Annotated in this window: 117 protein-coding genes, 1 tRNA gene and 1 pseudogene (2 of these 119 only partly in view); 38 read left to right on the plus strand and 81 right to left on the minus strand. The window is 64.7% G+C overall.

Annotated elements, in window-relative coordinates; genetic code table 11:
• The 8 genes from G570_RS01550 to hisS all read right to left on the minus strand — a co-directional run.
• Positions 1-343 carry the 5' end (the start) of a DUF4139 domain-containing protein gene (locus G570_RS01550; protein ID WP_037498401.1) on the minus strand. 1,190 nt of this gene lie to the left of the window's left edge, so the window shows 343 of its 1,533 coding nt (coding positions 1-343); its start codon is at positions 341-343; its stop codon lies beyond the left edge, outside the window.
• A gap of 11 nt (positions 344-354) precedes the next feature.
• Positions 355-1,758 carry a DUF4139 domain-containing protein gene (locus tag G570_RS01555; RefSeq protein ID WP_037498403.1) on the minus strand — a complete coding sequence of 468 codons (1,404 nt, stop codon included), beginning with the start codon at positions 1,756-1,758 and terminating at the stop codon, positions 355-357.
• Between the two features lie 129 nt (positions 1,759-1,887).
• Positions 1,888-3,093 carry a FlxA-like family protein gene (locus tag G570_RS01560; RefSeq protein ID WP_051503928.1) on the minus strand — a complete coding sequence of 402 codons (1,206 nt, stop codon included), beginning with the start codon at positions 3,091-3,093 and terminating at the stop codon, positions 1,888-1,890.
• Between the two features lie 214 nt (positions 3,094-3,307).
• The gene (locus G570_RS01565) at positions 3,308-5,926 is read right to left on the minus strand and encodes a TonB-dependent receptor (protein ID WP_425423570.1); all 2,619 of its coding nucleotides are present in this window, start codon (positions 5,924-5,926) and stop codon (positions 3,308-3,310) included.
• 248 nt (positions 5,927-6,174) lie between these two features.
• Complete coding sequence (locus G570_RS01570) at positions 6,175-6,765, minus strand: DUF4167 domain-containing protein (RefSeq protein ID WP_037498405.1); 591 nt, start codon at positions 6,763-6,765, stop codon at positions 6,175-6,177.
• A 266-nt stretch (positions 6,766-7,031) separates the two neighbouring features.
• Positions 7,032-7,856: a peptide chain release factor N(5)-glutamine methyltransferase gene (gene prmC / locus G570_RS01575; protein ID WP_037498407.1), complete on the minus strand. Its 825-nt coding sequence runs from the start codon at positions 7,854-7,856 to the stop codon at positions 7,032-7,034.
• Complete coding sequence (gene prfA, locus G570_RS01580) at positions 7,853-8,938, minus strand: peptide chain release factor 1 (protein WP_037498409.1); 1,086 nt, start codon at positions 8,936-8,938, stop codon at positions 7,853-7,855. Before prfA ends, prmC begins: the two co-directional genes overlap by 4 nt.
• A complete protein-coding gene (gene hisS, locus G570_RS01585; RefSeq protein ID WP_037498412.1) occupies positions 8,938-10,143 on the minus strand; it encodes a histidine--tRNA ligase in 1,206 nt (401 codons plus the stop codon). The genes prfA and hisS overlap by 1 nt, the downstream gene beginning before the upstream one ends.
• A 65-nt stretch (positions 10,144-10,208) precedes the next feature.
• Between hisS and ppa the strand changes: the two genes are divergently transcribed.
• Positions 10,209-10,745 (plus strand): inorganic diphosphatase, encoded by a 537-nt coding sequence (ppa, locus tag G570_RS01590; RefSeq protein WP_037498415.1) that lies wholly within the window; start codon positions 10,209-10,211, stop codon positions 10,743-10,745.
• On the opposite strand, the gene G570_RS01595 is transcribed toward ppa, so the two are convergent.
• Positions 10,742-13,648, minus strand: coding sequence for a TonB-dependent receptor plug domain-containing protein (locus G570_RS01595; RefSeq protein WP_342665216.1), 2,907 nt, complete (start codon positions 13,646-13,648; stop codon positions 10,742-10,744). The genes ppa and G570_RS01595 overlap by 4 nt on opposite strands.
• On the opposite strand from G570_RS01595, the gene G570_RS01600 reads away from it, so the two are divergent.
• Positions 13,587-14,981, plus strand: a complete 1,395-nt coding sequence (locus G570_RS01600; protein WP_342665217.1) for an amidase — start codon at positions 13,587-13,589, stop codon at positions 14,979-14,981. The genes G570_RS01595 and G570_RS01600 overlap by 62 nt on opposite strands.
• Here the strand turns inward: G570_RS01600 and G570_RS01605 are convergent.
• Positions 14,968-15,285, minus strand: a complete 318-nt coding sequence (locus tag G570_RS01605; RefSeq protein WP_037498418.1) for a DMT family transporter — start codon at positions 15,283-15,285, stop codon at positions 14,968-14,970. The genes G570_RS01600 and G570_RS01605 overlap by 14 nt on opposite strands.
• A 54-nt stretch (positions 15,286-15,339) precedes the next feature.
• Between G570_RS01605 and G570_RS01610 the strand changes: the two genes are divergently transcribed.
• The gene (locus G570_RS01610; RefSeq protein ID WP_037498421.1) at positions 15,340-15,975 is read left to right on the plus strand and encodes a DUF1345 domain-containing protein; all 636 of its coding nucleotides are present in this window, start codon (positions 15,340-15,342) and stop codon (positions 15,973-15,975) included.
• Here G570_RS01610 and G570_RS01615 read toward each other — a convergent pair.
• The 3 genes from G570_RS01615 to ispG all read right to left on the minus strand — a co-directional run bounded on the left by G570_RS01615 (position 15,972) and on the right by ispG (position 18,626).
• Positions 15,972-16,874 carry a DMT family transporter gene (locus tag G570_RS01615; RefSeq protein ID WP_037498424.1) on the minus strand — a complete coding sequence of 301 codons (903 nt, stop codon included), beginning with the start codon at positions 16,872-16,874 and terminating at the stop codon, positions 15,972-15,974. The genes G570_RS01610 and G570_RS01615 overlap by 4 nt on opposite strands.
• 39 nt (positions 16,875-16,913) lie before the next feature.
• Positions 16,914-17,408 carry a retropepsin-like aspartic protease family protein gene (locus tag G570_RS12990; protein WP_169731717.1) on the minus strand — a complete coding sequence of 165 codons (495 nt, stop codon included), beginning with the start codon at positions 17,406-17,408 and terminating at the stop codon, positions 16,914-16,916.
• A gap of 93 nt (positions 17,409-17,501) precedes the next feature.
• A complete protein-coding gene (gene ispG / locus G570_RS01625) occupies positions 17,502-18,626 on the minus strand; it encodes a flavodoxin-dependent (E)-4-hydroxy-3-methylbut-2-enyl-diphosphate synthase (RefSeq protein WP_037498426.1) in 1,125 nt (374 codons plus the stop codon).
• Positions 18,627-18,684: 58 nt separating this feature from the next.
• Here ispG and G570_RS01630 point away from each other — a divergent pair, with 58 nt between their 5' ends.
• Positions 18,685-19,572: a S1/P1 nuclease gene (locus G570_RS01630; protein WP_051503933.1), complete on the plus strand. Its 888-nt coding sequence runs from the start codon at positions 18,685-18,687 to the stop codon at positions 19,570-19,572.
• Here G570_RS01630 and G570_RS01635 read toward each other — a convergent pair.
• Genes G570_RS01635 through G570_RS01650 form a run of 4 tightly spaced genes read right to left on the minus strand, consistent with a single transcriptional unit; the run spans position 19,569 to position 21,862 of the window.
• On the minus strand, positions 19,569-20,498 hold the full coding sequence (locus G570_RS01635; RefSeq protein ID WP_037498431.1) for an alpha/beta hydrolase: 930 nt from the start codon (positions 20,496-20,498) through the stop codon (positions 19,569-19,571). The genes G570_RS01630 and G570_RS01635 overlap by 4 nt on opposite strands.
• The gene (locus G570_RS01640; RefSeq protein ID WP_037498433.1) at positions 20,495-20,752 is read right to left on the minus strand and encodes a hypothetical protein; all 258 of its coding nucleotides are present in this window, start codon (positions 20,750-20,752) and stop codon (positions 20,495-20,497) included. The genes G570_RS01635 and G570_RS01640 overlap by 4 nt, the downstream gene beginning before the upstream one ends.
• Before the next feature lie 5 nt (positions 20,753-20,757).
• The gene (locus G570_RS01645) at positions 20,758-20,952 is read right to left on the minus strand and encodes a type II toxin-antitoxin system antitoxin (protein WP_037498435.1); all 195 of its coding nucleotides are present in this window, start codon (positions 20,950-20,952) and stop codon (positions 20,758-20,760) included.
• Positions 20,953-20,962: 10 nt separating this feature from the next.
• Entirely contained in the window at positions 20,963-21,862 is a 900-nt protein-coding gene (locus tag G570_RS01650; RefSeq protein WP_037498438.1) for an SPFH domain-containing protein, read from the minus strand.
• A gap of 92 nt (positions 21,863-21,954) precedes the next feature.
• On the opposite strand from G570_RS01650, the gene G570_RS01655 reads away from it, so the two are divergent.
• Entirely contained in the window at positions 21,955-22,878 is a 924-nt protein-coding gene (locus tag G570_RS01655; protein ID WP_037498441.1) for an isoaspartyl peptidase/L-asparaginase family protein, read from the plus strand.
• On the opposite strand, the gene G570_RS01660 is transcribed toward G570_RS01655, so the two are convergent.
• From G570_RS01660 to G570_RS01685, 6 genes are read right to left on the minus strand one after another with little or no spacing between them, the layout of a single operon-like run.
• On the minus strand, positions 22,854-23,990 hold the full coding sequence (locus G570_RS01660) for a GNAT family N-acetyltransferase (RefSeq protein ID WP_051503934.1): 1,137 nt from the start codon (positions 23,988-23,990) through the stop codon (positions 22,854-22,856). The two genes, G570_RS01655 and G570_RS01660, sit on opposite strands and share 25 nt — an antisense overlap.
• Positions 23,977-24,747 carry a glycerophosphodiester phosphodiesterase family protein gene (locus G570_RS01665; protein WP_084607426.1) on the minus strand — a complete coding sequence of 257 codons (771 nt, stop codon included), beginning with the start codon at positions 24,745-24,747 and terminating at the stop codon, positions 23,977-23,979. The genes G570_RS01660 and G570_RS01665 overlap by 14 nt, the downstream gene beginning before the upstream one ends.
• Positions 24,665-25,126, minus strand: coding sequence for a RidA family protein (locus tag G570_RS01670; protein ID WP_037498444.1), 462 nt, complete (start codon positions 25,124-25,126; stop codon positions 24,665-24,667). The genes G570_RS01665 and G570_RS01670 overlap by 83 nt, the downstream gene beginning before the upstream one ends.
• A gap of 31 nt (positions 25,127-25,157) precedes the next feature.
• Positions 25,158-25,889 carry an SDR family NAD(P)-dependent oxidoreductase gene (locus G570_RS01675; RefSeq protein WP_037498447.1) on the minus strand — a complete coding sequence of 244 codons (732 nt, stop codon included), beginning with the start codon at positions 25,887-25,889 and terminating at the stop codon, positions 25,158-25,160.
• A 3-nt stretch (positions 25,890-25,892) separates the two neighbouring features.
• A complete protein-coding gene (locus G570_RS01680) occupies positions 25,893-26,501 on the minus strand; it encodes a hypothetical protein (RefSeq protein ID WP_037498451.1) in 609 nt (202 codons plus the stop codon).
• On the minus strand, positions 26,498-26,764 hold the full coding sequence (locus G570_RS01685) for a DUF3572 family protein (RefSeq protein ID WP_037498454.1): 267 nt from the start codon (positions 26,762-26,764) through the stop codon (positions 26,498-26,500). Before G570_RS01685 ends, G570_RS01680 begins: the two co-directional genes overlap by 4 nt.
• Before the next feature lie 48 nt (positions 26,765-26,812).
• Here G570_RS01685 and G570_RS01690 point away from each other — a divergent pair.
• Positions 26,813-27,160 (plus strand): annotated as a pseudogene (locus tag G570_RS01690) (response regulator); the annotation flags it as partial.
• Positions 27,161-27,265: 105 nt separating this feature from the next.
• Here the strand turns inward: G570_RS01690 and rpmG are convergent.
• The gene (rpmG, locus tag G570_RS01695; protein ID WP_037498456.1) at positions 27,266-27,433 is read right to left on the minus strand and encodes a 50S ribosomal protein L33; all 168 of its coding nucleotides are present in this window, start codon (positions 27,431-27,433) and stop codon (positions 27,266-27,268) included.
• 173 nt (positions 27,434-27,606) lie between these two features.
• Between rpmG and G570_RS01700 the strand changes: the two genes are divergently transcribed.
• From G570_RS01700 to G570_RS01715, 4 genes are all read left to right on the plus strand, one after another.
• Positions 27,607-27,921 carry a hypothetical protein gene (locus G570_RS01700; protein WP_156930280.1) on the plus strand — a complete coding sequence of 105 codons (315 nt, stop codon included), beginning with the start codon at positions 27,607-27,609 and terminating at the stop codon, positions 27,919-27,921.
• Between the two features lie 88 nt (positions 27,922-28,009).
• Positions 28,010-28,507: a Dps family protein gene (locus tag G570_RS01705; protein ID WP_037498460.1), complete on the plus strand. Its 498-nt coding sequence runs from the start codon at positions 28,010-28,012 to the stop codon at positions 28,505-28,507.
• A gap of 19 nt (positions 28,508-28,526) precedes the next feature.
• Positions 28,527-30,125, plus strand: coding sequence for a cisplatin damage response ATP-dependent DNA ligase (locus tag G570_RS01710; RefSeq protein ID WP_037498461.1), 1,599 nt, complete (start codon positions 28,527-28,529; stop codon positions 30,123-30,125).
• Positions 30,126-30,167: 42 nt separating this feature from the next.
• Positions 30,168-31,454 (plus strand): metal-dependent hydrolase family protein, encoded by a 1,287-nt coding sequence (locus G570_RS01715; RefSeq protein WP_037498466.1) that lies wholly within the window; start codon positions 30,168-30,170, stop codon positions 31,452-31,454.
• On the opposite strand, the gene G570_RS01720 is transcribed toward G570_RS01715, so the two are convergent.
• Together G570_RS01720 and G570_RS14035 are read right to left on the minus strand one after the other, a co-directional pair.
• Positions 31,411-31,965 carry a GNAT family N-acetyltransferase gene (locus G570_RS01720; protein ID WP_037498469.1) on the minus strand — a complete coding sequence of 185 codons (555 nt, stop codon included), beginning with the start codon at positions 31,963-31,965 and terminating at the stop codon, positions 31,411-31,413. The two genes, G570_RS01715 and G570_RS01720, sit on opposite strands and share 44 nt — an antisense overlap.
• 90 nt (positions 31,966-32,055) lie before the next feature.
• Complete coding sequence (locus G570_RS14035) at positions 32,056-32,874, minus strand: cold-shock protein (protein WP_051503936.1); 819 nt, start codon at positions 32,872-32,874, stop codon at positions 32,056-32,058.
• Between the two features lie 242 nt (positions 32,875-33,116).
• On the opposite strand from G570_RS14035, the gene G570_RS01735 reads away from it, so the two are divergent.
• Genes G570_RS01735 through rpoN form a run of 5 tightly spaced genes read left to right on the plus strand, consistent with a single transcriptional unit; the run spans position 33,117 to position 37,170 of the window.
• Positions 33,117-33,740, plus strand: a complete 624-nt coding sequence (locus G570_RS01735; RefSeq protein WP_037498479.1) for a ribonuclease D — start codon at positions 33,117-33,119, stop codon at positions 33,738-33,740.
• A gap of 3 nt (positions 33,741-33,743) precedes the next feature.
• Entirely contained in the window at positions 33,744-34,382 is a 639-nt protein-coding gene (gene lptC / locus G570_RS01740) for an LPS export ABC transporter periplasmic protein LptC (RefSeq protein WP_037498482.1), read from the plus strand.
• 5 nt (positions 34,383-34,387) lie between these two features.
• Positions 34,388-34,918: an LptA/OstA family protein gene (locus G570_RS01745; RefSeq protein WP_037503375.1), complete on the plus strand. Its 531-nt coding sequence runs from the start codon at positions 34,388-34,390 to the stop codon at positions 34,916-34,918.
• Positions 34,919-34,950: 32 nt separating this feature from the next.
• A complete protein-coding gene (gene lptB, locus G570_RS01750; protein WP_051504476.1) occupies positions 34,951-35,691 on the plus strand; it encodes an LPS export ABC transporter ATP-binding protein in 741 nt (246 codons plus the stop codon).
• A gap of 18 nt (positions 35,692-35,709) precedes the next feature.
• Positions 35,710-37,170 (plus strand): RNA polymerase factor sigma-54, encoded by a 1,461-nt coding sequence (rpoN, locus tag G570_RS01755; RefSeq protein ID WP_037498487.1) that lies wholly within the window; start codon positions 35,710-35,712, stop codon positions 37,168-37,170.
• Here rpoN and G570_RS01760 read toward each other — a convergent pair.
• The 4 genes from G570_RS01760 to G570_RS01775 form a co-directional block, all read right to left on the minus strand.
• Entirely contained in the window at positions 37,167-37,937 is a 771-nt protein-coding gene (locus G570_RS01760) for an endonuclease/exonuclease/phosphatase family protein (protein ID WP_037498490.1), read from the minus strand. The genes rpoN and G570_RS01760 overlap by 4 nt on opposite strands.
• Before the next feature lie 67 nt (positions 37,938-38,004).
• The gene (locus tag G570_RS01765) at positions 38,005-38,535 is read right to left on the minus strand and encodes a response regulator transcription factor (protein ID WP_037498494.1); all 531 of its coding nucleotides are present in this window, start codon (positions 38,533-38,535) and stop codon (positions 38,005-38,007) included.
• On the minus strand, positions 38,532-39,869 hold the full coding sequence (locus G570_RS01770; protein ID WP_051503937.1) for an ATP-binding protein: 1,338 nt from the start codon (positions 39,867-39,869) through the stop codon (positions 38,532-38,534). Before G570_RS01770 ends, G570_RS01765 begins: the two co-directional genes overlap by 4 nt.
• Positions 39,870-39,916: 47 nt before the next feature.
• On the minus strand, positions 39,917-41,251 hold the full coding sequence (locus G570_RS01775) for an MFS transporter (RefSeq protein WP_037498497.1): 1,335 nt from the start codon (positions 41,249-41,251) through the stop codon (positions 39,917-39,919).
• A gap of 175 nt (positions 41,252-41,426) precedes the next feature.
• Here G570_RS01775 and cyoA point away from each other — a divergent pair, with 175 nt between their 5' ends.
• The 5 genes from cyoA to G570_RS01800 are packed head-to-tail and all read left to right on the plus strand — an operon-like array spanning position 41,427 to position 46,123.
• Positions 41,427-42,380: a ubiquinol oxidase subunit II gene (cyoA, locus tag G570_RS01780; RefSeq protein ID WP_245600240.1), complete on the plus strand. Its 954-nt coding sequence runs from the start codon at positions 41,427-41,429 to the stop codon at positions 42,378-42,380.
• Between the two features lie 44 nt (positions 42,381-42,424).
• Positions 42,425-44,428 (plus strand): cytochrome o ubiquinol oxidase subunit I, encoded by a 2,004-nt coding sequence (gene cyoB / locus G570_RS01785; protein WP_037498500.1) that lies wholly within the window; start codon positions 42,425-42,427, stop codon positions 44,426-44,428.
• Complete coding sequence (gene cyoC, locus G570_RS01790) at positions 44,428-45,054, plus strand: cytochrome o ubiquinol oxidase subunit III (protein ID WP_037498502.1); 627 nt, start codon at positions 44,428-44,430, stop codon at positions 45,052-45,054. The genes cyoB and cyoC overlap by 1 nt, the downstream gene beginning before the upstream one ends.
• The gene (cyoD, locus tag G570_RS01795; RefSeq protein ID WP_037498505.1) at positions 45,051-45,428 is read left to right on the plus strand and encodes a cytochrome o ubiquinol oxidase subunit IV; all 378 of its coding nucleotides are present in this window, start codon (positions 45,051-45,053) and stop codon (positions 45,426-45,428) included. The genes cyoC and cyoD overlap by 4 nt, the downstream gene beginning before the upstream one ends.
• On the plus strand, positions 45,425-46,123 hold the full coding sequence (locus tag G570_RS01800; RefSeq protein ID WP_156930282.1) for an SURF1 family protein: 699 nt from the start codon (positions 45,425-45,427) through the stop codon (positions 46,121-46,123). The genes cyoD and G570_RS01800 overlap by 4 nt, the downstream gene beginning before the upstream one ends.
• Positions 46,124-46,127: 4 nt before the next feature.
• Here the strand turns inward: G570_RS01800 and gyrB are convergent, their stop codons facing one another.
• From gyrB to G570_RS01870, 13 genes are all read right to left on the minus strand, one after another.
• Positions 46,128-48,599 carry a DNA topoisomerase (ATP-hydrolyzing) subunit B gene (gyrB, locus tag G570_RS01805; RefSeq protein ID WP_037498510.1) on the minus strand — a complete coding sequence of 824 codons (2,472 nt, stop codon included), beginning with the start codon at positions 48,597-48,599 and terminating at the stop codon, positions 46,128-46,130.
• Positions 48,600-48,685: 86 nt separating this feature from the next.
• Positions 48,686-50,236, minus strand: coding sequence for a DEAD/DEAH box helicase (locus G570_RS01810; RefSeq protein WP_483852536.1), 1,551 nt, complete (start codon positions 50,234-50,236; stop codon positions 48,686-48,688).
• A gap of 202 nt (positions 50,237-50,438) precedes the next feature.
• Complete coding sequence (recF, locus tag G570_RS01815; RefSeq protein ID WP_037498516.1) at positions 50,439-51,503, minus strand: DNA replication/repair protein RecF; 1,065 nt, start codon at positions 51,501-51,503, stop codon at positions 50,439-50,441.
• Between the two features lie 9 nt (positions 51,504-51,512).
• Positions 51,513-51,836, minus strand: coding sequence for an antibiotic biosynthesis monooxygenase (locus G570_RS01820; RefSeq protein ID WP_037498519.1), 324 nt, complete (start codon positions 51,834-51,836; stop codon positions 51,513-51,515).
• Positions 51,836-52,939 (minus strand): DNA polymerase III subunit beta, encoded by a 1,104-nt coding sequence (gene dnaN / locus G570_RS01825; RefSeq protein WP_037498523.1) that lies wholly within the window; start codon positions 52,937-52,939, stop codon positions 51,836-51,838. Before dnaN ends, G570_RS01820 begins: the two co-directional genes overlap by 1 nt.
• Before the next feature lie 84 nt (positions 52,940-53,023).
• Positions 53,024-53,281 carry a response regulator gene (locus G570_RS01830; protein ID WP_037498527.1) on the minus strand — a complete coding sequence of 86 codons (258 nt, stop codon included), beginning with the start codon at positions 53,279-53,281 and terminating at the stop codon, positions 53,024-53,026.
• Between the two features lie 12 nt (positions 53,282-53,293).
• Positions 53,294-53,527, minus strand: coding sequence for a response regulator (locus tag G570_RS01835; RefSeq protein ID WP_156930283.1), 234 nt, complete (start codon positions 53,525-53,527; stop codon positions 53,294-53,296).
• A gap of 54 nt (positions 53,528-53,581) precedes the next feature.
• Positions 53,582-54,118, minus strand: coding sequence for a fasciclin domain-containing protein (locus tag G570_RS01840; protein ID WP_169731719.1), 537 nt, complete (start codon positions 54,116-54,118; stop codon positions 53,582-53,584).
• 68 nt (positions 54,119-54,186) lie between these two features.
• Complete coding sequence (locus tag G570_RS13900) at positions 54,187-55,215, minus strand: hypothetical protein (protein ID WP_051503939.1); 1,029 nt, start codon at positions 55,213-55,215, stop codon at positions 54,187-54,189.
• Between the two features lie 58 nt (positions 55,216-55,273).
• Positions 55,274-56,542, minus strand: a complete 1,269-nt coding sequence (locus tag G570_RS01855) for a spinster family MFS transporter (protein WP_037498536.1) — start codon at positions 56,540-56,542, stop codon at positions 55,274-55,276.
• A gap of 57 nt (positions 56,543-56,599) precedes the next feature.
• On the minus strand, positions 56,600-57,760 hold the full coding sequence (locus tag G570_RS01860; RefSeq protein ID WP_245600241.1) for a kynureninase/PvdN C-terminal domain-containing protein: 1,161 nt from the start codon (positions 57,758-57,760) through the stop codon (positions 56,600-56,602).
• A complete protein-coding gene (locus tag G570_RS01865) occupies positions 57,757-58,518 on the minus strand; it encodes a tryptophan 2,3-dioxygenase (RefSeq protein WP_037498543.1) in 762 nt (253 codons plus the stop codon). Before G570_RS01865 ends, G570_RS01860 begins: the two co-directional genes overlap by 4 nt.
• A gap of 52 nt (positions 58,519-58,570) precedes the next feature.
• Positions 58,571-59,152: an outer membrane protein assembly factor BamE gene (locus G570_RS01870; protein WP_245600242.1), complete on the minus strand. Its 582-nt coding sequence runs from the start codon at positions 59,150-59,152 to the stop codon at positions 58,571-58,573.
• Between G570_RS01870 and G570_RS01875 the strand changes: the two genes are divergently transcribed.
• Together G570_RS01875 and G570_RS01880 are read left to right on the plus strand one after the other, a co-directional pair.
• Positions 59,133-59,648, plus strand: a complete 516-nt coding sequence (locus G570_RS01875) for a ubiquinol-cytochrome C chaperone family protein (RefSeq protein WP_037498549.1) — start codon at positions 59,133-59,135, stop codon at positions 59,646-59,648. The two genes, G570_RS01870 and G570_RS01875, sit on opposite strands and share 20 nt — an antisense overlap.
• Positions 59,645-60,166 carry a YceD family protein gene (locus tag G570_RS01880; protein WP_037498552.1) on the plus strand — a complete coding sequence of 174 codons (522 nt, stop codon included), beginning with the start codon at positions 59,645-59,647 and terminating at the stop codon, positions 60,164-60,166. Before G570_RS01875 ends, G570_RS01880 begins: the two co-directional genes overlap by 4 nt.
• Before the next feature lie 6 nt (positions 60,167-60,172).
• Here G570_RS01880 and ssb read toward each other — a convergent pair whose 3' ends face one another.
• Genes ssb through G570_RS01905 form a run of 5 tightly spaced genes read right to left on the minus strand, consistent with a single transcriptional unit; the run spans position 60,173 to position 64,421 of the window.
• Positions 60,173-60,685 (minus strand): single-stranded DNA-binding protein, encoded by a 513-nt coding sequence (gene ssb / locus G570_RS01885; protein WP_037498555.1) that lies wholly within the window; start codon positions 60,683-60,685, stop codon positions 60,173-60,175.
• Positions 60,686-60,726: 41 nt separating this feature from the next.
• The gene (feoB, locus tag G570_RS01890) at positions 60,727-62,577 is read right to left on the minus strand and encodes a ferrous iron transporter B (protein ID WP_037498558.1); all 1,851 of its coding nucleotides are present in this window, start codon (positions 62,575-62,577) and stop codon (positions 60,727-60,729) included.
• The gene (locus G570_RS01895; protein WP_037498560.1) at positions 62,574-62,828 is read right to left on the minus strand and encodes a FeoA family protein; all 255 of its coding nucleotides are present in this window, start codon (positions 62,826-62,828) and stop codon (positions 62,574-62,576) included. Before G570_RS01895 ends, feoB begins: the two co-directional genes overlap by 4 nt.
• 43 nt (positions 62,829-62,871) lie before the next feature.
• Positions 62,872-63,525 (minus strand): COQ9 family protein, encoded by a 654-nt coding sequence (locus tag G570_RS01900; RefSeq protein ID WP_037498563.1) that lies wholly within the window; start codon positions 63,523-63,525, stop codon positions 62,872-62,874.
• A gap of 5 nt (positions 63,526-63,530) precedes the next feature.
• Positions 63,531-64,421, minus strand: a complete 891-nt coding sequence (locus tag G570_RS01905) for a DMT family transporter (protein WP_051504480.1) — start codon at positions 64,419-64,421, stop codon at positions 63,531-63,533.
• A gap of 54 nt (positions 64,422-64,475) precedes the next feature.
• On the opposite strand from G570_RS01905, the gene G570_RS01910 reads away from it, so the two are divergent.
• A complete protein-coding gene (locus G570_RS01910; RefSeq protein ID WP_037498566.1) occupies positions 64,476-65,567 on the plus strand; it encodes an alkene reductase in 1,092 nt (363 codons plus the stop codon).
• A gap of 41 nt (positions 65,568-65,608) precedes the next feature.
• Positions 65,609-66,235: an SOUL family heme-binding protein gene (locus G570_RS01915; protein ID WP_037498569.1), complete on the plus strand. Its 627-nt coding sequence runs from the start codon at positions 65,609-65,611 to the stop codon at positions 66,233-66,235.
• On the opposite strand, the gene ribH is transcribed toward G570_RS01915, so the two are convergent.
• The 8 genes from ribH to G570_RS01955 all read right to left on the minus strand — a co-directional run bounded on the left by ribH (position 66,236) and on the right by G570_RS01955 (position 73,659).
• The gene (gene ribH / locus G570_RS01920; RefSeq protein ID WP_037498572.1) at positions 66,236-66,652 is read right to left on the minus strand and encodes a 6,7-dimethyl-8-ribityllumazine synthase; all 417 of its coding nucleotides are present in this window, start codon (positions 66,650-66,652) and stop codon (positions 66,236-66,238) included.
• Positions 66,653-66,657: 5 nt separating this feature from the next.
• Positions 66,658-67,941, minus strand: a complete 1,284-nt coding sequence (ribB, locus tag G570_RS01925) for a 3,4-dihydroxy-2-butanone-4-phosphate synthase (protein ID WP_037498574.1) — start codon at positions 67,939-67,941, stop codon at positions 66,658-66,660.
• Between the two features lie 40 nt (positions 67,942-67,981).
• Positions 67,982-68,587 carry a riboflavin synthase gene (locus G570_RS01930; RefSeq protein WP_037498575.1) on the minus strand — a complete coding sequence of 202 codons (606 nt, stop codon included), beginning with the start codon at positions 68,585-68,587 and terminating at the stop codon, positions 67,982-67,984.
• 3 nt (positions 68,588-68,590) lie between these two features.
• On the minus strand, positions 68,591-69,547 hold the full coding sequence (gene ribD / locus G570_RS01935) for a bifunctional diaminohydroxyphosphoribosylaminopyrimidine deaminase/5-amino-6-(5-phosphoribosylamino)uracil reductase RibD (protein WP_037498578.1): 957 nt from the start codon (positions 69,545-69,547) through the stop codon (positions 68,591-68,593).
• Positions 69,548-69,557: 10 nt separating this feature from the next.
• Positions 69,558-69,881 (minus strand): hypothetical protein, encoded by a 324-nt coding sequence (locus G570_RS01940; RefSeq protein WP_037498580.1) that lies wholly within the window; start codon positions 69,879-69,881, stop codon positions 69,558-69,560.
• A gap of 50 nt (positions 69,882-69,931) precedes the next feature.
• Positions 69,932-70,609: a TonB family protein gene (locus tag G570_RS01945; RefSeq protein WP_084607434.1), complete on the minus strand. Its 678-nt coding sequence runs from the start codon at positions 70,607-70,609 to the stop codon at positions 69,932-69,934.
• An 87-nt stretch (positions 70,610-70,696) separates the two neighbouring features.
• A complete protein-coding gene (gene gltX, locus G570_RS01950; RefSeq protein ID WP_037498584.1) occupies positions 70,697-72,019 on the minus strand; it encodes a glutamate--tRNA ligase in 1,323 nt (440 codons plus the stop codon).
• On the minus strand, positions 72,016-73,659 hold the full coding sequence (locus G570_RS01955; RefSeq protein ID WP_037498586.1) for an NAD+ synthase: 1,644 nt from the start codon (positions 73,657-73,659) through the stop codon (positions 72,016-72,018). The genes gltX and G570_RS01955 overlap by 4 nt, the downstream gene beginning before the upstream one ends.
• A gap of 100 nt (positions 73,660-73,759) precedes the next feature.
• Here G570_RS01955 and G570_RS01960 point away from each other — a divergent pair, with 100 nt between their 5' ends.
• The 6 genes from G570_RS01960 (at position 73,760) to rplT (ending at position 77,465) form a co-directional block, all read left to right on the plus strand.
• Positions 73,760-74,692, plus strand: a complete 933-nt coding sequence (locus tag G570_RS01960; protein WP_037498588.1) for a ribose-phosphate pyrophosphokinase — start codon at positions 73,760-73,762, stop codon at positions 74,690-74,692.
• Complete coding sequence (locus G570_RS01965; protein ID WP_037498590.1) at positions 74,692-75,576, plus strand: DUF4274 domain-containing protein; 885 nt, start codon at positions 74,692-74,694, stop codon at positions 75,574-75,576. Before G570_RS01960 ends, G570_RS01965 begins: the two co-directional genes overlap by 1 nt.
• Positions 75,577-75,586: 10 nt before the next feature.
• Positions 75,587-76,174 carry an SOS response-associated peptidase family protein gene (locus G570_RS01970; protein ID WP_037498593.1) on the plus strand — a complete coding sequence of 196 codons (588 nt, stop codon included), beginning with the start codon at positions 75,587-75,589 and terminating at the stop codon, positions 76,172-76,174.
• A gap of 3 nt (positions 76,175-76,177) precedes the next feature.
• Entirely contained in the window at positions 76,178-76,744 is a 567-nt protein-coding gene (locus tag G570_RS01975) for a manganese efflux pump MntP (RefSeq protein ID WP_037498596.1), read from the plus strand.
• A 132-nt stretch (positions 76,745-76,876) separates the two neighbouring features.
• Complete coding sequence (gene rpmI / locus G570_RS01980; RefSeq protein ID WP_037498599.1) at positions 76,877-77,080, plus strand: 50S ribosomal protein L35; 204 nt, start codon at positions 76,877-76,879, stop codon at positions 77,078-77,080.
• A gap of 16 nt (positions 77,081-77,096) precedes the next feature.
• A complete protein-coding gene (gene rplT / locus G570_RS01985) occupies positions 77,097-77,465 on the plus strand; it encodes a 50S ribosomal protein L20 (RefSeq protein ID WP_037498602.1) in 369 nt (122 codons plus the stop codon).
• Positions 77,466-77,530: 65 nt separating this feature from the next.
• Here the strand turns inward: rplT and G570_RS01990 are convergent, their stop codons facing one another.
• Genes G570_RS01990 through aceA form a run of 4 tightly spaced genes read right to left on the minus strand, consistent with a single transcriptional unit; the run spans position 77,531 to position 81,535 of the window.
• Positions 77,531-78,445 (minus strand): DUF5996 family protein, encoded by a 915-nt coding sequence (locus G570_RS01990; protein ID WP_037498604.1) that lies wholly within the window; start codon positions 78,443-78,445, stop codon positions 77,531-77,533.
• Between the two features lie 24 nt (positions 78,446-78,469).
• Positions 78,470-80,038: a malate synthase A gene (aceB, locus tag G570_RS01995; protein ID WP_084607436.1), complete on the minus strand. Its 1,569-nt coding sequence runs from the start codon at positions 80,036-80,038 to the stop codon at positions 78,470-78,472.
• Complete coding sequence (locus tag G570_RS02000; RefSeq protein WP_156930285.1) at positions 80,035-80,238, minus strand: DUF4170 domain-containing protein; 204 nt, start codon at positions 80,236-80,238, stop codon at positions 80,035-80,037. The genes aceB and G570_RS02000 overlap by 4 nt, the downstream gene beginning before the upstream one ends.
• A 19-nt stretch (positions 80,239-80,257) precedes the next feature.
• On the minus strand, positions 80,258-81,535 hold the full coding sequence (aceA, locus tag G570_RS02005; RefSeq protein WP_037498609.1) for an isocitrate lyase: 1,278 nt from the start codon (positions 81,533-81,535) through the stop codon (positions 80,258-80,260).
• Between the two features lie 135 nt (positions 81,536-81,670).
• On the opposite strand from aceA, the gene G570_RS02010 reads away from it, so the two are divergent.
• Genes G570_RS02010 through pheT form a run of 3 tightly spaced genes read left to right on the plus strand, consistent with a single transcriptional unit; the run spans position 81,671 to position 86,553 of the window.
• The gene (locus G570_RS02010) at positions 81,671-83,074 is read left to right on the plus strand and encodes a helix-turn-helix domain-containing protein (protein WP_037498612.1); all 1,404 of its coding nucleotides are present in this window, start codon (positions 81,671-81,673) and stop codon (positions 83,072-83,074) included.
• Between the two features lie 45 nt (positions 83,075-83,119).
• Positions 83,120-84,172, plus strand: a complete 1,053-nt coding sequence (gene pheS, locus G570_RS02015; RefSeq protein ID WP_037498615.1) for a phenylalanine--tRNA ligase subunit alpha — start codon at positions 83,120-83,122, stop codon at positions 84,170-84,172.
• The gene (gene pheT, locus G570_RS02020; RefSeq protein ID WP_037498618.1) at positions 84,169-86,553 is read left to right on the plus strand and encodes a phenylalanine--tRNA ligase subunit beta; all 2,385 of its coding nucleotides are present in this window, start codon (positions 84,169-84,171) and stop codon (positions 86,551-86,553) included. Before pheS ends, pheT begins: the two co-directional genes overlap by 4 nt.
• Here pheT and G570_RS02025 read toward each other — a convergent pair.
• The 4 genes from G570_RS02025 to ftsE are packed head-to-tail and all read right to left on the minus strand — an operon-like array spanning position 86,543 to position 89,341.
• Positions 86,543-87,226, minus strand: coding sequence for a lysophospholipid acyltransferase family protein (locus G570_RS02025; protein WP_037498620.1), 684 nt, complete (start codon positions 87,224-87,226; stop codon positions 86,543-86,545). The two genes, pheT and G570_RS02025, sit on opposite strands and share 11 nt — an antisense overlap.
• Positions 87,227-87,228: 2 nt before the next feature.
• Positions 87,229-87,765 carry a YdcF family protein gene (locus G570_RS02030; RefSeq protein ID WP_037498623.1) on the minus strand — a complete coding sequence of 179 codons (537 nt, stop codon included), beginning with the start codon at positions 87,763-87,765 and terminating at the stop codon, positions 87,229-87,231.
• On the minus strand, positions 87,762-88,631 hold the full coding sequence (locus G570_RS02035; RefSeq protein ID WP_051503941.1) for a cell division protein FtsX: 870 nt from the start codon (positions 88,629-88,631) through the stop codon (positions 87,762-87,764). Before G570_RS02035 ends, G570_RS02030 begins: the two co-directional genes overlap by 4 nt.
• Positions 88,628-89,341 carry a cell division ATP-binding protein FtsE gene (ftsE, locus tag G570_RS02040; protein WP_037503397.1) on the minus strand — a complete coding sequence of 238 codons (714 nt, stop codon included), beginning with the start codon at positions 89,339-89,341 and terminating at the stop codon, positions 88,628-88,630. Before ftsE ends, G570_RS02035 begins: the two co-directional genes overlap by 4 nt.
• A 114-nt stretch (positions 89,342-89,455) precedes the next feature.
• Between ftsE and G570_RS02045 the strand changes: the two genes are divergently transcribed.
• Positions 89,456-90,388: a zinc-ribbon domain-containing protein gene (locus G570_RS02045; protein ID WP_037498625.1), complete on the plus strand. Its 933-nt coding sequence runs from the start codon at positions 89,456-89,458 to the stop codon at positions 90,386-90,388.
• A gap of 3 nt (positions 90,389-90,391) precedes the next feature.
• Here G570_RS02045 and G570_RS02050 read toward each other — a convergent pair whose 3' ends face one another.
• A complete protein-coding gene (locus tag G570_RS02050; protein ID WP_037498628.1) occupies positions 90,392-90,637 on the minus strand; it encodes a hypothetical protein in 246 nt (81 codons plus the stop codon).
• 159 nt (positions 90,638-90,796) lie between these two features.
• Here G570_RS02050 and G570_RS02055 point away from each other — a divergent pair.
• Positions 90,797-90,883, plus strand: a tRNA-Leu gene (locus G570_RS02055).
• Positions 90,884-90,897: 14 nt separating this feature from the next.
• Here G570_RS02055 and G570_RS02060 read toward each other — a convergent pair.
• The 7 genes from G570_RS02060 to G570_RS02090 form a co-directional block, all read right to left on the minus strand.
• Positions 90,898-94,110, minus strand: a complete 3,213-nt coding sequence (locus G570_RS02060; protein ID WP_037498631.1) for an error-prone DNA polymerase — start codon at positions 94,108-94,110, stop codon at positions 90,898-90,900.
• Positions 94,107-95,627: a Y-family DNA polymerase gene (locus G570_RS02065; RefSeq protein ID WP_037498634.1), complete on the minus strand. Its 1,521-nt coding sequence runs from the start codon at positions 95,625-95,627 to the stop codon at positions 94,107-94,109. Before G570_RS02065 ends, G570_RS02060 begins: the two co-directional genes overlap by 4 nt.
• On the minus strand, positions 95,527-96,234 hold the full coding sequence (locus G570_RS02070; RefSeq protein ID WP_156930286.1) for an ImuA family protein: 708 nt from the start codon (positions 96,232-96,234) through the stop codon (positions 95,527-95,529). The genes G570_RS02065 and G570_RS02070 overlap by 101 nt, the downstream gene beginning before the upstream one ends.
• 135 nt (positions 96,235-96,369) lie before the next feature.
• Positions 96,370-99,105, minus strand: a complete 2,736-nt coding sequence (locus G570_RS02075) for an MSCRAMM family protein (protein ID WP_037498637.1) — start codon at positions 99,103-99,105, stop codon at positions 96,370-96,372.
• 30 nt (positions 99,106-99,135) lie between these two features.
• Entirely contained in the window at positions 99,136-99,963 is an 828-nt protein-coding gene (locus G570_RS02080) for a fimbrial biogenesis chaperone (protein ID WP_245600243.1), read from the minus strand.
• 151 nt (positions 99,964-100,114) lie between these two features.
• Positions 100,115-100,630: a DUF4402 domain-containing protein gene (locus tag G570_RS02085; RefSeq protein WP_037498640.1), complete on the minus strand. Its 516-nt coding sequence runs from the start codon at positions 100,628-100,630 to the stop codon at positions 100,115-100,117.
• A gap of 161 nt (positions 100,631-100,791) precedes the next feature.
• Positions 100,792-101,322 carry a DUF4402 domain-containing protein gene (locus tag G570_RS02090; RefSeq protein WP_169731720.1) on the minus strand — a complete coding sequence of 177 codons (531 nt, stop codon included), beginning with the start codon at positions 101,320-101,322 and terminating at the stop codon, positions 100,792-100,794.
• 82 nt (positions 101,323-101,404) lie between these two features.
• Between G570_RS02090 and msrB the strand changes: the two genes are divergently transcribed.
• The gene (msrB, locus tag G570_RS02095) at positions 101,405-101,818 is read left to right on the plus strand and encodes a peptide-methionine (R)-S-oxide reductase MsrB (protein ID WP_037498643.1); all 414 of its coding nucleotides are present in this window, start codon (positions 101,405-101,407) and stop codon (positions 101,816-101,818) included.
• A 47-nt stretch (positions 101,819-101,865) separates the two neighbouring features.
• The gene (locus G570_RS02100; protein WP_051503945.1) at positions 101,866-103,956 is read left to right on the plus strand and encodes a transglycosylase domain-containing protein; all 2,091 of its coding nucleotides are present in this window, start codon (positions 101,866-101,868) and stop codon (positions 103,954-103,956) included.
• On the opposite strand, the gene G570_RS02105 is transcribed toward G570_RS02100, so the two are convergent.
• Together G570_RS02105 and G570_RS02110 are read right to left on the minus strand one after the other, a co-directional pair.
• A complete protein-coding gene (locus G570_RS02105) occupies positions 103,918-104,547 on the minus strand; it encodes a M48 family metallopeptidase (RefSeq protein ID WP_169731721.1) in 630 nt (209 codons plus the stop codon). The two genes, G570_RS02100 and G570_RS02105, sit on opposite strands and share 39 nt — an antisense overlap.
• Positions 104,548-104,611: 64 nt before the next feature.
• A complete protein-coding gene (locus G570_RS02110) occupies positions 104,612-105,049 on the minus strand; it encodes a YcgN family cysteine cluster protein (protein WP_037503414.1) in 438 nt (145 codons plus the stop codon).
• A 58-nt stretch (positions 105,050-105,107) separates the two neighbouring features.
• Between G570_RS02110 and G570_RS02115 the strand changes: the two genes are divergently transcribed.
• Complete coding sequence (locus tag G570_RS02115) at positions 105,108-105,710, plus strand: ankyrin repeat domain-containing protein (RefSeq protein ID WP_037498646.1); 603 nt, start codon at positions 105,108-105,110, stop codon at positions 105,708-105,710.
• On the opposite strand, the gene G570_RS02120 is transcribed toward G570_RS02115, so the two are convergent.
• The 7 genes from G570_RS02120 to coaE all read right to left on the minus strand — a co-directional run.
• Positions 105,707-106,192, minus strand: coding sequence for an MmcB family DNA repair protein (locus tag G570_RS02120; protein ID WP_037498649.1), 486 nt, complete (start codon positions 106,190-106,192; stop codon positions 105,707-105,709). The two genes, G570_RS02115 and G570_RS02120, sit on opposite strands and share 4 nt — an antisense overlap.
• A 50-nt stretch (positions 106,193-106,242) precedes the next feature.
• Positions 106,243-106,848, minus strand: a complete 606-nt coding sequence (locus tag G570_RS02125; protein WP_245600244.1) for a cell wall hydrolase — start codon at positions 106,846-106,848, stop codon at positions 106,243-106,245.
• Positions 106,849-107,049: 201 nt separating this feature from the next.
• Complete coding sequence (locus tag G570_RS02130; protein ID WP_037498654.1) at positions 107,050-107,394, minus strand: DUF1491 family protein; 345 nt, start codon at positions 107,392-107,394, stop codon at positions 107,050-107,052.
• A 4-nt stretch (positions 107,395-107,398) separates the two neighbouring features.
• On the minus strand, positions 107,399-107,863 hold the full coding sequence (locus tag G570_RS02135) for a PTS sugar transporter subunit IIA (RefSeq protein ID WP_037498655.1): 465 nt from the start codon (positions 107,861-107,863) through the stop codon (positions 107,399-107,401).
• Positions 107,864-107,950: 87 nt separating this feature from the next.
• Complete coding sequence (gene hpf / locus G570_RS02140; RefSeq protein ID WP_037503417.1) at positions 107,951-108,520, minus strand: ribosome hibernation-promoting factor, HPF/YfiA family; 570 nt, start codon at positions 108,518-108,520, stop codon at positions 107,951-107,953.
• A 61-nt stretch (positions 108,521-108,581) separates the two neighbouring features.
• Positions 108,582-109,283, minus strand: coding sequence for a DNA polymerase III subunit epsilon (dnaQ, locus tag G570_RS02145; protein ID WP_037498658.1), 702 nt, complete (start codon positions 109,281-109,283; stop codon positions 108,582-108,584).
• Between the two features lie 8 nt (positions 109,284-109,291).
• Positions 109,292-109,679 carry the 3' portion of a dephospho-CoA kinase gene (coaE, locus tag G570_RS02150; RefSeq protein ID WP_037498660.1) on the minus strand. It continues 206 nt past the right edge of the window, so 388 of the gene's 594 nt are visible here — the last part of the coding sequence; its start codon lies off the right edge, out of view; its stop codon occupies positions 109,292-109,294.

The following is a 109,679-nucleotide window of genomic DNA, read 5'->3' on the forward strand; positions in this document are numbered from 1 at the left end:
CGAGCAGCCCGCCGAGCAGGTTGCCCGGGGACAGCAACCGCGCATCACGGTTTTTCTCGATCACCGAATCGCCGAGACCCTCGATGGTCGCGCTTTGCGGGATGAGGCCCGACGCGACGCCTTCGAAGCGGATGTCGCTTTCCCCAGCCGGAATGCTGACGCGCCGCGTTTCGCTGACCATCGCAAAACCTTCCAGCCAGCCGAGATCCATGGCGCCGGATCCATTGGGATCTCGATAGACCGTGACCGCAACTTTGTCGGCCTGCGGCGAATGGACGACGGTCTGCGCCGTTCCGGCCGACGCAAGGCCGCCCAGCAAGATCATGGCCGCGCGAAAGCGCATCGCCCCAACCCTCAGTAACGCGTGTCGAAGGTGGCGGTGACTTCGGCTTCGCCGTTGGCGGGCACTTCGACTTTCCACAGCGCCTGGTCGGCCGTCAGCCGCTCGCTTTTGCGGCTTTCGTCGGTGATCCGCGTGTCGCCCCACAGGCCATCCTGAATAAGGTCGACGGTCACCGGCTTGGGCCCGGCGTTGCTCAGCACATATTTCATGCTGGTCTTCCAACGGTCCGAATTCACCCGGGTGCGCTGGACGACGATCGGCCGGACTTTGACATCGAATGCCTCGCCGGTCTTGAGGCTGAGGCTGCTGCCCATCGGGGTATGGCCGATCTGATGTTCGCCGACGAACTGGGGGTTGCCGCGCGCGTCGCGTTGATAAACGCGCACCGTGCCTGCGGGCAGCGCATCGCCGAGCCCGCCGTCGCGCGCGCTTAAGAAGCGAATCGCGGTCGACGCGCTCTGCGGTTCGTCGGACGACGCCATCCAGCCCACCCGATATTCATAGCCGCGCCGCGCGGGTGCCCCGTGGACGTCGAGGAAGCTGACCTGCTTGGTTTGCTTGTCCGCGATCGTCGTCCGTTCGGGCAGGGGGTAAAGATAAAAACCGCCCAGCCGCTCGCGATTGGCGGTTTCTGTACCGGCCCGGACCATACCGCCCGGCGGCGGCGGCGGCTGGTAGCGATAGCGGTTGGTGTTGGCATTGACGTCGCCGGCGACCAGCAACGTCTTGGCATTGCTATACGGCGTCCCGCTCTGGTTGTTCAGCGTGATCCAGCCCTGGACGTCCATCGTGCCCTTGGCCTCGTCGAACAGCGCGACATAGTCCGCCGACCAGCTGAGGCCGCCCGTCAGATAATTGAGCGTGACCGGCTGTCGTCCGCCCCGTGCCGGGTCGAGCGTAATCGATAAGGTTGGCCGCGCGCGAAGCTGCTCCGGCACCCGGTCGAAAATGACGCGGGTCGGAAGTCCGTCGTCGCGCAGCACCTCGATCCGTTCGCCGATCTGCATCACGACACCGCCATTGGCCGCGAGGATCTTTGCCCGTTCGCGCACTTCCGCGCCGGTCGCGGGGTTGACGCGGACGATCGTCACCTGCTCTCCCACCGCTTTCTGCATTAGTGCCGCAGGGGTCAGCAGGTCGAAATCGAAATTCTGCTCGACAATGCCGATGTCGCCGCTGAGCGTCACCGTCTCCGGTCGGATGCGCGCCGAAACGTCCGGGAATTCCTGCTTCGATCGGCCCGCGGGCAGGGTCAGCTCGCGGCGGTCCTGAATCAGTGCCAGGTCGTTGTTGTAGATGGTGACGGCAACGTCGCCCTGCGCCGTCCGACCGTTGTCGGGGAGGATCGGCTGGATGTTGGATTGGGCGGCTAGGCCGCTTGAAGTGAGCAACAGTGCCACGGCCAGCATACGCATCGGAAAAATCCTCCCACAGGCTGGCTGCAGCATGTAACATTATTACGTAAAGTCAACTGCACCGAGGCGCCAACGAAAACGGCCCCTCGCCGAGGCGAGAGGACGTCGTTTCCGGCAGAGAACGTCCGGTTAGAACTTCAGCTGGGTCCAGAGTCCAAGCTCGTTATACGTCCCGTCGTCGACGCCGCCGATCACGCCGTTCGAGGTGGCGATGGTGCCGTCGGTCGCCTTGTCGCGCTTGTAGACCAGTGCCAGGTCGACACCCTTGGTCACCGCATAGCTTGCGCCGACGTTGAAGTAATTTTCGTCCAGCGCGGCATTGGTCTTCTTGTTCGGGTTGACCCAGTCGTAGCGCCCGAAAATCGACACCTTGTCGTTGACGGCGAAGGATCCGAACGCGGACCAGCCGGTCGTTTCGTCCTTCTGCGCGGTGGTCACATTGTTCCAGTTGTTGGCCTTGAAATATTCGACACCGGCGCGGAAACGCTCACCGGTGTAGGCGGCCAGTGCGTTGAAGCGCGTTGCCCGGTGCTGGGTCGCCGTCTGCGCATTGCTCCGGCCCAGCTTGCCCGAATAGGCACCGACCGCAAAGGTCAGGACATTAATCGGCTTGAACGCGATCCTGCCTTCCAGGTCGATCGAATCGGAATTGCGCGCCAGCGTCTTGAACCCGCCGCCGTTGATCGCCGACGCCGCGTACGACAGCTTGCCGCCAAGCGCGCTGCCCGAGAAGTGGACGCCCCAGTCGGTGCTGGTGCCGTAACGGGTGCGGTCGACGAGCACATTTTCGACATAGCGATAGCCGTAGACGTCCTCGGCGAAGGGGACCCAGGGCAGGTCCGCGGCGCCGACGCGGAAAATGGCGGCGTCGCTCAGCTTGGCCTGCAGGTAGGCCTTCTTCACGAACACGGTGGTGTCGTTCGACAGGCCCTTGCTGTTGTAGCGGAAGTCAGTGGTGATGTTGGCCGAAAAGGTCTTGTCGAAACTATGTTCGACCGTGACGTAAAAGCGCTTCACGTCGGTCTGCACGCCATTGTCGGCCTGATTCACGCCGTCCGATTCATGATCAATGTAGGACAGGTTCATGAACGCCTTCCCGCTGACCTTCGTACCTGCGGCCCATGACGATTTTTCCAGCTGAGGGGTCTGCTTGACCATGCCGGCCTTGATGGCATCGAGCTGCGCCTGCATTGTCTTGATCTGATCCTGCAGCGCCTGGATCTGCGCTTGCTGGTTATCGTTCGTCGCAGCGGCCGGGCTGGCGTCCTGCGCCTGCGCCATCGCCGGAATGCCGAGGCTGGCGAGCAGCAACGCTCGCGCCGAAAGTTTCACCATGTCTATCGCTCCCGCGCTTGATCCCGCCGCCATCGCTGGAAACGGAATTGAAATCAGACGGGAAATGCAGCGCCCCGCCGGCTTGATGGGGCGGCCAAATGCGACGGTAGTGTTACGGCTTCATGACAATGCGCCCAATGCCGGCCCGGAGATGTCCGGACCGGCAAGGGGAAGCTGGGTGTCTTGGCCGCCGCTTCAGCGGCCAGACGATGTCTTATCCGCGTTCCGGCTGCGGTTCCGGCGCCGGCGGCGGCAGCGGAGGCGGCGGGGGCGGGCAGGCGTCGGTCGCCAGGATCACCGACCCGTCGGCGCAGGTCTGGGTCGCCGGGGCCGGCGGAGGCGGCGGGGGCGGCGGAGCGGCCAACGCCACCGGCATCGCACGCGAAGGACCGATCTTGAACGATGCCTCGACGCCGAATGTCCGCGGCGGGTTGAAGTTGCCGTAGTCGCCGAGCACGCCGCCGTAGCTGGCTGCACCCGTGATCGAGTCGATCGTCGGGAACGAATTGGCCGCCGAGCGACGATAGATGTGGGTCTCGTTGAGCAGGTTGCGCGACCAGACCGCGACCGTCATCTGGGTATTGCCGCCACCCAGCGGAATGTCAGCCAAAGCGACCCGGCCGTTCACGATGAAACTGGAGTCCGTCTTCACCGATTCCGACTGGAAGCTGTACTGGCGACCGGCATAGTTGGCATCGAGGTGGAAGCGCAGGCGACCACCGGCGAGTTCGCCAGGCACTTCATAGTCGATGTAGCCCGAAGCCGCATGCTTCGGCGTGAAAACCGTGAACACCTGGAACAGCGGATTGCCCGGAAGGAACGGGTTGGGCGTCGCCGGCACCTTGATGTCGGTGTAGGCATAGGATCCGCCGAGTTCGAGGTTCCAGACCGGACGAATGGTCAAGTCGGCTTCGATGCCCTTGATCTTCGACGTGCCCGGCGCGTTGGCGGTTTCTTCGTAGTGACGGTTATAGTTCGGGTTCGGCGTCACGCCGTCCGCAAGGAAACGGTTGGTGTCGACGAAATCGAAGTCTGTCTGAGTGCCACGACGGTTCATCAGGTACGCGGCCAGGTTCAGGCGGACCTTGTGGTCGAGGAAGTCGGTCTTGGCGCCGATTTCATAGGCCTTCACCGTTTCCGGACCGAACGCACTGAAGGTCTGCGACCGCGAGTTGGCGCCGCCGGCACGGAAGCCGGTCGAATATTTGGCATAGAGATGCACGCTGCGCGACGGATCGAGTGCCACGACCAGCAGCGGATCGACGCGGCCCTTGCTGTAGGTGAAGGGGAAATTGACCGCCTTGTTGTTGAAGATGGTCAGCGCGCCGTCACGCTTGTCGTGGGTGTAGCGAGCACCGACCGTGACATGCAGCATGTCGATCGGCGACCACGTCGCCTGGCCGAAACCGGCCCAGCTGGTGGCCTTGGCGTTGCTGTCGCGGGCGACGAACCAGTCTTCACGCTGCCATCCCTGGTTGCTCGAGCTGATCGGCGGAAGGACGTCTGGGCTGTTGATCGTGTAGCCCGTGCCGTCGGCATTCCACTTGTTGGTGCTGGGCGTCGCTGCCGCTTCGCGAACCTTTTCGGTGAAATAGTAGCCACCAAGGACGTAATCGACATTGGCGATGCTGCCAACGAGCTGGAGTTCCTGGCTCCACTGGTGCTGGAACAGCTCGGAGAGGCTGTAACGGCTGAAGTTCGCGTTGGGAACGAAGGTGGAGCGATGTGCGCCGCCCGAATTGTCCCACTGGTGCGTCGACACCTTGCGCCAGCCGGTGATCGAGCGAATTTCGAGCTCCGGGCTGAGCTTGTACTTTATCATCCCCGTCACGCCCTGCGTACGGTCGATGCTGGGCTGCTGCGGAACGCCGATTTCAGCGACCTTCTGGCGCTTGCCGCCGGTGACGTCGACGATCGGCGCGAGCGGACGGACGCAGAAGGTAGCGCCGGTCGGGCAGACCAAAGTCGTGCCGACATAGGTACCGACAGGATAGTTGTTCGGGTTGTAGTTAATCAGCTGGCTGTAATTCGGCGTGTTTTCGTCATGGACCCGGTCATAGGACAGGTCGACGGTAAGGCCGACGGTCGGGGTCCAGCGCGCCGCAACGCGGCCACCGACGGTGTGGTGGTAGTTCCAGCCGACCTGGCCTTCGAGCGGGTTCTTCACCGTTTCGTCCTGATGCTGGACGATGCCGTCGAACTTCAGCGACAGCGTATCGGCGACCGGAATGGTGACGTGCCCTTCGGCATTATACTGGCCGTAATTGCCGACGCCGACCTTGCCGCGGATGTCGAGTTCGTGGCCCGGAACCTTGGTGACGATGTTCAGAGCACCGCCTTCGGTGTTACGGCCGAACAGCGTGCCCTGCGGGCCCTTGAGCACTTCGATGCGCTCGATGTCGAGCAGGGCAGCATTGAGGCCCTGCTGACGCGCCATGTAGATGCCGTCGATGTAGACGCCGACGCCCTGATCACGCGCGGTCTGATTAGCGTCGAACGGCACGATGCCGCGAATGCCGACGGTCAGCGCCGAGTGACGCGCTTCAAAGGTCGCGACGCGCAAGCTGGGAATGGTGCCGTCGGCGAGGTCGACCAGGCTTTGCGCGTGACTGTCGGCCAGCTTTTCAGCGCTGGCGACCGCGATCGCGATCGGCGTTTTCTGCAGGTTGGTTTCGCGCTTGGTGGCGGTGACCACGATGTCCTGGATGCCCGATTCGGCTTCCGGTGCCGGCGCATCGGTCGCAGGCTGGGCGACGTCGGCCGTCACGGCGGCGTCGGCAGCCGTTTCGGCGGACTGGGCCAGCGCGGGCGTCGCGGTCGAGCAAAGCAGCATGCCGAGCAGGGCCGCGCTGCGAGCGTTGAAGGTTGCAGTCGATGTGGCCGACGAATCGGTCCGAGCAAAAGTCATGAACATGTTTGATCCCCACATGCGGACAATGGGCCGCTGTTGAGGACGCGACTAGGACGGCCCGGCGAAGCTTTGGTGACGCGGATATTTCGTTTCGATGACGATCATCGGCAACGAAAAAGGGCGCAGGAACCTTGGTCCCACGCCCTCCTTCTTAATGCATATAGCGACCGTTACGCGGCTGCTTCGTCCGCTTCCGGCTTGGCGCGGCGCACGCGGCGGCGCGGCTTCGGCGCTTCTTCTTCTTCTTCACCGTCGCCATCGTCGCCGGCACCGATCGCCGGCGGCAAGGCCGCCATTTCGATCCGCTCGTCTGCGCCTTCCGGTTCGGCATGATGCGCGCCATTGTTGCGCTGGCGCTGCGGCCGGTCGCCACGGTCGCGCCCGCGCGGACGCTGGCGCACCTCGACCTCGCCGTCGTCGTCGCCGTCCGAATCCGATTCGGCGGTCAGCTCTTCGTCGCCGTCCATGTCGTCGTCATCGTCGTCACGGCGGCGGCGGCTGGCGTTCTGCTCCTCGAAGCGCGAACGATGCTCTTCCAGCACGCGGAAATAATGATCCGCGAACTGCAGATAATATTCGGTCTGGACGCGGTCGCCGGCGAGCTGCGCGTCGCGGGCGAGGTTTTTGTATTTCTCGAGCAGCTGGGCAGCGTTGCCCCGCTGCCGGTTGTCACGCGCGTTACCACCGCTGTTACCCGGCATGCCCTGAGGGCGCTGCCCACCGCGACCACGACGACGGCCGCCTTGACGATTGTTGTTCAAATGAAAAATCCCTGTCGCACCGGTGCGCGCCTTGGCTACGCACCCAACTTCGTCCCTTCCCAACCGGAAGATGTGGTCCCGTCGCGGCGGACCGGCCCGCGCCGCCTTATCGGCGCTGGTCGACCCACCCTCTGCCGTCATGCCCTGGTCGGGCGTAAACGGCGATGTCGTCGGGGGTCGGTGGCGGGGGCGCGATGTGATGAAAGCGGCCCCGTCCCTGCCCCCTGATGTAGAGGGCAAGCGACGAAATTCCAAGACTTTTCGTATCAGCCCCGAATTAAGAGGGCACGGGGGCGTCCGGCAAGGTCCAACGCCAGCGTCGGCGCCAGCCCTTGTTGCCGGAACAACACAGCGGCGCTGTCGCCCTGATCAAATCCGATCTCGATCGCCGCCAATCCGCCCGGCGCGAGCAGGCGGCCGACCTCCGGCGCGAGGCGACGATAGTCGTCGAGGCCGTCGGCACCCGCGAACAGCGCCTCGTGGGGCTCAAAGTCGGCAACGCCCGGGCCGGTCTCCGCTGCCGCCGCGACGTAGGGCGGATTGCAGAGGATCAAGTCGAAGCGCTCGTCGACGCCGCTGGCCCAGTCGCCGATACGCAGGTCGGCCCGTTCGGCCATGCCCAGCCGCCCGGCATTGCGCCGGGCATAGGACAGGGCATCGGCCGACGCGTCGATACCGAGGCCGGTTGCGGTCGGCCATTCGTCGAGCGCCGCGAGCAACAGGGTGCCGGGCCCGGTGCCAAGGTCAAGTATCCTTGCCGGCCCGAACGAGCCTGCAAAATGTTCGACTGCCGCGGCGATGAGCGTCTCACTGTCCGGACGCGGAATCAGCGCGCCCGGCCCAACTTCGAGATCGACCGTCCAGAACGCCCGCTGGCCGGTGATATATGCGACCGGTTCTCCCGCAGCGCGGCGCTCTACGAAGCCGTCGAACTGCGCGGGCGCCTCGCCACGCGGTGTATCGAGAAGCAGGCGGTCGCGGCCGATTCCCAGCGCTGCCGACATCAACAATTCAGCGTCCAGCCGCGGCGTGTCGCTATGATCGGACAAGATTTCGGTCGCCCGATTGAGCGCCCGCGGAATGGAGGTCACGCGTCGTCCAGGCCCGCTAGACGTTCGGCCTCATCCTCGGCGATCAGCGCCTCGACCAACTCGTTCAGGCCCGGCCCTTCAAGAATAGCGTCGAGCTTGTGCAGCGTGAGGTTGATGCGGTGGTCGGTGACCCGTCCCTGCGGAAAATTATAGGTGCGAATCCGCTCCGACCGGTCGCCAGAGCCGACCATCGATTTGCGGGCACCGGCCCGTTCAGAGGCGAGGCGCTCGCGCTCCAGTTCGAACAGGCGGGTGCGCAGCACCTTCAGCGCCTTGGCCTTATTCTTGTGCTGCGACTTTTCGTCCTGCTGGATGACAACGAGGCCAGTTGGCAGGTGGGTGATGCGTACCGCGCTGTCGGTGGTGTTGACCGACTGCCCGCCGGGACCCGACGAGCGATAGACGTCGATGCGCAGGTCCTTGTCGTCGATCTGGACGTCCACTTCCTCCGCTTCGGGCAGCACTGCCACGGTCGCGGCGGAGGTGTGGATGCGTCCGCCGCTTTCCGTGGCGGGGACGCGCTGCACGCGGTGAACGCCACTTTCGAACTTCAACCGCGCGAACACGCCATTGCCGGCGATCGACGCGACCGCTTCCTTGTAGCCGCCGACGTCCGACGACGAGGCGCTGATCAATTCGAACTTCCAGCCCTGCTCTTCGGCGTAACGCTGGTACATGCGCAGCAGGTCGCCGGCGAACAATGCGGCTTCATCACCCCCTGTCCCCGCGCGCACTTCGAGCATCGCGGCGCGCTCGTCGGCGGCGTCCTTGGGCAACAGCTGGATCGCCAGCGCCCGTTCGGCCTCGGGCAGCTTTTCGCGAATTTCGTCGGCCTCGACGACCGCCATTTCCTTAAGCTCCGCCTCCGCCGACGAATCATTGGCGAGGCCGGTCAGCACCTCCAGCTCGGCACGCAACCGGCGCACCTCGCGCGCGGCGGCGGCGACGGGTTCGATCTGGGCATATTCCTTGGACAGGCGCACGAAATCGTCCGGCGCCAGGTCCGGCCGCGCCATCGCTTGCGCAAGGTCGCTCTTTTTCGTTTCGATCGAAACGATGCGGTCGAGGCTGATGGTCTTCATCAGTCCCCCAGCACCGCCTGGGCGCGCGATTCGCCGCCCGCCTTGATGCGCCGGGTCGGCCGGCCATCCTGCGTGCCGAGCACGACGATTTCCGCCGCGCCTTTCTTGACTGCCCGGTCGAAGCGCTTGCGCGGACTGCCCGAGGCGACCAGCTCGACCGAAAGGCCCGCGTCGCGCAAGGCGGACGCAGCTGACCAGCCGTCGGCCATGCGCCCGTCATCTTCGATGACGATCGCCACGTCGAGCGAGTCGGGCGCGGGCGCATCGATCAACATCGACAGCCGCTCGATTCCCGCCGCCCAGCCGACCGCCGGCGTATGCGCCCCGCCAAGCTGTTCGATCAGCCCGTCGTAGCGGCCGCCAGCGAGCACGGTGCCCTGCGCGCCCAGCCGGTCGGTGACGAATTCGAACGCCGTGTGGCGGTAATAATCGAGCCCGCGGACGAGGTGCGGGGCAAGCTGGTAGGCAACACCCGCCGCGTCGAGCCCGGCGCGGACCTGGGCGAAGAAATCTTCCGCTTCGGCGGTCAGCGTCATCACCGGGGCCGCTTCGGCGAACGGCCGGTCGCGCGGGTCCTTGCTGTCGAGAATGCGCAGCGGGTTGCGCTCGAGCCGATCTTGGCTGTCTTCGCTCAATTCGCTGCGGTGGGCGGCGAAATAGTCGATCAGCAGGGTCCGCCACGCATCGCGGCTTGCGCCGTCGCCCAACGTATTGAGCTGCAGGCTCACGCCGCCGATGCCCAGTTCGCGCAGCAGCTGGTCGGCGAAGGCGAGCAGTTCGACGTCCGACTGCGGATCGGCGCTGCCCAGCACCTCCGCGTCGAGCTGGTGGAACTGGCGAAAGCGTCCCTTCTGCGGCCGTTCGTAACGGAACGCCGGGCCATGGGTCGCGACTTTGAGCGGTGCGAACCGCTGCCAGCCTTCGCTCAAATAAGCGCGGGCGATGCCGGCGGTGAATTCGGGACGCATCGTCACGGGATCGCCACTGCGATCCTGGAACGAATACATTTCCTTCGACACGACATCGGTCGTTTCGCCCATCGTCCGGGCGAAGACGGCGGTCGATTCCAGGATCGGCACTTCGACCCGTTTGAAACCGTAAAGACGGCGGACGCGGTCGAAGGCCGCGACCACCGCGTGGAAGCGGTCGACTTCTTCTCCGATCAGGCTTTGCATGCCCCGGATGGGCTGTGGCGTCGAACTCATTGCGAGCAGCGCATAGCATTTTTGCGTTTTCAGGGAAGCACTAGCGGCCTAAAGGGCCGGTCATCATGAATATCGACCTGATTCCCGTGGGGGCCGACGTCCCCAATAGCGTCAATGTGCTCATCGAAGTTCCTATCGGCGGCGAGCCGGTGAAGTATGAATTCGACAAGGCGAGCGGGGCGATTTTCGTCGACCGCATCCTCCACACGCCGATGCGCTACCCGGCCAACTACGGCTTCATCCCGCAGACGCTGTGCGACGACGGCGATCCGCTCGACTGCCTGGTGATGACGCGCTGGACGCTGATGCCCGGCACGGTCATTGCCGCGCGCCCGGTCGGTGTGCTGTACCTTGAAGACGAGGCTGGCGGGGACGAGAAGATCCTAGCCGTGCCGGTGACCAAGGTCTCGCCCTATTACAAGGACGTCGAGGACTATACCGACCTGCCGCCGATCGTGGTCGAGCAGATCGAGCATTTCTTCACCCACTATAAGGACCTCGAAGCCGAAAAGTGGGTCCGCGTCGGCAAGTGGGGCGATGCCGCCGCCGCGCGTCAGTGCGTGCTCGATTCGATCGAAAAGGCGAAAGCGGCCAAGGCTTAACCGCCCGGCCGCTGGCCCCGCTGCTGCGTGAAGAAGCGCAGCGGCACGAACAATTTGCGAATGCTGATGCCTACCGTCCGGCCGATCGGTTCGATCAGGTCGGGCTGGTAGCTGAACGGCGTGTTTCCGGCGCTGTCGCGCACCTTGGGCCGCGCGTTGAAGATGTTCGTCACCTCGAACCGAACCGACGTACCGCGCAGCCACGGGTGCTTGGAAACGAGATCGAACCGTTCGCCGAGGTTGGCGAACAGCCTTAGGTCGAAGGTCGCATAGGGCGAAAAGTCGAGATCGCCATTGGCGCCGCGAACGGTCGTCCCGCTCCGCCAGTTCGCCGACACTCGCGCGCCCATGCCATTGTTGAAGTAGCCCGCCTGCGCTTCGACCTCATGACGCGATCGACCGCCGAGCGCACCCGATGCCTCTCCGTCCAGATAGTCGAGCTTGGGAAGCCCCGAACGAATCGTAGCTTCGTCGACCAGCGTGACGGTGTCGGTCAGCGAAAAGGTCAGGCGGCCGCCATTGCGATTGCCGAACCTGCCGAATCCGCCGGGTCCACCGGGACCCCCGGGTCCGCGAGCGTTCGCAGGCGGCGCTTCGCCTTGCGGGGGAGTCGGCGCCCCACCTGCGGTTGGAGGGCTCTGGGTCGTGGACTGCGGTGATCCGGCGGCGGGCGTCTGTGCGGCTTGCGGACCGGGCAATGCGATCCCGTCGCGCTGGGCCCGCGCGCGGAATTGCTCGCGGAAGGCCGCGATGGCTTGCGCCGACGGCGGCTTGCTTTCGAGTTCCTTCGAAAAGTCGAACCCGATGCGCAGCTGCTCGCGCCGCGACTGCTTGAAATTGACCGGCTGAAGGAACACCCGCGTCAGCACGCCGCCTTGCCGCTCGAACCGGTCGGGGAAGGCATCTTCCAGTGCCGCGCTGGCGACCGGAAAGCTCGCCTGCGGATTGTCGATCACCTGTCGGACATATTCGGCGCGGAGTCTGAGGTCGGGCTTGTCGTCGAACTGCCAGTTTCCGCCGATCTTCAGCACGTTGCGGGTATCGGCCTTGAGGTCGGGGTTCCCGCCGGTCACGGTGGTGACAAGAACGGTCTGGTTGGTGCGGAAGTCAAAATAGGGGACGCCCGGGGTGTCGACCAAGGGCGCGCCAAGCTGCGAAAGCGTCGGCGGACCTTTTTCTCGCGTCCAGCTGGTGACGAAACTCAGCCGGGCGGTCGGCGACCAGTTGAGGCCCGCACCAAGGCTGGTCACGCCGCCGAAATCGCTGAGATGCTTGATGCCCGCGTTCGCGTTTGCCGTCAGTCGTCCGATTGACGAAGATCCGCGGGTGATAGGCAGGTCGACGCTTGCCGACCCTTCGACGATGTCGCGCCCAAGGTTCGTTTCACTCAAAAGATCGTTGCGGCGACTGCGACCTTCCAGGTCGGTGCTGCTCGCCCCGATTTTAAGGGTGACATTGGCCTTGCCTGCCGGCAGGTCGATGAGCGGCCCGGTGGCGGTCAGGTTCGCGCCGAGGCTGCGGTTGATGGTCACGCTGCGATTGTCCGACAATCGCTGGAGCGGTCCGAGATCGCCAAGCGGATCGAGCGTCGGGTCGTTTGCGTCCAGTCTCGCCTGCACGCCCGTCAGGTCGAAGCCGCGCTCCGATTCGCTCAGGCTGCGCGACAGTTCGGCGTTGCCGGTCGACGACCAGCGCCACTTGCCCTTGGTGCCGTTGAGCGCGAAGCCCATTCTCGCCGCCTCGGTCACGCTGGTGCGGTCCAGCGGCGTCCCGGGAAATGCGCGCAGAATGTCCGTGCCATTGTCGTCGAGCACGCCGGTCGCGACGCCGAATCGCGACTGGCCCGTCGTTCGCTGGAGCTCGGCGTTGAACGTCGCGGACACGTCGCCGAGAATTTGGCGGTTGGCCGTGCCGCTGAGCCGCACGTTCTTATTGGCGCCAGTGAGGCTGCGATAAGGCCGTGGGTCGATCGGGTCGGGCTGGCTTGCGACAGGCTGGAGGACAATGGACCGATCGGCCTCGGTCAGCCCGTCGTTGCCCGACACTTGGAGGTTCAGCGTCGTGCGCTTTCCGTCGTCGATGATCAGGCGGGTCGCGTCGGCCTGTCCCTGGACATAGCCGCCGTCGGTTGCCGCCTTGCCGCGCAACTCGACGCTGCTGGAGTTGAAGCGACGCCGAAGGACGATGTTCACGACCCGCTGGTCGGCGCTGTAGCCATATTTCAGCGCGACCTCTTCGGGCAGGATTTCCATCCGCTCGATCGCTTCGGGGGGAAGGTCGCGCAGCTCTCGGAAGCCGGAAATGCGCTGGCCGTTGAGAAGGAGGACGGGCATGCCGCCGCCCCGGCCGCGTGCGCTCCCGGTTTGCGGTGCGACCGCGCTGAGCAGTTCGGAAATGCTGGTGGCGCCGGTAGCGCGGATGTCGCGCGTGTTGAGGACATTTTCCGGCGGAATGTCGCCGACGACCGACCCGCGCGGTTTCTGTCCGGTGACCACGATTTCCTGGCCCTCGTCGGCCTCCGAATCCGATCCCGTGTCCATCGGCTGGGCAAAGGCGGGCAAGGCGGTTGTCGCCAACAGGGCGGGCAGGAGGAAGCGGCGGGTCATCAAGGCAATACGCTCCGGAAATCTTGCGGGTCCGTCGGACTGGCGGTCAAATGCTGAAGCTGCCATGACTTCTCCCAACGGTTCGACGAACGGGAGGCTGGGAATGACGGGCGGCGGTATCCGGGCAAGTTTGGCGATGGCGATCGGTTTCACGTCAGCGTCGGCGATGGGCGCAAGCGGACCCGCCAAGACTGCCACCAGCGCAGCCATCGAACGGGTCAGGACGATCGATCCCATGGTCAACGCGGTGATCGCGGTCGATCCGACCGCCGCCGAGCAAGCCCGCAAGGTCGACACGGCTCGACGCCGCGCCCCGGGCTTGCTGCAGGGCAAGCCGGTGCTGATCAAAGACAATATCGAAACGGCCGGACCGCTGCCGACGACCGCCGGCAGCCTTGCCCTTAAGGCCAATGTCACCGGCCGCGACGCGCCGCTGGTGGCAAGGTTGCGCGGGGCCGGCGCGGTCATCCTGGGCAAGACCAACCTCAGCGAATGGGCCAATATCCGGTCGAACAACAGCATCAGCGGCTGGAGCGCGGTGGGCGGCCAGACCCGCAATCCCTACGCGCTTGACCGCAATCCATGCGGCAGCAGTTCGGGATCGGGCGCAGCGGTCGCCGCCGGGATCGTTGACTATGCCGTCGGTACCGAAACCGACGGTTCGATCACCTGCCCGGCATCGATCAACGGCATTGTCGGGATGAAGCCCACCGTGGGCCTCGTCAGCCGGACGCATATCGTACCGATCAGCGCCAGTCAGGACACGGCGGGTCCGATGACCCGGACCGTCCGGCAGGCGGCCGAGATGCTGCGGGCGATGGCCGGGTCGGATCCAGCCGACCCTGCGACCAAGGATGCCGATGCCCACCTCGCCGAATTTGCCGCCGGTCTCGACGCCAAGGCACTGGGCGGCAAGCGGATCGGCGTGATGCGCTTCGCGTCGGGGTTCGGCACCGACCCCTTGTTTTCAGCCGCGCTCGATGTGCTTCGGGCGCAGGGTGCCACGCTGGTCGAGATCAAAGAGTTCGACGACAAGGACATCGGCGCCAACGAATTTGCGGTGCTGATGACCGAGCTTAAGGCCGGCATGAACGCCTATCTGGCGACGACGCCCGCTGCCGTATCCAGCCGGACGCTCGCGGACCTCATCGCGTTCAACAAGGCGCACCCGGAACGCGAACTGGCGCTGTTCGACCAAAGCCTGTTCGAAAAGGCCGAGGCGACCAAGGGACTGTCCGATCCCGACTATATCAAGGCCAGGCAGGTCAGTTTCACCAAGGCCGGCCCGGAAGGCATCGACAGGCTGCTGAAGGACAATGGGGTGATCGCGCTGGTCGGCCCGACCATGCCCACGTCATGGAAAATCGACGCAGTACACGGCGACCAGATCAGCGGCGGCGGCGCAGGCAGCCTGGCGGCGGTCGCGGGCTATCCGCACCTCACGGTGCCCATGGGGCTGGTGAAGGGCCTGCCGGTGGGGCTCAGCTTCATCGGCCCGAAATGGTCGGACGCCATGATCCTCAATCTGGGCTATGCCTATGAGCAGGCGCGCGGCCCCGTCGAAGGGCCCAAATTCCTGCCATCGATCGAACAGTCCGACGCCATCGCACCGCTGCTCAGGAAGCCGTAAGCTTCAGCGCCGCGATGCAGCCGACGATGGCGAGGATCAGCAGTAACCGGACGGTCGTCGTCGGCTCTTCGTAAAAGGCCATGCCGACGATCACCGTCCCGACGGCGCCGATTCCGCCCCACACGGCATAGGCCGTGCCCATCGGGATCGACCGGGACGCATATTCTAGCAGGCCCATGCTGCAGGTCACCGACGCGAGGAAGGCGATCGTCCACGGCAGGTTGCGAAAGCCGTCGACATAGCGCAGCGCCGTGGTGAACCCGACTTCGAACGTCCCGCCCAAAATCAGCCAGAACCAAGCCATGTTTCGTCTCCGCAACCATATCGCGTTACCGCCGTTTTCGCATTCATGGGGACAATGACCGACAAGCTCAACCATGTCGCGCCGTGGCGATTCATGCTGTTCTTCGCATTGCTGTTTGTCGGATGCGCACTTGCCGTCCCTGCGGTCGGGTGGAGCAAGGGCTTGCTGCTGGGTTTCGACCCGGCGGCGATCGGCTTCCTGATCAGCTGCCTCCCCAGCTTCGGCTTCGATGCGAAGACGATGCGACGGGTGGCGGTGAATAGCGATGCCAACCGCGTGATCCTGCTGATCATCAGCTTCTTACTGACGATCGTCATTCTTGCAGCCGTCATCGCGGAATTGGCGCAGCGCGATCAGTTGACCACATTCGACAAGGCATTGGTGGCCGCGACGCTGGTGCTGGTCTGGACGTTCGGCAATGCGGTTTACACCCTGCATTACGCGCATCTCTTTTATAGCCCCGACGATCATGGCAAGGACTGCGCGGGCCTTGATTTCCCGGGCACCAAGGAGCCGCTGATGAGCGACTTCGTCTATTTCGCCTTCACCCTCGGCGTGGCGGTCCAGACCAGCGACGTGCAGGTAACCTCGCCGTCCATCCGGAAGGTCGTAACGGCCCATTGCGTCGCCGGATTTTTCTTCAACCTCGGCGTCCTGGCCCTGACCATCAACGTTCTTGGATCGAGCTAGACGGCGATTTCGACCGACGGCTCGCCCTTGGCGACGGTGCGCGACGCGATGGCGCAACCGCCGATGATCAGCGCGGCACCCGCGACGGTGTAAGGGGACACCGGCTCACCGAACACCAGCCAGCCGAGGACCGCGGCGTAGATGAAGCCCGAATATTCGCTGCTCGACAGATAGGCCGCGCCGGCCCGGGCGTAGGCCCATGCCAGCAGCAGCATGCCGGCGATGGCGAGCATCGTCGCGACCAGCAGCACCCATAGCTGACCCGACGGATAGGTCGGCAAACCGACGGCCAGACCGAGCGCCCAAAAACCGATGCCGGTGAACAGGAATTGGAAAAAGGCGATCTCGATTGGCCGGGCTTGCTGGGCCTGGCTGCGCATGACGACGATGTTGAAGGCGTAACAGACGGCCGAGCCAAGGATGGCGATCGAACCCTTCAGCGCCTCCGGGCCGAGATCGGCCTTGCCCTGGCCGTAAACGATGACGGTCACGCCGAAAAAGGCCAGCAGCGACCCGCCGACGGTCCGCGGTCCGACCTTTTCACCAAGGAAGATCGCCGCGAGGAACAGCGCCAGCAGCGGCGCGATGAAGGTCAGCGCGATCGCTTGCGCCATCGGCACCCGCGCCAAGCCCCAGAAGAACAGGAAGCTCATCGGGACCATCAGCAGTCCGCGCAGCAGGTGAAGCCGCAACGCGCGCAGGGTCGGGCCGCTCTTGCGCGTCGCGATATAGGGCACCGCCATCACTCCAGTCGCGAGGACCGAACGCCAGCACATGGTCGCAAAGGCGCCGATGTCGCGGCTCAGGCCCTTCATCACCGCGTCCATGGCCGACAGGGCGCCTATCGCGGCCAAGGCGACCAGAAACGCCAGCGCCGGATTTTGGTCGACCTTGTTCATTCACCCGCTCTACCAAGGGCCGGGCGAAAGGAAAGGTCGCTAGTCGAGGGTCATGGTGTCGCCGCTCAGCTGAAGGCTGCCCATCTGGCGAAGCACCGACTGTCCAAGAAGGTTGGTGGTCAGTCCGTCGATTACCACGCCCTGCACCTGGCTGATTTCATGTCCGGCGACGGTCAGGTGATCGATCATGATCGGCTGGCCCCGGACCGCGCCGCCGGCGCCGGTCCCGACATGCTGGAACGACTGCGGTTCGACCACGATACCGATCCGGCGCGCATCGTCGACGGTCAGCGCAACCAGATCGGCCCCGGTGTCGACCAGAAAAGGCAACGCCTGCCCATTGACGCTGGCGTCGAGGTGGAACTGGCCGTCTCGGTCACGAGGGATGACGACCTTCTGGCCCACCATCGTATCGACCGCTTGTGAGGGCGCGACGTCGGGGTCGTTCACGTAACTGGACTCTTCGGTGATGGTGTGGACCGACGGCTTATTCTCCGGAGCGACCATTTTGCCCATGTCGGCGGGTGCCATCATCGCGAAGATGAATGCAAAGACCAGAATCAAGCCTGCAAAGCGCGCCATGCAACGACGTTACGCCGCGCAGGGTTGCCAAAGCGTTGAAGACCGTCAGGCGGCCTGGTCGGCTGCGTCGCGGGCGGCCTCGATCTCGGCCGCCTTGTCCTCGACCAGCCGGACGATGTGGTCGATCATATCGGCGTCCTGCACATGGTGATCGGTGACGCCCGACAGGTAGACCATATGCTTGCCGTTGCCGCCGCCGGTGATGCCGATGTCGGTTTCGCGCGCTTCGCCCGGGCCGTTGACCACGCAGCCTAGCACGGAAAGGCTCATCGGCGTCTTGATGTGCTGCAGCCGGTCTTCCAGCGCTTGCACGGTGCGGATGACATCGAAGCCCTGCCGCGCGCAGCTGGGACAGCTGACCACGCGGACGCCGCGATTGCGAATGCCCAGCGCCTTCAGGATTTCATAGCCGACGCGAACTTCCTCTTCCGGCTCGGCCGACAGCGAAACGCGGATGGTGTCGCCGATCCCCGCCCACAGCAGGCTGCCGATGCCGATCGCGCTTTTGACCGTCCCACCGACGAAGCCGCCCGCTTCGGTAATGCCGAGGTGGAGCGGACAATCGACCTGGTAGGCGAGCTGCTGGTAGGCGGCGACCGCCATGAACAGGTCGCTGGCCTTTACCGCGACCTTGTAGTTGCGGAAGTCGTGGTCCTCTAGGATGCGGATATGATCGAGCGCGCTTTCGACCAGCGCGTCCGGGCAGGGCTCGCCATATTTCTCGAGCAGGTCCTTTTCCAGGCTGCCGGCATTGACCCCGATGCGGATCGCGCAGCCGTTGGCCTTGGCCGCGTTGACGACTTCGCGGACGCGATCGTCGCTGCCGATGTTGCCGGGGTTGATACGCAGGCACGCCGCGCCCGCGTCGGCCGCTTCGAGCGCGCGCTTGTAGTGAAAGTGGATGTCGGCGACGATCGGCACCCGGGCCGCACGGACGATCTGCTTGAGCGCGGTGGTCGATTCGACGTCCGGACAGGACACGCGGATGATGTCGGCGCCAGCCTCTTCGCAGCGGCGGATCTGGTCGATCGTTGCCTTGGCATCGGAGGTCGGCGTATTGGTCATCGTCTGCACGGTGACGGGCGCATCGCCGCCGACGGCGACGTTGCCGACCATGATCTGGCGGGATTGGCGGCGCTCGATGGTGCGCCAGGGGCGGATTTCGCTCATGCCCCCCATATAGGCGCAGGATATGACAAAAGAAATCGCGCCCGCTAGGGAAAGTGCCATGCCGATTCTCAACCGTTTTGCGCTTGGCCTGGCAGCGCTCCTCGCCTTTTCGACGCCGGCCCATGCCTATTGGGAATATGGGCACGAAACCGTCGCCAACGTCGCCTGGCTGCAAATGAAGCCGGAAACGCGGGCGAAAGTCGCGGCCTTGCTCCGCCAGTCAAAATTGCTGGAAACGCCCGAATGTCCTGCCCGCACCTTGGCCGAAGCGAGCGTATGGGCGGACTGCGTCAAGCCGCTCGATGAACGGTTCAGCTATGCCTATAGCTGGCACTATCAGAATGTGAACGCCTGCAAGCCGTTCGACCTCAAGGAGCCGTGCAAGGACGGCCATTGCGTGTCGGCCCAGATCGAGCGCAACGCACGGCTGCTGGCCAATTCGAAGGTTCCTGTGCGGGAAAAGGTGATGGCGCTGGCATTCATCACCCACTTCGTCGGCGACCTTCACCAGCCGATGCACGCCGGCGACCATGCCGACCTTGGCGGCAACAAGGTCGCGGCCAATTACGGCTATGTCGCCGGTCGCACCAATCTGCACAGCATCTGGGACGGCTATCTTGCCGAGCGAGCGATCAGCACCCCACCCGCCGACGCAGCCGGACTCTTGTCACAGGTGCCGGCGTCGGACCGCATGAGCATTGCGCAAGGTACGGTCGAGGACTGGAGCCGGGAGATGTGGGGCAAGGCACGCGATCTCGCTTACAAGACCTTGGTCGGCGACCCCTGCGGGACGGAGCCTGTCGGTCGGCCGACGCTCAGCGAAGCGCAGGTACAGGCGCTGATTCCCGACCTTCGAAAGAGCGTGGTCGACGGCGGCATTCGCCTCGCGCGGCTGCTCGACGATGCGCTGGGTCCGGACCACAAGGCGCCGGAAGCCAAGCGCTAGCGCTTCACGAAATCCGCAATCGCACTGACGACGCCGGAAGCGATCGGCAGATCGGGATCGGTGTAGGTCTTGAGGTTCGACGCGCGATCGGCTCCGTCGGCCAGCTTCAGAACATGGGTGACGCCGGGCAATACGACGAGCGTCGCACGCGGATTGGCCTTCTTGAGCGCCTCGGCATCGGGAAGGCCGATTTGAACATCGCGGTCGCCCTGCAGGATCAGCAACGGAACGCGAAGCGACGCGGCGAGCGACGCGCTATCCTGCGCCATCAGATCGATAAGATATGGCTGAACCTGCGGACCGAACAGCATCGGCAATGGCGGCGGCAGCTGGTCGAGCGGAACGCTATGCCCCGCCTTTAGGGCTTCGATCGCAGCCAGCGCGGGCTCGAGGATCGGACCGTTCGCCGGATTGGCCTTGAGCTGCTCCCCCAGCACGTCACCAAAGTTGCGCCCCATCGCGGAAACGGTGACGACCCCGCAAATGTCCGTGCGATCCTGACCGGCCTTGAGGGCGACCAGCCCGCCTTCGCTGTGGCCGATGAGCCATGCGCATTTCGCGCCCGTGGTAGCGCGGGCGACCTTGGCCCAGGCGTGCACGTCGGCGGCATAGTCGGCGATCGTCACCTTGTCGGGGTTGGCGAGCGCCGCCTTGCTGCCGAACATGCCGCGCTTGTCGATACGGACGGAGCTGATGCCCTGCCTGCCCAGCGCTTCGGCCAACAACTTATAGGGCTGCGCCTTGATGCCCATCGGATTGTTGCCGTCGCGGTCAGTCGGCCCGGATCCGGGAATAATGACGGCTAGCGGTGCGCCTTTTCCGGCATCGACCAGCGTCCCAGCGAGGGCGCCTTCCGGCCCAGGTGCGCTAAGTGTGCGGTTGATCGGTGCGGCGGCAATGGCCGCGGCCAAAAGAAGGAAGCTCATTCTCCGCTTCCCCAGCGCCAGTGCCAACCACCCTTTGTTTTGGCGGCGTAGAGCGGGAGCGGCAGCAGCGCCGCGACCAGCACCAACGGGACAAGAACGCCCGGCCGATCCTCGAACAAGGCCGCAACGCCTGCGATCAGGGCAATGTGGGCAGCGAGAAGAACCCAGCCCTGCCACGCAATCGGCAGGCCGGCGCCGAGCCCGAAGCGTTTGGGCGCGAACCAGGGTTTGTCGTTATGGAACAGCCAGAACATGATGCTTACTCCTTCGGCGGACGTCCGCGCCGGACCGGCTTCGGCGCTTCCAGCTTGATGCCGCGCGCTTTCAACGCTTCGCGCAGCAGGCATTCGACCTGGGCATTGGTGGAACGAAGGTCGGTCGCGGCCGAGCGCTCGACCGCCGCCCATAGGGCGGGGTCGACCCGTAAAGGATAGGCTTTGCGCTCGCCCGACAACCGTAGGTCCTTACTGGTACAGCGACCCGGCGTTGACGACCGGCTGGGTATCGCGCTCGCCGCACAGCACCACCATCAGGTTCGACACCATCGCCGCGCGCCGTTCGTCATCGAGATGGACGACGTCCTTTTCGCTGAGGGACGCCAGCGCCATCTCGACCATGCCGACCGCGCCTTCGACCAGCGTCTGGCGGGCAGCGACGACGGCCTGCGCCTGCTGGCGACGGAGCATCGCGCCGGCGATTTCCTGTGCGTAGGCAAGGTGGGTAAAGCCGCATTCGTCGACCGTGATCCCGGCCACCGCCAGGCGGGCGATCAGTTCCTTGCGAAGTTCGACCCCGACCTCGTCGTGATGCCCACGCAGCGTGATGTCGGTGTGGGTGAAATCGTCATAGGGGTAGCGCGCACCGATGGCACGGATCGCGGCTTCTACCTGTACGCGCACGAACTCCTTGTAATCGTCGACGTCGAACAGCGCCTGCGCGGTATCGACCACGCGCCACACGATCTGGGCCGCCATTTCGATCGGGTTGCCGCGCAGGTCGTTGACCTTGATCTTGTCCGAAATGAAGTTGTTGGCGCGCACCGACACCTTCTTGCGGATCAGCCAGGGCAACACCCAGCGCAACCCGGTCGATCGATCGGTCCCGGCATAGTCGCCGAACAGGGTGATCGACGCCGCCTGGTTCGGCTGAAGCATGTAAAAGCCCGACGAAATAAGGACGAATCCGAGCGCGCCGGCAATGACCAGCAGGAGCGGGATCGCCGGGCTGGCGTCGGCCGCCAGCATGAGCACGCCGTAGACGACCGCCGCGATCGTCAACACAAGGACCAACAGCATCGCATAACCGCTTGCCGTCGAGGCCGGACGTTCCCGGCTGGCATTCAAAGCAATGACCGAATCGGACATCGATAATCTCCCTGTTAATTGATATCATTTTTATATCGTTTCGGCTGCGGGTCAACTGGAATCGGAATCCAAGCCGCGCTAGGACGCTGCGCATGAGCTGGACCCTGATGATCCACGGCGGCTGCGGCGCGATGCGCCCGGACCGCCTGCCGCCCGAGACCGAAGCCAAGGCGCGGGAGGGATTGAACGCCGCGCTCGATGCCGGCGAGGCGATTCTTGCGGCGGGCGGCTCGGCGCTTGATGCCGTCGAGGCCGCGGCGCGAGTCCTGGAGGAAGACGCCTCCTTCAACGCCGGGCGCGGCAGTGTGTTGACCGCCGACGGTGCGGTCGAACTCGACGCCGCCATCATGGACGGGCGCGATCGCCGCGCCGGTGCGGTTGCCGGTCTTCGCACGACGCGCGCGCCGGTCAGCGCGGCGCGGGCGGCAATGGAAAACAGCCCGCACGTCCTGCTGACCTACGAACAGGGCGATGCCTTCGCCGCTGCCCATGGCATCGAACAGGTCGCCAACGACTTCTTCATCACTCCCGAGCGCAAGACCCAGCTCGATGCGGTCATGGCCGCAGGGGGCCAGTTCGACACCGATATCAAGTTCGGCACGATCGGCGCCGTCGCGGTCGACGCACAGGGCCATGTCGCAGCCGCCACCTCGACCGGCGGCCTGACCGCCAAGCGATGGGGACGGATCGGCGATTCGCCCTTGATCGGGGCGGGCACCTACGCCGACGACCGCGCCTGCGCCGTCAGCGCCACCGGGCTTGGCGAGACCTTCATTCGTGCCGTCGCTGGGCATCAGCTGGCGATGCGGCTGCTGCTGTCAGGCGAAGGCCTCCAGGACGCACTCGACCATGTGCTGGCCGACATCGGGGCGCTTGGCGGCACCGGTGGCCTGATTGCGGTCGCCCCGACCGGAGAAGCCGCGTGGGGGTTCACCACGCCCGGCATGTATCGCGCCGTCGCCGGATCGGGCCGCGACCGGCTCGTGCGCGTCTACGACGAAGGGTCGGAGCGATAGGGTAGCGCCGCGCGCGCCCACTCTACCTCGCGCGCGACCGCCTCGCGCTCCCCGTCGCAGAAGCGGGCGACGGCGTCGCGGAAACCGCGGTTGGGGATGAAGTGGATCGACTTGGTGACTACCGGCTCATAGCCGCGTGCCAGCTTATGTTCGCCTTGTGCGCCGGCCTGCACCGTACCGAGCCCATGGCGAACCGCGAAGTCGATGGCCCGATAATAGCTTAGCTCGAAATGGAGGAAGGGGATGTCTTCGGTCGCGCCCCAATAGCGGCCGTAGAGCGTGTCCGAACCGACGAAGTTGAGGGCGCCGGCCACCGCCTCGCCGTCGCTCATGGCGAGGAACATCAATGTACAGTCCCCCATCGCCTCGCCGACAAGATCGAACCACCGTCTTGTCAGATAGGGTCGGCCCCATTTGCGCGCGCCGGTATGCTGGTAGAAGCGCCACATGGCGTCCCAGTCGGCGGGCTTGATCTCCGCACCGCGGAGTTCGACGATCTCGACGTCAGCGTTGGCGGCGGCGCGTTCCTTGCGGATCGCCTTGCGCTTGCGGCTCGACAGCGCAGCGAGGAAGTCGTCGAAATCGGCATAGTCGCGATTGAACCAGTGAAACTGGATGCCATGGCGAACCAGCCATCCCCGCGCCTCTGCGTCCGCCACCTCGTCGTCGGTCAGGAAGGTGACATGCGCCGATGACAGCTCGTTTTGTACGGCCACCGATTCGAGCGCGGCGAGCACGGCGCTCGCATCGCCAAGCAGACGTCGACCGGGGCATGGCGTGAACGGCACCGCCACCTGCAGCTTGGGATAATAGTCGCCGCCCGCCCGCTGCCACGCATCGGCCCAGCCATGGTCGAAGACATATTCGCCCTGGCTGTGCAGCTTGAGATAGGCCGGCGCCGCGCCGATCAGGCGGCCGTCGCGTTCGACCATGACCGGCAGCGGTCCCCAGCCGGTGGCCTCCCCCACGCTGTCGCTGTCTTCGAGGATCGACAGGAAGCGGTGCGACAGCAAAGGATCGTCGCTGCCGGCAAGGTGAGCCCACTGCGCGGCATCGATTTCCTTTACCCCGTGCGCCAGCCGGGCGGTCAGCGGCGATTCACGGTCGGCCATCGGCTTCCCAGATTGCTGCGTCGGCAAAAGCCCGAACCTTGTCGGCGTCATCGCGGGTGCGACTGGTCCAGCTGTGAATTGGCATCCGCTTCCGCAGCTTCGCGACCCATGGCTTGCCGAGCGCTGCGACCTGCACCGACGCAAAGGTGGGGTCAGCCAAGCGAAGCGCGGCCCAGCGTTTCATCGGCGGCAGCGCATCCTGGATTACCAGCCCGCGCTGCCAGCCCGGCTCGTTGGTTTTGAGCCAGCGCGACACACGGGGGTCGAAGCTCATGATCCCGAACCGGCCGCGATAATTTGCGACAGCATGGCGAAGCGCAGCGAGCATGTTCCACAGTTCGGAACCTTCCACCTTGGCTTCAAGGAGCAGGGGTACGCGGCCGTCGACCAGCCACAGCAATTGTTCGATCAGTGGAACAGGTTTGCCCGCGACATCCCACTGAGAGAGGTCGGCGCTTGTGCAATCGATCAGTCGGTCGTCTCGGCCCGACAGCCGCTTGCCGTCGGCATCATGATATACGGCGATGCGGTGGTCCGCGGTCAGGCGCAGGTCGCATTCGATGCCCGCGCCGAGTTCGAGCGCCGCGGCAAAAGCCGTGAGCGTGTTTTCAGGAATTTCGGGCCAGCGATGGAGCCCGCGATGCGCGAACCCCTGCCGGCCCGGATCTAAAGGGTCAGCCCTTAACCGCGACGACCGCATCCACTTCGACCGCGACGCCGAGCGGAAGGACCGGCACGCCGACGGCGCTGCGGGCATGGCGGCCAGCTTCGCCGAACACTTCCTGCATCAGTTCGCTAGCGCCATTGGCGACCTTGGGCTGGTCGGTGAAATCGCCATGGCTGTTGACGAACACGCCGAGCTTCACGATCCGCTCGACCCGGTCGAGCGAGCCCAGCGCCTTCTTGATCTGCGCCAGCAGCATGATGCCGCAGCGACGCGCGGCGGCCTGGCCGTCCTCAAGCGACAGGTTTTCGCCCAGTCGACCGAGGATCAGGCTGCCGTCTTCGGCGAAGCTGATCTGGCCGCTGATATGCAGCAGGCCGTTGGCTTCGACGGCGGGGACGTAAGAAGCCACCGGCGCGGCGGGTTCGGGAAGGGTGATGCCGAGTTCGGCGATCCGGGTTTCGATGCTCATGACGCGCGATTGGTCCTTTCGGTCTTCGAAATCAAGCGTAGCGATGGACCGCAAACCCCGCCCAGGCCTGGTTCACCGGCATCAGCTCGAGCGTGTTGATGTTGAGGTGCGCCGGCAGGGAAGCGACCCAAAAGATGGTGTCGGCGATGTCGTCGGCGGTCATCGGATCCATGTTGGCATAGAGCGCATCGCTCGCCGCCTGGTCGCCGCCGTTGCGGACGATCGTGAATTCGGTTTCGACCATCCCCGGCTCGATCGAGGTGACCCTCACCCCGGTGCCCTGCAGGTCGCAGCGCAGGCCAAGACTGAACTGGCGAACGAAGGCCTTGGAACCGGCGTAGACCGCACCGCCGCGATAGGGATAGGTCGCGGCGACCGACGAAAGATTCACCACCGCACCCTTGCGGTCGATCAGGCCGGGCAGCATCGCCCGGGTCAGCGACACCAACCCCGACACATTGGTGTCGATCACCGTGTCGAGCGGTGCCTGATCGGCATTCTGCAGGTCGCTCATCGGCGGCGCGAGGCCGGCGTTGTTGAGCAGCAGGTCCACCGGGCCCGCCTGCCTCGCCACCTCGTCGAAATTGCCGTGCCGCATGTCGAGGGCCATCGGATGGAACGCGTCGCCAAGGTCCGCGGCAAGCGCGTCGAGCCGATCTTCGCGGCGACCGGTGCCGATGACCTTCCAGCCCTCCTTGACGAACCGGCGTGTCGCGGCCTCGCCGATGCCCGAGGTGGCGCCGGTAATGAATGCGGTCTTCATGAGTCAGATTAGCCTTTCCAGGATCCAGTCGGCCGCGTCGGGCCAATGATCGATTCGGACATGCGCAAGTTCGGCCTTGGGCACCGCCGGCGCGAGCCTCGGCTCGGCGACCATGTGAAGGCGGTGAACCTCGGGCGCATGCTTGGCGACCGACGCGTGATGGACCGGCAGGTCGTCGACGAACGCCGTCGATCCGGCGCCATAGCGCTGGATGATCGCTCGCGCCGGGACGCCCTTGCCGCCCTGGTTGGTAACCACCTCATGCCGAATGCCGTGCTTTTCGAGCTGCTCCACCCGCCACGGGTGGGCGTGATCGCCGAGGTTGGTGAGGATGACGATATCCGCCACCTCGCCGATCCGGCCGAGCGCCTCGACCGCGCCCGGAACGATGGTCTGCCGGTGCATTTCCTCGCGGAAGAACTGCTCGAGCAGCGGCCACACGCGCTCGGTCGGCACGCCCTCGCCTGTCGCCTTGACCGTCATCGCATCACCGAAACTGCCGCTTTCGAAGGCAAAGTCGATCCCATGCGCCTCTTCCAGCCAATCGTCGAAATGCGCCACCATGTGCAGCAGCACTTCATCGCAATCGGTAATTAGCAGGGGACGGTTCATGCTTCCAGGCTCCGACGGGCGTTGACCAGTGTTTCAGGCTTCACTCCAAGGTCCGCCGCAACGGCGATCAGGTCGGGCTCATGGCTTTCGAGGAAGGACAGGCAGGCCGCCAGCATGGCCGGCTCAGCTGCCCGCGATCGAAGCTCGTCGGCGGAAAGGCCGGTGAGATCGAGCAGGCGGTGGGCGCGCCGGTCGTCTGCCAGCGTCGCGGCCAGGGCCGACAGCGCCAGCGCTGCAGCGTCATTTGTATCGTGCGTCAACATCGCCTATCTGCCGCCTGAACATCGGTTGGGGGGTATTGCGTGGCAAGGATCTTGGTTGTCGAGGACAACGCCCTCAACATCAAGTTGTTCTGCGACCTGCTGAACGCACATGGACATGAAACCCAGCCGGTTACCGACAGCCGCGAGGCGATGGACATGGCGCGCGCTTTCATGCCCGACCTTGTGATCACTGACATCCAGCTGCCGCACGTCAGCGGGCTGGAGCTGATGGAGATGATCAGGGCCGACGAAGCACTGCGCGGCGTCCCGATCATGGCCGTGACCGCTTACTCCGCGCAGGGCGATGAAGAGCGGATCCGTGCCGCCGGCGCGCAAGCCTATGTATCGAAGCCGATTTCGGTGATTCGCTTCGCCGAGACGGTCGACGACTTGCTGACCCAGGGTCTCGTGGCGGGTAAAAACGAATCGGGCGGCCCCGTTGCCGAGACCGCCCAGAACGAAGTGGTGCCCGACCAAGGGTCAGGCGAAGCCGACTAGGGCTTACTTGATCTTCGCTTCCTTGAATTCGACATGCTTGCGCGCAACCGGGTCGTACTTGCGGAACGACATCTTCTCGGTCTGGTTGCGCGGGTTCTTCTTGGTCACATAGAAGAAGCCGGTGTCAGCGGTGCTGACGAGCTTGATCTTGACGGTTGCCGGCTTGGCCATCGCAAATATCCTGGTGCGCTAGAAAAATTGAAGGCGGCAGTAGCCCGCCGCCCGAACCGCGCCCCAATGACGATGTGACGGCTCTTTGTCAAGGCGAGGCGGAGACCTGCCCTCTTTGACTCATCGTTAACCAATTTGGGCGACCGTCCTTCGGTCAACGGAGATTGAAGGCCATGTCCAGCATCGATTCGCTCAACATCGTGCGCCACCGGATCGGCGAGCGCATTGCCGAGATGGAAGAACGGATCGCGCGACTGAAGCCCGTCGACATCGCCGCGAAGATGGAAGCGATTCGCAGCATGGCATCCGAACATGGCCTCAGTGCACTTGAAGGCCTCGCCGATTACGGCGCCCATCACGCGCTGATGCCCGGCCATCGCACCAGCACCCGCGCCTGCCTGTCGCATATGGGTGAGGCACTCCTGAGCACCGATCCGTCGCACGATCGCGAGGCGATCCTCGCTGCGCTAGCCGTTCAAATTCATTAGTCTGACCGCTTTAATTCATCAGTGAGCGGGCGAACCTTTCGCCCCGTCGACGGTTGGGACGTTGAGAACCCGAACCGGAGACGAAACGATGGCTGACACTGCCGCCAAGCTGGCAACCCCCACCGACCTCAAGAGCAACCAGGCATCCAATGTCGCCGAGGCCCTGAACGGCCTCCTGGCCGACAGCTATGCGCTTTACCTGAAGACCAAGAATTTCCACTGGCACGTATCGGGTCCGCATTTCCGCGACTACCATCTGCTGTTCGACGACCAGGCAGCGCAAATTCTCGGCACCACCGACCAGATCGCCGAACGCGTCCGCAAGATCGGTTCGACGACGCTCCGCTCGATCAGCGACATCTCGCGCCGCCAGTCGCTGAAGGACAATGACCAGGATTTCGTCAGCGCCAAGGACATGCTGAAGGAGTTGCGCGACGACAATCTCGCGATGGTCGAATCGCTTCGTGCCGCCAAGGACCTTGCCGACAAGGCCAAGGACAATGCGTCGAGCGCGATCATCGACGAATGGACCGATGCCGCCGAACAGCGCGCGTGGTTCCTGTTCGAAGCCGCCCAGGCCGGCTGAGCCGACCCCGTCCTGATCCGTGCGCGCGTTCAGCCAACTGCTCGACGACCTCGTCTACACGCGGTCGCGCAACAGCAAGCTCGCGCTGATCGGCGATTATCTGAAGCGCACGCTTGATCCCGATCGCGGCCTCGCGCTGGCCGCCCTCACCGGCACGCTCGACATCCCGCACATCAAGCCCGCCGCCATTCGCGCGCTGGCCGAAGAGCGGATCGATCCCGTCCTGTTGCGCATGAGCCGCGACTATGTCGGCGACATGGCTGAGACCGTGTCGCTGCTGTGGCCGGCGCCGGAAGGCGAGAGCGGCGAGATCGACGACGGCACGATCCGGCTAAGCGAGGCGGTGGAGCGGCTGAAGAACGCCAGCCGTAGCGATGCCCCGGCTGTCCTGGCGCGGATGCTCGATCACCTCGACGCGTCGGGTCGCTTCGCCATCCTCAAGCTGGCGACGGGCGCCTTGCGCGTCGGCATCTCCGCGCGGCTGGCCAAGCAGGGCCTTGCCGATGCCTTTGGGCTGGACGTCGAACAGGTTGAGGAGGTCTGGCACGGCCTGAAGCCGCCCTATGCCGAATTGTTCGATTGGGGGGAGGGCCGCGCCGATCAGCCCACCGCGCGCGACGTGCCTGTGTTCCGGCCCTTCATGCTCGCCCATCCGCTCGAGGATGCGACGGTCGATCTGGCCGACTATGCAGCCGAGTGGAAATGGGACGGGATCCGCATCCAACTCGTCCATGCCGGCGGCCAGACCCGGCTGTTCAGCCGGACCGGCGACGATATTTCCGACAGCTTCCCCGACATCGCCGCGGCCTTCGCCATTCCCGCGGTGCTCGACGGCGAACTGCTGGTCCGCGGCGATGCCCAAGGCGCAGACCGGCACGGCGGTGCGGCGGCAAGCTTCAATGCGCTGCAGCAGCGGCTCGGGCGGAAGAATATCAGTGCCAAGGTCCAGGGCCAATATCCCGCCTTCGTCCGGCTCTACGACCTGTTGTTCGAAGGCGACGAGGATTTGCGCGGGCTAGGCTGGAGCGACCGGCGCGCGCGGCTGGAGTCTTTCATGGAGCGCCTCGACCCCGACCGCTTCGACCTCAGCCAGCTGGTCGAGGCCGTATCGTTCGACGCCTTGGCCGACATTCGCGCCGCCAGCCGCGACGAAGGCATCGAAGGCATGATGCTGAAGCGCCGTGACAGCCCGTACGTGCCGGGCCGCAAGGTCGGCCTATGGTATAAGTGGAAGCGCGATCCGCTGACGGCCGACTGCGTCATGATGTACGCCCAGCGCGGGTCGGGAAAACGGTCGAGCTATTACAGCGACTACACCTTCGGGGCCTGGACCGCGGACGGCGAGTTGCTGCCCGTCGGCAAGGCTTATTTCGGTTTCACCGACGACGAGCTGAAAATGCTCGACCGCTTCGTGCGAACGCACACGCTCAATCGCTTCGGGCCGGTGCGCGAGGTGGAGAAGAGCCTGGTGCTCGAAGTCGCGTTCGATTCGATCCACGCCAGCAAGCGCCACAAGTCAGGCCTCGCCATGCGTTTCCCGCGCATCAGCCGGATCCGGACGGACAAGCCCGCCCATGAAGCCGATACGATTGCGGCGCTCAACGCGCTTGTGACTTGAACGCCATCGCCTAATCTCCCGCCGAAACAGGGGAGTCGCGACATGAAGAAATTGATGCTGCTGGCCGCCATGCTGATGTCGAGCGCAGCGCAGGCCGAAACTTATGCGATCCAGGCGGGCCACCTGATCGTCGACGCCGCCAAGCCGGCGCGCGGCGCCTCAACCGTGATCGTCGAAAACGGGCGCATCAAGGCGATCGAAGATGGTGCCACGGCTCCGGCCGGCGCGACCGTCGTCGACCTTCGCGACCGGACGGTCATGCCGGGCATGACCGACGTTCACGTCCACCTGAGCTTCGACGCGGGACAGCCCTGGTATACTGGCTTCACCCCCAAATATTCCGAAAGCTATGCCGCGGTGACCGGTCTTTCCAACGCGCTCAAGATGGCCCGCGCCGGCTTCACCACCGTCCGCGACCTCGGCGGACCGCTCTATGGGTCGCTGGCGACCCGCGACGCGAGCCGCGACGGCACGTTCCCGGGACCCCGCATTCAGGTCGCGGGTCCTGCCCTGTCGATCATCGGCGGCCATGGCGACGATTCTGTCGGCCTCAACCCCGAGCTTGCCGAAGCCGTAAACGAGCGCGGCCAGATCGGCGTCTGCACCGGAACTGACGAATGTTCGCGCGCGGTGCGCAAGATCGCCGCGGCGGGCGTCGATGTTATCAAGTTCCATGCCACGGGCGGCGTACTCGACCCGGGTGCAATGGGGCTTGAGCAGCATTTCAGCGACGCCGAGATGAAGGCGATTGTCGACACGGCGCATAGCCTGCACCTCAAGACCGCAGCCCACGCGCACGGCGCGCGCGGCATCGAGGCCGCGGTCCGCGCGGGCGTCGATTCGATCGAACACGGCACCTTCGTCGACGACGCGGGCATTCGCGCGATGAAGGAACATGGCACCTACTACAGCGCGACCCTGATGGCCTTGAGCGGACTCAACCGGAATATCGGCAAGGGCATCTACGCCGCCAATAGCGAGGCGAAGGGGCGACAGGCGCTGGCCGCTTGGGGACAGGGACTGAGCCGGGCCTACAAGGCGGGCGTGAAGATCGCGCTCGGTACTGACGCCGCCGTATTTCCCCATGCCGAAGCGGGGCAGGAAGTCGGACTGATGGTCAGCAAGGGCGGAATGACGCCTCGCGACGCGCTGATCGCGGCGACCAAGGGCGGGCCGGACCTGATGGGCCTGTCGGGCGAGACCGGTACGCTCGAACCGGGCAAGTCGGCAGACCTGATCGCGGTCGATGGCGATCCGCTAACCGACCCCGCTGCCGTGACCCGCGTCAATTATGTGATGGTGATGGGCAAGCCGATCCCGATGAAGTGAGCGGCTTGGCCAGAACGACGAATTCGAGGTCGTCGCGCTTGGGCAGGCCGAAGCGGGGATCGGTCTTCGGAAAGGGTCGGCGCTCGCCGGTCAGTCGATAGCCGCGGCGTTCGTACCAGGCGATTAGCTCGGCGCGCTGGGCGATGACGGTCATTTCGGCGACGCTGGCTCCGTTCCGACGTGCATGCTCTTCCGCCGCCGCCAGCAGCCGCCGACCAAGACCGCCGGCCTGTCGGACAGGATCGACCGTCACCATGCCGATATAGGCGAGGCCGCCCGGTTTGGCGGTGACGGCGATGCACCCCGCCAGACGTTCCCCGTCGCGCGCCACGATGATCATGTCGTCGGGATTTCGCAGCATGGCAGCCAGCGCCTCGGGGTCGGTGCGCTGACCGTCGAGAAGATCGGCCTCGTGCGTCCATCCCGCCTTGGCGCTTTCGCCGCGATAGGCGCGGTGAATCAGCGCATGAAGGGCGTCGAGATCGGCGAGGGTGGCGGGTTCGAATCGCATGACTCTTCACTGCCGATCACGCAGGCAAAAGAAAACCCGGCCGGACCCATGGAGGTCCGACCGGGCATTTCCCCGCTCTGGGTAATTTGATCAGCCGAGCGGCTGAAGATTTACCGCTGCATATTTGCCGCGACGATCGACTTCGATGTCGAATTCGAAGCGGTCGCCTTCGTTGATGGTCGGCAGACCGGCGCGTTCGACGGCCGAGATGTGCACGAACGCATCCGGCTGGCCGTCGTCACGGCTGATGAAGCCGAAGCCCTTCATGGCGTTGAAGAACTTGACGGTGCCCTGGGCCTTTTCACCGGTCAGCTGGCGCTGCGGGCCGCCCATTCCGCCACCGGCCGCGCCTTCGCGCGGGGCCGACGAGCGGACGACTTCCATCGGTTCGCCGTCGATCTTGAGGTCGGTCGCCGACACGCGGCCACCGCGGTCGACCAGCGTGAATTCCAGCGGCTGGCCGTCGGCAAGGTCGGTGAGACCGGCCTGCTCGACCGCCGAAATGTGGACGAACACGTCTTCGCCGCCGTCATCACGGACGATGAAGCCGAAACCCTTTTGCGGGTTGAAAAACTTTACGACGCCCTTGCCTTCACCCACGACCTGGGGAGGCATGCCACCGCCGCGGAACCCGCCGCCACCGCCGCCGCCACGGAAACCACCGCCACCGCCACCGCCGCGATAACCGCCGCCGCCACCGCCGCCGCCGAAGCCGCCGCGATCACCAAAGCCGCCGCCACGATCGCCGAAGCCACCGCCGCCGCCAAATCCGCGATCCTGGAAACCGCCACCGAATCCGCCGCGATCGCCGAAGCCACCGCCGCCGCCGAATTCGTCGCCCCCGAAACCGTCACGCTTGTCACGGCCGCGTCCGCCGCGATCACCCTTACGCCCTCGATCGAAACCCATGAAAATCCAAACTCTCTTGTGCCCCGAAACGAATAACCAACGCGCTGGGCCATGGCGCAACCGGCCGCACGCGCGAGTCAGGCCCGTGCGCACGGTGCGATTCTCTACAGGAAAAACGGCGGAACTCCTAGCCTTTGCTTGGTTAAGGGTTGGAGCGCGGCGCAAATTGGGACTAGAGAGGGAAAAATCCTGCCGCCTCCGGGAGTTCTCGCGGGCTGCGTTGCTTGTGATCCGAGACCCCGATGGCCATCCATTTCCACGAAGAAGACCTCCCCTCAATCGACCTGTTCGATCCCGATTCTCCGATCGCGGTCGATACCGAAGCGATGGGCCTGATCCCCGGCCGCGACCGGCTGTGCCTGGTGCAGCTGGCGGACGGCAAGGGCGACGAGCATCTGGTGCGTTTCGGGCCGGACAGCGATTTCGCCGCGCCGAACCTGAAGGCGCTGCTGGCCGATCCGAATCGGCTCAAGCTCTATCATTTCGCCCGTTTCGACGTTGCGATCATGCGCGCCTACCTCGGCATCATGGCGGCGCCGCTCTATTGCACCCGCACCGCTTCGCGGCTGGTGCGCACCTACACCGACCGCCATGGTCTCAAGGAATTGGTCAAGGAACTGCTCGGCAGCGACCTCAGCAAGCAGCAGCAAACGAGCGATTGGGGCGCGCCGGACATAAATGACGCGCAACGCGAATACGCGGCGAGCGACGTCCGCTACCTTCACCGGTTGAAGGAAAAGCTCGACGAACGGTTGGCCCGCGAAAATCGCGTGGAACTGGCGCAGGCCTGTTTCGAATTCCTCCCGGCGCGCGCCCTGCTCGACCTCGCCGGCTGGGCGGAAACGGATATTTTCGCGCATAGCTAGGCCATGTCCGAAGCCGCCACTCGTGAACGCGCGATCAAGCGCCACTGGGCCGAACCGGGGAGCCGCCACGACAAGGTGGTGCGCTGGACCAAGTTCGGCCTGCCGCTGCTGATCGCGGCGCTCGGCCTCCTTCTGGTCGTGTCGCCGTTCGACAAGCGGGGCGATACCAGCTTCATCCTCGACAAGAACAAAGTCGACGAAGCGCAGGAGCGCATGCGCGTGGAAGCCGCCCGATATACCGGCGAGGACAAGGAGGGCCGGCCATTCCTGATCGTCGCCGACCGCGCCATCCAGCAATCGAGCAATGTCCCGGTCGTGATGATCGAAGGGATGCGTGCGCGCCTCGACCTCAGCGACGGCCCGCTCAATATCGGCGCCTTGCGCGGCATGTACGATATCGATGGCGAAAAGGTCGACATCAACGGCCCGGTAAAGGTTGTCGGGCCCGACAATTACTCGCTGTTGGCGCGCGATGTGACCGTCGACCTCAACGAACGGACCATGCGCTCGAACAAGCCCGTAACGGGAACGATGAAGCTGGGCGACTTTCGCGCCGGCAGCATGAGCGCCGATCTCGACCGGCGCGTGGTGCGCCTTGATGGCGGCGTACGCTTGAAAATTACGCAAGGGGCGGTCAGATGAGCGGCATGAAAACGTCGCATGCCTTGATCGCCGCCGGCACGGCTCTGGTCGCCTTGGCCGGGATGGCCCACGCGCAGGAAGGGATTTCCGCGCTGAAGGGCCACAACAGCCACGCGCCGATCGATCTCAGCGCCGACCATGCCGAAGCGCAGGATCGGGCCGACCGGGCGATCTTTTCGGGCAATGTCGTCGTCAAGCAAGACAATCTTACGTTGCGCACGGCGCGCATGACGCTTGCCTATGCCAACAACAATGGCCTCGACATCAACCGTATCGATGCCAGCGGCGGCGTGCTGATCACCAGCCCGAGCGAAACCGCCAAGGGAGACTTCGCGGTCTATGACCTCGACAAAGGCCTCATCACCATGGTCGGCAACGTCAGGCTGGACCGCGGCGGCAGTTTCCTAAGCGGCGGGCGCCTTACGCTCGACCTCAATACCGGCCGTGCCGTAATGGATGGCGGCCTGCGCGGCGTGAACCAGAATGGCGGCGGCCGCGTCACCGGTCGATTTACCGTGCCGCCCAAAAAATCGTGAACGACGCCGCGGCCTTGCTCGATACCAGCGCCATGACCGCCGCCAGCCCGGTGCGCGGGCTCGAGGTGCGCTCGATCGCCAAAAGCTATGACAAGCGGGCGGTGCTTCACGACGTTTCGATGACCGTGTCGCGCGGCGAAGTGGTTGGTCTGCTCGGCCCAAACGGGGCGGGCAAGACGACAAGCTTCTATTCGGTCATGGGGCTTGTCCGCCCGGACAGCGGCCGCATCATCCTTGACGGACAGGACATTACGCACCTGCCGATGTACCGCCGCGCCATCCTTGGCCTTGGCTACCTGCCGCAGGAAACATCGATTTTTCGTGGCCTGACGGTCGAGCAGAACATTCTGTCGGTGCTCGAAATCGCCGAACCGGATGCCGCGGCGCGCGAGGCTCGTCTCGACCAGCTGCTGGGCGAATTCGGACTCACTGGCCTGCGCCATTCGCCGGCGATGGCGCTGTCGGGCGGCGAGCGGCGGCGGTGCGAGATCGCCCGCGCGCTGGCCGCCGACCCGACCATCATGCTGCTCGACGAGCCGTTCGCGGGCATCGACCCGATTTCGATCAGCGACATTCGCGACCTCGTCAAGGACCTGAAACAGCGTGACATCGGCGTCCTGATCACCGACCATAATGTCCGTGAGACACTGGAAATCGTCGACCGCGCCTGCATCATCTACGACGGGCAAGTGCTGTTCGAAGGCACGCCGCAAGCGCTGGTCGCGGATGAAAATGTCCGCCGCTTCTACCTCGGCGAGAGCTTCGCGCTCTAGGATCGAAGGCTAGCGGCCATGGGGCTGGGTCCGCGTCTCGACATTCGCGTCTCGCAATCGCTGGTGATGACCCAGCAGTTGCAGGCTGCGATCAAGCTTCTGGCGCTGTCCAACCTCGAACTCGAATCCGTGATCGCCGAAGAGCTCGCGAAGAACCCTTTGCTCGAAGCCCGACCGGGCGAGGGCGGATCGGGCGAAACCGTCATCCTGCGCGAAGACCGCGAAACCGGCGACCAGCCCGCCGACCCGACCGGATCGGACGACCTCATTGCGAAGCTTGGCGGTGCCGACGACAGCCCCGTCGACATGGACTGGCGCGAAGCGGCGCTCGAGGTCGACAGCTTTGCCGACGTCGGCGGCGGATCGGGCGCGGAGGAAGCGTTCGACTTCGACCGGCTCGAAGGCGGCGAAGCGGGATTGGCCGAACATCTTATGGCACAGCTTCACGGCACCGGTGGCACGCTCGGTCGCCTTGCTGAAGCCATCGTCAACGAACTGGAAGAGACCGGCTATCTCGAAACCCCGCTCTCGACCATCGCGCAGGAGTGCGAAGCCAGCCTCAAGGAGGCGGAACAATCGCTTGCGCTGGTCCAGTCGCTCGACCCGCCAGGCATCGCCGCGCGCAGCCTGGAAGAATGCATCGCGCTGCAGGCAAAAGCGGTCGACCGATACGACCCGGCAATGGCGCGGCTAATCGCCAATCTCGATCTGCTGGCCAAAGGCCGCATGAACGATCTCAAGCGGATTTGCGGGGTCGACGAGGAAGATCTCGCCCACATGGTTCGCGAACTGCGCGCCTACGACCCCAAGCCCGGCTGCCGCTTTGTCGCCAAAGAGCCGGAAGCGATTTCACCCGATGTGTTCGTCCGAAAGACGCGCGAAGGCTGGACCGTCGAGCTCAACAATGCGGCGCTTCCGCGCGTCCTCGTCAACCGCCGTTACCATGCGGAGTTGAAGGCAGGGGCGAGTGACAAGGCGTCGAAGGCGTGGCTGACCGATCATCTGCAGAGCGCCAACTGGCTGGTGAAGGCGCTCGACCAGCGCGCCCAGACGATCATCAAGGTGGCGACCGAAATTGTGAAGCGGCAACAGGGCTTCTTCGAACAAGGCGTCGCTGCGCTAAAGCCGATGACCCTGGCGAAGATCGCCGAGGCGATCGAGATGCATGAATCGACCGTCAGCCGCGTCACGTCGAACAAATATCTGTCATGCGACCGGGGGATGTTCGAACTTAAATATTTCTTCGGCTCAGGCGTGGGCAGCGAGGACGGCGAGGGCGCGTCGGCCGAGGCGGTCAAGGCAGACATCAAAAAGCTGATCGATGCCGAAACCGATATCCTCAGCGACGATGCGATCGCGGGCATGCTGAAGGAAAAGGGCTACGACATCGCCCGTCGCACGGTCGTCAAATATCGCGAGGCGATGGGCATCGGTTCGTCGATCCAGCGTCGCCGCCAGCGAAAGATGACCGGCGGCTAGGTGTTAAGCGAAAGGCGCGCCCAGATCGGCAGGTGATCGCTGGCCTTGCGCGCTTCGGCGCTGGCATGGACGCCGGCCGCATCGATATGGAGCCGGTGATCGACCACGATCTTGTCGAGCGACGCGATGGGTCGGCGGCTGTGAAAACTGGGCCCGGTCGGCGCGATCCGGAAATTGGGTCCGAATTCGGACAGCGCACCGGTCGATTGCCGCCATTCGTTGGTGTCGCCCATCAGCACGGTCGGCATCGGCGCATGGAGCGCCCGGAGATGGCTCATGATCGCGCGGATCTGTCGGCGCCGCCACAAGCCGCTGAGGTCAAGATGCATGCCGACGACGCGCAGCGGACGGTCGTGTACCAGCAATTCGGCAATCACCGCGCCGCGCGGCTCGAGAGTCGGAAGGTGCAGGACCTCGTAGCCCATCACTTCGACATGGTGCTTCACCAAGATCGCGTTGCCGTGCCAGCCGAGGTTGCGGGTCGACAGGCCGAGCCGCTCCTCCAGTTTTTCGCCGAACGGAATGACGTGCGCGAGGCGCGAATGGCTAACCCCGAATTCGACCGGCCGGTACAGTCCGTGACCATCGATCAATTCGTGCGGGACGGCCGACGCACGGGTCCCGAAGCGGCGGTCGGCCTCCTGCAAGGCCACGACGTCGGCATCGATCTGCTGCAGGACATGAAGGATGCGATCGGGCCGTCGCTTGCGATCGGTACCGATGGCTTTGCGCATATTGTAGCTGGCAACGGTAACGGTCCGACTCATCGTGTCGCCAACCCCTGCCGTTGGTCGAGGTTCCGCCCGACGCGTTGTTCGAGACCTGGGCCCACCACTAGCGCATCGGCTGCTTGGCAAGTTTTCGAGCGAGCGTACGGCGATGCATTCCGAGCCGCCGTGCGGCTTCGCTGATGTTGAAATCGCTATCGGCCAGCGTCTTCTGGATTTTTTCCCACTCGAACACCTTGATCGATGTCGGGCGGGAGGAAATCGGCACCTCTGAATCGCCCTCCGTACGGAGGAAGGCGGCTTCCAGTTCGTCGGTAGTGCAGGGTTTGGGCAGATAGTGGGACGCGCCAAGCTTGATCGCTTCGACCGCGGTCGAGATACTTGCAAAGCCCGTCATGATGACAATGAACACATCGGGACAACTGCGCTTCAGCTGCTCGATCATCGACAGTCCGCTGTGCGTGCCGAGCTTCAGGTCGACGATCGCATAATCGAAGGAACGCTGGTCCAGAATCCCGGGCAGCGCCAGCGGATCGACGACCATGGTGACGTCGTAGCCGCGCCGTTCGAACGACCGGGTCAGCGTCTTGGCGAACACCGGGTCGTCATCGAGGATCAGGAGCTTCTTGCCCGTCACGATGCCCGCGCCTCCCGCATGATGGGCAGGACGATGGCGACGGAGGCACCGCCTTCCGCCCGATTTTCGATCTGCAAATAGCCGCCCAATTGCCGCGCCACGTGATTGGCGAGGAACAGGCCGATTCCGTGGCCCGGCCCTTTCGACGATTCATAGAGGTTTCCGGCCGTTTCGAGCAGGTCCTCGGGGAAACCCGGTCCGGAGTCGACCACCGCGATGCGCAATTCGCCCGCGCTGCGGCTCGCGACCAGCCGAATAATGTCGGAACCCGCTTCGTCGGCATTGTCCAAAATGCTGGAGAGCGCCTGCTGCAGGGCCGGCTGGAAAGCGATGAAGGCGCCGTCGGCGGCATCGAAGTCCCGTTCTACGACGCGTCCGGGCCTGCTTTCCTCCCACTTGTCGATCACATCGCTGAGCAGCGATCCGGCGTCCAAAACCTTCAATTCTTCGCTTCGCGCATAGCCGGACGAATGGAGAATGTTGGATACGATGGTCTTGCAGCGGTCGAGTTCGTGGAGCGCGAGATCCATTTCGGCGGCTAGTTCCTCGTCGTCGGCCAAGTGCTGGCTGCGGCGCCAGTCGGCGATCAGCACCGCGAGCGACGATAGCGGCGTGCCCAGTTCGTGCGCCGCCCCGCTGGCGAACAGGCCCATGCGCATGATCGCCAGATCCTCGACGCGCTTCTGCCCCAGTTCCGACAGGTGCTCGTCACGGAGACGCAGGTTGCGATTGATCCGGGCGGTTAGGATGGTGAGCAGGATTGCGACCAGCCCGAAAGACGACCAGCGACCGAAGGTCATGATCATTTCGGCGTCGCGGGCATCCCATGCCGACAGCACCAGCGGGACGTGACGAAAGCTCAATGCGCAGAAGAACAGGACGGAGCCGGCCGCGATCAACGCTGCGCGGGCGGGCGTCAGCAGGATCGCCGCCAGCACCACGTGCAACAGGTAGAGGAAGCAAAAAGGGTTGTCGGTACCACCGCTGAGATAGAGCTGGACCGTTAGCGCGACGACGTCGAAGCCCAAGGCGAGCATGAAGTTGGGGTGCGCGCCGGACCGGGCGAGCCGACCGACGAAAAGCAAATTCACGACGACCTGGAGCGCGATCATCCCCAGCATCGGCAGCAGCGGAAGATTCACGCCCAGCAACACGACGCTGGCGCCGATGGCGGCGAGTTGGCCGGTGATCGCGATCCAGTTCAGCAGCACCAACTGCCGCATGTTCTGGCGGGCAACGTGGAACGCGAAAGGCACCGTCGTTCCGGGCGTCACTGCGCGCGAGCGGCCGTCGGCCAGGCGACCTGCATCGGGGATGGCGACCGACGAGTTCATCGCATTCCTTTAGGATGAGTGACGGCCGACGTCGACCGCGCGGCCGCTCAATTGGCTGCCTTGGTCCCCCACTCCTTATTCGCCGCCAATGCGCCGAGCGTGCAGGCGACGCCCGAGAGGAGATAGAGGCCCACTGCCCACAGGCCTAGGTTCTTGGCGAGCAGCAATGCCACGAGCGGCGCGAAACCGGCACCGAAGAACCATGCGCTGTTGGCGACGATCGCGGCCCCGGTGTAGCGGTGGTACTGGCTGAAGCGCGAATTGACCGCGCCCGACGATTGTCCAAACGCCAGCCCGAGCAGGACGAAGCCCATGATGAGGTAGGCGGCCTCGCCAAACGGGCCTGCTGCCAGCAGCTGGGGTGCGAAGCCGCTGAAGGCACCGATCAATACCGCCGATACCCCGAGCAGCGAGCGCCGTCCGAAGCGGTCCGCAAGCAGGCCGGATATCGCCACCGCTGCAAGGCAAAGCACTGCGCCGACGGTTTCGATGACCAGGAATCGCACGACGCTTTCGTTGGTGGTGAGGCGCACCCATGACAGCGGGAACACGGTCACCAGATGGAACAATGCGAAGCTGGCGAGCGGCGCGAGCGAGCCGAGAATGATCGTCCGCCATTCGCTGCGCAGCGCCTCGAACGGCGGCGAGGGCTGCAGTTCGCGACTTTCGAACAGGCGGCGGAATTCGGGCGTCGCCACCAGCCGAAGCCGGGCGAACAGCGCGACGACGTTGATCGCCAGCGCCACGAAGAAGGGATAGCGCCAGCCCCAAGTGAGGAAGTCCTCGCTGGTCAGGATTGCCGCGAAATAGGCGAACAGGCTGCACGCCACGATCAGGCCGAGCGGGGCGCCCAGCTGAGGGATCATCGCGTACCAGCCCTTGCGGTCGTCGGGCGCGTTCAAGGTCAGCAGGGACGGCATGCCGTCCCAAGCGCCGCCGAGTGCAATGCCCTGCGCCAGCCGGAAGCCGCCGAGCAGCCAGATCGAGGCCGCGCCGATGTCGCGATAGCCGGGCAAGAGCGCGATCGCGATCGTCGCACCGCCCAGCAGGAACAGCGCGATCGTCAGTTTGACGCCTTTGCCGTAATGGGCGTCGATGTAGGTGAACAGCATTGTCCCGATCGGCCGCCCGACGAAGGCCAGCGAAAAGAGCAGGAAGGAATAGGCCGTGCCCGTGACCGGATCGACGAACGGGAAGACCAGCGAGGGAAATACCAGGACCGAGGCCAGCGCGTAGACGAAGAAGTCGAAGAATTCGCTGGTGCGGCCGATGATCACGCCGATCGCGATTTCGCCCGGCCGGACGCCATGCCCGTCGGCGTTCAACCGCTGCGCATCGCGCTCAAGTCCGGTCGTATTGGGCGTTGAAAGCGATGCCGACATGTCCAGTCCTTCCCGTGCGCGTCGCAGCCGGATGGCTGGCGATGGCCGCGCTTGTCGTGGTGGTGCTCTTTGGCGCATTATCGCACGCCTGTGGATTGGACAAAATGTCCAATGTCTCTTGCATGGTCGGTCCGCTAAGCGCTGCAACATGAACCGCATTTCGACCTTGAACAGATTGGGCGCGCCCCTCTTGGCTGCGCTCGCGCTGGCGGCATGTTCGCGCGACGTGTTCAATCCCGCCGGCGACATCGCCCTGCAACAGCGCGACCTCATCTACATTTCGGTCGTGATGATGCTGCTCATCATCGTTCCGGTGATGATCATGATCATCTGGTTTTCGTGGCGTTATCGCAAGGGCGGCGGCGCCACCTACGATCCCAAGTTCGACCATAGTACGTCGCTGGAGCTGGTGATCTGGTCGATGCCGCTGCTGATCATCATCGCGCTCGGCGCGGTGACCTGGTCCAGCACGCACCTGCTCGACCCGTTCCGCCCGCTCGACCGCCAGTCGGAGCGCGGCCGCAAGGTGGTGTCCAACCTGCCGCCGCTGAAGGTCCAAGTGGTGTCGATGGACTGGAAATGGCTGTTCATCTACCCGGACCAGAAGGTCGCCACGGTCAACGAACTGGTGGTCCCGGTCGATCGAGAGGTGAAGTTCTTCATCACCTCATCAAACATGATGAACGCCTTTTACGTGCCGACGATGGCCGGCATGATTTACGCGATGCCCGGCATGCAGAGCCAGATGCACGCGGTCATCAACCGCCCGGGTTCCTGGCAGGGCATGTCTGCCAACTACAGCGGCGAAGGCTTTAGCGACATGCGGTTCGCGGTCCGCGCGGTCAGTGAGGCGGAATTCGCAACCTGGGCGTCGGCCCTGAAGGCCGAGCCGAAGGCGCTCGACAACGCGACCTATGCGAAGCTGGAATTGCCAAGTCAGAAGGTACCGGTCATCCGCTTCGCGTCGGTCGATGGCGACCTGTATCGACGAATCCTCGAGCGTTGCGTCAAACCGGGATCGGTGTGCATGACCGACATGTCGGGGCATCATCCTGCACCGGCCACGACGAGCAGCGACAAGGCCACCGGGAACGTCGGATCGCCCGAGCCGATGGCGCACCACCCATGACCGCCGCGCTCTTTTCCTCCCTTTCGCTCGCTACGGAGCAACATGTGTCCGAACCTGCCCCGACGTCCCTCATCTTCGGTCGCCTGACTTGGGACAGCGTGCCGTTTCACGAGCCGATCGTGTTCGGCACCTTCGCTGTCGTCGCTTTGATGGGTGCGGCGATCCTGTTCCTCATCACCAAATATCGCCTGTGGGGACCGCTGTGGCGCGACTGGATCACGTCGGTCGACCACAAGAAGATCGGCATCATGTACATCATCCTGGGCGTGGTGATGCTGCTGCGCGGATTCGCCGACGCGCTGATGATGCGGTTGCAGCAGGCGATCGCGTTCGGCGGTAACGACGGCTACCTGCCGGCCCATCATTACGACCAGATCTTCACCGCGCACGGGACGATCATGATCTTCTTCGTGGCGATCCCGCTAATCGTCGGCATCGTCAACTTCGTCATGCCGCTGCAGATCGGGGCGCGCGACGTCGCCTTTCCCTACCTTAACAATCTGAGCTTCTGGCTGACCGCCGCCGGTGCCGTACTGGTCATGATTTCGCTGTTCGTCGGTGAATTTTCGACTGCCGGCTGGCTCAACTACGTCCCGGTCGCGAACATCCAGAACAGTCCGGGCGTCGGGCCGGATTATTATCTCTGGGCACTGCAGATAGCGGGCATCGGCACGACCTTATCCAGCGTCAACATGGTCACCACGGTGATCAAGATGCGCGCGCCGGGCATGAGCCTGATGCAGATGCCGGTGTTCACCTGGACCGCCTTCTGCAGCAACATCCTCGCGCTCGCCATCTTTCCGGTGCTGACCGGCGCCTTCGCCCTGCTGCTGCTCGACCGCTACGTCGGCACCAACTTCTTCACCAACGATCTCGGCGGCAACCCGATGATGTACTGGAACCTGGTGTGGGTCTGGGGTCATCCGGAAGTTTACGTCCTGATCCTGCCGGCGTTCGGCATCTATTCCGAAATCACCTCGACCTTCTCGGGAAAGCGGCTGTTCGGCTATTCGTCGATGGTCTACGCGACCGTCGTCATCACGATCCTCAGCTATCTCGTCTGGCTGCACCACTTCTTCACCATGGGATCGGGCGCCAGCGTCAACAGCTTTTTCGGCATCGCGACGATGATCATCTCGATCCCGACCGGGGCGAAGCTCTTCAACTGGCTGTTCACAATGTATCGCGGCCAGATTCGGTACGACGTGCCGATGATGTGGGTGGTCGGGTTCATGATCACCTTCGTCGTCGGCGGCATGACCGGCGTGATGCTTGCGATCCCCTCAGCCGACTTCGTCCTGCACAACTCGCTGTTCCTCGTCGCCCACTTCCACAACGTCATCATCGGCGGCGTGGTGTTCGGCCTGTTTGCCGGCATCCAGTACTGGTTCCCCAAGGCTTTCGGGTTCCGCCTCGACCCGTTCTGGGGCAAGATGAGCTTCTGGGGCTGGCTGATCGGATACTGGCTGGCCTGGACCCCGATTTACATCGTCGGGCTGATGGGGACGACGCGGCGCGTGCGCCATTTCGACGATCCGTCGATGCAGATCTGGTTCGTGCTCGCGCTCATCGGCGCGGTCATCATCCTGCTGGGCATCGTCGCCTTCCTCATCCAGATCGCGGTCAGCATCAAGAATCGCGACCAGTTGCGCGACACGACCGGCGATCCGTGGGACGGTCGGACGCTCGAATGGTCGACCAGCTCGCCGCCACCGGAATATAATTTCGCGTTCACGCCGGTCGTCCACGACATCGACGCCTGGTACGACATGAAGAACCGCGGGCACCGGCGCCCGGCCGACGGCTACCGGTCCATACACATGCCGAAAAACACCGGTGCGGGCGCGATCCTGTCGGCCATCTCGGTCGTGTTCGGGTTCGCGATGATCTGGCACATCTGGTGGCTTGCCATCCTGTCGTTCATCGCCCTGATCGGCGGCGCGATCTACCACAGCTTCAACTTCGACCGCGACCGCGACATCCCGGCCGACGAAGTGGCGGCGGTGGAAGCCAGGACGCACGCCCTTGTCGCGGGGGGAGCCAACTGATGTCGACATCGAACCTCAAGGCCGAAGTCGTCGACTTCTACCTTACGGATGAAGATCATTCGCACGACGTAGCGGCAACGACCGACCTAGGCTTCTGGATCTACCTGCTGACCGACGCCCTGTTATTCGCATCGATCTTCGCGACCTTCGGCGTCCTTGGAAAGGCATTTGCCGGCGGGCCGCAACCGGCCGAGATTTTCGATCTCAAGCTGGTCGCGCTCAATACCGCCATCCTGCTGGCGTCGTCGGCCACCTTCGGCATGGCGATGCTGTCGGCCTACAGCGGGTCGATCAAAGGGCTGTATCGCTGGCTGATCGTGACGGGCCTGCTGGGCGCCAGCTTCGTCGGGATCGAGCTTTACGAGTTCGGTCACCTCATCGCCGAGGGCGCCGTCCCGCAGCGCAGCGGCTTCCTGTCGGCGTTCTTCACCCTGGTCGGGACCCACGGGCTGCACGTCACCAGCGGGATCGTCTGGCTGTGCGTATTGCTGTTCCAGTTCCGCAAGAAGGGCATCACAGCGCCGATGATGCGCCGCCTGTCGTGCCTCAGCATGTTCTGGCACTTCCTCGACGTCGTCTGGATCGGCGTTTTCACCTTCGTCTATCTGCTGGGATTGATCGGATGAGCAGCCACCATCACGACGAGGCGCCGCGGCTCGCCCCCGAATATATCGCCGAGGCGCGCAAGGATTATACGATCGGGCTCATCGCCTCGGTCGTCCTGACCGCGATACCGTTCGGCCTGGTCATGGGCGGTGCGTCGGGCAGCCTTGGCGTCGTTTTGACGATCGTCTTCGCGGCGCTGGTCCAGATCGTCGTCCATATCCGCTTCTTCCTGCACGTGACCGCACGCGCGCAGGGTGGGTGGAGCCTGATCACCACCGTGTTCACGATCGTCATCCTGGCGATCATGATCGCGGGTTCGGTGTGGATCATGTACCATCTCAACGCCAACATGATGCCGGGCATGGGAACCGGCGGGGAAGCGCCACCGCTTTGACGCCGACCCGGCGCAAGATGGTCGTGTTCGCGCTGTTCCTGCTGGCGTGGGCAGTCGTTTTCGCGGGCCTGGGCGTCTGGCAGGTGCAGCGGCTGCATTGGAAGCGGGCGCTGATCGCGTCGGTCGAACACAAGCTGGCGTCGGCGCCGGTCGACCTGCCGCCTAAATCGTCATGGAGCCGCCTGGCCTCGCCGACCAACGAATATCTGAAGGTCCGGGTGCGGGGCGTCTTTCGGGAACGCGATGCCGTCCGCGTCGACGCGCTGACCGAGCTGGGTGCGGGCGACTGGCTGCTCACGCCCCTTGCCACCGCTCAAGGGACGATATGGGTCAACCGCGGGTTCGCGCCTAAGGACAGTACGGTGTCGCTTAGACCGGTCGGGCCGCAGCCCGTCGTCGTCACTGGCCTGCTGCGCATGTCCGAACCCGATGGCCGCTTCCTCAGGCCCAACCGGCCCGGCGAAGGCCGCTGGTTCAGCCGTGACATCGCGGCAATGTCCGCGACCCGCAGGATCGACGATGCGGCCCCGTTCTTCATCGACGAAGCGCGCCAAGGCACCCTCACCAACTATCCCGTCGGCGGCCTCACCGTCACCAGGTTCCGCAACAGCCACTTGGCCTATGCGCTGACGTGGTTCGGATTGAGCCTGCTATGTTTGTTCGGCCTTTTCCAGCTGACGCGCCGACCTGCGTGAGCGGTCAGACGTCCAGGTTGGCGACGCTCAGCGCATTTTCCTGGATGAATTCGCGGCGCGGTTCGACCACGTCGCCCATCAGCCGGGTGAAAATCTCGTCGGCGACGTCGGCCTGCGCGACTTCGACCCGCAGCAGCGAACGATTGGCCGGGTCGAGCGTGGTTTCCCACAGCTGCTCGGCGTTCATTTCGCCAAGGCCTTTGTAGCGCTGGATGCTCAGGCCGCGGCGGCCCGCGGCGAGCACGGCGTCGAGCAGCTCCGAAGGTCGCGTGACGGCCACCGCCTTGCGGGTGTCGGCGACTTCCTCGCCATCCTCGGCTTCGGCTTTCGCGGCGGCTTTGACGGTCCGGAGCGACCCCGGTGCGGCGTAGGTCGAAGCCTGTTCCGCGACCAGCGCGTGAAGCTTGCGCGCTTCGGCGGAAACGAGAAAGCTGGGTTCGATGACATAGGCGTCGGTGACGCCGCGCCACAGCCGCTTCAGGACATAGCCGCCCTCGACGCCGACTTCGCCGGACCACTGCGCTTCCTCGTCGCCGCGACCGAGCCATTCGGCGACCTTGGCGATCGCCTTGGCGCGGCCATCGGCACTGAGGTTGGGGTCGAGCGCGCCGGTCAGCGCCAGCGCTTCGAGCATCGCATAATCATACTTGCGCGGCGCGTAGCGCATGAGTGTGCGCACGCGGCGGGCATGGTCGACCAAGCTGCGCAGGTCGTCTCCGCTGCGCGGACCTTCGCTGCTGTCGAACAGCAGGCCTTCCAGCCCGGCATCGACCAGATATTCGTCGAGTGCGGCATCGTCTTTCAGGTAAACCTCGCTGCGTCCGCGCGCGACTTTGTAGAGCGGCGGTTGGGCGATGTAGAGGTGCCCTGCTTCGATCAGCTCAGGCATCTGGCGATAGAAGAAGGTCAGCAGCAGCGTGCGGATATGCGCGCCGTCGACGTCGGCGTCGGTCATGATGACGATCTTGTGGTAGCGCAGCTTTTCGAGGTTGAATTCCTCTCGCCCGATCGAGGTGCCGAGCGCCTGGATCATCGTCCCGATTTCCTTGGACGACAGCATGCGGTCGAATCGCGCGCGCTCGACGTTCAAAATCTTGCCCTTGAGCGGCAGGATCGCCTGGTAATGGCGGTCGCGGCCCTGCTTGGCTGACCCGCCTGCCGAATCGCCTTCGACCAGGAACAGTTCGGACTTGGACGGATCGCGTTCCTGGCAGTCGGCGAGCTTGCCGGGGAGGGAGGCGATGTCCATCACGCCCTTGCGCCGGGTCAGCTCGCGCGCCCTCTTTGCGGCTTCGCGAGCGGCGGCGGCGTCGATGATTTTCTGGATGATGGCGCGGGCGTCGGCCGGATGTTCCTCCAGCCATTCGCTCATCTTGTCGCTCATCAGCGCTTCGAGCGGCTGGCGCACTTCAGAGCTGACCAGCTTGTCCTTGGTCTGGCTACTGAATTTGGGATCGGGCAGCTTAACCGACACGATGGCGGTCAGGCCTTCGCGCATATCGTCGCCCGTCAGCGTGACCTTTTCCTTCTTCAGCATACCCGACTTGTCGGCATAGCTGTTGATGGTGCGGGTCAAAGCGGCGCGGAACGCGGCCATGTGGGTGCCGCCGTCGCGTTGCGGAATGTTGTTGGTGAACGGCAGGACGTTTTCGTAATAGCTGTCGTTCCATTCGAGCGCGACGTCGATGCCGATGCCGTCACGGACCGCCGAAATAGCGATCGGTTCGGGGAACAGCGGCGTCTTGTTGCGATCGAGATATTTCACGAAGGCCGCAATGCCGCCTTCGTAATACAGCTCATGCTCGACCCGTTCTTCATGGCGCGCATCGGCCAGGATCAGCCGCACGCCCGAGTTGAGGAAGGCGAGCTCGCGATAACGATGTTCGAGCTTTTCGAAATCGAATTCGGTGATCTTAAAGGTCGCGGGGCTCGGCAAGAAGGTGACGCAGGTGCCCTTCTTGCCCGCCGGCGCGGGGCCGACGACCTTGAGCGGCGCCACGGCGTCGCCAAAGGCGAAGCGCATGTAATGCTCCTGCCCGTCGCGCCAGATGGTAAGGTCGAGCCATTCGCTCAGCGCATTGACGACGCTGACGCCGACGCCGTGGAGACCGCCCGACACCTTATAGGCATTGTCGTCGCTGGTGTTTTCGAACTTACCGCCGGCGTGAAGCTGGGTCATGATGACCTCGGCCGCCGATACGCCCTCTTCAGAATGGATGTCGGTCGGAATCCCGCGGCCGTTATCCTCTACCGTGACCGATCCGTCCGGGTTGAGCTGAATGAGGATGCGGTCGCAGTGACCCGCCAGCGCCTCGTCGATCGCATTGTCGCTGACTTCGAAGACCATGTGGTGGAGACCCGAACCGTCGTCGGTGTCGCCGATGTACATGCCGGGGCGCTTGCGGACTGCGTCGAGGCCCTTCAGGACCTTGATGCTGTCGGCGCCATATTCATTCTTGTTGGGATCAGTAGCCATGGTTCAGTCTATAGGGGCTGCGACTCCCGCGCACAACGCGCACGCGCGCGTACGCGAGAGATTTCGCTAGCGATTACGCTCGAATTTTAAGCGCCGGCGCCATTGGGACGACCGCCGCGACCGCGGAAGCCCTGCCCCTGCCCGCCGCCACCGCCGAAACGACGGCCGCCGTTCGGGCGCTGACCCTGCGGACGCTGCTGCCCTTCACCGTGGCGCTGACCCTGCGGACGCTGGCCTTCGCCATGGCGATGCCCGCCATCGCGGTTGGGGCGGCGCTCGGCCTGGACCGGGCGGCCGAACTGGTCGAATTCGCGCGGGCCGTCCTGACCGCGGTTGCGGTTGGCGCGGCGCTGCTGGTCGCCGCGCCTGTCAGCTTTCACATCGGCGCCGGCTTTGATCTCCGTGACGGCCTTGATGCGACGGCCCTGGTTAGGCTGGCGCTCGCGGACGTCGGTCTTCTTGGGCGCCGGCTTGAGGCGCTTGATCGCTTCAACCGCGGCCATGAAGCCTTCGGGCAGCTTGGCTTCGGGCAGCGTCATCTTCACCAGCTTCTGGATATCGCGCAGGTTGATGCGCTCGTCCGGGCTGCAGAAGGCGATGGCTTCACCCTCCGCTCCGGCGCGCGCGGTGCGACCGATGCGGTGGACATACTGCTCCGGAACATCCGGCAGGTCGAAGTTGAAAACATGGCTGACGCCCGGAATGTCGATGCCGCGCGCGGCAATATCGGTCGCGATCAGGATCGGCACTTCGCCCGAGCGGAACAGCGCCAGCGCCCGTTCCCGCTGCGCCTGACTCTTGTTGCCGTGAATGGCGTTGGCCGGAATTCCCGCCGCTTCGAGGAAGCGGACGATCTTGTCGGCGCCATGCTTGGTACGGCTGAACACCAGCGCGCGATCGAGATCGATTGATTGCAGCTTCAGCGTCAGTAGCGCCTGCTTTTCGGCCTGATTGACGAAGGTCACCGTCTGCGCGACGCGGTCGGCGGTCTTGGCCACCGGGGTCACCGCGACTTCGGCGGGATCGGTGAGGTAGGCGTCCGCGAGCTGGCGGATGCTTTTGGGCATGGTCGCCGAGAAGAACAGGGTCTGACGCTTCTCCGGAATGAGCTTCACAATCCGCTTCAGCGCATGGATGAAGCCAAGGTCGAGCATCTGATCGGCCTCGTCGAGGACGAGGATTTCCAGCGCCGACAGGTCGAGCACGCGCTGGTCGACCAGGTCGAGCAGGCGGCCCGGCGTCGCGACAAGGACGTCAAGGCCGCGGCCGACTTCGCGGATCGATTTCGGCACGGGAACGCCGCCGAAGATCACGCCGACGCTGATATGCTGGCCCTTGGCGTACATCCGCGCGCTTTCGGCGATCTGCGCCGCCAGTTCGCGGGTCGGGGCGAGCACGAGCATACGGGCGCGGCCCGGGATCGGGCGGCCCTTGGACGCCTGCACCAGCCGATCGAGCGACGGAAGCATGAAAGCAGCGGTCTTGCCGGTGCCGGTCTGGGCGATGCCCAGCAGGTCTCGCCCGGTCAGCACCGTCGGAATGGCCTGCGCCTGGATCGGCGTCGGCGTGTCATAATCCTTAGCGGCGAGCGCATCGAGCAGCGGCTGCGAGAGGCCAAGGTCGGTAAATTTGGTCAATTGAAATTCCATTATGCAAAGCGAGCGGCCGCGCCTGTCAGGCACGGACCGGTCGGGGTTTGGTTGAGCACCCCGCGTGAATTGGGAAGCCGGTTGGTTCCGGGTCGAAGCGCGGGCCGATCGTCATCGCGATCGTTCACGCCGCTTGCTTGGCGCTTCGAATGTTGCGGTGCGATATAGGGATTTTTGTGGATAAGTCCAGTCAGGCCGCGGAAACCGCCCCGTCGACGACATGGAAGCGGGTGGCCGGGCCGATTCCTTCGAACAGTTCGGGCTCGGTTGCGGTAAGCCAGACCTGGCCGTTCCCCGACAGCCGTTCGAACAGCGCCAGGCGTCGATTGGGGTCGAGGTGAGCGGCGACTTCATCTAGCAACAGGATGGGCGGCGCGCCCCGTCGCTCGGCGACCAACCGGGCGTGGGCGAGGATGATACCGATCAGCAACGCCTTCTGCTCACCCGTCGAGCCGCGCGACGCCGGCTGTTGCTTGGCGAGGTGGGTGACCAGCAGGTCTTGCCGATGCGGACCTTCGGTCGCGCGCCCCGCCGCCGCGTCGCGCCCGCGATTGGATTTCAGTTGGTGAGCGAGATTGTTGCGCGACCATCCCTCGAGGCTCAGGCCTGCGCGCGGGAAGTCGCCGTCCGGCGACGCGCCGATCGCCTCGCCCAGCGCATCGACCGTGCGCTGGCGCGCCGCCGCGACGGCCTCTCCATGCTCTGCCATGCCGACTTCGAGCGCCGACAGCCAATCGGGGTCGGCATGGTCGGGCTCGGCCAGCAGCTTGTTCCGCGCCCGCATGGCCGCTTCATAGCGTGCCGCATGGCTCGCGTGCCCCGGCTCCAGCGCCAGCGTCAGCCGGTCGAGGAATCGTCGACGCCCTCCCGCGCTTTCCGTGAACAGCCGGTCCATGGCAGGCGTCAGCCACAGCACCGAGAGCCATTCGGACAGCGAATTTACCGATGCTGCCGCGCCGTTGATGCGGACCTGACGGCGATCGGGCGCAGTCGCACTGGCGCCGGTGCCGAGTTCGACATTGCCATCCAGCTTAGCCGCAATGGCAAATCCGCCCGGCCCGTCGCTTCGCGCCATCTCCGAAATCGGGACCTGCCTGAGGCCGCGCCCCGGTGTCAGCAGCGACACGGCTTCAAGGATGTTGGTCTTGCCCGACCCGTTCGGCCCGCTGAGCAGCACGAATCCGTCGCGAGCGGCCAGCGCGGCGTCGCGGTGGTTGCGGAAATCGGTCAGCGAGAGGCGGACGATGGCGGCCATGGCGACGGCTTAGCCGCGCTGGGGCCGCCGGTCGATGACTTCGAAATGGACCGCGTATTCGTCGAAGCGGCTGAGGACGGCTTGTGCAGCCGCAGGCACGTGGCTGACAGCATAGTCCTCGCCTATGAAGGCGCGGATCGCATCGAGGCTGTCAAACCACATCAGCGTCTGAAACTCGACCTCATCGCCAAGGTCGCGGCGCATCAGGTCGATATGCCGGAAGCCGGGGATGGCCCGCGCCTCGATCCCCGGGATCACCTCGCCACGAACGATCCGCTCATACGCATCGGCGTTGGCCGCTGTCGTCCAGCCCCGCCATTGCCGACAAATCATCAGACCCGCATCGGCATCAAAACGTACAGCGCGCTGCTCTTGTCGTTTTCGCGCAGCAGTGTTGGAGCCGCCGCGTCCGCCAAATGGACTTCGACCGCATCGCCTTCGATCTGCTGGAGGATGTCCATCAGGTAGCGGGCGTTGAAGCCGATCTCGAGTCCGTCGTTGCCATAGTCGGCCGGCAGTTCCTCGACCGCCAGGCCGTTTTCCGGGCTGGTCACGCTGAGCGTCACCTTGTCGCGGTCGAGCGCCATCTTGACCGCACGGGTCTTTTCGCTGGCGATGGTCGCAACGCGATCGACGCCCGCCATGAAACTTTTCGGGTCGAGCTTGAGCAACTTGTCGTTGCCGGTCGGAATGACGCGGTTGTAGTCGGGGAAGGTGCCGTCGATTAGCTTGCTGGTCAGCACCGCGCTGCCGAGGCCGAAGCGGACCTTGGTGCCCGACAGAGACACTTCGACCGTGCCTTCGACCTCATCGAGCAGCTTGCGCAGCTCGCCGACGCACTTCTTCGGGATGATGATGTCGGGCATGCCGTCGGCGCCATCGGGCTTGTCGACCGTCACGCGGGCCAGGCGGTGGCCATCGGTCGCCGCGGCCTTCAGCTTGTCGTCGGCGACATGCAGGAAGATGCCCATGAGATAGTAGCGGGTTTCTTCCGACGAGATGGCGAAGCGGGTCTTGTCGATGATCTGGCGCAGCGTCGCAGCCTGCAGTTCGAAACGGGTCGGCAGCTCGCCTTCCGCGATCACCGGGAAATCGTCGCGCGGCAAGGTTGACAGGTTGAAGCGGGCCCGACCGGCGACGACCTGCATCTTGCCGTCGGCGGCGCTGAGTTCGACCTGGCTGCCCTCGGGAAGCTTGCGCACGATGTCGAAGAAGGTGTGGGCCGACACGGTCGTCGCGCCAGCCTGCGATACCTGCGCAGGCACGCTTTCATCGACCTGCAGGTCGAGATCGGTCGCCATCAGGCGGATCGAGCCATCGTCCTTGGCGTCGATCAGCACGTTGGACAGGATCGGAATGGTATTGCGCCGTTCGACCACCGACTGGACATGGCCCAGGCTCTTGAGGAGGGTCGCCCGTTCGATCGTCGCCTTCATGTGATTGGATCCTTGCCCCGAAATCAGATTGGTTCGCCCTTCGTTATAGCGAGGCGAGCGAGGGGCGGAAGCGCTAAATTGGTGTTACGGCAGCCTGTCCGACGCCGCTACCGGCGGGCCCTCGCCGCCCTCCCTGATCGAGGCCAGCTTGGCGGCCAATTCGGCTTGGTCGATCGGCTTGGTCATGAAGTCGGTCAAGCCGACCCCTTGGTAAAACCGCCTTCGCTCGGGCGATGCATCCGCGGTCAGGGCAATAATCGGGATTTCGGCCCAGGCGCCGCCCGACGCGCGGATGGTGCGGGTGGCGGCAAGGACATCCATCTCGGGCATCTGCATGTCCATCAAGATCGCATCTTAGCGCCGCGCAGCCGCCGCCTCGACCGCTGCCCGGCCATTGTCGACCAGGTCGACGCGATGGCCCATCTTCTTCAATAACGCGCCGATCAGCATCTGGTTGACCGGATTGTCTCCCGCGACGAGCAGCGAGAGTGAACTATCCGATGGAAGGGCGGGCTCTGACGACCAGCCAGGTCGTGTGGTCGGCAACGCGTCCAACGCCGCATCTTCAAGCGTAAGCCTGACCCACAAGGTCGACTCAATCCCCGATTTGGTCTCGACCTCGATCTCCCCGCCCATCGCGCTCTAGCTGGGCATCAACACCGCATCGAGGCGGTGGATCACACCATTGCTGCGTTTTTCGTCAGTCCCAACCAGCCGGGCCTTGGTTCCGGCACCGTCCTCGAGGACGACAGCGTCTCCATCACGCGTTGCCGTGATCGTTCCGCCGCCCATCGTCGGTAGATTGGTCTTTCCCTTGCCGGCGTCGATCGCCTTGCCGATATCTTCGGCAAGGATGGTTCCCGGCAGGATGTGGTACGTAAGCACGCCCGTCAGTTCCTGACGCGCGTCATCCTTCATCAGCGTGTCGAGCGCGCCCGCCGGCAACTTGTCGAAAGCGGCGTTGGTTGGGATCAGCACGGTATAAGGTCCAGGGCCTGCCAGGGTGCCGTCAAGGCCGGTGGACTTTACGGCCTTCTGGAACGTCGTTGCGTCGCCGAACCCGTCGCTGATCGTATTGTCGCCGGACGCTTCCTGCGCTGCTGGACTGCCCGTTTTGTCGGCAGTCTCGTTGCTGCAGGCTGCAAGACCCACCAGCGCCGTCGCGGCAGCCGCCAGCATGAGCTGTCTGAACGCCATAACTATTCTCCTGAAAAAACGGGGCGGCACCGGAATGCCGCCCGCTATCGTCAGACCAGTGCGTTGATCACAGCAGTGATCAGCTGCGTCGTCGGGTCGACACGATAAATGTAGCCGTCGTTATATCGATACCAGTCGTTCGGCGTATCATAGTAGCGGTCGCGGTACGACAGCGGCACATTGTAGACCAAATAGGCCGGCGGCAACGGCTGGCCGACCGACAGGTCGCCCGCCAGCAGCGCGGCGATACCGCTAATCAGGCCGTTCCCTGGATTGACGCTGTAGATCGCCCCGTCGCCGTAGCGATACCACATGTCGCCGTTGTCCGGATAAAAGGTCCGGTACTGATACGGCACGTTGTAGTAGTTGTAGCTCATCGGATAGCTGTCACCGACGGGATAGTAATAATAATCCCGGTCGTTCGCAGGGAACAGCGCTTCGATGAGACCGCCCTCGCGGCGAACGCGATAGATGTAATCGCCATCCTCGCGGTAGTAGTAGTGGTCGTCGTCACGATACCAGTCGCGGTACGGGCCCCCGAGCACGCTGGCGGCCAGCGCCGCCGGAAGCGTCGTCCCGACGATCTTCTTGGCCTGTCCCGGGGGAAGGCAGCCATTGCCCTTCTTTGCGAGCCCCGGCGGGCAGCCTTCGAAACGGGAGAGCCCATTATTGTCCCAGCGGGGGGCAAAGCGGACTCCATCGTCTAACCGCCGCAAGCCTGCCGCTTCGCGAACGCGTTGGCCGTCGTCATGCTTGACGCGGACGGTCGGTCGATCGGCGCGGAAGGCGGCACGGTCTTCCCGATTCTTTCCGCGTTCTGTCCGGAAGCTATCGCCATGTCGTTCGTCACGCGCGAACGCATGCCCGCGCGCTTCCGCCCGCTCCATTCGCGGGCCGCGATCGCTGCGGAAATCGCCGCCTTGGCCGCGGCCTTCCGTTCGCGCGTGCCCACCGCCGTTGCCGCGTTCCATCTGGCCGTGACCTTGACCACCGCCATTGCCATGTCCGCCCTTGTCGGCGAACGCCGGACCCGTCATGGCCAGCGCAGCCGCACTCGCGGCCAGCATCCATTTGGTCATGAAAAATCTCCTTTCGAAGGAGACTTAACGGGCGGGCGTAACGGTCGTTCCCGGCGGATCAGGCGTCGACGACGTCGCGCGAGAGGCGCCGTGCGGCGAGCAGCATCAAGATCGCGGCGAGCGCATAAAGCAGGCTGGTCGCCATTGCCGAATGGCGCAAGGCGTCGTCGCCGTACCTTGCGGACAGGGAGTCGGAGATGAATCCGATGACGGTCGACCCGGCGCCAAGGCCGATCAGATTGTTGATGAACAGGAACAGCGCGGACGCGGTCGCGCGCATGTCGAGCGGGACGAGGCGGGTAACCGCCGTCACGACCGGGCCTAACCACGTCAGGCCGAGGGCGGTGGGGACGATGAACAACAGGATCGAAAGGAAGAGGTTGGTAGTCGAAAAGGCCAGAAGATAAGCCGGCAGGGTGACGGCGAAGGCAATCGCCGGGACCATCGCATAGCCGCGCGGATGGGCGTTGCCGAGCCGGTCACCGGCCAGGCCGCCGCCCCATATGCCGATGCAGCCGCCGACGAGCATGATGGTCGCAACGACGAGGGAACGATGGGTCAGATCGAGACCGTAGCTTCGCGCGACGAAGCTGGGGATCCAGAAGGCCAGACCATATCCGACGAGGCTCGCCGTTCCCGCCCCGAAGCTCAACAGCCAAAAAGACGGCTTTACCGCGATCGTGCGAAACACGGTCGAAAGGGTAGGCGCCTTGACGCTGGCTTCCGCCTGCTTGCGGGCGTGCCCGGGGTCACGCACGACGAGTTTGAACAGCGGCGCAAACAGGATTCCAAGCAGGCCCACCGCGAAAAAGGCAAACCGCCAATCTATATGCGCGGCCAGCAACCCGCCGAACAGAACGCCGAGCGCGCTACCCAGCGGTATGCCGAGCGAAAAGATCGCCAGCGCCCGCGACCGCTGTCGCAGCGGGTACAGATCCGAGATGAGCGAGTAAGCCGGTGCGACCCCGGCGGCTTCGCCGATGCCGACGCTCATCCGCGCCGCGAACAATTGCCAGAAGCTCTGTGCCATCCCGCAAAGCGCGGTCGCGCCGCTCCACAGCGTGAGGCCGATCGTGATTATCCAGCTGCGATCCTTGCGGTCGGCAAGCATCGCAAGGGGGATGGCAAGCGCGGTGTAAAACAAAGCAAAGGCGGTCCCGCCCATCCATCCGAGCTCGGCGTCGCTGAGCCCGAGGTCGGCCTTGATCGGTTCCGCCAGGATGCCGACGATTTGCCGATCGATGAAATTGAGGGTGTAGGCGATGACGAGCATCACCATCATCACGGTTCGGCCGCGGATGACCGTGCTGTCGTTCTCGCTGGGCATTTCACACAGCGTTAGAAGAGCAGCTTAGCCTCGGCAAGCGCCGCCCCGACGGCGTGATCAGGCGATATCGGACGCCACCGTCACGAAGCGGTCGATATCCTCTTCATCGTGATAGATGCCGAAGCCGATGCGCAGCACGTCGCCGCGCACGTCGGTGATGCAGTTGCGCTGCAACAATGCATTACACCAGCGTTGTGCATCGGAATGCCGGAACGCAAGGAATCGCGCGTGAGGCCCTTCACCCAGTGGATTGAGCAGGGTCGCCTGTTCCAGCGGGGTTCCGGCGATCGCATCCAACAACAGACGGTGCAGGCCGGCGACCTTGCCGCTGGCGACGGCTGTGGTGATGCCGTGCGCCTTCAACGTGCGCCGGTTTGCAGTGAAGCGATACAGTGCGGACGCGTCGAACGTCGCGCCCATGAATCGCGAGCCGTCCTTGGCGTAACCGATCATGCCCGGCGGCAGCGTGAGGTCTTCGAATTCGGCGTACCAGCCGGTGATCGGCGGCCGAGGTCCGAAGCCCGGCGGGCAATGCATCAACCCCATGCCCTCGCCCGCCATGGCATATTTGTAGCCGCCCGCGAGGTAGAAGGCGCGTGCCGCGACGTCGGCGGGAAATGGGCGCTCTACAGCCATGAAACTATGGTAGCCGTCGATAACGACCCACGGCCCTTCCGGCCGTGCCAGCGCGGCCAGTTCGGAAACCCGGTCCATCCAGCGACCGGAATTGAACATCATCTGGCTGACAAAAATCAGGTCGTGCTCACCGCTTCTCGCGCGATCGATGAAGCGTTCGGAAAAGTCGGAATAGGGCTCGACCGCGACAATCTCGGGCTCGAACCACCCGTCTTCGCGCCAGCGCGAGAATTGACGGCGAGCGGAATGAAACTCTCCATCACCCGTCAGCACGCGCAGTTTTGAGCCCTGTCGCGGGCAGGCCGCGACCAAGCGGATGATGAAATCGTGCGTGTTGGCCGAAAAGACGATCGCCGACGGATCGCCGCTGCCGAGTTCTTCGGCGACCTCGGCCTGCGCGTCGGGCCATAGCTCGCCCATGATCCGGTCCCACTTGCGGTCGGCCAGTCGAGCGGCATCATCCCAGCATGCGATCTGCCCTTCGTACGACGCGTCGGGCCAAAGATGATGGCTGTGCGCTGCCAGGTGGAGCCGTTCCGGCGAAGCAGCAAGGCTTTTCGAAAACAATGGTTTGAAGGTCAAAGATCGGTCCTCAGCGACCATAGCTGGGGGAAGGCCCGCTTGGTGAGGGTCGAAGCGAGGTAAGCCGCGCCCGCCGATCCGCCTGTCCCGGTCTTGAAGCCGATGATACGTTCGACGGTCAGCATGTGCTTGTGCCGCCACGCGGCGAGGGCGTCGTCAATATCGACCAGCTTTTCCGCCAGCTGATAGAGGCCGAAATAGCGATCGGGCTGCTGGTAGACGCCGAGCCATGACGACTGGATGGCGGCGGCGCCCGATATGTCGAAGCCGGCCCGGGCCAGCGCGGCGTTGGCGGCATCCCACAAGGACGGTTCGTCCAATGCCGCCTGCAACCTCAGGCGGCCTGCGCTGCCCCCTTCGCAATAGTCGAGGAAGCGCGAATCCTTGAGTCCCAGTCGATACTCGAACTCCCGAAACTGGACCGACTGAAATCCCGACGACGTGCCCAAAACGTCACGGAACGCCGTGTAATCGATCGGGGTCAGCGTCGCGAGAATGTCCCACGACAAGGTCATCACCGTCTGGATCCGGCTGACGCGCGACAAGGCCTTGTAGGCTTCGGCAAACTTGTCTTGCTCGACCAGCGAGATCGCGAGCGCGACCTCGTGCAGCATCTGCTTCAGCCACAACTCCTTGGTCTGGTGGATGATGACGAACAGCATTTCGTCATGCAGCTCGGACAAGGGCTTCTGCGCCGACAACAGGGTGTCGAGCTGCAGATAGTCGGCATAGCTCATGCCAGCAGGCGTCGCGGTCATGCCCGCGACTTAGGCTAATTGGGGCAGGCGGGACAAGCGTCCCGACCCTGGCTTACTGCTGCTGAGAGCCGGGCAGGCCGGGCTGTGCGATCGACCCGATGTTGCCAAACAATTCGCTGAAGAAGCTCTTCTTGCGGCCCAGCGTCGGCGTCTTGTCGCCGACCGGGTCGACGCTGGCGATCTGTTCCTTGCCGCTGCGGTCGATCTGCGTGAGGTTGCCGGCGGCATCGAACGAAAGGCGAAGTACCGTCTGTTCGGTGACGCGCGGGTCGCGGAAGGCCAGCTGCGCCGTGTCGCGCGACACATAATACCAGTCGTTCGGGTTGAACTGGCCGGTGAAGGTCGGGCGCCCAAGCGCCTTGGTCACCGAATCCTTGTTATCGACGCCGACCTGCAGGCCGTCGGCGATTTCCTTGTCGATCACGAAGCCGCGATGCTCGCGGATGCCGGCGCAAGCGCTGAGCGCCAGACCCATTGCCACGATCGCTACGAACCCGCGCTTCATCATCCACTCGTCTCCACATCGTTGGCGCCGCTTGCCACGGACGCCGAGGCGCTCAATATGCGGGGTATGGCCGATGGCGCAAGCCATTGCCAACCCGAGGAGAAGATCGATGCGTTCACTGATGGCCATGCTGCGCCCGAAAACGGCAGATGCGGGGGCTCTCTACGACGCTGTCATCGCCGAAGCGCGGCGACCGGCCTGGTACCGCGAGGGCAAGGTGCCTGATTCGCTGGACGGCCGATTCGCGGTACTGGCGACGCTGACCGCACTCGTCATCCTCAGGCTGGAAGATGGCGACGAGGACTGCGTGCGCCATTCGGTCGCGCTGACCGAAAGCTTCATCGCCGACATGGACGCGCAGATGCGGCAGGAAGGGTTCGGCGATCCGTCGATCGGCAAGCAGGTTCGTTCGATGGTCGGCGCACTGGCAACGCGGGTCGATCGCTGGCGCAATGTCCGGGCGGCCGACGAGGGCTGGTTGGATGCTACCATCTTTAGCGTCTACAAGATGGATTCTCCCGACGACGAGGGCGCCGTCACCTTTGCTACCGAGAGCGTCAAGAGTTTTAACGAGCACCTGTCCGGTCGGCCCGACCGCGACGTGCGCGAAGGGCGCATTGCGTGAGCGACTTCGCCCACCGGCTGCAGCTGGACCAGATCAGGGACGGCGACCGCATCGACCTGCATGGCGACGATGCCGAATGCGTTGCGGTCGCCGAGCGGCTTGGCCTACTTTCCCTAACACGGCTCGAAGCCCATTCCATTCTCGATAAAGACGGCGACCGGGTTCGGGCCCAAGGCCGGGTAAAGGCTGCGCTCGAGCAGCCGTGCGTTGCGACCGGCGACCCGGTCCCGGCGATGGTCGACGAAGCCTTTGACCTCCACTTCGTACCTGCGCCAACCGGCGGCAGCGCCGATGAGGAACATGAGCTGGGCGATGAGGAGCTCGACACCATTTTCCACGACGGGATGGCAATCGACCTCGGCAGCGCCATCGCCGATACACTCAGCCTGGCGCTCGACCCCTATCCGCGCAGCGCCAACGCCGACGCCGCGTTGCGCGAAGCGGGTGTGATGAGCGAAGAGGAGGCCAGCCCGTTCGCCGCGCTGGCCGCCCTTAAGGGCAAATTGTCGGGCGAATAGCCGACCTTAAAAAGGAACGTCGTCGTCCAGGTCGGTGTCGAACGCCGCCGGCTGCGGGCGCGACTGCTGGCGCTGACCGCCCCCACCGCCGCCGCCAAAGGCCGATCCACCGAAGCCGCCATCGTCGTAGCCGCCCGACGACCCGCCATAGCTACCGCCGCCCGAACCGCCTTCACGGCTGTCGAGCAGGACCAGTTCGCCGCGGAAGCGCTGGAGCACGATTTCGGTCGAATAGCGGTCGTTGCCGTTCTGGTCGGTCCACTTGCGGGTCTGCAGCTGGCCTTCGACGTAAACTTTCGAGCCCTTCTTGAGGTAGCTCTTCGCCACCCGGCCGAGGTTTTCGTTGAAAATCACCACCTGGTGCCATTCGGTCCGCTCCTGGCGATTGCCGTCGCGGTCCTTCCAGGTTTCGCTGGTGGCGATGCGCAGGTTGACCACCTCTCCGCCATTGTTGAGCGACCGGGCTTCGGGATCGGCGCCCAAATTGCCGACCAGAATGACCTTGTTCACGCCCGCCATCTCGCTCTCCTTCGCTTAATCTCGCGGATGAGCGTTAGCGCCTAGCCGAGGCCGAATGCAACCGCCGTCCAGTAGGTAACTCCGGCCGCCGCATAGGCCAGCACGAACAGGTATCCGACCATGAATGCGGGCCATTTCCACCCGTTGGTTTCGCGCCGCGTGACGGCGATGGTCGAGATGCACTGCGGCGCGAACACGAACCAGGCGAGGAAGGCGAGCGCGGTGGCAAGGCTCCAGCGCCCGGCCATGCGCTGTTCCAGCGTCTTGGCCTGTGCCTCGTCTTCGGCATCGAGCGAGTAGACGGTGCCGATTGCCGCGACCGCCACTTCGCGCGCGGCCATTGCGGGCAGCAGGGCCAGGCTGATGTCCTTGTTGAAGCCGATCGGCGCGACCACGGTATGGATGCCGTCGGCAATATGGCCGGCGATCGACACGTCGGATTGCTTCTGTCCCGGCCCGGCCTGCGGGAAGCTAGCGAAAGCCCACAGCACCACGGTCGTCGCCATGATGATCGTACCTGCGCGTTTGAGGAAGATCAGTGCGCGCTGCCAAAGGCCGATGGCGATGTCGGCGATGCGCGGCATCTGATATTTGGGCAGTTCCATCATGAACGCCCCGCCGCCGCCCTTCACCACAGTCCGGCGCAACACCAGCGCGGCCAGCAGCGCACCGACGATACCGGCAAGGTAAAGGCCAAACAGCACCAATCCCTGCAGCCCGACACCGGGAAAGGCGTCGCGTGCCGGAATGAAGGCACCGATGATCAGCGTATAAACCGGCAACCTGGCCGAACAGGTCATCAGCGGCGCGACCAATATGGTCGTCAGCCGGTCCTTGGGATCCGAGATCGTCCGCGTCGCCATGATGCCTGGGACGGCACAGGCGAAGCTCGACAATAGCGGAATGAAGGCGCGACCGGAAAGGCCGGCGTGGCTCATCAGCCGGTCCATCAGGAAGGCCGCGCGGACCATATAGCCCGACGATTCCAGCACGAGGATGAACAGGAACAAGATCAGGATCTGCGGCAGGAACACGATCACCGCACCCACGCCCGCGAAAATTCCGTCGACGATCAGTGATTTTAACAACCCATCGGGTAGCGCTGCCGCAATCCACTGGCCTACCGCCAGCGTCTGCGCCTCCAGCCAGTCGGCGGGCGGCGCGGACCAGGAGAAGACGGCCTGGAACATGACGAACAGGATCGCCGCAAGGATGAGCGGGCCGGCAACCGGATGGAGGAGAAGGCCGTCGAGCCGATGTGTGAGGCGTCGAACGGGCGTTTCGCTGACGATCGCCGCCATCGCAATTTCACGGGCGCGGCGCTGCAATTCCAGCGAGTCATGAATCGGCCCGTCGCCCGCGCGGATCAGGCGTGGTCCGGTCAGCAATTCCTGGATCCGCGCGGTAAGGTCCGCGATGCCCCGCTTGCGCACCGCCACCGTTTCGACGACCGGAACACCCAGCTCCCGTTCGAGCCGTGCCGCGTCGAGTTCAAGCCCGTCGCGCTTGGCGAGGTCGACCATGTTGAGCGCCACCACCGTGGGCAGGCCGAGGTCGATCAACTGCAACGCAAAGCGAAGATGGTTGTCGAGGTTCGACGCGTCGAGGACGATCAGCAGCGCCTGCGGCAGCCGCTCGCCCTTCTGCTTACCGAGCAGCACGTCGCGGGTGACCGCTTCGTCGGGGCTGGTCGGATCGAGCGAATAGGTGCCGGGCAGGTCGATCAGCTCGATCGCCTGTCCGTCGGCAGCAATCAGGCGACCGACGTGCCGCTCGACCGTCACGCCAGGATAGTTGCCGACCTTCTGCCGCGCACCGGTCAGCACGTTGAACAGTGCGCTTTTTCCGGCATTGGGGTTGCCGACGACGGCAACCAGCGGCAGGTCGCTCATGCTGCGGTCGACACCTTGATCGCGCGGGCGTGCGACCGGCGGATCGCAACGGTCATGCGCCCCACCTTGATCGCCACCGGATCGGCGCCGAACGGGCCCTGATGCATCTGCTCGACCGTCACCCCTTCATCGAATCCGAATTGGCGAAGGCGGATCCGGTCGGCCTCCTCGAGGATCGCCCAGTCGACCGATTCCACCCGGGCGCGAATGCCCCGGCGTAGCTTGTCGAGTGTGATCAGCGGCTCGCTCATTTGCGAGCGATTATCAATAACAGAAGAAAAAGGGAACTGGAATCTAGCGCGCCGGGTAGCGCAGGCGTCCCAAAAAGCGCGTCATGCTCGGGCGATACAGGTCATTGCTCGTCCATCCGGCCTTCCACTTTTCGAACCGGCCGACGTCGGCCAGCCTCCGATCGAGGAATGCCGCGGTGTCGGTCCAACCCTCGCTCTGGTCGTCGAGCCACGCCAGCAAGGTCGCGCTGTAGACACCCGAAAGGATCAGCCGCTTGCTGTAATGGTTATAGTCGGTCGCCGTATCGCCCGCGAGCCGCCACATCAGGTCCGCCGAACGCCATCCGGTCTTGAGCGCCAGTGGAACGTTCTGCGGCATGGCGAGGATCGACAATGCGCGGCGCACGGCTTCACGCGCCGGTCCGGTGGTTTCCAGCCGGAACCAGATCATGGCCCGGATACGCTTGGTGATGCCGAGGCCTGCCAGCCGCTCCGGCGTGAAATGGTCGACCATCGCCGCGTCGACGCCCTGAATCCACGCATCGATCATGTGCGGCGCGTCCTTGGGATAGGCGAGGCGCGCCTTCTCCCGGTCTATGCCCAGCTGGTCGGCGGCCGCATCGACCGCCGTCGGGGTCCAGCCGTCGAACACGGCGTTCTCACCGACCTTCAACGCCAGCTTCAGGCGCAGCGTTTCCAAAGGCGACTGTTCGTCCATCGCCGCTATTTGGGCCTTGCCGGCGTTTCGCGCAAGCGCACCAGGATCAGCGCCGCAACGATCATCGCCGCACCTGCCCAGTCCAGTGCCGTCAACCGTTCGTCGTAGTAAAGCCAGCCGAGCAACGCCGACAGCGCCGGTTGGGTCAGCATCGTGACCCCGACGACCAGCGGCGGCACATGGCCAAGGGCGTAAACGATCAGGCCCTGACCCGCGACCTGGCTGCACAGCGCCAGCGCGATCAGCGCCGACCAATCCTGCGGCACCACCGTTTCACCGGCCAGCACGGCCCAGGGCAGCAGCAGGGCGGCACCGGACAGGCTGGCGATGAACAGCAGTGGAAGCGGCTGCAGTTCGCCGCGGGTTCGCTCGACGATGATGAGGTAACCGGCGTAGAGGATGCCGGCCAGCGCGGCGAGAAGGTCGCCCCTGATATGCGCGGCACTGAGTTCGGCGCTGCTCCACATCAGCGCGGTGCAGCCGGCGGCGGCGAGCAGCAGCGCGAACCCCTGGAGGGCGGTCGGCCATCGCCGCGCCATCCACAAGCCCCAGGCGGCGAATATGAAGCTGGAGATATTGCCGAACAAGGTGGCGTTGCCGAGCTTAGTCAAAAGGATTCCCGCATGCCAGGCGGCGAGGTCGGTCGCGAAGAAAAATGCGGCAAGGGCGACGAGCAGGGTCAGCGAGCGACGTGGCCAATGCACGGGCTGACCGGAATATCGCGCGATCAGCCAGAGCAGGGGCAGCGCCAACCCCAGCCTCCAGAAGCCTGCGGCCACCGGTCCGACACCGCTGTGGCGCACCAGGAAAGGTCCCATGGCCAGCGCGACATTCCCCAGCAACAGTGCGACGAACGCCCAGCGGTGGCCCCTTGACAGGTTTCGATCAGAAACCATTTCCTGCTTTCCCGAACCGGCGTCCATGATGCGCCGATAGCAGAAAGGCCGTTCATGCCCAGCCTGTTCGATCCGATCGATCTGACCCCAGCGCTAGCCCTTCCCAACCGCATCATCATGGCGCCGCTGACCCGCGCACGCGCCACCCGCGACGCGGTGCCGACACCGCTGATGGCACAATATTACGCCCAGCGCGCAGCGGCGGGGCTGATCATCAGCGAAGCGACGGGGATCAGCCGCGAAGGCCTTGGCTGGCCGTTCGCGCCGGGCTTGTGGAACGATGCGCAGGTCGAAGGGTGGAAGCCGATCACCGACGCGGTTCACCAGGCCGGGGGCCGGATCGTCGCGCAACTTTGGCATATGGGCCGACTGGTTCACGACAATGTCAGCGGCATGCGCAACATCAGCGCGAGTGCGACCCAGGCCCCGCATTATGCCCACACCTACGAGGGGAAAAAGGACTATCCCCAGGCCTATGCCGCCAGCCTCGACGACATCCGGCGCATCCTCGACGATTATGCCCGCGCCGCGCGCAACGCGATCTACGCCGGCTTCGACGGTGTCCAGATTCACGGTGCCAACGGCTATCTGATCGATCAATTCCTTCGCGACGGCACCAACCTTCGCGACGACGATTACGGCGGATCGGTCGAGAATCGGCTGCGGTTCATGAGCGAGGTGGTGGGCACGGTCGTCGGCGAAGTCGGCCGCGATCGCACCGGCATCCGCCTGTCGCCCAACGGCGACGTGCAAGGCTGCAACGACAGCGACAATCACGGCCTGTTCACTGCCGCCGCCGCCCGGCTGCAGGCCCTGGGCGTCCCTTGGCTGGAACTGCGCGAGCCGGGCCCCCAATCGACCTTCCGCCCGACCGACGAAGCCCCGGTCAGCCCATCGATCCGCAAGGTTTTCAGCGGCACGCTGGTGCTCAACAGCGACTATGACGGTCCCAAGGCGCAGGCCAAGCTGGACGAAGGCGTTGCCGATGCGATCAGCTTCGGTCGCACCTTCATCGCCAATCCCGACCTGGTCGACCGCATCCGCACTGGTGCACCACTGAACGAATGGGACGTTGCGACTTTCTACACGCAAGGGCCCGAGGGCTACACCGATTATCCCACATTGGCGGAACAGCAGGCCGCCTGACCAGTTGCCTCTTTCGACACTGGTTCGAAAGGGCATGAACGATGCGCAAGGGATTGATGGCTGGCGTCGCGGCGGGCGCGGCATTGCTGGGCGGCGCGGCCTTTTACGTCTTCCGCGAAAAGCAGACGCCCGAGCCCGAGTTTCGGGCGCTTGAAACGGACGGCGACTACCAAGTCCGGGAATATCCCGGGATTACGGTTGCCGAAACCGTCGTCGATGGCCCACGCAAGGCGGCGCTCGGTGAGGGATTCCGCCGATTGGCCGACTATATCTTTGCCAAGTCGCGTGATGGAGAGCAGATCGCCATGACGACGCCGGTGATCCAGGATAGCGGCGACCCGATGGCCAGCGATCCGCCGTTGTTCGATGACGAGCTGGAAGGTGCGTGGCGCACCCGCTTCGTGATGCCCGAAGGTCGCACGAAAGCCGATCTTCCCGCCCCGCCGGCGGGGGTCGAACTGATAGAGCTGCCGCCGCGCAAGGTGGCTGTGGTCAGCTTTTCGGGTTGGGCCGACGACAAGATGCTGGCCGAACAGGAAGATCGACTGCGCGGATGGCTGGCGCGGCGCGGTGACACGAGCGACGCCGAGCCCGAATATGCCTTTTACAATTCGCCCATGATCCCGGGGCCGCTCCGCCGCAACGAAATCTGGCTGCCGTTAAACTGATCAAAAGCGGCTTTTGAGTTCCATCAGCGCCATCGCCGCCTGGGCCGCGTGTGCGCCCTTGTCGAGATGGGCAGGATCGGCACGGACGATGGCCTGGGCCTCATTCTCGGTCGTCAGGATACCGTTGCCGACCGCCAGCCCGTCGAGCGTCAGTGCCATTAACCCGCGCGCGCTCTCTTCGCTGACGATTTCGAAATGATAGGTTTCGCCGCGGATGACCGCACCCAGCGCAACATAGGCATCGAACCTGCCGCTATCTGCGGCCAGCGAAATGACGCCGGGCAGTTCCAGCGCACCCGGAACGGTAACGGTCTCGTGCGTGTGGCCCGCCGCTTCGATCGCAGCGCGGGCGCCGGCCAGCAGCATGTCGTTGAGGTGCGCGTAGAAGCGCGCTTCGGCAATGAGGATATGCGCCAAATGTTTTACTCCGGCCTGGTGATGCAGCGTTCTTCGACGATGGCGAGGCCATAAGCGCTAAGGCCAACCGGCGAGTGAGTGGTGTTCGACAACAGGATCATGTCGTGGATACCCAGCGCCGCCAGGATTTGAGCACCGATGCCATAGCCGCGAAGTGCGGGATTGCTGTCCGAGGGCTTGCCGGAGCGCAGGTCCGTGGCCCGGCTGAGCGACCCCGGCGCAGCGGCATGCAGCGCGACGACGACACCCGATCCTTCCGCCTCGATCATCGCCATCGCGTCATGGAGCAGGCCCGCTCGCGGACCCGATTCACCGAGCAGGTCGGCGAAAAGGTCGATCGAGTGCATCCGCACCAGCGTGGGACTGTTTGGGTCGATCGCGCCGTGGACCAGCGCCAGCTGCTCCTCCCCGCTCGCCTTGTCGCGGAATACCTGCGCCTGCCACGCCGCGCCGCCCCTCGACACGAACCGGGTGTCGGCGACCTTTTCGACCATATGGTCCTTCTTCAGCCTATAGGCGATGAGATCGCGGATCGTGCCGATCTTGAGGCCGTGGGTGCGCGCGAAATCCATCAGATCGTCGAGGCGGGCCATGGTCCCGTCCTCGCGCATGATCTCGCAGATCACGCCCGACGGGTTGAGGCCCGCAAGGCGCGACACATCGACCGCGGCCTCGGTATGGCCCGCACGGACCAGCACGCCGCCCGGCCGCGCGACCAGCGGGAAGACGTGACCCGGCGACACGATCTGGTCGGGCCCGTTCGACGCATCGATCGCCACCGCAATCGTGCGCGCGCGGTCGGCGGCACTGATGCCGGTGGTCACGCCGTGGCGCGCCTCGATCGACACGGTGAAGGCCGTTTCCATGCTGGTGCCGTTGACCTTGCTCATCGGCTGCAAGCCGAGCGCGTCGACGCGTTCCTTCGACATCGCGAGGCAAATGAGGCCGCGACCGTGGCGGGCCATGAAATTGATCGCGTCGGGGGTGGCCATCTGGGCCGGAATGATGAGGTCGCCCTCATTTTCCCGGTCGTCATCGTCGACGAGGATGTACATTCGGCCGTTGCGGGCCTCGTCGATGATCGCTTCGGCACCGACGAGCACATCCTGCACACCGCCATCGATGAGCTTTTCGAGCTTTACCAGCGTATCAGCGGTCGGGTTCCAGTCTGCAGCGCCCAGCTTGCGCAGCGAATTGGGATGGAGCCCGGCAGCACGGGCAAGGCCGGAGCGGCTGGCCTCCCCGCTGTCGACGAGAGCGGCGAGTCGCTCGATCAGATTTGTAGACATGGCCCGCCCATATCACATCGAAATGTGAAGAGCGACCGATTTATCTCACAGTTTGGGCGTCAGCCATCCGCTTGAGATACCGCGCAAGTACGTCGATTTCGACGTTGACCGGGTCGCCCTGCGCCAACGATCCCAGCGTAGTGTGATCGGCTGTGTGCGGGATGATGTTGACCGAAAAGTGCGTGCCGTCGGCCTGATCGCGAACCTCGTTCACCGTCAGCGAAACGCCGTCGATGGTCACCGACCCCTTGGTCGCGATAAATGGCCCGAGGCCGTCCGGTGCTAGGAACCCGATCCGCTTGCTGTCGCCGTCGGGGCAGATTCCGAGGACTTTGCCGACGCCGTCGACGTGACCGGTGACCAGATGGCCGCCCAGCTCGTCACCCAGTTTCAAGGCGCGCTCAAGGTTCAGCCTGGCGCCTTCGAACCACTTGTCGGCCGTCTTCGACACGCTTTCGTGGCTGACGTCGACCGCGAACCAGTCAGGGCCCTTGTCGACAACCGTCAGGCAAACCCCCGAACAGGCGATCGAAGCGCCCATGTCGACGGTCGACAGGTCGTAGCCGCAACCGATGGTCAGGCGCAGGTCGCCGCGCTGCTCGGCGCTGCGGACCGTTCCGATGTCGGTGATGATGCCAGTGAACATGGATCAGGACTCCCGAACGCGCTCGTAGACTTCGAGCCGGTCGATGCCAAGGTGGGTGCCGTCCGCAACCCGCCAGCGCCCGTGTGCGTCGGCGATCGCGTCGAGGCCGATGTAGCCGACGCTCGATTTGCCCTCGCCGATAAAGATCGGCGCCCGGTAAATGAGGATGCGGTCGACCAAGTCCGCCGCCAAAAATGCCGTCGCGACCCCCGATCCGCCCTCCACCAGCAAGTCGTTGACGTCATGAAGTCGATACACATCCTGCGGGGAGGAAAGGATTTCCCATCCGTCGACGGCGTCCCCGCGCGTCAGCAGGGCGCGGCGGGGCGAACGATCCTCGAGGCCTGGCAGGCGGACGTCGAGGCTTGGCCGGTCGGCGTTGTAGGTCCCGCGTCCGACAAGGATCATGTCGCTGTGCGCGCGCTCCAGGTGGACATGGGCGCGGGCATCCTCGCCAGTAATCCACTTCGATTCCCCGGATGGAAGCGCGATCTTTCCGTCGATCGACAGCGCGAGCTTGAGCGTGACGCGTGGGCGACCCAGCGACAGGCGGGTGAGATAACCGGCCATGGAGCGCTTCGCGACCTCTGCTCCTGCGCCGACGTCAACGTCGATGCCCTCCGCCCGCAACATCGATATGCCCTGGCCGGCGGTCCGCTGGTCCGGATCGATCAGGGCGACGACAACGCGAGAAATACCCGCTGCGGGGATGATCACCGAACAGGTCGGACCCCGCTGGCTGGGATGGGCGCAAGGTTCGAGCGTGGTGTAGAGCGTTGCGCCGCGTGTGGCAGAGCTCGCCTGGGCCAGGGCGACAGCTTCTGCATGGGGTCGACCGCCTGGTCCCGTGGCGCCCTTGCCGACGAGGTCGCCGCCGGGCGATACGATCACGCAGCCGACGTTAGGATTGGGAGCGGTCGTGCCTCGCGCCGCTTCGCCCAAAGCGGCGGCGGCTGCCATCCAGCCGGCGTCACTCAATGCCGAGCTTGTCCTGCAGTTCCTTGAACTGCTTCTTCTTCGCTTCCTTGTGCTCGCGGCGGATCTTTGCATCCTTGAGCTGGTCGCGCTTGATGTCGGCGTCGGTGCGATTGGCCGCATAGTCTTCGACGTAGATCACGGATGGCGGCGGCGCGGTGTTGATCTTGGGATCGACCGTGAAAACGATGATGATGATCGTGGTCACTAGCAGTGCCATCGTCAGGCCCCAAATCTGTTCGCGGTCGCGGCGCTTGATGAAGGCGGCAAGGTCCTTCAGCGCGGCGCGGGGGCTGGAGATAGGGGGCAGAACCGGCATTGCGCATAGATAGGGCGGAGCGGACGACTTCGCCAGCCCCGCCCGTTACGTCAGGCGTCTTCCAGCCGGAAGGACAGGCTGATCACCATCGTCGTTCCGGTTGCGACGCCGTCGACGGTCGCCGGCTTGTACCGCCAGGTGCGGATGAGGTGACGGCGTGCCGCCTCCAGGAACGACGGGTCGGCCTTTCCGACCGGATCGACCGCCACCACGCGTCCCTTCTCGTCGATGGTCAGTTTCAGCCGCAAGGTCGCCTCTTCCTCCGCCCGAAGCTTGTCGGTGGGGTAGGGCGGCCGAAGGTCGGCGTCGGCGATACGAAGGATCGGCCCTGCCTTGACCGGCACGTGGAGCGGTTGCGGGTCGGGAGGCATGGACAGCTCTGGCTGCGGGCCGGGGGTTAGGTCGACCGCCCCGCTGTTGCCGGCATCCAGCGGCGGCAGGCCGAGTGGAACGTCGACAGGCACCAGCCTTTCGGTCTGGTCGATATGCGACGCGGAATGGCTTTCGGGCTGCGGGTTCGCGCGTGGCTTTGGCTCGGGTTTTGGTGGATCCTCGGGCTTGATGTTGTCGACGATCAACGGCGGCTCATCGATCACCCGGTCGATGCTCATCCTGGTCGTTAGAGCAACCCCTACCAAGGCGACATGTCCTGCCACCACGAGCATCAGCGTGTTGCGTGAATTGCGACCTGCACCGATCGCGCGGCGTTCTGGAGCATAAGCGAGCATCACAAATCTCCTCTCCTAGAGTTTGCGATGTTATACTGTTACATGATTCGTGCAAGCGCTATTTGTCGTCTCGCGCGACTTTGGATGTCAGGGTTTCGAGGCTGCCGCGTCGAGGCGGGCGACGGCGCACTCTCTGCCGATGATCGGCAAAAGGGCGGCCATTTCCGGACCATGATCGCGTCCGGTCAACGCCAGCCGAAGCGGCATGAACAGAGGTTTCCCCTTTCGACCGGTCGCCTCCTTCAGCGCCGAAGTCAGTTCGCTCCACGGATTGTCGGCCCAGTCGATCGACGAGGCCTGCTCAGCCGCGACGGACAGGAATTGCCGGTCTTCGACGGGCATCTCCGCGGCAGTAATATCTCCATGAAGCACAGCGACCCAGTCGGCCGCCTCGCCCAAATGTGCCAGATTCCCGCGCAAGGCCTGCCATTCCGCCTCGCCAATCTCCGCGGGCAGGCGGTCGCTGACGTCATGATAGTCCATCGCGTGAAGCAGCTTGGCATTGAGTTGCTCCACCTCGGCCATGTCGAAATGCGCGGGCGCGCGGCCGAAATGGGCAAAGTCGAACCCTTCGGCCAAGTCGCCGAGCCTGGCACGCGCCTCGACCGGCTGCGACGTCCCGAGCCGCGCGAGGAGCGACAGCAGCGCCATCGGCTCGATCCCCGCCTCGCGCATCGAATCGGTTCCGGCCGACCCCAGCCGCTTCGACAACTTGCCCTCGGCCGCGACGATCAATGCTTCGTGCGCCATGTGCGGCCGCGCGGCACCGAGCGCGTCGAACATCTGCAACTGGGTGGCCGAATTGGTGACGTGATCCTCGCCGCGCACGATGTGGGTCATGCCCATGTCGATATCGTCAATCACCGAGGGGAGCATATAGAGCCAGCTGCCGTCGGCACGGCGGATCACAGGATCGCTAATCAACGCGGGATTGAAGCTTTGATGGCCACGAATGAGGTCGTCCCACTCGATGGGCGCGCCGTGATCGAGCTTGAACCGCCAGTGCGGCGCCACCCCCTCCGGCGCAGGCGACCCATCGGGCTTGCGCTCGTAAACCGGCGGCAGCCCCCGACCGAGCAGGATCTTGCGGCGTAGCTCCAGCTCTTCGGGCGTTTCGTAGCAAGCGTAAACGCGGCCAGCGGCTTTCAGCTTCTCAAATTCGCGTTCGTACAGCTCGAAACGCTCCGACTGGCGCACTTCGCTAGCCGGATGGAGGCCAAGCCAGGCGAGGTCGGCGCGGATCGATTCGACACATTCCTCGCGGCTGCGCTCAAGATCGGTGTCGTCGATCCGCAGCAGGAAGCGCCCGCCATGCTTGAGCGCAAACAGCGCATTGTGGAGCGCCGTGCGGATGTTGCCGACGTGGAGCCGCCCGGTGGGCGACGGTGCGAAGCGGGTGGTAACGGTCATTGGCCAGTCTTGAAAGCGTTGGTGATGGGGTATCGGCGATCGCGGCCGAAGTTGCGGCTGCCCAATTTGACCCCGGGCGGGGCTTGGCGGCGTTTATACTCGGCACGCAGAAGCTTCTTTTCGATGTCGGCGACAAGGGCCGGGTCGGCACCCGTCGTGCGCGCAGCCTCGGTCACCGACTGTTCCTTTTCGACCAGGGCATCGAGGATGCGGTCCAGGATGGGATAGGGCGGAAGGCTGTCCTCGTCCTTCTGGTTCGGCCGCAGCTCGGCGGTCGGCGGTTTGTCGATCACGCGCTGGGGCATCACTGGACCATCCGGGCCCAGCGCATCCTTCGGGTTGTTCGCATTGCGCCAGCGCGACAAAGCGAAGACCGTCGTCTTGTAGGCGTCCTTCAGCACCGAATAACCGCCGGCCATGTCGCCGTAGAGCGTGGCGTAGCCGACGCTCATCTCGCTTTTGTTGCCGGTGGTCAGCAGCATATGCCCCTTGCTGTTCGACAGGGCCATCAGCGTGACCATCCTAAGCCGCGCCTGGATATTTTCCTGCGCCAGCGAGGTGGCGTCGGGGATCATCTCCTCCAGCCCCTTCACGCCCGGCACGATCGAAACGACGTCATGGCGGCAACCCAGCAATTTTGCGCAGTTTTCCGCGTCTTCCAAGCTGGTTTCGCTGGTATATTTGGACGGCATCATCACGCACCAGACGCGGTCCGCGCCGATCGCATCGACCGCCACGGCGGCCGACAAGGCACTGTCGATTCCGCCGCTGAGGCCCAGGATGATGCCCGGAAAACCATTGTCGTTGACATAGTCGCGCAAGGCGACGGTCATGGCGCGATAGATATCCTCGGGAAATGGCGCGAGCGTCGCCTTTTGGCCGGGCAGGCATTTCCAGCCGTTGGCCGTGCGCTGCCATTCCGTGATAGCGAGCGCTTCTTCCCAATCAGGCATCTGCACAACGTGGCTGCCGTCGTCGTTGGTGACGAAGCTCGACCCGTCGAACACCACTTCGTCCTGACCGCCGACGCGATTGAGATAGGCGAGCGGCAGTCCGGTCTCCACCACCCGGTCGCGCACCAGCCGCTGGCGAAGGTCGTCCTTGTCGAGCTCATATGGACTGCCGTTCGGCACGAGCAGCAGTTCCGCGCCTTCCTGCGCCAGATGGGCGCACACCGGCTCCAGCCAGATATCCTCGCAGATCGGAACGCCCAGCTTCACGCCGTGAAACGCGATCGGCGAGGGCATCGGCCCGCTAACGAAGATGCGCTTCTCGTCGAAGGTGCCGTAATTGGGCAGCTCATGCTTCAGCGTCCGCCCGACCACACGCCCGCCTTCGGCCAGGATCATGCAATTGTAATTGGCGCCGCCTTCGGAATGAATCGAGCCGAACAGCAGGGCCGGTCCGCCGTCGGCGGTCGCATCGACCAGCCGCCCGGCATGCTCCATCGTCTGCCGCACGAATTCCGGTTTGAGGACCAGATCCTCGACCGGATAGCCGGTGAGCTGCATCTCCGGGAACATGACGAGGTCCGCGCCTTTGGCCTTGGCGCGCCACTCCAGCATAGCGGCAGCATTGCCGGCGAGGTCACCGACCTTCTGGTTCACCTGCGCCAGCGCAATCTTGAGCTTATCGGTCACGACGTTCGCTTTAGCGTGCGCTTGGGCAACCGCAACCTTGCCCTTTTCCTATGACCCTGTCTAAGGGAGCCATCTGCTCACAGTCACGGGATCGTCACCAATGAAGCTCCTCGCCGGGAACTCGAATCTTCCTCTGGCCAAGGCGATCGGCGATTATCTCGACGTGCCACTGACACAGGCCAGCGTGCGCCGCTTCGCCGACGAGGAAGTTTTCGTCGAAATCCACGAAAATGTGCGCGGCGAGGATGTGTTCGTCGTCCAGTCGACCAGCTTCCCGACCAATGACAATCTGATGGAGCTGCTGATCTGCATCGACGCGTTGAAGCGCGCGTCGGCCAAGCGGATCACCGCTGTGGTTCCCTATTTCGGTTATGCCCGGCAGGACCGGAAACCCGGACCGCGGACCCCCATCTCTGCCAAACTGGTCGCCAATATCATAACCACCGCGGGTGCCGACCGCGTGCTGACGATGGATCTCCACGCCGGGCAGATCCAGGGCTTCTTCGACATCCCGACCGACAACCTCTGGGCGGCGCCGGTGATGGCCGCCGATATCCAAGCGCGCTATTCGGGCAAGAAGCTGATGGTGGTGTCGCCCGACGTCGGCGGCGTGGTCCGCGCCCGCAGCCTTGCCAAGCGGCTCGACAACGCCCCGCTGGCGATCGTCGACAAGCGCCGCGAGCGCGCCGGCGAATCCGAAGTCATGAACATCATCGGCGACGTCGAGGGCCATTGCTGCATTCTGGTCGACGACATCGTCGATTCGGCCGGCACGTTGTGCAACGCCGCCGCCGCGCTGAAGGAACAGGGCGCGACCGAGGTGCTCGCCTACTGCTCGCACGGCGTGTTGTCGGGCGCAGCGGAAAGCCGGGTCGCCAATTCGGTCCTGACCGAACTGGTCGTGACCGACTCTATCTACCGCGAAGGATTGCAGGAAGGCGGCAAGATCCGCCGCATGACCATCGCCCCGCTGTTCGGCGAAGCGATCCACCGCATCGCCGACGAAAGCAGTGTGTCGAGCCTGTTCGACTAGTGGGAATCCCCAAGACCTTCATCGACCGTAATCCCGAAGATCGGAACTGGGTCGGCGACATCTGGACCTGGCTTCAAGGGCAGCCGCAGATCGCGTGGCTTTACTTTGCTCGCCACGCCAACTGGGACAATATGGATTGGCTGTTCCCCGAGATGGTGCGCCATCCGGATTGCGACCGGGCACTGGCCAGCTGGCTCTTCTGGCGGTCGGACCCGGGCTATTTCCTCGCCCAAGGGAAGAGCCCGCCGCGCGGCGACCTGCTTGCCGCCATTCTTGACCGAGCCGCGAACGGGGGCTGGCCGGCCAGCGGGCTCCACTACCAGCGGGTCGAAGTGGCGTTTCCGGCGCTCGGCGCAGCGGGGGCACTCGACCGTCTCACCGGTCCCGCCCCCTTCCGCATCCCGCGCGAGCTTTGTGCCTCATTCGAGGGCGCCAACCCGCCGCTCGCCATGGACGCCGGAACCAGGGCCGACTGGCAGGAGCTGGGCGACACATTCCATGTCTTCACCACGACCTGCGACGAGGAGACGTTCAGGCAAGAGCGCGACGGCGGGAACTGGTGGTTCGAGCCGGCGCTGGAGCTGCCAAGGAACCCGCTAACCACGCCGGAAATGACCGACCTCGAGGCGATCGACGCAGTGTTTGGCGAGCATCGCAGTGCGATCGAGCGGATCGAAGCGGTGCGGCAGGGGTTGAACGGCGCGAGGTCATCCGGCTCCGCGACCGCGCTTGCTGAAACGCCCGCGCGCAAGCTGGTCCGGTTCCTCGGCGCGAACGTCGTCGGCGTCGGTGCATTGCTGGCCGGCCTGCATTTCGTCGGTCCATGGGCGGCGATCCTGGTCCTCGGCCTATGGATCGCATGGCTGATCAAGCGCTTCGGCTAGCGAATCCACCATGTGCAATCTCTATCGCCTGCACAAAAGTAGCGACGCGATCCGGCAGCTGTTCGCAGAACAGGGCGGCCTGACGCTGACCTTCCCTGAAGGTGCGCCCAACCTTGAACCGCGCGACGTGCGGATTACCGATCGTGCGCCGATGGTGCGGATGCAGGGCGACGCGCCCGCACTGGTCGAGCGGCGATGGAGCTGGCCGTCGGGCTATGGCTCGCCGCTCTACAACCTCAAGTCCGAAGGGCGCACGTTCAACAACAACCGCTGCCTGGTCGTCGCCGACGGTTTCTATGAATTTACCAAGCCCGCCGACCCCAAGCAGAAGCGCAAGGACCGCTGGCTGTTCGAGCCGAGCGCGGGCGGGCTGATCGGCATCGCCGGGATCTGGCGTGATCATCCTGACGTCGGCGAGGCCTTTACCCTGCTGACGTCGGAGCCGGGCGAGGATGTAAAGCCGCTGCATCACCGCCAGATCGTGCTGATCCCGCCCGCGCGCTGGCGCGACTGGCTGAATCCGCAGATGAAAAGCCGCGAGCTGCTGGTCCCGACCGAACCGGGCTTCCTAACCCTGTCGGCAGCACCTACCGGCTGAGCCATGCTGACCACCCTGTCGATTCTCGCGCTGGCCATCGGCCTTGCCATGGATGCCTTCGCCGCTGCGCTGGCCCAAGGTGCCGCACTCCGCCCCGGCTGGCGCGAGTCGCTGCGCGTCGGCGTCGCGTTTGGCGTGGCGCAGGCGGTCATGCCGCTGATCGGCTGGGCGCTAGGTATCGCCTTTGCCGGTGTCATCCAGGAGGTCGATCACTGGATCGCGCTGGTGCTGCTCGGCTTCCTTGGCCTGCGCATGATTCGCGCTGGGCTCGATTCGGGCGAGGACGTGGAGGTCGTGCGCCAGCTGACCAATTCTGCGCTGCTGTCGATGGCCATCGCCACCAGCATCGACGCGGCCGTGGCGGGAATCACCCTGCCGTTGATCGATGCGCCGCTGTGGGCATCGATCGGTGCGATCGGCCTCGTCACTTTCTTGTTGTCCACCTTTGGCATGCATGCCGGAGCGGCGGCGGGCGCGCGGCTGGGGAAGCGGGCCGAGCTGCTCGGCGGCGCGGTGCTGATCCTGCTGGGCTTGAAGATCTTCGTCAGCCACCAGTTCTTGGGCGGCTGAGCCTTGCCTTTGGGCCTGCCTCTGCTATAGGCGCCCCGCTTTCCAAATTGTTGGAAACCCAATGGTCCGGCCAGTTAGGGCTGCCGTGGCTGTTGAGAAACGTCGATCCTGTCGGATCGCAAGGAGACGAAAATGCCCAAGCTGAAGACCAAGAGCGGCGTCAAAAAGCGCCTCAAGCTCACGGCTACCGGCAAGATCAAGCACGGCGTCGCTGGCAAGCGCCACCGTCTGATCAGCCACAACGCCAAGTACATTCGCCAGAACCGCGGCACCGAAGTGCTGTCCGAGGCCGAGACCAAGCGGGTCATGGCCTGGGCGCCTTACGGCCTAAAGTAAAAGGAGCGAATGAACCATGGCACGCGTCAAACGGGGTGTAACCACCCGCTCCAAGCATAAGCGGATCCTGGATCAGGCGAAGGGCTATTACGGCCGTCGCAAGAACACCATCCGCATCGCCCGCCAGGCCGTCGAAAAGGCCGGGCAATACGCCTATCGCGACCGCAAGGTGAAGAAGCGGAGCTTCCGCGCCCTGTGGATCCAGCGCATCAACGCCGCCGTCCGCGCCGAAGGCCTGACCTACGGTCAGTTCATGCACGCGCTAAAGCTGGCGAACATCGACCTCGACCGGAAGGTCCTGGCCGATATCGCGATGCACGAAGGCGAAGCTTTCTCGGCGATCATCGCCCAAGCGAAGGCGGCGCTGGACAAGAAGGCGGCCTAAGCCCCTTCACGTCACGCTCTAGCGAACAAGGTTAGGGCGCTGCCGGCAACGGTGGCGCCCTTTTCCTATGGAGCGACCGGCAATCGCTCTAGCGCGTCGCGATCCCAATTACCGAGGTCGGCGGCAGCCGCGTAGGTTGCTTCCAGAAATTCGGTTAGCAGGGCCGCAGGGTCGCTGGCGGATCGCACTGCCGCATAGGGCAGGACAAATTCGCCCAACTCTTGGTCGAATCGGGCTCCGGCCGGAACCGGCATTTCGGCGAAGCCCGACGGCGAGGGATAGGCATAGCTGTAAAAGATCGGCTCTGCAGCCACCGCGCCGCCCGGCCAGAATCCGGCGCTGGACACCTCATGGCTGTACGCCTCGCACGTTACCCGGTCAGGCAGGCCGGGAATGCCGCCCGGATGTTCCGGCGCCCGCCGGCCCGAAAAGCGCGTGACTGCCAGATCGAAACTGCCCCAGAAGAAATGGACCGGGCTGCATTTGCCGAGGAAGCAGGCGCGAAAGTGCTCGAACACCGGCAGGATCTGCTCCAGCGCGGCATGAAGCGCGTCCGCCGTTTCGGGGCGATATTCGCGACGCGCGACATCGTCAGAAAATGCAATTGCATCCGCGATTTCGTTAGGGATTCCGTTGAAAGTCGCGGGCAGGTCATGCGCTTCAAGCATCACGATCAGGTTGCGGTGAATGGCAGCAATGCTGCCAAGATCGAGCGGTAGCAAATCGCGCTCGCCATCGCCCACCCTCAACACAATGGCATGTCGGCACAGGTCCAGCGTCAGCGTGAAGGAATGGCCGTTCGTAATGATCGGCTCGATGGCCAGCCCTTCCGGCACCGGGTGAAGCGTGACGTTCCAGCCATGGTTGGTCCAAGTCGAATGTGCGACGCGGAGCTTACCGAGCATCTGGCTGACGAGATGCAGTATCTCCAGCGTCGGATGATCGCGAGCGACATCGAATTCCGGCCAAGGTTGCGGCATCAGCGACTCCTCGAGCCGACGAAGCTAGCCGAGCAAGGGGTACGCCGGAAGGGTCAGAAATTCCTCGAACCGGTCGGCAGTGACAAGCCGATAGACGAGCTTCGCCGCTTCCAGCAGGTGCGGCAGGTCGCCGAGCGCCAGCACTTCTTCCTGGTGCCAATGTTCGAACAGGTCGCGGGTGAAGTGGCGGCCGTCGTCGATCGGGGCTTCATACTTCAGCCATTGCCATAGCTGGGCGCGGCAGATTTCGGCGGTCGCGGCGTCCTCCATCAGTTTGTAGAGCGGCACCGCACCGCGCCCGCCGAGCCAGGCCGCGACGTACTGGATTGCGACACGGATATTCTCGCGCGCGCCCGCTTCGGTGCGCGGACCGTCGTGCAGCGCCAGCATCTCCTCGCGGGTCGGCAGGTGCGTCGGCGTCACGCCGAGCTGGTTCGGGCCGTCGAGCTTTTCGAACGCCTGCATGGCGACCGGCACCAGTGCCGGGTGCGCGACCCAGGTGCCATCATGGCCGTTGGCGACCTCGCGCTGCTTGTCGGCCATTACCTTGGCGAACGCGGCCTCATTCGCCGCTTCATCGCCCTTCACAGGGATGAAGGCCGACATGCCGCCCATCGCGAACGCCCCGCGCCGGTGGCAGGTCGCGACCAGCCGCAGCGAATAGGCAGCAAGGAACGCCTTATCCATCGTCATCGCCGCGCGGTCGGGCGTCAGCCAGTCGGGCGAGCGGCCGATCCGCTTGATCGCCGAGAAGATATAGTCCCAGCGGCCGCAGTTGAGGCCGACGATATGGTCCTTCAGCGCGTACAGGATCTCGTCCATCTCGAACGCTGCGGGCAGCGTTTCGATGAGGACGGTGACCTTGATCGTGCCGTGGCGCAGCCGCAGCCGTTCCTCGCAATAGCTGAGGACTTCGTCCCAAAGCTGCGCCTCTTCCATGCTCTCCAGCTTGGGGAGATAGAAATAGGGCCCGCTGCCATTCGCCAGCGCGGCATGGGCACAGTTCGCGAGATAGAGCGCGGCGTCGAAAAAGGCGCCGGCGACGGGCTCGCCATCGACCGTGGCGTGGACTTCGGGAAGATGAAGTCCGCGCGGGCGGACGAGCAGGACGGCAGGAGTCGCGCCGAGCGCATAATGCTTGCCGGAATTCGGGTCGGTGTAGCTGAGCGTACCGGCCCAGCGGTCCTTGAGGTTGATCTGGCCCTGGATCAGTTCTCCCCACCTGGGCGAGGTCGCGTCCTCAAAATCGGCCATGAAGACCTTCGCGCCCGAATTGAGCGCGTTGATGACCATTTTGGCATTGGTCGGGCCGGTGATTTCGACGCGGCGGTCCAGCAGGTCGGCGGGAAGTGGGCCGACCTGCCAGTCGCCGGCGCGGATGGGGGCCGTATCCGCACGAAAATCCGGTCGTTCGCCTTGATCGTAGGTCGCTTGCCGTGCCGCACGCTCGTCGAGCAGCGCCCTGCGGCGCGCATCGAACCGTTCGTGGAGATCGGCGACAAGTCCAAGGGCTAGATCGGTCAGGACCTCTGGGGCGCGATCGATGGGGGCTGACGCAACTTCGACCCGCGCCCGGTCCATGACCTGGCTCATGCCGTGGCGGTCCGTCCTTCGATGGCGATCGAATAGCGACGCATGGCATCGACCCGGTCACGGAACGTCAGGCGCTTCCATTCGGTCTGCGCGCGGCGTTCGTTGGTGAAGGGGCCGTGCAGGCTATGGCTGCCCGGCAGCGGCTTGTCGCAATTGCAGTCGGCGTAGTCGGCGCCGACAACCCAATAACGTGACGTCATGAGGTCAACTCCTTTCATTTTAGGCGGCAACGAACTGGTCGGCTTCGGTCGATTCCTTGAGGGCGACCGTGGAAGCCTGGCCAGCGGAAATGGCGGTGGCGATAGCGTCGAAATAGCCGGTCCCGACCTCGCGCTGATGGCGGGTCGCGGTATAGCCGTCGGCTTCCGAAGCGAACTCGGCCTGTTGCAGACGCGAATAGGCGGCCATGCCTTCGTCGCGGTAGCCCGACGCCAGTTCGAACATGCCATGGTTGAGGCTGTGGAAGCCGGCCAGCGTGACGAACTGGAACTTGTAGCCCATGGCACCAAGCTCACGCTGGAACTTGGCGATGGTCGCTTCGTCGAGCTTCGCCTTCCAGTTGAAGCTTGGCGAGCAATTATAGGCCAGCAGCTTGCCCGGGTAGACCTTGTGCACCGCTTCCGCGAATTTGCGGGCGTCGTCGAGGTCTGGGTGGCTGGTTTCCCACCACAGCAGGTCGGCATGCTCGGCGAATGCCAGCCCGCGCGAGATGCAATGGTCAAGGCCGGTGCCGTCCTTCAGGCGGAAGAAACCTTCGGGAGTGCGTTCGCCGGTCAGGAACTGGCGGTCTCGCTCGTCGATGTCACTGGTGATCAGCTTGGCACTTTCGGCGTCGGTGCGCGCGACGAGGATCGTCGGCACGCCCATCACGTCGGCGGCGAGGCGTGCGGCGTCTAGGTTGCGGATCGCGGCCTGGGTCGGGATCAGCACCTTGCCGCCGAGGTGGCCGCACTTCTTTTCGGACGCCAGCTGGTCCTCGAAGTGAACGCCGGCGACGCCCGCTTCGATGTAAGCCTTCATGATCTCGAAGCAATTCAGCGGGCCGCCGAAGCCGGCTTCCGCATCGGCGACGATCGGCGCGAACCAGTCGCGCTTGGCGCCACCTTCGGCATGTTCGATCTGGTCGGCGCGCTGAAGCGCACGGTTGATCTTGCGGGCCAGTTCCGGACCGGTGTTGGCCGGGTACAGCGACTGGTCCGGGTACATGGCACCCGCGGTATTGGCGTCGGCCGCAGCCTGCCAGCCGCTGAGGTAGATCGCTTCGAGTCCTGCCCGAACCATCTGCATCGCCTGGTTGCCCGACATTGCGCCCAGCGCGCGGACCGGCGCCGGATCGCTCTTCATCCGCTCCCACAGCTTCAGCGCCCCACGCCGCGCGAGGCTGCTTTCCGGAACGAAGGAGCCGCGCAGTCGCGCCACCTCGTCGGCCGAATAGGGACGGGTGATTCCGTCGAAACGGCCGGCCGGGGCGGGAACGAACTGGTCAAAACTTGTCATGCGCTACTCCAACGGGATGCCTGAACGATTACGCTGCAACGCAACACGAGAAGCGGCTCGAAGGCACCGGCAAAAAGGGTGATGTTGTCATAAGTTGACTTGTGATTCTTGACAGAGATTGACACGCTCGCTGCCATGTCCAGCAAGCTTTTCCTCGGCCACCGCCTTCGTCGCCTGCGTCGCGACCATGGCCTGTCGCAGACCGATATGGCCGCCAGCCTGGCGATCAGCCCGAGCTATCTTAATCATTTGGAGCGCAACCAGCGCCCGGTAACCGCCGCGCTGCTGTTGAAGCTGGCCGAACAATATGAGGTCGACGTGCGCAGCTTCGCGTCAGGCGGCGGCCACCGCACCGGCCCCGACGAGCTTGCCGAAATCTTCGCCGACAACCTGCTCGCCGACCTCGGCGTGCCACGGTATGAGCTTTCCGAGCTTGCCAACAATTCGCCTGCCGTCGCCGACGCCATCGCGCGGCTTTACGGGGCGTTGAAGGAAGCCAATCGTGAAGGCGGGGTGGCTGCCGGCGGCGATGTCCGGGCCTTGGTCACGCCCGAAAACTGGGTGCGCGAACATATCCAGCAGCATCGCAACCATTATCCCGCCCTTGAAGAAGCCGCCGAGACGCTGGGCGGCGCGCTCAGCGATCCGCTGTCCATGGCCGAACCGATGCGGCGACGGCTGAAGGACGCTTGGGGGATCAGCGCGCGGGTCGTCCCGCAGGCGGAACTGGGCAACGTCACCCAGCTTTACGACCCCGACGCCCGCAAATTCCTCATCAGCAGCCAGCTCAAGCTCGAAAATCGCACCTTTGCGCTGGCCTACCAATTGTCGCTGGTGGAATTTGGGCCGATCCTCGACCGGATGGTGGCCGAAGCCGCACCGCCCGACCAAGGCATCGCCCAATTGCTCCACATGAGCCTTGCCAACTATGCCGCCGGCGCGATCATGATGCCCTACGGCCGCTTCCTCAAAGCGTGCGAGGAAATGCATTATTCGATCGACCGGCTGTGCGGCGAATTCGGCGCCAATGTGGAACAGGTCGCCCACCGCTTCACCACGCTGAGCCGCCCCGGGCAGCGCGGCGTGCCTTTTTTCATGCTTCGGGTCGACCCGGCGGGGAATATCTCGAAGCGCTATGCCGGCGACCAGTTCCCGTTCAGCCGCTTCGGCGGCACCTGCCCACGCTGGAATTTGCATGCCGCCTTCCAGGCTGCGGGGCAGGTTGTCACCCAGTTGATCGAAACGCCCGACGGTCACCGCTATTTCACCGTCGCCCGGACCATCGAGCGGCCGGTCAAGACAGATCTGGCCGGCGGGCTGCTGGCGATCGGGCTCGGCTGCGACATTGCCCACGCCCATAAGTTACATTGCGCAGAAGGCTATGACCTCGACCGTGCCCCGGTCACCCCGGTTGGCCCGGCCTGCGCCATCTGTCCCCGCATCGACTGCGCCCAGCGCGCCACTGCGCCGGCCGGCCGGATGCTGGCCGTCGACCGGTCGAAAAAGACGATTTCGCCCTATCCGTTCGTCGCGGGCTGACGCGCCTTTGTTTTTTGCAATGCGGCAAGCTAAGGCGCTTGCCCTATGAATCGCGACGAAATTTTGAGCCGCATCGCCGCCGCGCCCGACCTTGGTGCGCTGGAGTCCTTGCGCGTCGAAACCTTGGGCAAATCCGGCAGCGTGACGGCGCTGCTGAAAAGCCTTGGCCAGATGGACGCCGACACCCGCACCCGCGAAGGACCGGCGATCCATGGCCTTCGCGAAGCGGTCACCAACGGAATTGCCGAGCGCAAGGCCGCGCTTGAAAATGCCGAGCTCGACCGCCGCCTTGCCACCGAACGGCTCGACCTGTCGCTGCCCGCGCCATCGTCGCCCAAGGGATCCATCCACCCGGTCAGTCAGGTGCTCGACGAGCTGACCGAGATTTTCGCCGACCTCGGCTTTGCAGTCGCCGAAGGGCCGGAGATCGAGGACGACTGGCATAACTTCACCGCGCTCAACATTCCCGAAACGCATCCGGCGCGCGCCATGCACGACACCTTCTACGTCGAAGGCGACGGGCATCATGTGCTGCGCACCCATACCTCGCCCGTGCAGATTCGCACGATGCAGACGCAAAAGCCGCCGATCCGCATTATCGCGCCCGGCCGCGTCTATCGCAGCGACAGCGACGCGACCCACACGCCGATGTTCCACCAGATCGAAGGGCTCGTGATCGACCGCGGCATCACCCTCGGCCACTTGAAGTGGACGCTGGAAACCTTCCTCAAGGCCTTCTTCGAACGCGACGACATCGTCCTGCGCATGCGCCCCAGCTATTTCCCCTTTACCGAACCGTCGGCCGAGGTCGACGTCGGCTGGAGCATGGAAAAGGGCCGCCGTGTCGTCGGCGGCAGCGAGGGCTGGATGGAGGTGCTGGGCAGCGGCATGGTCCACCCCAAGGTCATCGCAAATTGCGGGCTCGACCCTAATGAATGGCAGGGTTTCGCCTTCGGCACCGGCGTCGATCGGCTCGCGATGCTCAAATATGGGATGGACGATCTGCGCGCATTCTTTGACGGCGACCTGCGCTGGATGAAGCATTACGGGTTCCGCTTCTTCGACGTACCCACGCTGTCGGGAGGAGTGGGCGCATGAAGTTCACTCTGTCGTGGCTGAAGGACCATCTCGACACCGATGCCAGCGTCGCGGAAATCGCCGACGCGCTGACCGGCGTCGGGATCGAGGTCGAGGAGATCAGCAATCCGGCGGATGCGCTCAAGCCGTTCAAGGTCGCCAAGGTGCTCACCGCCGAACGTCACCCGCAGGCCGACAAGCTGCAGGTGCTGACGGTCGATACCGGAGAGGGCGAGCCGCTGCAGGTCGTGTGCGGCGCGCCCAATGCGCGCGCGGGCCTGGTCGGCGTGTTCGGCGGTCCCGGCACCTACGTGCCGGGCAGCGATTTCACGCTGAAGAAAGCGGCGATCCGCGGCGTCGAATCCAACGGCATGATGTGTTCGAACCGCGAGCTGCAGCTAGGCGAGGATCATGACGGGATCATCGAGCTTCCCGCCGATGCGCCCGTCGGCAAGAGCTTTGCCGACTATGCCCGGCTCGACGATCCGGTGTTCGACGTGTCGATCACGCCCAACCGCCCGGACTGCATGGGCATCAACGGCATCGCCCGCGACCTTGCCGCCGTCGGCATCGGCACGGCGACCGAAAAGGCCACGCGCTACTCCGCGACCGAAGGAGTCGGCCAGCCGTCGGTCAATGTGACGGTCGAACCGGACAGCGGCTGCTGGACCTTCTGGCGCCGCCAGATTCGCGGCGTGAAGAATGGCCCAAGCCCGGAATGGCTCCAGCAACGGCTGAAGGCCATCGGCCTGCGTCCGATTTCGGCGCTGGTCGACATCACCAACTTCTTTGCCTTCGACCAGGCACGCCCCCTTCACGTTTATGACATTGCCAAGCTCAGTGGCGGGATCACTGTCCGGCGCGGCCGCGACGGCGACAAGTTCCTTGCCCTCAACGGCAAGGAGTATGAACCGACCGCCGACGACTGCGTCATCGCCGACGACTGCGGTGCATTGGGCCTCGGCGGGATCATCGGCGGCGAAAGCACCGGGGTCGACGACAATACGACCGACGTGCTGCTCGAATGCGCCTGGTTCGACCCGGCGATGATCAGCCTGACCGGCCAGCGCCACACCATCTCGACCGACGCGCGCGGTCGTTTCGAGCGCGGCATCGACCCGGCGATGATGAGCGTTGCAATTGAAACGGCAGCGCAGATGATCGTCGACCTGTGCGGCGGTGAGCTGAGCGAACCGGCCGTTTCGGGCGCGGCGCCCGCCGATCGCTATCCGAACAAGGAGCATGTCGTCGCCTACCGCCCGGAACGACTGGCTGGGCTGGCCGGCGTCGACCTTCCGGCAGAGGATCAGAAAGCGATCCTCGCGCGACTTGGCTTTTTCGAAACGGAACCGGGCAGCTGGCAGATCCGCGTGCCGACCTGGCGCCCCGACATCGACGGCGAAGCCGATATCGTCGAGGAAATCGCCCGCATCAACGGCTATGACAAAATCCCGTCGGCCGCGCTTCCAAGGGCGGACGGCGTCGCGCGCGCCACCGCCACCCGGCTGCAGCTGGTCGAACGCCGCGCCCGCCGCGCGGCCGCCGCGCGCGGCATGGACGAGGCGATCACGTGGAGCTTCATCAGCGAAAAGGACGCCGCGCTGTTCGGCGGGTCGGCCTTCGTCCTCGCCAACCCGATCAGCGAAGACATGAAGCATATGCGTCCGTCGCTGATCCCGGGCCTGGCCGCCGCGGCACGCCGCAACCTTGACCGCGGCGCGTCATCCGTTCGCCTGTTCGAGGTCGGCCGCCGCTATCTCGCCGACGCCGAACATGTGACGCTCGGCCTCATCCTGACCGGCGACCGGCGGGAACGGGGCTGGCAATCGGGCAAGGCCAAGGGGTTCGACGCGTTCGACGCGAAGGCCGAAGTGTTGGCCATCCTCGACGCCGCGGGCGCGCCGACTGCAAACCTGCAGCTGTTCATGGGCGCGGGCGACACCTGGCATCCCGGACGCTCGGCGAAGCTTGGCCTCGGTCCCAAGATGATCCTTGCCGAATTCGGCGAGCTCCATCCACGCATCGCCAAGGCACTCGACCTGCCCGCCGGTACCGTCGCCGCCCAATTGTTCTTGGACGCCATTCCTGCTCCACGCTCGGCGGAGCGCGCTCGCCCGGCCTTCACGCCGCCGTCGCTGATGCCGCTGAGCCGCGACTTCGCGTTCATCGTGCCGACCGAATTGGCGGCCGACGCGCTGGTGCGGGCGATCCGGGGCGCGGACAAGGGGCTGATCGCCGATGCGCGCATCTTCGACCGATACGAGGGTGAGCAGGGCCTGAGCCTCGCGGTGGAAGTGACGCTGCAGCCGATCGAAAAGACGCTGACCGATGCCGAAATCGGCGAGGTGTCGAAGAAGGTCGTGGCGGCTGCCGAAAAGCTGGGCGCGACGCTCAGGAGTTGAGCGCGTTGATCGCGGCGTGGACGCGCGCCTCGATCTCCTCGCGCTTCAATCCGGGCGGGATGATTTCGCCGACCTTGAAGCGGATCACGCCGCTGTGCTTGATGAAGCCGCGCGGCCAGATTTTGCCGCTGTCGTGGGCAACCGGGATGACCGGCAGGCCGAGCACGCGATAAAGGCCGGCAAACCCCGGCCGCAGTTCCGGTGCCTCGCCGAACGGCACCCGCGTGCCTTCGGGAAAGATGATGACGGGACGGCCGTCCGCCGCGGCTTCCTTGCCCTTCACCATCATTTCACGGAGCGCCTTCGCGCCGGCGTCGCGGTCGACGCCGATCACCCCATATTTGCGCGTGACCCAGCCGAACAGCGGCATGTGGCTCAATTCGCGCTTCATCACCACGACCGGCGTACGGGCAAAGCGCAGCGTGTCGACCGCCTCGACCATCGCCTGGTGCTTCACAGCGATGAGGTAAGGGCCCGGCGGCAGGTCGCCGTCCCATTCGAAGCGGATGCCGAGCACCTTTCGCACAAGCCAGTAGTGGAAATAGGCCCAACCATGCACGGTCGTTCGAAGGGCTTTGGTCCCGAACGCGGCCGCGACGAACGAGGCCAACACGTAAACCAGCGTGCCGGGGTAGAAGAGTAAGGTAAAGACCAGAGAACGAAGGAATGCCATGGTCAGATATCCAGCCAGACGCTGATCCGGCGCAGCCAATATTTGTTATATTCCATGAAGAGCGTCGCAAAACCGGGCGCGGTCCTGACGGCGTCGGGCACGATGGAGATCGCCGGTCCAAGCTTGCGTCGGAATTCATAGTCGGCCCGGCGCATATGCCAGTCGCTGGTGACAAGCCGAACGCTGTCATAGCGGTGGCGGCGCATCCAGCGATCGGCCTCTTCGGCGTTGGACCGCGTATCGACCGACGTTGAATCGAGGTCGACGCAGCAGTCGATGAGCGATTTGCGACCGCCGAGGCGGGCCACAAGATCGCGCTTGCGGACCGAGGGGTCTGCACCGGACACCAGCAGGCGCTTGGCCTTGCGTTGCGCCAGCATGTCCATCCCCCGTTCGATCCGCCCCTTGCCCCCCGTCAGCACGACGATGGCGTCGGTCCGCGGCGCATCGGCTGGCGCCGGCGTGCCGAGCGTTACGGCAAACAATGCGAAGCCGAGTGCATAGAGCACCGCGAGGAAAGACAGGCCGCGAAGGATCATAGGCGCTCGCGCAATGCCCCGATCACGGCCCGCCTGGCAACCATCGTCGCCAGAGCAGCAGCGACAAAGGGCAACGCGGCAAGAATGGCCGCGTCTCGCCAAAGGAGCAAAGGCCGGCCGGCCAGGTCGCTGGCAAAGCTCGCACCGCCGACGAGGAGGCCAAGCAGCATGCCGGCAATCGCCGCACCTGCGAGCGCACCGACCAGCGCGTCGAGCGCGATCTGCCGCTGGAACAGCCGAGCGATCTGCCTGTCGGTCGCACCGAGGCCGTGCATGACCTCCACCGTTGCGCGATGGGTGTCGAGTGCACCACGCGCGGCGAGGATGACCGCCGCGCCGCTGGCAAGACCGATGAGTATAACCATCGTTGCCGCCAGCCAGCCCAGGCCGCGCAGCGTCGACAGGATCGGCGATAGCGTTTCACGATGGGCAACAAAGCGGGCTTCGGGAACGGCATGCTGGACCGCCTTGGCAATGGCAGCGGGATCGGCGCCGGGACGCACATCGACGTCGATCAACGCCGGCAAGGGAAGGTCCGCCTTGCTGGCGTCCGGGCCGAGCCATCGTTCCAGCGTGCGGCGCATGTCGGCGTCGGCGACCTGCCTGGCGCTGACGACACCCGGTGATCGGCGCGCAGCGTCGAGCGCGGCAGGCGCCTTGCCTGACCCGTCGGCAATCTGGATCGAATAGCGGCTCTCGATGCCCTGCCCCACCACAGTGGCCGCACCGGCAAGGGCAAGGCCTGCCGCCGCGACGATCATCATGACGAACACCATGATCGCGATCAGGACCGGCACCGGCCCCTTCAAGCCGGCGGAGGGGATCAGCCGCTGTTCCGCCGGCGTCGAACGAAGCAGCGCAATCACGATCTCGCCCCCACCGCCGCGGGCGGGTTCTTCAAGGCGCCGGTCGGATCGATCAGCTGGCCGTTTTCCAGCCGGATCAGTTGCGCGCCGGGGGTTGCCGCGACCAGGCCGAGGTCGTGGGTCGCGACGACGACGGTCGTCCCGTGCTGGTTCATCGCGGTCAAAAGGTGGAGGATCCGCTCGGCCATGGCCGCATCGACGTTACCGGTCGGTTCGTCGGCGATCAGGATCGGCGGCCGGCTGATCACGGCACGGGCGATGGCTACGCGCTGCTGTTCACCACCCGACAGGGTCGGCGGTCGGGCACTGGCGCGATCGGCAAGCCCGACCCAGGCCAGCATTTCCCGCACCGGACCTTCGATTTCTTCATCGCTGGCGCCGGCAATGCGCAGCGGCAAGGCGACATTGTCGAACGCCGACAAATGACGGATCAGCCGGAAATCCTGGAAGACGACACCGATCCGGCGACGATAATCGGGCAATATGTCGCGCGGCAGTTCGGTCAGTTCTTCGCCAAACATGGACATCCGCCCGCGGGTGGGCCGCTGCGCAAGGTAAAGCAGCTTCAGCAGAGAGGTCTTTCCCGCGCCCGACGGGCCGGTGAGAAAATAAAAGCCGCCTTCGACCAGGCGAAAGTCGAGATCGCGCAACACCTCCGCGCCCGTGCCGTAGCGCAGGCCGACGCGGTCGAATTCGGCGATCACCTTCACCACTTAATTGTCACCCTCCCCATTGGATATGCTGTGGCACGGCCATCCCTTACTTGCCAAGGCGCAACCATTGCTGTTTATCCTTGTTAACCGTTGAGGGGAGGCACCAATTTCATGATCCTGACCTGTCCCGCTTGCGACACCAAATATGTCGTGAAGGATAGCGCGATACCGCCTGAGGGGCGCAAGGTGCGCTGCGCGTCCTGCAAGCATAGCTGGCACCAGGATCCCGATCCCGCCGGCGTGGTCGAGGAAAACCCCGCGCCGTTCGTCAGCTTCGGCGGTCCGCCCGAACCGAGCCCCGAAGACGTCGGAGAACCGGCAATCAGCGAACCGACGCCAGAGGCTGTCGCCGACCAATATGTCGCCGAGGTTCCCGAACCGGTCGTGGACAGTGCCGCGCCACAGGACTTCACGCGTGTCGAAGAGCCCGCGGCCGGTGAACCGACGGCGGCGCTCGACGATTTTGCGGCAACAACCGCCGAAGACGCACAGTGGGAAACGGCCGCGCCGGAGGTTGCACCGGAGCCCGCGCCGGCGGCTGCCTTGAGCCCGCAACCGGCCTTGCCGGCGGTCGAACAATGGTCGGCTGGCGACGAGGACATCGGCTATCAGGAAGTGGTCGATGACGAGGCGCCGCGCGGGCGACGCTGGCTTTGGGTGCTCTTGCTTCTGGTGCTGATCGCGGCCGCGGCGGCGGCCTTCTGGTTCTACGCCCCTTCGGCGTGGAAGGAAAAGGCGGGCATCGCCCAGGCCGGCGATACGCCGCTGCAGTTGATGATCACCAGCAAGGATCGGCAGGAACTGGCCAGCGGCAACCAGTTGCTGGCGGTCAGCGGCCGGGTGATCAATCCGACCGACCGTGAACAGGATGTGCCGCCGATCCAGGCCGAATTGCGCAACAAGGATAGCAAGCAGGTCGTCCATCGCTGGACGATTGCACCGCCCGCGCGGGTCCTTGCGCCGCGCAGCAGCGCGACTTTCAACAGCGCCGAGGTCGATATCCCGTCGGGCGGCGATGAGCTGGTGATCACGCTGGGCGGCTAACGCCTATTCAAATTCGAGTAATTGCGCCGGTCGAAGTGCGCCACTGGCATCGGCCAGTTTGGCGGATCGGCGGTGCGCACCATCCTGCCGGTGGTCCAAGCTTTTGCCGAACCGCGCGGCGTGGAGGATGCGAACGGTAACGGTGGCACGTTCCGACACCGACGACGTCGGCTGGAAACCCGCAACCGCGGGTGGCGTCTGAGGCATCGCCGCAATGGCTGCCGACAGGGCGAACAACGGCCACATCATGGTGACGGTAACTCATTTCCGCCGATATGGTTACCGTCTTGTTAGGGATTGTTCCGTTTTGAACCGACTCTTGCCCGTTGCCAGCCCCGTCCGGCTTTGCTAGGGGCCGCCACCTACCGGAGGCGGCGCCCATATGCGGCGATCGCTTTTTCATTGAGTGCGGTCGTGGCGGAACTGGTAGACGCGCAACGTTGAGGTCGTTGTGTCCGAAAGGACGTGGAAGTTCGAGTCTTCTCGACCGCACCATTTTCCCAATGAAATCAGTGGAAATCCCGCGATTGCGGCAGGAAGCGCGAGCTTGGCAGGATGCGCGCGTCGCGCGGATGGCGGTTGGCTGGCGGGGGTGCCGAATGGGTCACCGCATCGCCCGGCTGCGCGAACGAGCCGATCGCCGCCGAATCCGACAAGGTTGAGAGATAATGGCTGCCGTCGGTGACGGTCTTGGCCATCAGATGGGCGACGCCTTCCTTGCTGCGTTGCAGATGGCCTTCGATGATCATCAGGCGAGAGGCCATTACCGCTCGCCGCTGCCGCTCGAAATCGCGCGCCCATAGCAGCGCGTTCACCACGCCCGTTTCATCCTCGATGGTGATGAAGATGGCATTGCCCTTGCCTGGCCGCTGGCGGATGAGCACCGCGCCAGCGACGCGGATCCTGGCACCATCCTTGGCGGCGTTGACAGTCGCGCAGTCCATCAGGCCGGCGGCCGACAGTTTGGGCCGGAGGAATTGCAGCGGATGGCCCTTTAGCGACAGCCGCTGGGTCTGGTAATCCGCGACCACTTCCTCGGCCGGGGCCATCGGCGGCAGGTCGATGTCCGGTTCGCGGCCCAGTTCGGGCAGGTCCTGCGCGGCGAACAGCGGCAGCTGCGCCGGCGGCACCCGCCGTGCCTCCCATCCCGCCTGTCGCCGGTTCTGGCCGATCGAGCGGAGCGCATCGGCGTCGGCCAGCAGCTGCAGCGCACGCGACGGTAGCGCGGCGCGGCGGGCCGCGTCCTCCATGCTGGCGAAGGGCTGCGCGGCCACGATCGCCTCGGCCCAATCCTCGCGAAAGCCGCTGATCTGGCGAAAGCCGAGCCGCAGCGTCATCGGATCTTCTAGCAGATTGTCCCATGTGCTGGCGTTGAGATCGGTCGGCATCACCCGCACCCCGTGCTGCAGCGCATCGGTCACCAGCTGCGACGGTGCGTAAAACCCCATCGGCTGGCTGTTGAGCAGCGCGCAGGTGAACACCGCCGGATAATGGCATTTGATCCATGAGGAGACATAGGCGAGCCAGCCGAACGCCTGGGCATGGCTTTCGGGGAAGCCATATTCGCCGAAACCGCGAATCTGTTCGAAACAGCGCTCAGCAAAGTCGGGCGGATAGCCGCGCTCGATCATCCCGCCCACCAGCTTGTCGCGGTAATGGCCGATGGTGCCGAGGTGGCGGAAGGTCGCCATCGCGCGGCGGAGGCCATCGGCTTCTGACGGGGTGAAGCCCGCCGCGACGATCGCCAGCTTCATCGCCTGTTCCTGGAACAGGGGGACGCCGAGCGTCTTTTCCAGCACGCTGCGGATCTCGCCGTCGGGGCCGGGATAGTCGACCTTCTCCTCCCCCGCGCGGCGGCGGAGGTAGGGGTGGACCATGCCGCCCTGGATCGGTCCCGGCCGGACGATCGCGACCTGAATGACGAGGTCATATAGCTCCTTAGGCTTCATCCGCGGCAGCATCGCTATCTGCGCGCGGCTTTCGACCTGAAAGGTACCGATGCTGTCGGCGCGCTGGAGCATCTGGTAGGTCGGCGCGTCCTCGCGTGGCACGGTCGACAGGTCGACCTTGCCCAAGCCGTGTTGCTCCATCAGGTCGAAACTGCGGCGGATGCAGCTCAGCATCCCCAGCGCCAGCACGTCGACCTTCATCATGCCCAGCGTGTCGAGATCGTCCTTGTCCCATTCGATGAAGGTGCGGTCGGGCATCGCCCCGTTCAGCACCGGCACCATCTCGTCCAGCCGCCCTTCGGTCAGCACGAAGCCGCCGACATGCTGCGACAGATGGCGGGGGAATTCGAGCAGATCGCCGACCATGTCGCGCAGCCGCGCCATCTGCGGATTGGCGAGGTCGAAACCCGCCTCGGCGAGGCGCTGCTCGGGAATGCCGGCACTGCCGCTCCAGCTGCCCCAGACCGTGCTGCACAGGCGCGAGGTGACGTCTTCGCTCAATCCCAGCGCCTTGCCCACTTCGCGGATCGCACTGCGTTGGCGGTAGCGGATGACGGTCCCCGCGATGCCCGCGCGCTCGCGGCCGTAGCGCTGGTAGATATACTGGATCACCTCCTCGCGCCGTTCATGTTCGAAATCGACGTCGATGTCGGGCGGCTCGTCGCGCTCGTCGGACATGAAGCGGGAGAAAAGCAATTTCTCCTTCACCGGGTCGATCGGCGTCACGCCCAGGAAGTAGCAGACCAGCGAATTGGCCGCCGACCCGCGGCCCTGGCACAGGATCGGCTTGGGCAGGCTGCGCGCATAACGAACAATGTCGTGGACGGTGAGGAAGTAGGAGGCGTAGTTGCGCCGCCGGATCAGCCGATATTCCTCGTTGAGCGTGTCGCGATAGGTCGGCGGCAGGCCGTCGGGAAAGCGTTCAGCCGCCCCCTGTTCAACCAGTTCGACCAGCCAGTCCTGCGGGGTCCAGCCTTCGGGCACCGGCTCATGCGGATATTCATAGACCAGCTGGTCGAGCGTGAAGTCGATGCAGCCGAACAGGTCGCGGGTCGCGGCGATGGCCTGCGGGGCGTCGCGGAACAGTCGCGCCATCTCCTCCGGCGCCTTCAGGTGACGCTCAGCATTGGCGGCAAGACGTCGCCCCGCCGCCTGGATGGTGGTGCCGTCGCGGATGCAGGTCAGCACATCCTGCAGCGGGCGGCAGTCGGGGGTGGCGTAAAGCGCGTCGTTGGTCGCGATCAGCGGAACGCCGGTGCGGCGGGACAGCGCCAGCCGCTTCGCCAAGCGCCGCGCATCGCGACCGGCGCGCGGCATGAACGCCGCCAGCCAGACGCGCGGCGCATGATCCTTCAGCATCGACAGCAGCACCGCATCGCCATCCATCGCGATCAACGCATTGTCCTGGCAATGCTCCAGCAGATCTTCGAGCCGAAGCGCGCAGCTGCCCTTTTCGGTACGGCGGTTGCCCAGCGTCAGCAGGCGCGTGAGACGACCCCAACCGAAGCGGGTCATGGGGTAGGCGACAATGTCCGGCGTGCCGTCGGCAAAGACCAGCCGCGCGCCGACGATCAGTTTGAAGCCGCCGACCGGCCCGCCCATCTGCTTCCACGCATCATGCGCGCGGACCACGCCGGCGACGCTGTTGCGGTCCGCAACCCCGATCCCGCGCATCCCCAGCCCCTGCGCGCGCGACACCATCTGCCACGGGTGCGATGCGCCGTGGAGGAAGCTGAAATTGGTCGCGGCGACGCTTTCCGCGAACCAGCTCATGGGAACAGGCCGTGGAGGTACCAGTCGGGATCGCCCTTCTCCCCGAACAGGCCGTGGCGGAAAATCCAGAAGCGCCGCCCCGCCTCATCCTCGACCCGATAATAATCGCGGGTAAGGCCACCCTGGTTCGGGAAATGGCCCATCGCCCGGGTCCACCATTCCGACGCCAGCCGTTCCGGCCCTTCGGCCAGCGTGACGCGGTGCATCTTCCCCTTCCAGCGGAAACGGTAGGGCGGTCCGTCGGGCACTTCGGCGATCACCTCCACCTTGTGCGGCGGGTCGAGCAGGTAGAGCGGGCGTGGCGGGCGATCGTCGGTGATCGGCCAGTCCGGCGCAGCAATTCCGGCGGCCGGCAACCACATCTGCGCGACTTCGGGCAAGTGCCGGTCGCACGGCACCGCGCGGCGGACACGGTCGGGGCCAAGCCGCACCCCCAGCCGGTCGACCAGCGCCCCCACCCCGTCATGGCGTTCGTCCGCGCCGTCCAGGCCGATCTGCGCCAGCGCCAGCGCTTCGGTCCGCGGCACCGCCAGCGCGATCATGTCGAAGCCGAAGCCGGGATCGATCGGGTCCGCCAGCCCTTCGATCCTCTCGCGCAGCAGGCGGATGACGGCGGGCGGATCGCGCACCGGCCGCCCCGTTTCGACGGCGAGCGAGCGTTCGAGCCCGTCGCTGCGGTAAAGGGTGGCGACAAAGACACGCCCGCCGATCCCGCGCGCTTCCATCACTTTCCCCGCCTCGCCAAGCAGCCCTTCGACCACGTCGAGGACATCGTCGGTACGACCGATCGGCTCGGCGAAGCGCGCCTCGACGCGGATCGGAGCGGCGGGAATGTGCGGGTCGATCGGGCTGCCGATCTCGCCCGTCATTTGGCGCAGCTTCGTCACCGCCCCAGCGCCGAACCGCGCGGCAATGGCCGATAAGGGGCGCGCGGTCAGGTCGCCGATCCGCCGCAGCCCGGCGCGGAGCAAAGCCTGCAGATCGTTGTCGTCCAATTCCAGCGCGCGCACCGGCAATGCGCCGATTTCGCCGCTGCCATCGCCGTATCGCGCAAGCGCGCGGGCGGCAGCGGCATTGTCCGCCAGTGCAAACCGCGGCGTGACCTCGACCAGCGGCAACATCCGTTCGATCATTGCCTGCTCGCCCCCGAACAGATGGGCGCAGCCGCTGATATCCATCAGCAGGCCGTCGGGCGGATCGCGCGTCACCATCGGCGTGAAGCGGATCATCCGGCGGACGAGGATATCGACCACTTCACGATCCGCCTCGGGGTCGTGCGGCAGGGTCGCGAGGTCGGGCAGGCGTGCCCGCGCGTCGGCCAGCGTCATGCCCACCGCCAGCCCCGCCTTCAGCCCGACCGCATCGAGCGCGGCAAGGCGCAGCGTGTTGCTGCTGCGGACGATCAGCGCGAGCGGATTATGCGGCGCGCAGATGGCCGGATGCTGGCGCCGCGCCCGTTCCACCGACAGGAAGGGCAGCCAGATCGCCAGGCACCGGCGCTTCGACGAAGCGGCCATGCTGAAGGTCCCAGACAAGAGTGAAACGCTGGCCCGCCGGCCCGCCGCGACGTCGGAGCAGCTCGACATCCAGCGCGGGCATTCCCGGCGCCTTCGCCTCCAGCGGCCGCGACGGCGCGCTCGACACCCGCCATCGGCTCTGCGCCGCGCTGGGCCGGGGCTCTGCATCGGCGCGCAGCAGGATGACGCGTGCTGCCTTGCCTTCCAGCGCCAGCGCCAGCCGGCGACTGGCGGTGAGGCCATAATCGGCCAGCCGCCCTTCGCTAGCGACGATGATGCCGCCCACAGCCGATGATCGCGCCGCATCGAGCGCTGCCCGCAGCATGTCGCGTTCGTTCGACGTTTCGACCCACACCAGGCGGGACGGCGACAGCCCAAGCCCGGCCATCCCTTCGGCATAAAGCTGGGCGGCAGGTCGCGGCCGCCCCTTCATTCCCACCAGCAGGATCGGCCCATCTCCGGCCGAAAATGCCTCAGCCAGCGAAAAGGTCATGGCAGCCGTCCAGTCGGCATTGGCGCAGTGAATTTCGTGCAGGCACCCGCCGTCCAGAAATCCCTGGCGATCCGGAGACGGTGAAGGTGTTTGGCGTTGGAGATTGGCTTTCATGGGTCGAATCGCTGCTGAATGTTCTTATTATGTTCTCATTCTCCCCATAGAGTCCAGCGCTGTCGCGCATAGGGTGCGCAAAGCTTCAGCCCCACCCTTACGGGCGGGCAAAAAGTCGTCTTGCACGACTTATGGTTAACGAAGGGCGGGCGCCGTTGACGATGAGGCGTCCGCGATCTGGCCGGTCTTGAACACCCTCAGCGTGCCGAGGCGGGCCACGGTCTTGTCGGGACTGAGGTCGATCGTCGCATTGATCGCGGTGTCGACACCGGCCGCCTGGGCCGACGCCTGCGCGACCCGAAGGCTGTAGTGGCCATAGCCGACGCGTTCGAACAGGATGAACCCGTCATAGTCGCTTCGCGCCGTCGCCACGACATCGCCCTTGTCGTTGAGCAGCTCGATATCGAGCCCTTCGATGCCGCGGCCGTCCTGGCGCACGATCACCGCCTCGACATCGCCGGCGCCGACCAGTCCGATATCCAGCTTGGTCGCGACCCCGGGCCTCGGCACCACCAACTGCAGTGCCTTGCGCGGCGTAAGGCTGGGATCGGAAAGGCTCGACGCATCGATCCCGACCGCAACGGGCTGATAGGGTTGCAGTCCGCCGACCCGAACCCTGCCCTGCTTGTCGGTCACCTGCTCCGACGCGCTCAGCCCGGTCGTAATCATCGCGCCTTCTTCGAAGGGTTCGTCGGCGTCGCGCACGCCATTGTCGTTTAGGTCGCGATAGACTCTCGCTTCGACCGATCCGGATGCCGCCAGCTTCTGGCTGGTGAAATGCAGCCCGCGCGATCCGCTATCGAGCGAAAAGTTGAGGTTGAAGCCGGCGGCGAAGCTGCCGTCGGTCCCGCCTTCGATCGATGCGGCCGCGGCGACGCTGTTGAACCGGTGAATGTGGGAGATTCGCGCGATGCCGCGCTTGCCGACGGCGTCATAGCCGACCGCGCCCTCCCAATCGGCTTTGTCGCTCGCCGACCAATAGGCCGACAACTCGGCCCGCCGGAAGCGGTTGTAGGGACTGATTTCCCACATGGCCTCGCCGCGCAGCCGGACATCCTTGACGCGGCCCGTCCCGATCAGGGTCAGGTCGAGCTGATCCTTTTGCGGCGGTACGTTACTGCCCAGCTTTTTCTGCCAGTTGACCATGGTCGTCAGGTTGAACCCATTGATATTGGTCGACAATCGTCCGGTCGTGGTAAGTGCCTTGTCATCAATCCCGCGATCGATCAGGCGCATGTCGGCCTGTGCGATCAACGGTTGATGACCCAGCTTGAACGGTGCCGACACGCCAACACGGACATCGCGATAATGGGCCTCGCGCTTGCCGCCGATCACGAAATCGTTGGCGAGCAGCGCGTCGACATTGACATTGATCGCGCCGAATTTTGCGATGGCTTGCGCGCGAGCGGCCATGCCGCCGTGATTGTCGCGTGCAACCGCCGCCTCGACCAGCGCGGGGCCGACCGATCGACGAATCGATCCTTCTACGAAGGTCAGTTTTTCGCCGTCGGCCAACAGCACGGCGGCCAGCGCACCCACCGAGGTGCGCTGGTCCAGCCCATGTTCGACCTGGACGGTGGCCTGCAGGTCCGGCCGCCTGAAATCTGGCTCGCTGCCGGGCGGAGCGCCGCTGCTCGCCTCGTTTCGGCCGATAATCTTGCCGGCAAGCTCGCGGCCGGGCTGCGAGACGCCCGCCCAGTACCATGTTTTGCCGGCCGGAACTTGCGCCTGGCCGACGTTGAGGGTCTCGACGCGCGTCCGCACCTGGCCTTGGGGGCCGTACAGGAGGACTTCGAAGCGATTGTCGCCATAAATTAGCTGGACGTCTTCAAATTTGTATCGCCCACTTCCGTCGGACTTTGCAAATGATAATAGTTCGCCGTTGCGATAGAGTTCGGCATCCCATCCCGGCGGCAATTCCCCTTCGAACCGTGTCCGGTCGAAGGCGACCGGGTTGAAGAGCGGTCGATTGGTTACTTCGAACCCGCGGCCGTTGGTGCCGGGCAACAAACGGCTCGCCAGACCCTGCACATCGCCAACGGCAAAATGCGTTGCCTGCAGCGGTCCAAGGAGTTCGCCGTCGGGGTCGGACCGGTAGGCGCGAACCCGCAGTGACTGGGGCCGGCCCTTCCCGTCAGTGTTCAGTGTGGCGTCATATGACATTTTGGCAATTTCGCCGGCAGCAAGGACCGATGCCTGGCGATCGACGCGCATCCCGGTCGATGCGCGATAGGTGACCCCTGCCGACACGATGAAATCGAGCGCCGGCGCACGCCACATGCGATAGGGCAATTTCACCCGCGGCAGCTTGTCGAAGGGCATGGCGGCCGGCTTGATGCGGGCGGCCCGCTGTTCCCGCTCGCGGGCCAATTCGACCGGCAGCTTGGCCTCGGATTCGAGGACGATCAGCGACCCGGCGGTCATCGGCTTTATGCCGATGCCCAGCCAGCGGCCGAGAAATGCGCTGTCGACGCACCATCCGTCGGGCGTTTCGCGCACTGCCGTCGGATCGAGCCTTTCAGCCTTTCCGCCAAAGTGCGCCGTGCCTGCCGGGATGTTGAGCTCGAGGCGATTGCTTTCCTTGAAGGCCCAGCCGCTCGCGGTCCGCGCCTTTAGGTCGACCGTCACGGGCAGGTCGAGCGTGGTGAGCATGTCGCCCAGCACCACGCAGGTCCCCTCAGGCGTAGAATAGGCCCGGACGCCATCCCCCAGGCGAAGCTGGCGGATGTTCACGTCGAGCATAAATTGTTCTTCGGGGTCGGCGTGCCAGTTGTCGAGGCCAGGGCTCGCGGCCCACGCAGCGACTGCGCCGGCGAGCGCGAGCGCACCGCCGGCGACCAATGCCCGGACCTTGCCGAACAGCTGGTGCATCGCCTGTGGGTTCCGTCCCGACTTCAGCCGTTACCGCAGGGTCGCGCTGGTTTCAGCCAGCATGACAGGACCGCTATCGGTCGGTTCGACATATTGCACCGTGACCGCTCCGCTGGCTTGCGCGGCCAGCTTGGGATCGACCGGGACCAGGACTTCGCGGCGGTTGATTTCCGTGTAGATGGCGATGCCGCGAACCACGGCGATCGGATCGGACACGCCGGCCTTCATGACCCGCACTTCGCCGAACGTCGACCGCGCGCCCTTGCGATCGATGTCCATCGCGATCACGGGCTGGCCTTCGACGCTGGCCTTGTGAACGTTGGAGATGGCCGCCGTCGCCTCGAGATTGCCCAGGCGGACGATGACCGGAATGGTGACGCCGTAGATCGGGGTTAGCCGGAACGACACGCCTTCGACCTTTTGCACAGGTGTCGCGACTTGCGGCTGCGCCGGCGGAATTGCCCGGAACAGCAGGTGAATTCGATATTCGCCGTCGGCAACCCCCTGCGGCACCCGCGCGCTGAGGCGGATCGCCTGCGGCTGGTTCGGCGGCAGCGTCACCTTGCGCGGCGCGAACAGCACCATTTCCTGCGCGATCTTGTCGGCATCGCTGGGTGTCGGGACATCGACCAGCTTTCCGTCCGCAGTCATCCTGCGCAGTTCGGCGGTGACGCGGTAGGTCGCGACATCGTCGCCAATATTGTTGAGGATGACTTCGGTACCGCGGCGCCCGTCGAGCACGACGCGGGTCGGCGCGACCAGCAGGTCGCCGATGCCGGCGCTGGCGGGGGTGGCGATGGACAGCGATGCGCCGACCAGGGTCAACGCGCCAGCATGAGTGGAAAAGCGAGCAAACATCGGATCCTCCAGAACTTTGGAGGAAGATGCGTCCGAAATGGTTATTATTCCGCTAACCATCATCGTCCTGGACGCAAGAAAAAGGCCTCCGGAGGATATCCGGAGGCCCATTCTGGTCGCGCGAGGGTTGGCCCCTCGCCGTCTACGTCGATTAATAGTCGACGGTAACGTTGATGTCGCCCTTGTAGAGGCCGTCAACCGTGGTGCTGGCAATGCTGATCGAGCCGCCGACGGTGAAGTTGACGCCCGAGGCGCCCGAGTTGCCAAGCGCGACGGTGGCCGGCGCGTCCGGGGTGAACGACAGCAGTTCGTTGCCGCCCGAGGTGGTGTTGGTCAGGTTCGACGCCGTCGCCGTCACGTTGACGGTGAAGTTGTTGGTGCCGGTGACTTTGTACTGGGCCGACTGCACGGTACCCGAGCAGGTAAGACCGCCGGCACAGCCGCTGAGCGCGCCGCCCTGGCTGACGGCGACCGTCTGCGGGCCGCTGAGCGTGCCGACAACGATGGTGCCGAAGTCGAGATCGCGGGTCGCGGTCAGCGTCAGCGGCTTGACGATACGGGCCGAAGCCTTGGCCGCCGGGCTGGCGGCAACCGGAGCGGCCAGGGCCGGGGTCGCAGCGAGCGTAGCAGCAGCGGCCAGCGCCGCCAGACGAACGAATTTGGTCATAGTTATCATCCCCACAGGTTCCGTAATCATGGCGGCTGGCGGAAAGCCCCTCCATCCGTGGGTCCCTCATTAACCGTGTCAGCTTACGGCTTTGCTCAACGATATGGTTATCGGCGCCTTAACAATTTCTCGAAAATGGATGCGACCACTAGGAGGGGCGCTCAGAAGTAGTCGACGTCGATCCGGACGTCCCCGCGAAATTCGCCATCGAGGTTGGCCTCGACCTTGAGATTGCCACCGATTCGGAATTGTAGGGTGCCGTTTCCGTCGAGCCTGGCCATGGCTGGCAGGTCAGACGTGACCGATTCGACCCGGATCTGGCCGCCGGCCGTTCCGTAGAGCGTGATGGCGGTTGGCAGATCCACGCGAACGAAGCGGCCAGGTTCGCCATGGATCAGGACTTCGGCGACCATCGCGCGCGCACCGATGTTTGCAACCGCCCCCGTGGCGAATCGCCCGCCGTCCGGCCGCAGTTCCGCGCTGCCTCCACCGTTGCCCGCGACAACCAGCCGGTCGAAGTCCAGCTTGGTGACGACGTCGATTCGCAGCGGCGTCGCCGGCCGCTCGCCTTCGACGGACGTCGATGGATTACACAGGCGGCAAACAGGGGTCACGTCCTGTCCATGTGCAGGCGTGGTGGATCCCATGACGGCCAGCGCCGCGAGGGAAATAAGGGCGAGGGTCTTGCCCATCGCACCCATCGCTAGCCGCAAGGCGTTGAAACAGGGTTAACGGACACTTAGCTACTTCGGGAAACAGCAGGGAGAAGCGGTCGTGGGTAAAGACAAGCGCAGCGAGACGGAATGGCAGGCCACGCTTTCCCCGGAACAGTATCGCATCCTGCGCCAGGCGGGGACCGAGCCGCCGTTCACCGGCGCGTTGCTCAATAACAAGGCCAAGGGCAAGTACGTCTGCGGTGCCTGCGGCGAGCCGCTGTTCGACAGCGATACCAAATATGACAGCGGGTCGGGATGGCCCAGCTTCACCGCGCCGCTGTCGGGCGACGCAGTCGAAGAGCATATGGACGACAGCCACGGGATGCGCCGGGTCGAGGTGCGTTGCGCCAAGTGTGAGGGTCACCTCGGCCATGTTTTCCCCGACGGCCCGGGCGCGAACGGCCTGCGCTATTGCATCAACAGCGCTTCGCTCGGCTTCGACCAGGCGGATAAGGACCTCGACGAAGGCTGAATGCGCCGCTTGTTCGTGAAGCGCTAAGGCAATAGGACATTGGTTCGATGGCCAGCGCTTCACCATCCCGTTTTCGGGCAATCCTCGTCACCGCGTTCAAATGGATCCTTGGGATCGGCCTTTTGTCGATCGTCGGGCTGGCGGTGGCGGTCGCGGTCGCGGTCACCCAGTTGCCCGACTATCGCGAACTGACGCGACGTTCCGACCTCGGCCAGATGATCCGTGTCCGAGCCGCGGACGGCAGCCTGCTCGTGTCGATGGGGCCCAGCTTCGGGCGCTGGCTACCGTACGCCGAAATCCCGCAGACGATGCGCACCGCCATGATTTCGGTCGAGGACAAGCGCTTCCGCAGCCACGTCGGCGTCGACCCGATCGGCATGGCGCGGTCGGTGAAGGTCCGCATCGAAGAGGGGCATTGGAAGCAGGGCGGCTCGACGATCACCCAGCAGCTGGCGCGCAATATCTTCCTGACCAACAGCAAGACCTTCGGACGCAAGTTCAAGGAAGGCGTGCTGGCGCTCGCACTGGAATCCAAATTTTCGAAGGACCAGATTCTCGAGCTTTACCTCAACCGCGTCTACTTCGGCGGCGGGGCCTATGGTATCGACGCGGCCAGCCGGACCTTTTTCGGTCATGGAGCCGATCACCTTAGCCTTAGCGAGGCGGCGATTATCGCCGGACTGGTCAAGGCGCCGTCAAATTATTCGCCGACCGCCGACGTCCAGGCTGCTCGGGGCCGCGCGCGTGTTGTCCTCGATCAGATGGTCCAGAACGGCTTCGTTACCGCCGATGCCGCGGCGCGGACCGATCCCGCCACGGTGCGCATCCAGCCGACGCCGAAACAGAATAGCGCCCGCTATTTCACCGACTGGGCGCTGCCGCAGCTCGACACGTTGATCGAGGAAACGAGCGAGCCGATCGACGTTTGGACGACGCTGGACCCGGGCATGCAGTCGGCCGCCGATCGTGCGGTCAACGCCTACACGCCGGCCGGCGCACAAGGCGCGCTGGTGTCGATCGACCGCGATGGCGCGGTCCGCGCAATGGTCGGCGGCCGAGATTATGTCAGCAGCATCTACAATCGCGCGACCCAGGCACAGCGCCAGCCGGGCTCGTCGTGGAAACTGTTCGTCTATCTGGCCGCGCTCGAATCGGGGATGAAGCCCGAAGACACGGTGGTCGACGAACCCGTCACCATCGACGGCTGGACCCCGCGCAATAGCACCCGCACCTATGCCGGGTCGGTCAGCCTGCGCGAAGCCTTCGCCCGGTCGATCAACACGATCAGCGCCAAGATCGGCGATGCTCTCGGCTTCGGCACGATCGCCGACATGGCGCGTCGTTTTGGCATAACCGCCAATATTTCCACCTATCCGTCGATGGTCCTAGGCACGACCGACGTCCGCCTGATCGAGATGACTCGCGCGTTCGCCTCCGTGCAAAGCGGGGGGATCAGCGTCATGCCCTATGCCATCCGCAAGGTGGTGACGGCAGATGGCCGCCTGCTCTACCAGCATCAGAACAGCGAACAGCGGGTGCTCGTCGCGCCGTGGGTCGCCGCCGAAATGACCGACCTGCTGCAGACCGCAGTGATGTCCGGCACCGGCCGCGCAGCGCAGATCGGCCGGCCGGTCGCGGGCAAGACCGGCACCACGACGTCGAACAAGGACGGCTGGTTCATCGGTTTTTCGAGCGGCCTCACCACCGGCGTGTGGATGGGCCGCGACGACGCGAAGCCGATCGCCGGGTTGCAGGGCGGTACGGCGCCGGCGCGCGCATTCTCGGACTTCATGAAAATCGCCGTCGCCAAGCGCCCGGTCGAACAATTCCAGACCGAAGCGCCGATCCCCGACTGGCAGCTGGAGCCGGACGAGGAAGCGTGGGGATCAAACGAGGTCGGCTATGAGCCGATGGTCGACGCAGACGGTAATCCGGTCGGCCAAGGCACCAATCCCAACAATTTCGAACGGCAGGCCGAACAGCCCGCGCAGGTCGACCAGCAATGGCTCGACGAGGTGCTGGACCGCAATCAGCCCTCGCGCCAGGTCCCGCCGCCGTCGAACCGTCAGCCGGCGACCGACCCGCGCACTACGCAGCCGTCAGACCGGTCGACCGATCCGCTTCAGCCGCGCCCCTAAGGCACGCAGGCGGAGTCGCGCGCTGGCGACGTCGCCATCGAACAAGGCGGCCTCGAGCGCCTTGAACTGGGGTCCGTGATTCATGTGTCGGCGATGGGCGACCTCGTGCGCCACGACCCAGTCGAAGACATCGGGCGGGGCCATGATCAGCCGCCAGTTGTAACGAATGGCGCCGCTCGCCGAGCAGCTTCCCCAGCGGCTTCGCGTATCGCCGATCGACACTTTGCTGACACTGATGCCCGCTCGGTCCGCAACGGCGGCCGTACGTTCGATCGCACGCTGGCGCGCAAGCTCTTTGAGGAAACGCTCCAACCGGCCGGGCAGCGATTCAATGGGGCCGCCGCACAGCAATGCGCCGCCGATCCGCTGCGGTCGGCGCGGCGCGGACGGATCCCAGCGAATCACAAGATCTTCGCCTTCGATCGGAATGACGCTACCAGGCTCGAACGGAATGACCGGTGCGACGGTCGCAATCTGACTCTTGGCCCACTCGCGCTGTTGCTCAGCCCACGCCAGCGCGGAACGGCGGCTCATGCGCCGCGGATGGGTGAGGACCAGCCGGCCACGCCCCTCGTCGAGGCGCAGGCGCATGCTTTTCGAATTTTCCATTGCCCGGACTTCGACCGGCCACGGGAGGCCAGCGACCTCGGTGAGATCAGAGCGGCCGGTCGACAAGATGATATTCCAGCTCGCCCGCGTCGATCTCTGAAATGGTCCAGCCGCGGGTCGATTGGCCGGCTTCATGCACCGTCTCGCGACTGCCCGAGATGAGGTAGTGCCAGTCGAACAGCGGCTTGCCCTCCCATCGCAGGCGATAGGCGCAGGTGGTCGGCAGCCATTCCAGTTCGTCTAGCTTGGCCGGATCGAGCTTCACGCAATCGGCCACCAGCGTCTTGCGCCGTGCATAGTCGGTGCACCGGCCGTTGCGGCGATCCAGCAGCTTGCATGCGACGTTGGTCGGAAACAGCTGCCCGGTATCTTCATCCTCCAGCTTGTGCAGGCAGCAGCGGCCGCAGCCGTCGCACAGCGCTTCCCATTCCCCCCGGTCGAGGGTTTCCAAGGGCTTTTCCCAAAAGGGTTTTGCGCTATTCATGCCACGGCCAGCCTTGCGGTGGCACAGGTCGAAGATCAAGCGGAGATGGGGTGAAGCGATGCGGCGATGGATGAAACTGGCGACGGCAGCGGCCCTGGCCGCGGGCAGCGTCCCGGTCGTTGCCCAACAACTTAACCAGTCCGATGGAGAACGCCTCCTTGAAGCCGTAGCAAAGTCGGATGGCGGGACGGCGGTACAGATTATCGAGGCGCCCGGATCGCGCGCCGTCAATTACCGCGGCTATCAAGGCGACACCGCGCTCCATATCGTGACGCGCCAGCGTAACCTGACCTGGGTCAAATATCTGCTTGGTCGCAATGCCGATCCCAACATCGGCGATCGCAATGGCGATACCGCCCTGATCCTCGCTGCACGCATCGGCTTTCCGGAAGCGGTCGAATATATGACGGCGGTCGGTGCCAATCTCGACGCGGCGAACCGTCAGGGTGAAACGGCGCTGATCGTCGCCGTGCAGCAGCGACAGCCCAAGATCGTGCAGCTTCTGCTTCAGGCGGGTGCGGATCCGGACAAGCCGGACCATGCCGCAGGCCTCAGCGCGCGCGACTATGCCAAGCGCGACAGTCGCAATCCCGACCTGTTGAAACTGATCGAGACGATCAAGTCGACCAAGAAAAAATCGGTCGCAGGGCCAAAGCTTTAGATCGAATCGCCAAGGCTCGGATCGATCTGGCTCGACAGTCGCCGCGCAGCGCGGCGGGCGAAGCGCAGGGTTTCGGCCTTTCGACGAGCGGGCGCCAGCGGGCGCGTCGACGCTTCGCGATACACCGCCGCATCGTAACGGTCGGCGATCAGCAGGCCTGCCGATTCGGGAAGAAAGCGCGCGTCATCCAAAATCGGCGCCAGCATCTGCGGCACAGCCCAGAAAAAGCGGTCGCAATAATCGAGATAGTCGGTCCACTTCTGGTCACCAAGCAAGTCGGCCTTGCTGACCTTGATCTCGACGATCGTCAGTTCACCCTTGGCACCAATCGCCATCAAGTCTGCGCGCCTGCCGTTAGGCAACGGCACTTCGCACATCGCGAACAGGTCGTGCCTGCAGAATAGGCGCGTGACGCCGCGCGCAACCTCGGCCGCAATCGGGGGGCCGTCGATAAAACAGTCGGGAATCGGGTTGCTCGCCATCGCGCGAGCCTAGAACAAAAGGAGACCACCGAAAAGGCGGTCTCAGACGATCAGCGATAAAAGACGTGGTTGCCGACCGTGCTGACCCGGGTGAGGTGCCAGCCCGGCGAGACCCGACGCGCGTGGAAGAACAGCGCCTTGCCGACCGGCGAAGGCTTCAGGTCCTGGTCGACGATCTTGGCGATCGCGACGGCGTTGCGATACTGCAGGCCGGCCTTGTTGATGTAAGGCATCGAGCCGCCGCGAACGAAGCTGAACTGGCTGCGCTGATAGACGACGCCGCAATAGCTCGACGGGAAACGGCCGGACGACGCGCGGTTGGCAATGACATGCCCCACCGCCAGCTGGCCCTGCAGGCTTTCGCTCTTCGATTCGAAGTAGATGGCGCCGGCGAGACATTCGAGCTCGCGGCTACCAGCGCTGCTGGCGCGCAATTCCGCAACCATATCGGCAAGCGAATCGCTGCGATCGACGGTCTGCGCGGCTTGTTCGTCGCTATCCTTGTCGGTCACGGCCGCCGGAGCGGCTTCCTGAACGGGCAGCTGCACGACCGCCGCGGTGACCGGGAGTTGTCCTGAACCTTCTTGAATCAGCGGCTCTGCCGAATCCCGAACCTGGGCCGGTGCGACCGACGATGCGGTCAAGGTAGCTGCCACCAGAAGGGCGGACCGAAGCGACACGAACATTCAAACCATTTCAAAGGCGGTGAACCAACCGGTCGGCGAGGGATGCGCCAAATGGCGCGCTCGCCTAGGGTGATTCCCCGACTGCGTGGCATCTCCGATCGGATGGTCGACCTGTTGCGGATGCCCCCCGCGTTTTCGTTGGTTTTGCTGTTTCGAAATGGTTCCGCGGGGTCAACCAATGGCGGCCAAATCCACGATGAATCGTTCCGGGTGCGGGATGTCCAGTTCAATTAACCAGACATCTTCGTCGAATTTAACGCGCTTTCGCGCCCATTCCGAGACCTCTGAAGAAGGCGAATCCTCGCCTGGACCAGACCGCGCCCAGCGATAATCGCCGGTCAATTGGAGCTGCCGCTCGAGGCACGCCATGTGCTTGCCGCGGTCGGTGATGATCAGGATGACGGCGCCACGTTGGGGGTCGCCCTTGCGCAGGACCGCACCGAATCCGCCGGCCTGTTGCGCCTGCCTGATAAGGCTGTCGGCCTCGATCGACGGCGTCAGACGGGCGTCGCTCAATTTCTCAGGCCGCGTCGCGTTCTTCGGCGTGCATCAGCACGGCGGCCATCGCATCGCGGCTGCGCGCACCGCGCAGCTTTTCGATGGTGGGGGCGGAGCGAACGAGGCGACTGACCGCAGCCAGGGCCTTGAGATGCTCGGCGCCGGCGTCGGGCGGCGACAACAGCAGGAAAACCAAGTCAATCGGCGCGCCGTCAATCGCCTTGTAATCGAGCGGCTGGGCGAGGCGTGCGACCAGCGCATAAACCTTGTCCAGCTGCGCAAGCTTGCCATGCGGGATGGCGACGCCGCCGCCGAAACCCGTCGACCCCAACCGTTCACGCTCGGCGATGGCGTCGGCGATTTCGGACGGATCGATCGCCAGGCGTGCCGCTGCGATCTGGGCGACCTGGTTAAGCAGCTGGCGCTTGTTGCCTGCACTAAGGTCGAGCCGAATGGCGTCGAAATCGAGGAATTCGTTGATCTGCATTTGACGGAACTTCGAAAAATCTGGGCGCGAAAACGGCGCTTTCTGCGGTGACGTTGCGCGCCCGTTACCAGAACAGGGGGACGGTTGTCACTTGCGAGACGGTTCGACCCAGCCGATGGTTCCGTCGTCCCGGCGATAGACCATGTTGAAGTCGCCGGTCTTGGGATTGCGGAACATCAGTGCGTTGGTGTTTCGCAGGTCCAGCATCATCACCGCGTCCGACACGCTTGCCTCGGGGATGTCGACCCGCGTTTCCGCGATGATCGCAGGTGCCGGCGGCGCCGGCTCCTCTTCCGACGGTGGCGGGGCGAACACGGTATAGGCCGCATTGTCGTCGACGCCGATGTCATCGTCGCTGCCGCGTCGTTCGCGCAAGCGGCTGATGTAGCGTTTCAGCTGGCGCTCGATCTTGTCTGCAGCGCCTTCAAACGCGACATGCGCATCGCTGGCGCGATTGGAAGACTTCAGCACCATGCCTTGCGACACCGGCGCAACGATGTCGCAGGTGAAGTCGTCATATGGCCCGCGGCCGAAGGTGACGTTCGCGCCGATCGCCCGCGAAAAATATTTTCCGGTCATTGTCGACAGTCGGTCGGACACATGGGTGCGAAGCGATTCACCGGTTTCGACCTGATGACCTGCGACCCTGATTTCCATGTTGTCGTTCCTTTCCTGCTTCGGACGGGTCGAGGCCGACACCACGGCCCATCCCATCACTTCAACAGGTGGGGGCGAGAAAAGGCTCCCACAAGGGATTGGTCATCGACGCGACGAAGGCGCGATGCCGTTCGATTTCCTCGGCCGTCGCGTGATGCGGTCTGGGTTCCCGCCGCACCCGCTCCACCGCGACGCTAACCGTCTCGAGCGCTACGGCCGCCGCGGTCATGCCCGTCAGGCCAAGGCCGATCTGACGGCCGCCCGTCAGCTCGATGTAGACCTGTGCCAGCAGCTGGGCGTCGAGCAACGCGCCATGCTTGACTCGTTGCGAACGATCGACGCCGAAACGGGTGCAAAGTGCGTCGAGGCTATGTTTCGCGCCCGGATGCTTCGACCGAGCCAACACCAGGGTATCGACCATCCGCGTCATGCAGACCGTCGGGCGGCCGCACATCGCCAGTTCGTTGTTGAGGAAGCCGAAGTCGAACGAGGCATTGTGCGCGACCAGCGGCGAATCGCCGATGAATTCGAGCAGCTCTTCCACCTTGTCGGCGAACCGCGGCTTGTCGCTCAGGAATATGTCGCTGAGGCCGTGGACGGCCTCCGCCTCGCTCGGCATCGAGCGGTCGGGATTGAAATAGGCGTGGAAATGACGGCCCGTTTCGACTCGTCCGATCATTTCGATGCAGCCGATTTCGACCAGCCGGTCACCGCCCGCGGGCGACAGGCCCGTGGTTTCCGTATCGAAAATAATCTCACGCATGAGTCGTCTTAAACACCCGTCTTGAGATCGAGACAAGCAAGGATGCGCTGCACCTGGGCGCGGGTGGCCTCCAGCGGACCGGACGTATCGATTACGAAGTCGGCCCTCGCCCGTTTATCGGCGTCGGGAAGCTGCCGCGAGAGGATATGCTCCATCTTTGCCTGCGTCATTCCCGGCCGGGCGAGCACCCGTTCGCGCTGCAGGGCTGCCGGCGCGCTGACGACGATGACATGGTCGAAGGCCGCGTCGCCCCTTGTTTCGAACAATAGCGGGATGTCGAACAGCAGGGCCGGCGCATTGCCATGTTCGACAATGAACCGCGTGCGTTCATGGTGGACGGCAGGGTGGACGATCGCTTCGAGCGCCGCCAGCTCGTCGGGATCGTGGAGTACAGCG

The sequence above is a fragment of the Sphingomonas jaspsi DSM 18422 genome, assembly GCF_000585415.1.
Lineage (GTDB): Bacteria > Pseudomonadota > Alphaproteobacteria > Sphingomonadales > Sphingomonadaceae > Sphingomicrobium > Sphingomicrobium jaspsi.

What these genes read in the sequence shown, in the direction of transcription:
- G570_RS02110 (WP_037503414.1), bottom strand. Translation starts at nt 105,049, where the DNA reads ATGAATAGCGCAAAACCCTTTTGGGAAAAGCCCTTGGAAACCCTCGAC.
- G570_RS01560 (WP_051503928.1), bottom strand. Translation starts at nt 3,093, where the DNA reads ATGGTGAAACTTTCGGCGCGAGCGTTGCTGCTCGCCAGCCTCGGCATT.
- rpoN (WP_037498487.1), top strand. Translation starts at nt 35,710, where the DNA reads ATGGGGCTGGGTCCGCGTCTCGACATTCGCGTCTCGCAATCGCTGGTG.
- G570_RS01635 (WP_037498431.1), bottom strand. Translation starts at nt 20,498, where the DNA reads ATGAGCTTCCTTCTTTTGGCCGCGGCCATTGCCGCCGCACCGATCAAC.
- G570_RS01665 (WP_084607426.1), bottom strand. Translation starts at nt 24,747, where the DNA reads ATGCCCGCAGCGCCGTCGGCGTGCCGGTCCTTCCGCTCGGCGTCGCGG.
- ribD (WP_037498578.1), bottom strand. Translation starts at nt 69,547, where the DNA reads ATGGCAGCCGCCGCCGCTTTGGGCGAAGCGGCGCGAGGCACGACCGCT.
- G570_RS01555 (WP_037498403.1), bottom strand. Translation starts at nt 1,758, where the DNA reads ATGCGTATGCTGGCCGTGGCACTGTTGCTCACTTCAAGCGGCCTAGCC.
- prfA (WP_037498409.1), bottom strand. Translation starts at nt 8,938, where the DNA reads ATGAAGACCATCAGCCTCGACCGCATCGTTTCGATCGAAACGAAAAAG.
- G570_RS02010 (WP_037498612.1), top strand. Translation starts at nt 81,671, where the DNA reads ATGTCCAGCAAGCTTTTCCTCGGCCACCGCCTTCGTCGCCTGCGTCGC.
- G570_RS01990 (WP_037498604.1), bottom strand. Translation starts at nt 78,445, where the DNA reads ATGCCGCAACCTTGGCCGGAATTCGATGTCGCTCGCGATCATCCGACG.
- G570_RS01910 (WP_037498566.1), top strand. Translation starts at nt 64,476, where the DNA reads ATGCCCAGCCTGTTCGATCCGATCGATCTGACCCCAGCGCTAGCCCTT.
- feoB (WP_037498558.1), bottom strand. Translation starts at nt 62,577, where the DNA reads ATGAGCGACCTGCCGCTGGTTGCCGTCGTCGGCAACCCCAATGCCGGA.
- G570_RS01970 (WP_037498593.1), top strand. Translation starts at nt 75,587, where the DNA reads ATGTGCAATCTCTATCGCCTGCACAAAAGTAGCGACGCGATCCGGCAG.
- ppa (WP_037498415.1), top strand. Translation starts at nt 10,209, where the DNA reads ATGAATATCGACCTGATTCCCGTGGGGGCCGACGTCCCCAATAGCGTC.
- rpmG (WP_037498456.1), bottom strand. Translation starts at nt 27,433, where the DNA reads ATGGCCAAGCCGGCAACCGTCAAGATCAAGCTCGTCAGCACCGCTGAC.
- G570_RS01830 (WP_037498527.1), bottom strand. Translation starts at nt 53,281, where the DNA reads ATGGACATGCAGATGCCCGAGATGGATGTCCTTGCCGCCACCCGCACC.
- G570_RS01760 (WP_037498490.1), bottom strand. Translation starts at nt 37,937, where the DNA reads ATGAGTCGGACCGTTACCGTTGCCAGCTACAATATGCGCAAAGCCATC.
- G570_RS01770 (WP_051503937.1), bottom strand. Translation starts at nt 39,869, where the DNA reads ATGAACTCGTCGGTCGCCATCCCCGATGCAGGTCGCCTGGCCGACGGC.
- G570_RS01905 (WP_051504480.1), bottom strand. Translation starts at nt 64,421, where the DNA reads ATGGTTTCTGATCGAAACCTGTCAAGGGGCCACCGCTGGGCGTTCGTC.
- G570_RS02025 (WP_037498620.1), bottom strand. Translation starts at nt 87,226, where the DNA reads ATGGCATTCCTTCGTTCTCTGGTCTTTACCTTACTCTTCTACCCCGGC.
- dnaN (WP_037498523.1), bottom strand. Translation starts at nt 52,939, where the DNA reads ATGAAGGCGACGATCGAACGGGCGACCCTCCTCAAGAGCCTGGGCCAT.
- G570_RS01565 (WP_425423570.1), bottom strand. Translation starts at nt 5,926, where the DNA reads ATGCTGCTTTGCTCGACCGCGACGCCCGCGCTGGCCCAGTCCGCCGAA.
- G570_RS02135 (WP_037498655.1), bottom strand. Translation starts at nt 107,863, where the DNA reads ATGCAGATCAACGAATTCCTCGATTTCGACGCCATTCGGCTCGACCTT.
- G570_RS01675 (WP_037498447.1), bottom strand. Translation starts at nt 25,889, where the DNA reads ATGAAGACCGCATTCATTACCGGCGCCACCTCGGGCATCGGCGAGGCC.
- G570_RS01875 (WP_037498549.1), top strand. Translation starts at nt 59,133, where the DNA reads ATGCGTTCACTGATGGCCATGCTGCGCCCGAAAACGGCAGATGCGGGG.
- G570_RS01940 (WP_037498580.1), bottom strand. Translation starts at nt 69,881, where the DNA reads ATGCCGGTTCTGCCCCCTATCTCCAGCCCCCGCGCCGCGCTGAAGGAC.
- G570_RS01865 (WP_037498543.1), bottom strand. Translation starts at nt 58,518, where the DNA reads ATGACCGCGACGCCTGCTGGCATGAGCTATGCCGACTATCTGCAGCTC.
- G570_RS01855 (WP_037498536.1), bottom strand. Translation starts at nt 56,542, where the DNA reads ATGCCCAGCGAGAACGACAGCACGGTCATCCGCGGCCGAACCGTGATG.
- G570_RS01605 (WP_037498418.1), bottom strand. Translation starts at nt 15,285, where the DNA reads ATGGCTTGGTTCTGGCTGATTTTGGGCGGGACGTTCGAAGTCGGGTTC.
- G570_RS01975 (WP_037498596.1), top strand. Translation starts at nt 76,178, where the DNA reads ATGCTGACCACCCTGTCGATTCTCGCGCTGGCCATCGGCCTTGCCATG.
- G570_RS01660 (WP_051503934.1), bottom strand. Translation starts at nt 23,990, where the DNA reads ATGGCCGACCGTGAATCGCCGCTGACCGCCCGGCTGGCGCACGGGGTA.
- gyrB (WP_037498510.1), bottom strand. Translation starts at nt 48,599, where the DNA reads ATGGCTACTGATCCCAACAAGAATGAATATGGCGCCGACAGCATCAAG.
- G570_RS01840 (WP_169731719.1), bottom strand. Translation starts at nt 54,118, where the DNA reads ATGCTGGCGGCTGCCGCGACGGCGCTGGTGGGTCTTGCAGCCTGCAGC.
- G570_RS01930 (WP_037498575.1), bottom strand. Translation starts at nt 68,587, where the DNA reads ATGTTCACTGGCATCATCACCGACATCGGAACGGTCCGCAGCGCCGAG.
- ispG (WP_037498426.1), bottom strand. Translation starts at nt 18,626, where the DNA reads ATGAGCGAAATCCGCCCCTGGCGCACCATCGAGCGCCGCCAATCCCGC.
- ribB (WP_037498574.1), bottom strand. Translation starts at nt 67,941, where the DNA reads ATGTCTACAAATCTGATCGAGCGACTCGCCGCTCTCGTCGACAGCGGG.
- cyoC (WP_037498502.1), top strand. Translation starts at nt 44,428, where the DNA reads ATGTCGACATCGAACCTCAAGGCCGAAGTCGTCGACTTCTACCTTACG.
- G570_RS01685 (WP_037498454.1), bottom strand. Translation starts at nt 26,764, where the DNA reads ATGTTGACGCACGATACAAATGACGCTGCAGCGCTGGCGCTGTCGGCC.
- G570_RS01745 (WP_037503375.1), top strand. Translation starts at nt 34,388, where the DNA reads ATGAAAACGTCGCATGCCTTGATCGCCGCCGGCACGGCTCTGGTCGCC.
- G570_RS02080 (WP_245600243.1), bottom strand. Translation starts at nt 99,963, where the DNA reads ATGTTTGCTCGCTTTTCCACTCATGCTGGCGCGTTGACCCTGGTCGGC.
- G570_RS12990 (WP_169731717.1), bottom strand. Translation starts at nt 17,408, where the DNA reads ATGATGGCACCCGCCGACATGGGCAAAATGGTCGCTCCGGAGAATAAG.
- G570_RS01870 (WP_245600242.1), bottom strand. Translation starts at nt 59,152, where the DNA reads ATGGCCATCAGTGAACGCATCGATCTTCTCCTCGGGTTGGCAATGGCT.
- G570_RS02000 (WP_156930285.1), bottom strand. Translation starts at nt 80,238, where the DNA reads ATGACGTCACGTTATTGGGTTGTCGGCGCCGACTACGCCGACTGCAAT.
- G570_RS02085 (WP_037498640.1), bottom strand. Translation starts at nt 100,630, where the DNA reads ATGACCAAATTCGTTCGTCTGGCGGCGCTGGCCGCTGCTGCTACGCTC.
- G570_RS14035 (WP_051503936.1), bottom strand. Translation starts at nt 32,874, where the DNA reads ATGGGTTTCGATCGAGGGCGTAAGGGTGATCGCGGCGGACGCGGCCGT.
- G570_RS01775 (WP_037498497.1), bottom strand. Translation starts at nt 41,251, where the DNA reads ATGTCGGCATCGCTTTCAACGCCCAATACGACCGGACTTGAGCGCGAT.
- G570_RS01735 (WP_037498479.1), top strand. Translation starts at nt 33,117, where the DNA reads ATGGCCATCCATTTCCACGAAGAAGACCTCCCCTCAATCGACCTGTTC.
- G570_RS02090 (WP_169731720.1), bottom strand. Translation starts at nt 101,322, where the DNA reads ATGGGCAAGACCCTCGCCCTTATTTCCCTCGCGGCGCTGGCCGTCATG.
- G570_RS02105 (WP_169731721.1), bottom strand. Translation starts at nt 104,547, where the DNA reads ATGCGCCTGCGCCTCGACGAGGGGCGTGGCCGGCTGGTCCTCACCCAT.
- G570_RS13900 (WP_051503939.1), bottom strand. Translation starts at nt 55,215, where the DNA reads ATGACCAAATGGATGCTGGCCGCGAGTGCGGCTGCGCTGGCCATGACG.
- hisS (WP_037498412.1), bottom strand. Translation starts at nt 10,143, where the DNA reads ATGAGTTCGACGCCACAGCCCATCCGGGGCATGCAAAGCCTGATCGGA.
- G570_RS01680 (WP_037498451.1), bottom strand. Translation starts at nt 26,501, where the DNA reads ATGAACCGTCCCCTGCTAATTACCGATTGCGATGAAGTGCTGCTGCAC.
- gltX (WP_037498584.1), bottom strand. Translation starts at nt 72,019, where the DNA reads ATGACCGTTACCACCCGCTTCGCACCGTCGCCCACCGGGCGGCTCCAC.
- G570_RS01640 (WP_037498433.1), bottom strand. Translation starts at nt 20,752, where the DNA reads ATGTTCTGGCTGTTCCATAACGACAAACCCTGGTTCGCGCCCAAACGC.
- lptB (WP_051504476.1), top strand. Translation starts at nt 34,951, where the DNA reads ATGACCGCCGCCAGCCCGGTGCGCGGGCTCGAGGTGCGCTCGATCGCC.
- G570_RS01655 (WP_037498441.1), top strand. Translation starts at nt 21,955, where the DNA reads ATGAGCTGGACCCTGATGATCCACGGCGGCTGCGGCGCGATGCGCCCG.
- aceA (WP_037498609.1), bottom strand. Translation starts at nt 81,535, where the DNA reads ATGACAAGTTTTGACCAGTTCGTTCCCGCCCCGGCCGGCCGTTTCGAC.
- G570_RS01610 (WP_037498421.1), top strand. Translation starts at nt 15,340, where the DNA reads ATGACCGACAAGCTCAACCATGTCGCGCCGTGGCGATTCATGCTGTTC.
- pheS (WP_037498615.1), top strand. Translation starts at nt 83,120, where the DNA reads ATGAATCGCGACGAAATTTTGAGCCGCATCGCCGCCGCGCCCGACCTT.
- G570_RS01670 (WP_037498444.1), bottom strand. Translation starts at nt 25,126, where the DNA reads ATGAGCATCGAAACCCGGATCGCCGAACTCGGCATCACCCTTCCCGAA.
- recF (WP_037498516.1), bottom strand. Translation starts at nt 51,503, where the DNA reads ATGGCCGCCATCGTCCGCCTCTCGCTGACCGATTTCCGCAACCACCGC.
- G570_RS02065 (WP_037498634.1), bottom strand. Translation starts at nt 95,627, where the DNA reads ATGGCCGCTTCGTCGAAGCGCCGGTGCCTGGCGATCTGGCTGCCCTTC.
- G570_RS01960 (WP_037498588.1), top strand. Translation starts at nt 73,760, where the DNA reads ATGAAGCTCCTCGCCGGGAACTCGAATCTTCCTCTGGCCAAGGCGATC.
- G570_RS01715 (WP_037498466.1), top strand. Translation starts at nt 30,168, where the DNA reads ATGAAGAAATTGATGCTGCTGGCCGCCATGCTGATGTCGAGCGCAGCG.
- G570_RS02100 (WP_051503945.1), top strand. Translation starts at nt 101,866, where the DNA reads ATGGCCAGCGCTTCACCATCCCGTTTTCGGGCAATCCTCGTCACCGCG.
- G570_RS02070 (WP_156930286.1), bottom strand. Translation starts at nt 96,234, where the DNA reads ATGAAAGCCAATCTCCAACGCCAAACACCTTCACCGTCTCCGGATCGC.
- G570_RS01900 (WP_037498563.1), bottom strand. Translation starts at nt 63,525, where the DNA reads ATGGACGAACAGTCGCCTTTGGAAACGCTGCGCCTGAAGCTGGCGTTG.
- G570_RS01820 (WP_037498519.1), bottom strand. Translation starts at nt 51,836, where the DNA reads ATGATTTGTCGGCAATGGCGGGGCTGGACGACAGCGGCCAACGCCGAT.
- G570_RS01705 (WP_037498460.1), top strand. Translation starts at nt 28,010, where the DNA reads ATGGCTGACACTGCCGCCAAGCTGGCAACCCCCACCGACCTCAAGAGC.
- G570_RS01945 (WP_084607434.1), bottom strand. Translation starts at nt 70,609, where the DNA reads ATGCTCGCTTATGCTCCAGAACGCCGCGCGATCGGTGCAGGTCGCAAT.
- G570_RS02045 (WP_037498625.1), top strand. Translation starts at nt 89,456, where the DNA reads ATGATCCTGACCTGTCCCGCTTGCGACACCAAATATGTCGTGAAGGAT.
- rpmI (WP_037498599.1), top strand. Translation starts at nt 76,877, where the DNA reads ATGCCCAAGCTGAAGACCAAGAGCGGCGTCAAAAAGCGCCTCAAGCTC.
- G570_RS01895 (WP_037498560.1), bottom strand. Translation starts at nt 62,828, where the DNA reads ATGAGCGAGCCGCTGATCACACTCGACAAGCTACGCCGGGGCATTCGC.
- G570_RS02075 (WP_037498637.1), bottom strand. Translation starts at nt 99,105, where the DNA reads ATGCACCAGCTGTTCGGCAAGGTCCGGGCATTGGTCGCCGGCGGTGCG.
- lptC (WP_037498482.1), top strand. Translation starts at nt 33,744, where the DNA reads ATGTCCGAAGCCGCCACTCGTGAACGCGCGATCAAGCGCCACTGGGCC.
- hpf (WP_037503417.1), bottom strand. Translation starts at nt 108,520, where the DNA reads ATGGAAATCAGGGTCGCAGGTCATCAGGTCGAAACCGGTGAATCGCTT.
- pheT (WP_037498618.1), top strand. Translation starts at nt 84,169, where the DNA reads ATGAAGTTCACTCTGTCGTGGCTGAAGGACCATCTCGACACCGATGCC.
- G570_RS02120 (WP_037498649.1), bottom strand. Translation starts at nt 106,192, where the DNA reads ATGGCGAGCAACCCGATTCCCGACTGTTTTATCGACGGCCCCCCGATT.
- G570_RS01630 (WP_051503933.1), top strand. Translation starts at nt 18,685, where the DNA reads ATGCCGATTCTCAACCGTTTTGCGCTTGGCCTGGCAGCGCTCCTCGCC.
- aceB (WP_084607436.1), bottom strand. Translation starts at nt 80,038, where the DNA reads ATGAGCCAGGTCATGGACCGGGCGCGGGTCGAAGTTGCGTCAGCCCCC.
- G570_RS01650 (WP_037498438.1), bottom strand. Translation starts at nt 21,862, where the DNA reads ATGTCCGATTCGGTCATTGCTTTGAATGCCAGCCGGGAACGTCCGGCC.
- dnaQ (WP_037498658.1), bottom strand. Translation starts at nt 109,283, where the DNA reads ATGCGTGAGATTATTTTCGATACGGAAACCACGGGCCTGTCGCCCGCG.
- G570_RS02030 (WP_037498623.1), bottom strand. Translation starts at nt 87,765, where the DNA reads ATGATCCTTCGCGGCCTGTCTTTCCTCGCGGTGCTCTATGCACTCGGC.
- G570_RS02050 (WP_037498628.1), bottom strand. Translation starts at nt 90,637, where the DNA reads ATGATGTGGCCGTTGTTCGCCCTGTCGGCAGCCATTGCGGCGATGCCT.
- cyoD (WP_037498505.1), top strand. Translation starts at nt 45,051, where the DNA reads ATGAGCAGCCACCATCACGACGAGGCGCCGCGGCTCGCCCCCGAATAT.
- ssb (WP_037498555.1), bottom strand. Translation starts at nt 60,685, where the DNA reads ATGGCGGGCGTGAACAAGGTCATTCTGGTCGGCAATTTGGGCGCCGAT.
- G570_RS01915 (WP_037498569.1), top strand. Translation starts at nt 65,609, where the DNA reads ATGCGCAAGGGATTGATGGCTGGCGTCGCGGCGGGCGCGGCATTGCTG.
- G570_RS01615 (WP_037498424.1), bottom strand. Translation starts at nt 16,874, where the DNA reads ATGAACAAGGTCGACCAAAATCCGGCGCTGGCGTTTCTGGTCGCCTTG.
- G570_RS01720 (WP_037498469.1), bottom strand. Translation starts at nt 31,965, where the DNA reads ATGCGATTCGAACCCGCCACCCTCGCCGATCTCGACGCCCTTCATGCG.
- rplT (WP_037498602.1), top strand. Translation starts at nt 77,097, where the DNA reads ATGGCACGCGTCAAACGGGGTGTAACCACCCGCTCCAAGCATAAGCGG.
- G570_RS01700 (WP_156930280.1), top strand. Translation starts at nt 27,607, where the DNA reads ATGTCCAGCATCGATTCGCTCAACATCGTGCGCCACCGGATCGGCGAG.
- G570_RS02115 (WP_037498646.1), top strand. Translation starts at nt 105,108, where the DNA reads ATGCGGCGATGGATGAAACTGGCGACGGCAGCGGCCCTGGCCGCGGGC.
- G570_RS02060 (WP_037498631.1), bottom strand. Translation starts at nt 94,110, where the DNA reads ATGAGCTGGTTCGCGGAAAGCGTCGCCGCGACCAATTTCAGCTTCCTC.
- G570_RS01600 (WP_342665217.1), top strand. Translation starts at nt 13,587, where the DNA reads ATGGTCAACGCGGTGATCGCGGTCGATCCGACCGCCGCCGAGCAAGCC.